Annotated in this window: 109 protein-coding genes and 2 pseudogenes (2 of these 111 only partly in view); 61 read left to right on the top strand and 50 right to left on the bottom strand. The window is 69.9% G+C overall.

The annotated features are described in order from the left end of the window. Positions 1-633: the 3' portion of a response regulator transcription factor gene (locus tag FBY35_RS07760; protein WP_142213065.1), read on the top strand. 69 nt of this gene lie to the left of the window's left edge; the window shows 633 of its 702 coding nt (coding positions 70-702); the start codon falls outside the window, past its left edge; the stop codon is at positions 631-633. A gap of 5 nt (positions 634-638) precedes the next feature. Next, positions 639-1,757: a sensor histidine kinase KdpD gene (locus tag FBY35_RS07755; protein ID WP_142213064.1), complete on the top strand. Its 1,119-nt coding sequence runs from the start codon at positions 639-641 to the stop codon at positions 1,755-1,757. A 77-nt stretch (positions 1,758-1,834) separates the two neighbouring features. Here FBY35_RS07755 and FBY35_RS07750 read toward each other — a convergent pair whose 3' ends face one another. Next, the gene (locus tag FBY35_RS07750) at positions 1,835-2,602 is read right to left on the bottom strand and encodes a CbtA family protein (RefSeq protein WP_142213063.1); all 768 of its coding nucleotides are present in this window, start codon (positions 2,600-2,602) and stop codon (positions 1,835-1,837) included. Between the two features lie 18 nt (positions 2,603-2,620). Continuing rightward, positions 2,621-2,836 (bottom strand): CbtB-domain containing protein, encoded by a 216-nt coding sequence (locus FBY35_RS07745; protein ID WP_142213062.1) that lies wholly within the window; start codon positions 2,834-2,836, stop codon positions 2,621-2,623. A gap of 268 nt (positions 2,837-3,104) precedes the next feature. On the opposite strand from FBY35_RS07745, the gene FBY35_RS07740 reads away from it, so the two are divergent. Together FBY35_RS07740 and FBY35_RS07735 are read left to right on the top strand one after the other, a co-directional pair. Next, positions 3,105-3,692, top strand: coding sequence for a histidine phosphatase family protein (locus FBY35_RS07740; protein WP_142213061.1), 588 nt, complete (start codon positions 3,105-3,107; stop codon positions 3,690-3,692). A gap of 263 nt (positions 3,693-3,955) precedes the next feature. Next, positions 3,956-4,420, top strand: coding sequence for a DUF1775 domain-containing protein (locus tag FBY35_RS07735; RefSeq protein WP_186356877.1), 465 nt, complete (start codon positions 3,956-3,958; stop codon positions 4,418-4,420). A 91-nt stretch (positions 4,421-4,511) separates the two neighbouring features. Here FBY35_RS07735 and FBY35_RS07730 read toward each other — a convergent pair whose 3' ends face one another. Together FBY35_RS07730 and FBY35_RS07725 are read right to left on the bottom strand one after the other, a co-directional pair. After that, complete coding sequence (locus FBY35_RS07730) at positions 4,512-7,232, bottom strand: SpoIIE family protein phosphatase/ATP-binding protein (RefSeq protein WP_142213060.1); 2,721 nt, start codon at positions 7,230-7,232, stop codon at positions 4,512-4,514. A gap of 172 nt (positions 7,233-7,404) precedes the next feature. Then, on the bottom strand, positions 7,405-9,045 hold the full coding sequence (locus tag FBY35_RS07725) for an FAD-dependent monooxygenase (protein ID WP_142213059.1): 1,641 nt from the start codon (positions 9,043-9,045) through the stop codon (positions 7,405-7,407). 216 nt (positions 9,046-9,261) lie between these two features. Here FBY35_RS07725 and FBY35_RS07720 point away from each other — a divergent pair, with 216 nt between their 5' ends. The 7 genes from FBY35_RS07720 (at position 9,262) to FBY35_RS07690 (ending at position 14,543) form a co-directional block, all read left to right on the top strand. Further along, complete coding sequence (locus tag FBY35_RS07720; protein WP_142213058.1) at positions 9,262-10,380, top strand: SchA/CurD-like domain-containing protein; 1,119 nt, start codon at positions 9,262-9,264, stop codon at positions 10,378-10,380. A 70-nt stretch (positions 10,381-10,450) separates the two neighbouring features. Continuing rightward, a complete protein-coding gene (locus FBY35_RS07715; protein ID WP_142213057.1) occupies positions 10,451-10,894 on the top strand; it encodes a cupin domain-containing protein in 444 nt (147 codons plus the stop codon). Beyond that, positions 10,891-12,159 (top strand): beta-ketoacyl synthase, encoded by a 1,269-nt coding sequence (locus FBY35_RS07710; protein ID WP_142213056.1) that lies wholly within the window; start codon positions 10,891-10,893, stop codon positions 12,157-12,159. Before FBY35_RS07715 ends, FBY35_RS07710 begins: the two co-directional genes overlap by 4 nt. Beyond that, the gene (locus tag FBY35_RS07705; protein WP_142213055.1) at positions 12,156-13,406 is read left to right on the top strand and encodes a ketosynthase chain-length factor; all 1,251 of its coding nucleotides are present in this window, start codon (positions 12,156-12,158) and stop codon (positions 13,404-13,406) included. The genes FBY35_RS07710 and FBY35_RS07705 overlap by 4 nt, the downstream gene beginning before the upstream one ends. 14 nt (positions 13,407-13,420) lie before the next feature. Next, positions 13,421-13,678, top strand: coding sequence for an acyl carrier protein (locus FBY35_RS07700; protein ID WP_142213054.1), 258 nt, complete (start codon positions 13,421-13,423; stop codon positions 13,676-13,678). A gap of 1 nt (position 13,679) precedes the next feature. Then, positions 13,680-14,153, top strand: a complete 474-nt coding sequence (locus FBY35_RS07695) for an SRPBCC family protein (RefSeq protein ID WP_142213053.1) — start codon at positions 13,680-13,682, stop codon at positions 14,151-14,153. A 57-nt stretch (positions 14,154-14,210) separates the two neighbouring features. After that, positions 14,211-14,543: a TcmI family type II polyketide cyclase gene (locus tag FBY35_RS07690; protein ID WP_142213052.1), complete on the top strand. Its 333-nt coding sequence runs from the start codon at positions 14,211-14,213 to the stop codon at positions 14,541-14,543. 72 nt (positions 14,544-14,615) lie between these two features. Here FBY35_RS07690 and FBY35_RS07685 read toward each other — a convergent pair whose 3' ends face one another. Then, positions 14,616-15,683: a methyltransferase gene (locus FBY35_RS07685; protein ID WP_142213051.1), complete on the bottom strand. Its 1,068-nt coding sequence runs from the start codon at positions 15,681-15,683 to the stop codon at positions 14,616-14,618. Positions 15,684-15,718: 35 nt separating this feature from the next. Further along, the gene (locus FBY35_RS07680; RefSeq protein WP_142213050.1) at positions 15,719-16,783 is read right to left on the bottom strand and encodes a nitrous oxide reductase family maturation protein NosD; all 1,065 of its coding nucleotides are present in this window, start codon (positions 16,781-16,783) and stop codon (positions 15,719-15,721) included. A gap of 439 nt (positions 16,784-17,222) precedes the next feature. Between FBY35_RS07680 and rsgA the strand changes: the two genes are divergently transcribed. Then, a complete protein-coding gene (rsgA, locus tag FBY35_RS07675) occupies positions 17,223-18,326 on the top strand; it encodes a ribosome small subunit-dependent GTPase A (protein WP_142213049.1) in 1,104 nt (367 codons plus the stop codon). A gap of 701 nt (positions 18,327-19,027) precedes the next feature. Here the strand turns inward: rsgA and FBY35_RS07665 are convergent. The 3 genes from FBY35_RS07665 to FBY35_RS07655 all read right to left on the bottom strand — a co-directional run bounded on the left by FBY35_RS07665 (position 19,028) and on the right by FBY35_RS07655 (position 21,003). Next, complete coding sequence (locus FBY35_RS07665; protein WP_142213047.1) at positions 19,028-19,393, bottom strand: PPOX class F420-dependent oxidoreductase; 366 nt, start codon at positions 19,391-19,393, stop codon at positions 19,028-19,030. A 111-nt stretch (positions 19,394-19,504) separates the two neighbouring features. Further along, positions 19,505-19,987 (bottom strand): DUF456 domain-containing protein, encoded by a 483-nt coding sequence (locus FBY35_RS07660; protein WP_142213046.1) that lies wholly within the window; start codon positions 19,985-19,987, stop codon positions 19,505-19,507. 23 nt (positions 19,988-20,010) lie between these two features. Beyond that, positions 20,011-21,003, bottom strand: coding sequence for a helix-turn-helix domain-containing protein (locus tag FBY35_RS07655; protein ID WP_142213045.1), 993 nt, complete (start codon positions 21,001-21,003; stop codon positions 20,011-20,013). A gap of 316 nt (positions 21,004-21,319) precedes the next feature. On the opposite strand from FBY35_RS07655, the gene FBY35_RS07650 reads away from it, so the two are divergent. The 3 genes from FBY35_RS07650 (at position 21,320) to FBY35_RS07640 (ending at position 25,197) form a co-directional block, all read left to right on the top strand. Beyond that, positions 21,320-22,804 carry a protein phosphatase 2C domain-containing protein gene (locus tag FBY35_RS07650; protein WP_142213044.1) on the top strand — a complete coding sequence of 495 codons (1,485 nt, stop codon included), beginning with the start codon at positions 21,320-21,322 and terminating at the stop codon, positions 22,802-22,804. A 62-nt stretch (positions 22,805-22,866) separates the two neighbouring features. Then, a complete protein-coding gene (locus tag FBY35_RS07645; protein WP_142213043.1) occupies positions 22,867-24,609 on the top strand; it encodes a pyruvate dehydrogenase in 1,743 nt (580 codons plus the stop codon). Between the two features lie 129 nt (positions 24,610-24,738). Continuing rightward, positions 24,739-25,197 (top strand): ATP-binding protein, encoded by a 459-nt coding sequence (locus tag FBY35_RS07640; RefSeq protein WP_142214959.1) that lies wholly within the window; start codon positions 24,739-24,741, stop codon positions 25,195-25,197. Positions 25,198-25,259: 62 nt separating this feature from the next. On the opposite strand, the gene FBY35_RS07635 is transcribed toward FBY35_RS07640, so the two are convergent. Together FBY35_RS07635 and FBY35_RS07630 are read right to left on the bottom strand one after the other, a co-directional pair. Continuing rightward, positions 25,260-26,339 carry a DUF2637 domain-containing protein gene (locus FBY35_RS07635; RefSeq protein WP_142213042.1) on the bottom strand — a complete coding sequence of 360 codons (1,080 nt, stop codon included), beginning with the start codon at positions 26,337-26,339 and terminating at the stop codon, positions 25,260-25,262. Between the two features lie 210 nt (positions 26,340-26,549). Next, on the bottom strand, positions 26,550-27,395 hold the full coding sequence (locus FBY35_RS07630; protein WP_142213041.1) for a (2Fe-2S)-binding protein: 846 nt from the start codon (positions 27,393-27,395) through the stop codon (positions 26,550-26,552). A gap of 150 nt (positions 27,396-27,545) precedes the next feature. Between FBY35_RS07630 and FBY35_RS07625 the strand changes: the two genes are divergently transcribed. Together FBY35_RS07625 and FBY35_RS37985 are read left to right on the top strand one after the other, a co-directional pair. Next, on the top strand, positions 27,546-28,337 hold the full coding sequence (locus FBY35_RS07625) for a GntR family transcriptional regulator (RefSeq protein WP_260848554.1): 792 nt from the start codon (positions 27,546-27,548) through the stop codon (positions 28,335-28,337). 11 nt (positions 28,338-28,348) lie between these two features. After that, positions 28,349-28,551 (top strand): annotated as a pseudogene (locus FBY35_RS37985) (helix-turn-helix domain-containing protein); the annotation flags it as partial. A 75-nt stretch (positions 28,552-28,626) separates the two neighbouring features. Here the strand turns inward: FBY35_RS37985 and FBY35_RS07615 are convergent. Next, entirely contained in the window at positions 28,627-29,637 is a 1,011-nt protein-coding gene (locus tag FBY35_RS07615) for a LuxR C-terminal-related transcriptional regulator (protein WP_142213038.1), read from the bottom strand. Positions 29,638-30,181: 544 nt separating this feature from the next. On the opposite strand from FBY35_RS07615, the gene FBY35_RS07610 reads away from it, so the two are divergent. The 17 genes from FBY35_RS07610 (at position 30,182) to FBY35_RS07535 (ending at position 48,375) form a co-directional block, all read left to right on the top strand. Then, entirely contained in the window at positions 30,182-32,692 is a 2,511-nt protein-coding gene (locus FBY35_RS07610) for a dCTP deaminase domain-containing protein (RefSeq protein ID WP_142213037.1), read from the top strand. A gap of 2 nt (positions 32,693-32,694) precedes the next feature. Beyond that, a complete protein-coding gene (locus FBY35_RS07605) occupies positions 32,695-33,945 on the top strand; it encodes a hypothetical protein (RefSeq protein WP_260848553.1) in 1,251 nt (416 codons plus the stop codon). Position 33,946: 1 nt separating this feature from the next. Continuing rightward, the gene (locus FBY35_RS07600) at positions 33,947-34,729 is read left to right on the top strand and encodes an HAD-IIA family hydrolase (protein WP_142213035.1); all 783 of its coding nucleotides are present in this window, start codon (positions 33,947-33,949) and stop codon (positions 34,727-34,729) included. After that, a complete protein-coding gene (locus FBY35_RS36605) occupies positions 34,726-36,423 on the top strand; it encodes an alkaline phosphatase family protein (protein WP_222123115.1) in 1,698 nt (565 codons plus the stop codon). The genes FBY35_RS07600 and FBY35_RS36605 overlap by 4 nt, the downstream gene beginning before the upstream one ends. After that, positions 36,423-37,529: a DUF6001 family protein gene (locus tag FBY35_RS36600; protein WP_222123114.1), complete on the top strand. Its 1,107-nt coding sequence runs from the start codon at positions 36,423-36,425 to the stop codon at positions 37,527-37,529. Before FBY35_RS36605 ends, FBY35_RS36600 begins: the two co-directional genes overlap by 1 nt. Next, on the top strand, positions 37,526-38,113 hold the full coding sequence (locus FBY35_RS07590) for a DUF6031 family protein (protein ID WP_222123113.1): 588 nt from the start codon (positions 37,526-37,528) through the stop codon (positions 38,111-38,113). The genes FBY35_RS36600 and FBY35_RS07590 overlap by 4 nt, the downstream gene beginning before the upstream one ends. Before the next feature lie 19 nt (positions 38,114-38,132). Next, positions 38,133-38,567, top strand: a complete 435-nt coding sequence (locus tag FBY35_RS07585) for a type II toxin-antitoxin system RatA family toxin (RefSeq protein ID WP_142213034.1) — start codon at positions 38,133-38,135, stop codon at positions 38,565-38,567. A 19-nt stretch (positions 38,568-38,586) separates the two neighbouring features. Continuing rightward, positions 38,587-39,672 (top strand): hypothetical protein, encoded by a 1,086-nt coding sequence (locus FBY35_RS07580; RefSeq protein WP_142213033.1) that lies wholly within the window; start codon positions 38,587-38,589, stop codon positions 39,670-39,672. Positions 39,673-39,674: 2 nt separating this feature from the next. Beyond that, on the top strand, positions 39,675-40,232 hold the full coding sequence (locus tag FBY35_RS07575) for a hypothetical protein (protein WP_142213032.1): 558 nt from the start codon (positions 39,675-39,677) through the stop codon (positions 40,230-40,232). After that, positions 40,229-40,759 carry a dCTP deaminase domain-containing protein gene (locus tag FBY35_RS07570; protein WP_142213031.1) on the top strand — a complete coding sequence of 177 codons (531 nt, stop codon included), beginning with the start codon at positions 40,229-40,231 and terminating at the stop codon, positions 40,757-40,759. Before FBY35_RS07575 ends, FBY35_RS07570 begins: the two co-directional genes overlap by 4 nt. Beyond that, entirely contained in the window at positions 40,746-42,119 is a 1,374-nt protein-coding gene (locus tag FBY35_RS07565; RefSeq protein WP_142213030.1) for a cation:proton antiporter, read from the top strand. Before FBY35_RS07570 ends, FBY35_RS07565 begins: the two co-directional genes overlap by 14 nt. Positions 42,120-42,193: 74 nt before the next feature. Further along, on the top strand, positions 42,194-43,882 hold the full coding sequence (locus FBY35_RS07560; RefSeq protein WP_142213029.1) for a CTP synthase: 1,689 nt from the start codon (positions 42,194-42,196) through the stop codon (positions 43,880-43,882). Between the two features lie 13 nt (positions 43,883-43,895). After that, complete coding sequence (locus tag FBY35_RS07555) at positions 43,896-45,155, top strand: ATP-grasp domain-containing protein (RefSeq protein WP_142213028.1); 1,260 nt, start codon at positions 43,896-43,898, stop codon at positions 45,153-45,155. Next, a complete protein-coding gene (locus FBY35_RS07550; protein WP_142213027.1) occupies positions 45,142-46,104 on the top strand; it encodes an EamA/RhaT family transporter in 963 nt (320 codons plus the stop codon). Before FBY35_RS07555 ends, FBY35_RS07550 begins: the two co-directional genes overlap by 14 nt. Further along, complete coding sequence (locus FBY35_RS07545) at positions 46,101-46,862, top strand: phosphodiesterase (protein WP_142213026.1); 762 nt, start codon at positions 46,101-46,103, stop codon at positions 46,860-46,862. Before FBY35_RS07550 ends, FBY35_RS07545 begins: the two co-directional genes overlap by 4 nt. A 41-nt stretch (positions 46,863-46,903) precedes the next feature. Beyond that, on the top strand, positions 46,904-47,722 hold the full coding sequence (gene ddaH, locus FBY35_RS07540) for a dimethylargininase (RefSeq protein ID WP_142213025.1): 819 nt from the start codon (positions 46,904-46,906) through the stop codon (positions 47,720-47,722). A gap of 287 nt (positions 47,723-48,009) precedes the next feature. Beyond that, positions 48,010-48,375, top strand: coding sequence for a hypothetical protein (locus FBY35_RS07535; RefSeq protein ID WP_142213024.1), 366 nt, complete (start codon positions 48,010-48,012; stop codon positions 48,373-48,375). A gap of 9 nt (positions 48,376-48,384) precedes the next feature. On the opposite strand, the gene FBY35_RS07530 is transcribed toward FBY35_RS07535, so the two are convergent. The 3 genes from FBY35_RS07530 to FBY35_RS07520 all read right to left on the bottom strand — a co-directional run bounded on the left by FBY35_RS07530 (position 48,385) and on the right by FBY35_RS07520 (position 51,723). Then, a complete protein-coding gene (locus FBY35_RS07530) occupies positions 48,385-48,882 on the bottom strand; it encodes a dual specificity protein phosphatase family protein (protein ID WP_142214957.1) in 498 nt (165 codons plus the stop codon). Positions 48,883-48,916: 34 nt separating this feature from the next. After that, a complete protein-coding gene (locus FBY35_RS07525; protein ID WP_260848552.1) occupies positions 48,917-49,741 on the bottom strand; it encodes a hypothetical protein in 825 nt (274 codons plus the stop codon). A 284-nt stretch (positions 49,742-50,025) separates the two neighbouring features. Continuing rightward, positions 50,026-51,723, bottom strand: a complete 1,698-nt coding sequence (locus FBY35_RS07520; RefSeq protein ID WP_142213023.1) for a PucR family transcriptional regulator ligand-binding domain-containing protein — start codon at positions 51,721-51,723, stop codon at positions 50,026-50,028. 277 nt (positions 51,724-52,000) lie between these two features. On the opposite strand from FBY35_RS07520, the gene FBY35_RS07510 reads away from it, so the two are divergent. The 5 genes from FBY35_RS07510 (at position 52,001) to FBY35_RS07490 (ending at position 58,869) form a co-directional block, all read left to right on the top strand. Next, on the top strand, positions 52,001-52,900 hold the full coding sequence (locus FBY35_RS07510; protein WP_142213022.1) for a xanthine dehydrogenase family protein subunit M: 900 nt from the start codon (positions 52,001-52,003) through the stop codon (positions 52,898-52,900). Further along, positions 52,891-53,475 (top strand): (2Fe-2S)-binding protein, encoded by a 585-nt coding sequence (locus FBY35_RS07505; protein ID WP_142213021.1) that lies wholly within the window; start codon positions 52,891-52,893, stop codon positions 53,473-53,475. Before FBY35_RS07510 ends, FBY35_RS07505 begins: the two co-directional genes overlap by 10 nt. Positions 53,476-53,477: 2 nt before the next feature. Beyond that, on the top strand, positions 53,478-55,886 hold the full coding sequence (locus FBY35_RS07500) for a xanthine dehydrogenase family protein molybdopterin-binding subunit (RefSeq protein ID WP_142213020.1): 2,409 nt from the start codon (positions 53,478-53,480) through the stop codon (positions 55,884-55,886). A gap of 271 nt (positions 55,887-56,157) precedes the next feature. Further along, positions 56,158-57,681 (top strand): NCS2 family permease, encoded by a 1,524-nt coding sequence (locus FBY35_RS07495; protein ID WP_142213019.1) that lies wholly within the window; start codon positions 56,158-56,160, stop codon positions 57,679-57,681. Between the two features lie 51 nt (positions 57,682-57,732). After that, positions 57,733-58,869 carry an XdhC family protein gene (locus FBY35_RS07490; protein WP_142213018.1) on the top strand — a complete coding sequence of 379 codons (1,137 nt, stop codon included), beginning with the start codon at positions 57,733-57,735 and terminating at the stop codon, positions 58,867-58,869. A 122-nt stretch (positions 58,870-58,991) separates the two neighbouring features. On the opposite strand, the gene FBY35_RS07485 is transcribed toward FBY35_RS07490, so the two are convergent. Together FBY35_RS07485 and FBY35_RS07480 are read right to left on the bottom strand one after the other, a co-directional pair. After that, complete coding sequence (locus tag FBY35_RS07485; RefSeq protein ID WP_142213017.1) at positions 58,992-59,117, bottom strand: glycosyltransferase 87 family protein; 126 nt, start codon at positions 59,115-59,117, stop codon at positions 58,992-58,994. Positions 59,118-59,507: 390 nt separating this feature from the next. Beyond that, positions 59,508-60,221 carry a class I SAM-dependent methyltransferase gene (locus tag FBY35_RS07480; RefSeq protein ID WP_142213016.1) on the bottom strand — a complete coding sequence of 238 codons (714 nt, stop codon included), beginning with the start codon at positions 60,219-60,221 and terminating at the stop codon, positions 59,508-59,510. A 103-nt stretch (positions 60,222-60,324) separates the two neighbouring features. On the opposite strand from FBY35_RS07480, the gene FBY35_RS07475 reads away from it, so the two are divergent. The 4 genes from FBY35_RS07475 (at position 60,325) to FBY35_RS07465 (ending at position 62,998) form a co-directional block, all read left to right on the top strand. Continuing rightward, entirely contained in the window at positions 60,325-61,710 is a 1,386-nt protein-coding gene (locus FBY35_RS07475; RefSeq protein ID WP_142213015.1) for a histidinol-phosphate transaminase, read from the top strand. Between the two features lie 117 nt (positions 61,711-61,827). Continuing rightward, a complete protein-coding gene (locus tag FBY35_RS07470) occupies positions 61,828-62,379 on the top strand; it encodes a DM13 domain-containing protein (protein WP_260848551.1) in 552 nt (183 codons plus the stop codon). A 202-nt stretch (positions 62,380-62,581) separates the two neighbouring features. Beyond that, positions 62,582-62,716 carry a hypothetical protein gene (locus FBY35_RS37000; protein WP_260848550.1) on the top strand — a complete coding sequence of 45 codons (135 nt, stop codon included), beginning with the start codon at positions 62,582-62,584 and terminating at the stop codon, positions 62,714-62,716. 48 nt (positions 62,717-62,764) lie between these two features. Next, a complete protein-coding gene (locus FBY35_RS07465) occupies positions 62,765-62,998 on the top strand; it encodes a DUF6296 family protein (RefSeq protein WP_142213014.1) in 234 nt (77 codons plus the stop codon). Positions 62,999-63,058: 60 nt separating this feature from the next. Here the strand turns inward: FBY35_RS07465 and FBY35_RS07460 are convergent, their stop codons facing one another. Further along, the gene (locus tag FBY35_RS07460; protein WP_186356876.1) at positions 63,059-63,862 is read right to left on the bottom strand and encodes a VOC family protein; all 804 of its coding nucleotides are present in this window, start codon (positions 63,860-63,862) and stop codon (positions 63,059-63,061) included. Positions 63,863-64,007: 145 nt separating this feature from the next. Between FBY35_RS07460 and FBY35_RS07455 the strand changes: the two genes are divergently transcribed. Further along, on the top strand, positions 64,008-64,721 hold the full coding sequence (locus FBY35_RS07455) for an RNA polymerase sigma factor (RefSeq protein ID WP_260848671.1): 714 nt from the start codon (positions 64,008-64,010) through the stop codon (positions 64,719-64,721). Continuing rightward, entirely contained in the window at positions 64,721-65,383 is a 663-nt protein-coding gene (locus FBY35_RS07450; RefSeq protein ID WP_142213011.1) for a hypothetical protein, read from the top strand. Before FBY35_RS07455 ends, FBY35_RS07450 begins: the two co-directional genes overlap by 1 nt. A gap of 445 nt (positions 65,384-65,828) precedes the next feature. Here FBY35_RS07450 and FBY35_RS07445 read toward each other — a convergent pair. Together FBY35_RS07445 and FBY35_RS07440 are read right to left on the bottom strand one after the other, a co-directional pair. Next, a pseudogene (locus tag FBY35_RS07445) lies at positions 65,829-66,026 on the bottom strand (ATP-binding protein); the annotation flags it as partial. A gap of 62 nt (positions 66,027-66,088) precedes the next feature. Next, positions 66,089-67,228, bottom strand: coding sequence for a magnesium and cobalt transport protein CorA (locus tag FBY35_RS07440; RefSeq protein WP_186356875.1), 1,140 nt, complete (start codon positions 67,226-67,228; stop codon positions 66,089-66,091). Positions 67,229-67,420: 192 nt separating this feature from the next. On the opposite strand from FBY35_RS07440, the gene FBY35_RS07435 reads away from it, so the two are divergent. Then, entirely contained in the window at positions 67,421-68,542 is a 1,122-nt protein-coding gene (locus FBY35_RS07435) for a winged helix DNA-binding domain-containing protein (protein ID WP_142213010.1), read from the top strand. 16 nt (positions 68,543-68,558) lie between these two features. On the opposite strand, the gene FBY35_RS07430 is transcribed toward FBY35_RS07435, so the two are convergent. Together FBY35_RS07430 and FBY35_RS07425 are read right to left on the bottom strand one after the other, a co-directional pair. Continuing rightward, positions 68,559-69,203 carry a LysE family translocator gene (locus tag FBY35_RS07430; RefSeq protein WP_142213009.1) on the bottom strand — a complete coding sequence of 215 codons (645 nt, stop codon included), beginning with the start codon at positions 69,201-69,203 and terminating at the stop codon, positions 68,559-68,561. Between the two features lie 79 nt (positions 69,204-69,282). After that, a complete protein-coding gene (locus FBY35_RS07425; protein ID WP_142213008.1) occupies positions 69,283-70,110 on the bottom strand; it encodes a helix-turn-helix transcriptional regulator in 828 nt (275 codons plus the stop codon). Between the two features lie 124 nt (positions 70,111-70,234). Between FBY35_RS07425 and FBY35_RS07420 the strand changes: the two genes are divergently transcribed. Then, the gene (locus FBY35_RS07420; RefSeq protein ID WP_142213007.1) at positions 70,235-71,923 is read left to right on the top strand and encodes an AMP-binding protein; all 1,689 of its coding nucleotides are present in this window, start codon (positions 70,235-70,237) and stop codon (positions 71,921-71,923) included. Next, positions 71,920-73,536, top strand: a complete 1,617-nt coding sequence (locus FBY35_RS07415; protein ID WP_142213006.1) for an AMP-binding protein — start codon at positions 71,920-71,922, stop codon at positions 73,534-73,536. The genes FBY35_RS07420 and FBY35_RS07415 overlap by 4 nt, the downstream gene beginning before the upstream one ends. 277 nt (positions 73,537-73,813) lie before the next feature. On the opposite strand, the gene FBY35_RS07410 is transcribed toward FBY35_RS07415, so the two are convergent. Further along, on the bottom strand, positions 73,814-74,539 hold the full coding sequence (locus FBY35_RS07410; RefSeq protein ID WP_142213005.1) for a hypothetical protein: 726 nt from the start codon (positions 74,537-74,539) through the stop codon (positions 73,814-73,816). Between the two features lie 203 nt (positions 74,540-74,742). Here FBY35_RS07410 and gcl point away from each other — a divergent pair, with 203 nt between their 5' ends. Beyond that, on the top strand, positions 74,743-76,530 hold the full coding sequence (gcl, locus tag FBY35_RS07405) for a glyoxylate carboligase (RefSeq protein WP_142213004.1): 1,788 nt from the start codon (positions 74,743-74,745) through the stop codon (positions 76,528-76,530). A gap of 666 nt (positions 76,531-77,196) precedes the next feature. Here gcl and FBY35_RS07400 read toward each other — a convergent pair. The 16 genes from FBY35_RS07400 to FBY35_RS07325 form a co-directional block, all read right to left on the bottom strand. Beyond that, entirely contained in the window at positions 77,197-78,663 is a 1,467-nt protein-coding gene (locus tag FBY35_RS07400; protein WP_142213003.1) for a catalase, read from the bottom strand. A gap of 191 nt (positions 78,664-78,854) precedes the next feature. After that, positions 78,855-79,769, bottom strand: a complete 915-nt coding sequence (locus FBY35_RS07395; RefSeq protein ID WP_142213002.1) for a 2-hydroxy-3-oxopropionate reductase — start codon at positions 79,767-79,769, stop codon at positions 78,855-78,857. A gap of 34 nt (positions 79,770-79,803) precedes the next feature. After that, on the bottom strand, positions 79,804-80,664 hold the full coding sequence (locus FBY35_RS07390; protein ID WP_142213001.1) for a TIM barrel protein: 861 nt from the start codon (positions 80,662-80,664) through the stop codon (positions 79,804-79,806). Positions 80,665-80,889: 225 nt separating this feature from the next. Next, positions 80,890-81,684 (bottom strand): hypothetical protein, encoded by a 795-nt coding sequence (locus tag FBY35_RS07385; RefSeq protein WP_399208242.1) that lies wholly within the window; start codon positions 81,682-81,684, stop codon positions 80,890-80,892. Positions 81,685-81,733: 49 nt separating this feature from the next. Continuing rightward, entirely contained in the window at positions 81,734-82,309 is a 576-nt protein-coding gene (locus FBY35_RS07380; protein ID WP_399208241.1) for a hypothetical protein, read from the bottom strand. Then, a complete protein-coding gene (locus tag FBY35_RS07375) occupies positions 82,282-83,553 on the bottom strand; it encodes an MCE family protein (RefSeq protein ID WP_142213000.1) in 1,272 nt (423 codons plus the stop codon). Before FBY35_RS07375 ends, FBY35_RS07380 begins: the two co-directional genes overlap by 28 nt. Next, positions 83,550-84,824, bottom strand: coding sequence for an MCE family protein (locus FBY35_RS07370; RefSeq protein ID WP_142212999.1), 1,275 nt, complete (start codon positions 84,822-84,824; stop codon positions 83,550-83,552). Before FBY35_RS07370 ends, FBY35_RS07375 begins: the two co-directional genes overlap by 4 nt. Next, the gene (locus FBY35_RS07365; protein WP_186356974.1) at positions 84,821-85,960 is read right to left on the bottom strand and encodes an MCE family protein; all 1,140 of its coding nucleotides are present in this window, start codon (positions 85,958-85,960) and stop codon (positions 84,821-84,823) included. Before FBY35_RS07365 ends, FBY35_RS07370 begins: the two co-directional genes overlap by 4 nt. Positions 85,961-86,019: 59 nt before the next feature. Further along, positions 86,020-87,000, bottom strand: coding sequence for an MCE family protein (locus tag FBY35_RS07360; RefSeq protein WP_142212998.1), 981 nt, complete (start codon positions 86,998-87,000; stop codon positions 86,020-86,022). Further along, on the bottom strand, positions 86,997-88,031 hold the full coding sequence (locus tag FBY35_RS07355; RefSeq protein ID WP_142212997.1) for an MCE family protein: 1,035 nt from the start codon (positions 88,029-88,031) through the stop codon (positions 86,997-86,999). The genes FBY35_RS07360 and FBY35_RS07355 overlap by 4 nt, the downstream gene beginning before the upstream one ends. Further along, the gene (locus FBY35_RS07350) at positions 88,028-89,272 is read right to left on the bottom strand and encodes an MCE family protein (protein WP_260848549.1); all 1,245 of its coding nucleotides are present in this window, start codon (positions 89,270-89,272) and stop codon (positions 88,028-88,030) included. Before FBY35_RS07350 ends, FBY35_RS07355 begins: the two co-directional genes overlap by 4 nt. A 5-nt stretch (positions 89,273-89,277) precedes the next feature. Next, positions 89,278-90,081, bottom strand: a complete 804-nt coding sequence (locus FBY35_RS07345; protein WP_142212996.1) for an ABC transporter permease — start codon at positions 90,079-90,081, stop codon at positions 89,278-89,280. Positions 90,082-90,083: 2 nt separating this feature from the next. Further along, on the bottom strand, positions 90,084-90,854 hold the full coding sequence (locus tag FBY35_RS07340) for an ABC transporter permease (protein WP_142212995.1): 771 nt from the start codon (positions 90,852-90,854) through the stop codon (positions 90,084-90,086). Beyond that, positions 90,851-91,810, bottom strand: coding sequence for an ABC transporter ATP-binding protein (locus FBY35_RS07335; RefSeq protein WP_142212994.1), 960 nt, complete (start codon positions 91,808-91,810; stop codon positions 90,851-90,853). Before FBY35_RS07335 ends, FBY35_RS07340 begins: the two co-directional genes overlap by 4 nt. Before the next feature lie 100 nt (positions 91,811-91,910). Beyond that, entirely contained in the window at positions 91,911-92,993 is a 1,083-nt protein-coding gene (locus tag FBY35_RS07330; protein WP_142212993.1) for an RNA polymerase sigma factor, read from the bottom strand. Between the two features lie 57 nt (positions 92,994-93,050). Further along, positions 93,051-94,109 (bottom strand): lytic transglycosylase domain-containing protein, encoded by a 1,059-nt coding sequence (locus FBY35_RS07325; RefSeq protein WP_142212992.1) that lies wholly within the window; start codon positions 94,107-94,109, stop codon positions 93,051-93,053. A 168-nt stretch (positions 94,110-94,277) separates the two neighbouring features. Between FBY35_RS07325 and FBY35_RS07320 the strand changes: the two genes are divergently transcribed. The 6 genes from FBY35_RS07320 (at position 94,278) to FBY35_RS07295 (ending at position 99,015) form a co-directional block, all read left to right on the top strand. After that, positions 94,278-94,526: a hypothetical protein gene (locus FBY35_RS07320; protein ID WP_142214950.1), complete on the top strand. Its 249-nt coding sequence runs from the start codon at positions 94,278-94,280 to the stop codon at positions 94,524-94,526. Beyond that, a complete protein-coding gene (locus FBY35_RS07315) occupies positions 94,523-94,921 on the top strand; it encodes a helix-turn-helix domain-containing protein (protein WP_142212991.1) in 399 nt (132 codons plus the stop codon). Before FBY35_RS07320 ends, FBY35_RS07315 begins: the two co-directional genes overlap by 4 nt. Positions 94,922-95,647: 726 nt before the next feature. Continuing rightward, positions 95,648-96,160: a 2-oxo-4-hydroxy-4-carboxy-5-ureidoimidazoline decarboxylase gene (uraD, locus tag FBY35_RS07310; protein WP_142212990.1), complete on the top strand. Its 513-nt coding sequence runs from the start codon at positions 95,648-95,650 to the stop codon at positions 96,158-96,160. Next, a complete protein-coding gene (gene uraH / locus FBY35_RS07305; RefSeq protein WP_142212989.1) occupies positions 96,157-96,561 on the top strand; it encodes a hydroxyisourate hydrolase in 405 nt (134 codons plus the stop codon). Before uraD ends, uraH begins: the two co-directional genes overlap by 4 nt. A gap of 5 nt (positions 96,562-96,566) precedes the next feature. Further along, positions 96,567-97,490 (top strand): factor-independent urate hydroxylase, encoded by a 924-nt coding sequence (gene pucL, locus FBY35_RS07300; protein ID WP_142212988.1) that lies wholly within the window; start codon positions 96,567-96,569, stop codon positions 97,488-97,490. 148 nt (positions 97,491-97,638) lie between these two features. After that, on the top strand, positions 97,639-99,015 hold the full coding sequence (locus FBY35_RS07295) for an 8-oxoguanine deaminase (protein WP_142212987.1): 1,377 nt from the start codon (positions 97,639-97,641) through the stop codon (positions 99,013-99,015). A gap of 390 nt (positions 99,016-99,405) precedes the next feature. Here the strand turns inward: FBY35_RS07295 and FBY35_RS07290 are convergent, their stop codons facing one another. The 6 genes from FBY35_RS07290 to FBY35_RS07270 form a co-directional block, all read right to left on the bottom strand. Then, the gene (locus tag FBY35_RS07290) at positions 99,406-100,263 is read right to left on the bottom strand and encodes a chitosanase (RefSeq protein WP_142212986.1); all 858 of its coding nucleotides are present in this window, start codon (positions 100,261-100,263) and stop codon (positions 99,406-99,408) included. A gap of 135 nt (positions 100,264-100,398) precedes the next feature. After that, complete coding sequence (locus tag FBY35_RS36995; RefSeq protein WP_260848548.1) at positions 100,399-100,659, bottom strand: hypothetical protein; 261 nt, start codon at positions 100,657-100,659, stop codon at positions 100,399-100,401. A gap of 72 nt (positions 100,660-100,731) precedes the next feature. Then, positions 100,732-101,115 (bottom strand): hypothetical protein, encoded by a 384-nt coding sequence (locus FBY35_RS36990; RefSeq protein ID WP_260848547.1) that lies wholly within the window; start codon positions 101,113-101,115, stop codon positions 100,732-100,734. A gap of 21 nt (positions 101,116-101,136) precedes the next feature. Then, positions 101,137-101,964 (bottom strand): chitosanase, encoded by an 828-nt coding sequence (locus FBY35_RS07280; RefSeq protein WP_142214949.1) that lies wholly within the window; start codon positions 101,962-101,964, stop codon positions 101,137-101,139. Between the two features lie 29 nt (positions 101,965-101,993). Then, entirely contained in the window at positions 101,994-102,161 is a 168-nt protein-coding gene (locus FBY35_RS07275; RefSeq protein WP_260848546.1) for a 3'-5' exoribonuclease, read from the bottom strand. Between the two features lie 84 nt (positions 102,162-102,245). Next, positions 102,246-102,380 carry a hypothetical protein gene (locus FBY35_RS07270; protein WP_399208240.1) on the bottom strand — a complete coding sequence of 45 codons (135 nt, stop codon included), beginning with the start codon at positions 102,378-102,380 and terminating at the stop codon, positions 102,246-102,248. A gap of 278 nt (positions 102,381-102,658) precedes the next feature. Here FBY35_RS07270 and FBY35_RS07265 point away from each other — a divergent pair, with 278 nt between their 5' ends. Then, the gene (locus tag FBY35_RS07265) at positions 102,659-104,188 is read left to right on the top strand and encodes an SDR family oxidoreductase (protein WP_142212985.1); all 1,530 of its coding nucleotides are present in this window, start codon (positions 102,659-102,661) and stop codon (positions 104,186-104,188) included. A 254-nt stretch (positions 104,189-104,442) separates the two neighbouring features. On the opposite strand, the gene FBY35_RS07255 is transcribed toward FBY35_RS07265, so the two are convergent. Next, positions 104,443-104,850, bottom strand: coding sequence for a hypothetical protein (locus tag FBY35_RS07255; RefSeq protein WP_142212984.1), 408 nt, complete (start codon positions 104,848-104,850; stop codon positions 104,443-104,445). Positions 104,851-105,101: 251 nt separating this feature from the next. After that, positions 105,102-105,518 (bottom strand): hypothetical protein, encoded by a 417-nt coding sequence (locus tag FBY35_RS07250; protein ID WP_142212983.1) that lies wholly within the window; start codon positions 105,516-105,518, stop codon positions 105,102-105,104. 359 nt (positions 105,519-105,877) lie between these two features. On the opposite strand from FBY35_RS07250, the gene FBY35_RS07245 reads away from it, so the two are divergent. Further along, entirely contained in the window at positions 105,878-108,463 is a 2,586-nt protein-coding gene (locus FBY35_RS07245; protein ID WP_142212982.1) for a hypothetical protein, read from the top strand. Positions 108,464-108,579: 116 nt separating this feature from the next. Here FBY35_RS07245 and FBY35_RS07240 read toward each other — a convergent pair whose 3' ends face one another. Continuing rightward, positions 108,580-108,801 carry a hypothetical protein gene (locus FBY35_RS07240; RefSeq protein WP_142212981.1) on the bottom strand — a complete coding sequence of 74 codons (222 nt, stop codon included), beginning with the start codon at positions 108,799-108,801 and terminating at the stop codon, positions 108,580-108,582. Positions 108,802-108,883: 82 nt separating this feature from the next. Here FBY35_RS07240 and FBY35_RS07235 point away from each other — a divergent pair, with 82 nt between their 5' ends. The 3 genes from FBY35_RS07235 to FBY35_RS07225 are packed head-to-tail and all read left to right on the top strand — an operon-like array spanning position 108,884 to position 111,188. Beyond that, positions 108,884-109,141: a hypothetical protein gene (locus FBY35_RS07235; RefSeq protein ID WP_142212980.1), complete on the top strand. Its 258-nt coding sequence runs from the start codon at positions 108,884-108,886 to the stop codon at positions 109,139-109,141. 53 nt (positions 109,142-109,194) lie between these two features. Continuing rightward, positions 109,195-109,887 carry a response regulator transcription factor gene (locus tag FBY35_RS07230; RefSeq protein WP_186356874.1) on the top strand — a complete coding sequence of 231 codons (693 nt, stop codon included), beginning with the start codon at positions 109,195-109,197 and terminating at the stop codon, positions 109,885-109,887. Continuing rightward, positions 109,884-111,188, top strand: coding sequence for a HAMP domain-containing sensor histidine kinase (locus FBY35_RS07225; RefSeq protein WP_142212978.1), 1,305 nt, complete (start codon positions 109,884-109,886; stop codon positions 111,186-111,188). Before FBY35_RS07230 ends, FBY35_RS07225 begins: the two co-directional genes overlap by 4 nt. A 9-nt stretch (positions 111,189-111,197) precedes the next feature. Here the strand turns inward: FBY35_RS07225 and FBY35_RS07220 are convergent, their stop codons facing one another. Beyond that, on the bottom strand, positions 111,198-112,001 hold the full coding sequence (locus FBY35_RS07220; protein WP_142212977.1) for a CAP domain-containing protein: 804 nt from the start codon (positions 111,999-112,001) through the stop codon (positions 111,198-111,200). A gap of 390 nt (positions 112,002-112,391) precedes the next feature. On the opposite strand from FBY35_RS07220, the gene FBY35_RS07215 reads away from it, so the two are divergent. Further along, on the top strand, positions 112,392-113,234 hold the full coding sequence (locus tag FBY35_RS07215) for a fibronectin type III domain-containing protein (RefSeq protein ID WP_399208239.1): 843 nt from the start codon (positions 112,392-112,394) through the stop codon (positions 113,232-113,234). 41 nt (positions 113,235-113,275) lie between these two features. Here FBY35_RS07215 and FBY35_RS07210 read toward each other — a convergent pair whose 3' ends face one another. Then, positions 113,276-113,528: the 3' portion of a hypothetical protein gene (locus FBY35_RS07210; protein WP_142212975.1), read on the bottom strand. It continues 671 nt past the right edge of the window; 253 of the gene's 924 nt are visible here — the last part of the coding sequence; its start codon lies off the right edge, out of view; the stop codon is at positions 113,276-113,278.

Genomic DNA, 113,528 nt, shown 5'->3' with positions numbered 1-113,528 from the left:
GCGGGCTTCACCGTGGACCGGGCCGCCGACGGGCGGCAGGCGCTGCGGATCGCCGCCGACCGGCTGCCCGATCTGGTCGTCCTGGATCTCATGCTGCCGGGGATGGACGGCCTGGAGGTGTGCCGCAGGCTCAGGGCCGGAGCCTCCGCCACCGTACCGGTGATCATGCTGACCGCCCGCGGCGACGAGGACGACCGGATCCTCGGGCTCGAAATAGGGGCTGACGACTATGTGACCAAGCCGTTCAGCCCGCGCGAGCTGGTGCTGAGGGTCGAGTCCGTACTGCGGCGCAGGGGCTCCGCGGAGCAACGGCGCGGCGGGCCCGAGCTGGCCGCCGCGGGCATCGTGCTGGACCCGGCGGCCCGGCGCGCCACCAAGGACGGGCGTGAACTGGGCCTGACCCTTAGGGAGTTCGACCTGCTCGCGCATCTGATGCGGCACCCCGGCGAGGCGATCGGCCGGGAGCGCCTGATGCAGGATGTGTGGGGCTGGGAGTTCGGCGACCTGTCCACCGTGACGGTCCATGTACGGCGGCTGCGCGGCAAGATCGAGGACGATCCGGCCAGGCCCCGGCTGATTCAGACGGTGTGGGGAGTGGGCTACCGCTTCGACGTGCCACGGGAAGAGGCCTGACCACCATGAGCGACATGCTCCTCATCGCGCTCTTCGCCTTCCTCGGGGCCGCCGCCGTCGGTCTGCTCGGGGCGCTGGTTCTACGTCTGCTGCGCCACCGGTCCGTGGTCGTCTCGCTCACCGTCGTCGCCGCAGTCGCGGTCACCGCCATGCTCGCCGGGACGCTCGCCGTCGCCCAGGCGATGTTCCTGTCCGCGCACGATCTCAGCGTCGTGACCACGGTCGTCGCGATGGCCGCGGTCGTCTCGCTCGTCACCGCTCTGCTGCTCGGCCGCTGGGTCGTCGCGCGCAGCCGCGAACTCGCCCTGGCGGCACGCTCGTTCGGCGACGGCGGCTCGTTCGCCGCCCCCGACGGCGCCTCCACCGCCGAACTGGCCGCGCTCAGCCGCGAACTTGCCGCCACCAGCGAACGGCTCGCGGCCTCCCGTGATCGCGAACGCGCCCTGGAGACCTCCCGCCGTGAGCTCGTCGCCTGGATCTCGCACGATCTGCGCACCCCGCTCGCCGGACTGCGCGCCATGTCCGAGGCTCTGGAGGACGGGATGGTCGCCGACCCGGCCCGCTACCACCGCCAGATGCGCACCGAGGTCGACCGCCTCAACTCCATGGTCGGCGACCTTTTCGAGCTTTCGCGCATCCACGCGGGCGCGCTGGCCCTGACACCCACCCGGATGTCGGTGTACGACCTGGTGGGGGAGGCGCTCGCCGGCGCCGACCCGCTGGCCCGCGAGCACGGCGTACGCCTCGTCGGGGACATGGTCGAGCAGGTCCCGGTCGAGGTGGACGGCAAGGAGATGACCCGCGTCCTGGCCAACCTCCTGGTCAACGCCATCCGCCGGACACCCGCCGACGGCACGGTCGCCGTCGCCGCCGAACGCCGCGACGACTGGGTGGTCCTCTCCGTCACCGACGGCTGCGGCGGTATCCCGGACGAAGACCTGCCGCGGGTCTTCGACACCGGCTGGCGCGGCACCCAGGCCCGTACGCCCCCGGCGGGCGCGGGACTCGGCCTCGCCATTGTCCGCGGCATCGTCGAGGCGCACGCGGGCCACGCCGACGTACGCAATGTGACGGGCGGCTGCCGCTTCGAGGTGTCGCTGCCCGCGGCCGCGCACAGCGGTTGACCGCACAGTCCGCCGGGCATGACTGAGGGCCCCGCCCCAGGCCCCGTGTGCGAGGTCTGGGGCGGGGCCCCTGCCGGTCAGTTCGCTGCCGCTGCGGCCCGCGACGCGGTGCTCGTTCCCTCCGCCGCTGCCGGCGCGGGAGCAAGAAGCCGCTCGGCGAGGTGGCCGAAGACCAACCCGAAGACGGTCCAGACCGTGACCTGGATCGCGAGCGTCGCCAGTCGGAACTCCCAGACCACCGTGGCGGGGAAGCCCTTCGGCACCTCGTTGAACGAGGGCAGGAAGGCGAACGCGAGCCCGGCCGCAACGACGAACGCGGCCGTGGCGGCGACGGTCGCGTTCCAGTTGCCCAGCCTGGGCGCCAGGCGCTTGCCGAGGATCACCGCGGCGATCGAGAGCAGGACACTGAGCAGGATCATCAGGAAGTACAGCGTCGTCCGCTTGCCGATGGTTTCGGGGTCGCCGACGGCAGGGGGATTCGGCGGGTACTTCAGATACGGCACGACGTACACGCTCAGCAGGGCGCCGAACGCGACCAGCGCGGCCGTGGCGCGCGGGCCGAACCGGCCGATGCGGCCGAGCGCGAAACAGAACGCGAGGGCGGCGATACCGCCGATCGCGACGCCGAAGAGCAGCACTCCGGTGGCGAGACCGGCCGTGGACTGCATGGTGCGGCTGACGAGTTCCTCGCCGCCGTGCTCATGGGCGTGGCTCTCCTCGAACGCGATGGCGGCATCTACCGGACCCTCGCCGAGCAGATAGGCGACGACCAGCGCGAAGGCGCCCGCGATCAGGCCCGCGAGCATGCCGCGGACCAGCAGGGCTCTGACAGAAATGGAGTTCATGCGCTTTCCCCTGGATTCTCAGTGGCAGGGGAAGCCGAGCAGATGGCGTCCGTCGTGGACCCACTCGTGCACGTTCTCACCGGAGATGAGCGAGGTGGCGCCCTGCTCGGCGCCGATGAAGTAGAGCAGGACGAGCATCAGAACGCCGAAGAACAGCGCCCAGGGAGCGATCGCCTTCAGCGAGATGGGGGTGATGGCCGGTGCGGCGGTGGCGGGCGCGGCAGACTGTGCCATGGCAGAACCTCCTGGGGGAACACGCGTCCCGATCGTGGTGCCTGAGACGAAGGTGCCGGGTCTGACTTCCCACGCTCCCCCAGGGGAACGGGTTCACAGTGGCGCGACCGTGCCGGATTCTCACCGGACTTCCGTCACACCCTCGTCATGTACACGAGACCGTACCGCGTGTTGGCCTGCGACGCTACGGCGCACGGGGGCGTACAGGGGCCTCCAACACCCGTGATGTGCTTGGGCCATGGGCCGCGGCGGGAGAAGGGCGTACGGGATGACGGTACGGGTGATGTTGGTCTCACCTGCGACGAGCGCGGCGCTGCGGGAGGCCCGCTTCGGCGGGGACGGTCCGCTGGACGAGGCGGGAGCACGGCACGCGCGGGCCGCGGCGGGTGCGCCGGCGAGGGCGGACCGGTTCCTGAGCGGGCCCTCCCGGCGCTGCCGGGAGACTGCCGCGGAGTTGGGGGCCGGGGCAGCCGTAGCCGAGGTCTTGGAGGAACTCGGCGACTGGGACATGGGGAGCTGGCGGGGGCGGCGGCTGGACGAGGTCGGTGTGAGCGAACCGGAGGCGGTGTCGGCCTGGCTGACCGACCCGGCGGCCGCACCGCACGGCGGCGAGTCGCTGCTGGCGCTGTGCGAACGGGTGGGCGGCTGGCTGCAGTCGCTGCCGGACGACGCCGGGAGGGTGCTGGCGGTCACCGAACCTGCCGTGGCACGGGCGGCGGTCGTCCACGCGCTGGCTCTGCCCGCGGAGGCGTTCTGGCGGCTGGACGTCGAGCCGCTGACGCTGACGGAGCTGAGCGGGCGGGCGGGGCGGTGGAACCTGCGGTGCGGGAGGCCGCTGGGCGGGGAGTCGGGATGAGCGGACGCCTGCGGCGGGCCCCACGCGGCGGAGCCGCACGTCGATACAGCCACACCCCGTCCTCTCCTACGGCTTGGGGGCCGAGGGAGGTACCCCCATCCCGCTGTGACAACTTGCGGCTTCGCCGCGTGGGGGGCTTCGCCCCAGACCCCTGCGCCCGCTTCGCGGCGCGAACCGGGGCTCCATCCACCCCATACGCGCTTCGCGCTTGTGCTCAATCGCCGTAGGGCTGAACTTGCCCTCCGGCGTCGGAAGGGGCGCGGGTGGTCAGGGTTCGCCCGCGAAACCATCCACCGGGCAGCAATCACCAACGCCCCGTGGCCCAGGTTCACCACGGACCCTGGACGCCGTCCGAAGACGGCTCCACCGTCGGCGGAAAGGCGCTGGCCACCCGCACGGACGCGGTGCACAGCATCACCGTCACGCAGCTGCCGGACGCCAAGTCCCTCGCTTTCAAGACCATCGAGACGTATGGCGACGGCACGGTGGACCGCTGGATCGAGCTCCCGGGCGGCGGCGCGGAGCCGGAGAACCCGGCGCCGGTGCTCGCCCTGAAGCCGGCAGCACCGGGGCCGCGGCGAGTAGGGCCGCACCGACCCCGACCCCGTCCGCCTCCGCGCCAACGACGGAGCCGAGCACGCCCACGACCGGGGCGACCGAGGAGGCGGCCGAGAAGGACGACGACGGCGACGGCGCCACCATCGCGGTCATCGTCGCCGCCGTGGTGATCGCCGGGGGCATCCGTATGGTCGTTCAGGCGCAACCGGGGAACCGGCTCCGCCTGACGGCGGGGCCGGGCGGCCGGGCGCGCTTCAGGGCTCACCCGGCCCGCCCGGCGTCACCCCCGCCCGAGTTCAGCGGCTGTTCCGTCCAGATGACCTTGCCGTCGGGCGTGTACCGCGTACCCCAGCGGTCCGCGAACTGCGCCACCAGGAACAGGCCCCGGCCCCCCTCGTCCGTGATCGCCGCCTGCCGCAGATGCGGGGACGTACTGCTGTGGTCGGAGACCTCGCAGATCAGGGTGCGGTCACGGATCAGCCGTACCCGGATCGGGCCGGTGGCGTACCGGATCGCGTTGGTGACCAGCTCGCTGAGAATCAGCTCCGTCGTGAACGCCTCCTCCTCCAGCTCCCACTCGGCCAGCTTGCTCGTCACCGCGGCCCTCACCCGCCGCACGGCCGCCGGATCGGGCGGCACGTCCCAGTCGGCCACCCGGCCTGAACCCAGTACCCGCGTACGGCCGACCAGCAGCGCGATGTCGTCACGCGGGCGTTCCGGAAGCAGCGCCTTGAGCACCGCCTCGCAGGTCTCCTCCGGGGTGCGGTCCGCGTTGTCCGCCAGTGTGTGGCGCAGCAGGGTCAGGCCCTCGTCGATGTCCCTGTCCCGGTCCTCGACCAGGCCGTCCGTGTACAGCACCAGCCTGCTGTCCTCGGGAAGCTGAAGCTCCAGCGTCTCGAAGGGAAGACCGCCGAGCCCGAGCGGCGGGCCGCCGGGTACATCGGCGAAGACCGCGGTGCCGTCGGAGTGGACGATCACCGGTTGGAGATGGCCCGCACGTGCCATCGCGCAGCGTCCGGTAACGGGGTCGTAGATGGCGTAGACGCAGGTGGCTCCGGTGACTGAGGCGTCCGAGCCGTTGGAGCCCGCCGAGCCGTCGCCCGCCTCGTCCTGGTCGATGCGGGCGACCAGCTCGTCCAGATGCCACAGCAGCTCGTCGGGCGGCAGGTCCAGCGTCGAGAAGTTGTGGACCGCGGTGCGCAGCCGGCCCATGGTGGCCGCGGCGTGCAGGCCGTGCCCGACGACGTCGCCCACCACGAGCGCGACCCGCGCGCCGGGCAGCGGGATGATGTCGAACCAGTCGCCGCCGACTCCGCCGAGCCCCCCGAGTCCGGCCTGTGCCGGCCGGTAGCGGTAGGCGGCGTCCACGGCGTTCTGCTCGGGCAGCACGCGCGGCAGCAGGCTGCGCTGGAGGGTGATCGCCATGGTGTGCTCGCGGGTGTAGCGGCGGGCGTTGTCGATGCTCACCGCGGCCCGTGCGACCAGCTCCTCGGCGACGGAGAGGTCCTCCTCCTCGAACGGCTCGGGCTTCTCGGAGCGCCAGAACATCGCCACGCCGAGGATCACCCCGCGGGCCCGCAGCGGTACCGCGATCATCGAGTGGATGCCGTGTTCGACGAGCTTGCGCGCCCGGTCCGGGTCCTGGTTCTGCCATCCCGTGTACGCGGACAGATCCGCTTCCAGGACCGCCTCGCCCATGCGGATGCCGAGGCCGAGCGGGGTCGAGGGCACGAAGCGGATCAGCTTGCCCAGGGGGTAGAGCGCGGTGTCCTCGCGCAGACCGCTGAAGGCGGTGCGGCGCATGTCCGTGCCGACGCCGGTGACCGGCGGCTCCTCGCCGCGCAAGACGGACTCCACCAGGTCGACGGTGGCGTAGTCCGCGAACCGGGCCGCCGCGAACTCCGCCAGCTCCTCGCAGGTGCGCACCACATCCAGTGTGGTGCCGATCTCCGTGCCCGCGTCGTAGAGCAGCTTGAGCCGCCCCCGCGCCACATCGGCCTTTCCGGTCAGGGCCTGCAGCTCGGTGGTGTCCCGCAGGGTCGCGACGCTGCCGGGCGGCCCGCCGGCCTGGTCGGTCGAGCGCTGGTTCACCGCGAGCAGCCGGTCGCCGACCAGATGCAGTTCGTCGGTGGCCGTCCGCCCCGATGCCAGCAGCCTGGCGGTGAGCGGATCGAGCCCGAGCTCGGTGACGGGGGCTCCTTCGACATGGTCGGGAAGAGCGAGCAGCCGGCGTGCCTCGTCGTTGGCGAGCAGCAGCCGGCCGTCGCCGCCGACGATGAGCACACCCTCCCGCACGGCATGCAGCACCGCGTCGTGGTGCTCGTACATCCGGGTCATCTCCAGCGGCCCGAGACCGTGCGTCTGGCGCCGCAGCCGCCTGCTCACCAGCGCGGTCCCGCCGGTGGTGACGAGCAGCACCGCCCCGGTGGCGCCGAACAGCAGCGGGAACTGGTCCTCGACAACACCGCTGACATGCTCGATGGTGATCCCGGCGGAGACCATCCCGATGACCTTGCCACTGCTGTCAGTGACCGGGACGACGGCCTGGACGAGCGGCCCGATGGTCCCGATGATCTTTTCGGTGCTGACCTCGCCGGCGAGCGCGGGCTGCAGATTGCCGACGAATTTCTTGCCGATCCGGTCGGGCAGCGGATGCGTGTAGCGGATCCCCTCGGTGTTCAGTACGACGATGAAGTCGACCCCGGAGCTCTTACGGGCCGCTTCGGCGCGTGGCTGGAGCACGAGAGTTGGATTGGCAGCCTTGAGTGCTTCGTCGATTCCCGGCGAATTGGCGAAGGCCTGGGCCACGGCGACGGATCGGTTCTTCGCCTCGCGCTCGGTGTCGGACCTGGACTGCAGCACAAGCGCCACCATGGCGGCAGCGACCAGCAACACCACGATCGCCAGCTGCAGGAGAAAGACCTGACCTGCGACAGTTCGCATTCTCAGAACCGAGCGCGGGCGGCCGTAGCGTCCGGCCATGTCCTATTTCTACACCTCCCGCCTACGGTGAGCTATCTGCGCACCGTAGAACTCGGAGGCCGCCCGCGCGACGTGTTCGCGACAGTTTCTGTTACCGGAATGACCGAGTCCCCTTCGTTGTGCGGACGACGAAGGGGACTCGGAGGATGATCACGGAACAATCGCGGCGGCCTCAGGACCGGCTCAGCACCGTCGCCATGACCTCGTACAGCACGCCTTCCGGATCGGGCACCGCTCCCGGCGAGCGCCATGCCACGAAGCCGTCAGGGCGCACCAGTACCGCACCCTGCCCCGTCGCGCTGTGCAGCGCCGCCCAGTCGGTGTCACCCTCCGGCACCAGATCGGCGTCCGGACCCTCGCCGATCGCGTACGCGTCCAGCCGCACGGACAGCCGCTCGGCGACCTTCCGCGCCGCGGCGCGCCACTCGGTGCCCTCGGCGCTCAGCAGCACGAACGACTGCTCGTAGAGGTCCAGCGTGGACTGCCGGCCACCGGGACCGCTCACCCACATGTGCGGAGCCCGGGTGCCCGGGTCGCCCGCCAGCCGCATCCGGTCCGGTACGACGGGACGCTCGGGATCGGCGCCCACGACCGCGCCGCGCGGATAGCCGTACCCCATGGCCACCGACAGGATCCCGCCCTTGGGGCCCCCGCCCGGCATGGGCGGCGGGGCATAGCCGGGGTGACTGTGTTCCGCCGAGCGGACCGAGGCACGCTCGCTCGTCGCCCGGGCCACCGGCTGCCGCTCCGCGCCGTAGGTGTCGAGCAGGCCGGGTCCCGCCGAGCCGTCCAGCACCATCGCCAGCTTCCACGCCAGGTTGTGGGCGTCCTGGATACCGGTGTTGGAGCCGAACGCCCCGGTCGGGGACATCTCGTGCGCCGAGTCCCCGGCGAGGAGGACCCGCCCGCAGCTGTACCGCTCGGCCACGCGTTCCGCCGCGTGCCACGGCGCCTTGCCCGTGATCTCGACATGCAGGCCGGGCGCGCCGACGGCCCGCCGGATGTGCTCGACGCAGCGTTCGTCGGTGAAGTCATCGAGCGTCTCGCCCTGCTCGGGGTGCCAGGGCGCGTGGAAGACCCACTGCTCCGCGTTGTCCACCGGAAGCAGGGCGCCGTCCGCTCCCGGCTTGGTCAGGTAGCAGACGATGAAGCGCTTGTCGCCCAGGACGTCGATGAGGTCCCGGGAGCGGAAGGTGATGCTCACGTTGTGGAACAGATCGCCGTTGCCGCTGTGCCCGATCCGCAGCGCCTCCCTGACCGGGCTGCGCGGCCCGTCCGCCGCCACCAGATAGTCCGCCCGAATGGTGGAGTGCTCACCGGTCTCCCGGTTCTTCACGATCGCCGTGACACCCGAATCGTCCTGCTCGAAGGAGAGCAGCTCGGTGGAGAACCGCAGATCGGCACCTTGCTCGCGCGAGCGCGCCATGAGCTGCGGCTCGATGTCGTTCTGGCTGCACAGACACCAGGCGGACGGGCTGATACGGGCGAGCGTGCCACCCGGGTCGATCTCCTTGAACAGCCACTCCTGGTCGTCGCCGGTCAGCGATCCGGCCTGCATGATCCCGTGATTGTCCGCGAGGACCGCGGCTGCCTGCCGGATCTGCGACTCCACTCCGGCGACCCGGAAAAGCTCCATCGTGCGCACGTTCATGCCGCGTCCGCGCGGATGCGTCGAGGTACCCGAGTGCTTCTCGACCAGCAGAGGTCTGATGCCGTGACGGCCCAGAAACACCGAGGTGGACAGGCCCACCAGGGACCCGCCCACGATGAGGACCTGAACGCGCTCAGCGCTTTTGCCGACGTTTTCATCCATCAGTTACTCCAGCTCCTGCCGCCCTTGGGGGATGCACTTTCCATGCCCTGTGCGACGGAGGTTGCCTCGCCCATTCACCCGCTTGGTTCTCAGCTCTCGCGCCACTCGAAGTACCGGACCACGATCGTTTTCGGGAGCGCCCCCGACTCACGGGAGGCGGACCGTCCGTATCCGCAGGGCTGTTGACCCGCGCGGTGACGCAAAGGAGTGTGAGAGATGACAACCCTGTCGGAACGGATATCTCAGTCCGCCTTCGACGGCTCAAGGCTTCGAGTCGTACTGCTGCTCGACCTCCACGACGGCGCACAGAACGAGTTCCTGGAGGCGTACGAGCACCTGCGCAACCAGGTCGCGTCGGTCCCCGGCCACATCAGCGACCAGCTGTGCCAGTCGATCGAGAACCCGTCGCAGTGGCTCATCACCAGCGAATGGGAGAGCGCGCCGCCCTTCCTGGCCTGGGTGAACAGCGAGGAGCACGTCGAGACGGTCCAGCCGCTGCACGGCTGCGTGCGCGACACCCGCTCGCTGCGCTTCAGCGTTCTGCGCGAGACCGGAAAGACCGTCACCTCCGCGCCCGAGGAGCTCAAGGGCCGCCTGCAGGCATCGCCCAGGCTCGGCGACGGAATCGTCCGGCACGCCCTCACCTTCACGGTGAAGCCGGGCACCGAGAAGAAGGTCGCGAAGATCCTTTCCGGCTACACCTCGCCGTCGGCCCGCGTCGACGAACACACCCGGCTGCGCCGCACCTCCCTCTTCATGCACGGCAACCGGGTCGTACGGGCCATCGAGGTGCAGGGCGACCTACTCGCCGCACTGCGGCACGTGGCCAAGCAGCCCGAGGTCCGTGAGGTGGAGGAGGCCATCAACCCGTACCTGGAGCAGGACCGGGACCTCAACGACCCCAACTCCGCACGGGTGTTCTTCACCCGGGCCGCGTTGCCCGCCGTACACCATGTGGCGGCGGACGGGCAGTCGGGCGAGCTCACGCGGCACGCGCTGTACTACCCGGCCAAGGAGGGCTGCGGCATGGCGCTGGCCCGGCTGCTCGCCAAGCAGGACGAGGCGGCGGCCGAGAGCCCGGACAGCCCCATCGCGAGCAGCACGATCTTCCAGCGCGACGACATCGTGGTCCGGCTCGTCGATCTGACCGGAAAGCTCGAGGCGCAGCCCGCGCTCGCGCTCGGCATGAGCGGTCCGCGCAAGGCCGCCACGCTCGCCCGGCTGCTCGCCGTCGGCGAGGAGGGCGTGCCGGAGTCCGACAAGGAGATGGTGCTCTTCCTCAAGCACTCCGCCATGGAGCTGATCACCGACCGCAACGCGCCGACGGAGTCCTGACCCGTACGTCCGGCGCGTCGCGGCCTGGCAGGCCGAGCCGTCGGGGGCACCGCACCTGGAGGAACCAGACATGACCAAGCACAGCCCACGCATCGTGGATCTCAGCGAGACCCAGCCCAACAGACGGCGCGGCGGTGACCTGCGCGCCATGCTCACCCCGACCGCGGTGGGCGCAACCAGTGGCTTCATGGGCCTTGCCATCGTGCAGCCCGGTGAGCGCATCGGCGAGCACTACCACCCGTACTCGGAGGAGTTCGTGTACGTGGTGAGCGGTCTCCTCGAGGTGGACCTTGACGGCGAGACGCACTCGATGCGGCCCGATCAGGGGCTCATGATCCCCCTGAACGTGCGCCACCGGTTCCGCAACGTGGGGGACGTGGAGGCCCGCATGGTCTTCCACCTCGGCCCGCTGGCGCCGCGCCCCGAACTCGGGCATGTCGACACCGAGCCCACTGAGAACAGCGAAGGCGCCGAGCAGGGCAGGCCGCCGGAACGGACTGGGGCCGTTTCGTGAACCGGCGGGTGGCGGTCACCGGGGTCGGTATCGTCGCCCCCGGAGGAGTGGGCTCCCGCCAGTTCTGGGACCTGCTCGCGAACGGCCGTACGGCGACGCGGGGCATCACGCTCTTCAACCCGGAGGGCTTCCGCTCCCGCATCGCCGCCGAGGTTGACTTCGACCCTGCGGCCCACGGTCTCGACCGGGACCAGGTGGCGCGCTCGGACCGGTACATCCAGTTCGCGCTGGTGGCCGCGCGCGAGGCGATATCCGACGCCGGGCTCGCCCCGGAGCAGCAGGACCCCTGGCGGATCGGGGTCTCGCTCGGCACGGCCGTCGGCGGCACCACGCGCCTGGAGCACGACTATGTCGCGGTCAGCGAATCCGGCGTCCGCTGGGACGTCGACCACCGCCCGGCGGGACCGGATCTGCACCGCGCGTTCTCGCCGAGCACCCTCGCCTCCGCGGTCGCCGAACAGGTCGGTGCCCACGGCCCGGTGCAGACCGTCTCGACGGGCTGCACCTCGGGACTCGACGCGATCGGCTATGCCTTCGCGTCCATCCAGGAGGGCCGGGTCGATGTCTGCATAGCCGGCGCGTCGGACTCGCCCATCTCACCGATCACGGTGGCCTGCTTCGACGCGATCAAAGCGACGTCGCCGAACAATGACGACCCGGCCCACGCATCGCGGCCGTTCGACCTCAACCGGGACGGGTTCGTGATGGGCGAGGGCGGCGCCGTCCTCATCCTGGAGGAACTGGAGCACGCCCGCGCCCGCGGAGCGACCGTCTACTGCGAGATCGCGGGCTACGCCACCTTCGGCAACGCCTACCACATGACGGGACTGACCCCCGAGGGCCTGGAAATGGCCCGGGCCATCGACACCGCGCTCGACCACGCCCGGCTGAACGCCACGGCGATCGACTACGTCAACGCGCACGGTTCGGGCACCAAACAGAACGACCGTCACGAGACGGCCGCGGTCAAACGCTCCCTGGGCGAACACGCCTTCAAGACGCCCATGAGCTCCATCAAATCCATGGTGGGTCACTCGCTGGGCGCCATCGGCGCGATCGAACTCGTGGCCTGCGTCCTGGCCATGGTCCATCAAGTGGTCCCGCCGACCGCGAACTACGAGACCCCCGACCCCGAGTGCGACCTGGACTATGTGCCGCGCACAGCACGCCCCCGGAAGTTGCGCAGTGTGCTCTCCGTCGGCAGCGGGTTCGGCGGTTTCCAGTCCGCGGTCGTCATGACCAGACCGAATGGGAGGGCGCGATGAGCCCCAGCCGGACACGGCGGACGGTCGTCACAGGTATAGGTGCCATAGCCCCCAACGGAGCCGGCACCGAGGTCTTCTGGAAGTCGACCCTGGAGGGCGTCAGTGTGCTCGACCGGGTCACCCGGGACGGGTGCGAGCACCTGCCGCTCCGGGTCGCGGGCGAGGTGCGGGCCTTTGACCCCGGTTCGCTGATCGAGGAGCGCTACCTCGTCCAGACGGACCGGTTCTCGCACTTCGCGATGGCCGCGGCCGATCTGGCCCTCGACGACGCCCGGCTGGGCCGCGCCGACTACGAGGGCTCGCCGTTCGCGGTGGGTGTGGTGACCGCCGCCGGGTCCGGCGGCGGTGAGTTCGGCCAGCGCGAACTGCAAAGGCTCTGGGGGCAGGGCCCCCGCTATGTCGGCCCGTACCAGTCCATCGCCTGGTTCTACGCGGCGAGCACCGGCCAGATCTCCATCCGGGCCGGATTCAAGGGTCCCTGCGGCGTCGTGGCCAGCGACGAGGCAGGCGGGCTCGACGCGTTCGCGCATGCCGCCAGGGCCGTACGCAACGGAGCCGACGCGGTCGTCGTCGGCTCCGCGGAAGCCCCCCTGGCGCCCTACTCGGTCGTGTGCCAGCTCGGCTACGAGGATCTGAGCACCTGTGAGGACCCGGCGCGCGCCTACCGGCCCTTCACATCGGACGCCTGTGGATTCGTGCCCGCGGAGGGCGGCGCCATGCTCGTGGTCGAGGAGGAGACGGCGGCCCTGCGCCGCGGCGCCAAGGCGCGTGCCGTGGTGGCCGGACACGGGGCGACGTTCACCGGTCCCTCCCGCTGGGAGCAGTCCCGCGAGGGGCTGGCCCGGGCGATCAGCGGGGCGCTGACGGAGGCCCGGTGTGCGCCCGAGGAGATCGACGTGGTCTTCGCGGACGCGCTCGGCGTACCGGAGGCGGACCGGGCGGAGGCGCTGGCGATCGCCGACGCGCTGGGCGCACACGGCCGGCGCGTACCGGTCACGGCGCCCAAGACCGGTATCGGGCGGGCCTATTGCGGAGGGCCGGTGCTGGACGTGGCCGCCGCGGTACTGGCCATGGAGCACGGCGTCGTGCCGCCCACGCCCAACGTCTTCGACGTCTGCCACGACCTCAGCCTGGTGACCGGTCGGGCCCGGCCGGCGCAGCTGCGGACCGCCCTGGTGCTCAGCCGCGGCCTCATGGGCTCGAACGCGGCCCTGGTGCTGCGCGGCGCCACCGACACCCCCGAGTGAAAAGGAGAGTCCCCATGTCCGACCGACTGACCATCGAAGAACTGGCCGCCCTGATGAAGAAGGGCGCCGGTCTCACCGTGGACCCCGTCGACCTCGCGAACCGGCCCGACTCCGGCTTCGACGAGTTCGGCCTCGACTCCCTGGGCCTGCTCGGCATCGTCGGCGAGCTGGAGAACCGGCACGGCCGTCCGCTGCCTCCCGACGCGGACCGCTGCAAGACCCCGCGGGAGTTCCTCGACCTCGTCAACAACACCCTCATGACTGGAGCCTGACGTGCCCGGACACACCGAGAACGAGATCACCGTCGCCGCACCCCTGGACCTCGTCTGGGACGTGACCAACGACATCGAGAACTGGCCAGGCCTGTTCAGTGAGTACGCGTCGGTCGAGATCCTGGAACGGAAGGGCAGCACCACCACCTTCCGCCTCACCATGCACCCCGACGACAACGGCAAGGTCTGGAGCTGGGTCTCGGAGCGCACGACCGACCGCAAGGGCCGCACGGTCACGGCCCGCCGCGTCGAGACGGGTCCCTTCCAGCACATGAACATCCGCTGGGAGTACACGGAGGTCCCCGGCGGCACCAGGATGCACTGGACGCAGGACTTCGCGATGAAGCCGGACGCCCCCGTCGACGACGACTGGATGACCGACAACATCAACCGGAACTCCAAGATCCAGATGGAGCTCATCCGGGACAAGATCGAACAGCGCGACCGCGAGCGCCGCGCCGCCGCCGTCAACTGAAGCCGTCCGACGGGGAAACCCGGCCGGGCGAGGAGCCCGGCCAGGAAGGAACCTCCTGTGCACCACGCCCTGATCGTCGCCCGTATGGAGCCGGAGTCGGCTCCGGACATCGCCAAGCTGTTCGCGGCCTCCGACGCCGGCGAACTGCCCCACCTCGTCGGGGTGACCCGGCGCAAACTCTTCCAGTTCGGCGACGTGTATCTGCATCTGATCGAGTCGGAACGGCCGCCCGGCCCCGAGATCGCCAAGGTGACGGAACACCCGTCGTTCAAGGACATCAGCGACCGGCTCCAGGCCTTCGTCAGCCCGTACGACCCGGAGACCTGGCGCAGCCCGAAGGACGCGATGGCCCGTCAGTTCTACGCCTGGGAGCGTGACGCCAGGGCCTGACAGCCGACAGAACCAAACGCCCCGGGCCCGGCTCAGTTGGAGCCGGGCCCGGGGCGTTCGTTGCCTGCAGGATCAGCTGGGGACGACCGACTCGAAGGCGTGCAGATACGCGTTGACGGGCCGGATCGCACCGATGAGCAGGCCCGCAGCGGTGATGCGCTCCACCAGGCTCGCCCTGGTGTGCTTGGCACCGCCGACGTTGAGCAGCAGAAGCAGATCCATCGAGGTGGTGAACTTCATCGAAGGGGTGTCGTCGACGAGGTTCTCGATGACGACGACCCTCGCCCCGGGGCGGGCCGCCGAAACGATGTTCCGCAGGGTCCTGCGGGTGGAGTCGTCGTCCCACTCCAGGATGTTCTTGATGATGTAGAGGTCGGCCTCGACCGGGATGTCCTCACGGCAGTCCCCGGGAACGATGCGCACCCGCTCGGCGAGCGAACCGCCGGTGCGCAGCCGGGGATCCGCCTTCGCCACCACATCGGGCAGGTCCAGGAGCGTGCCCCGGACACTCGGGTGCTTCTCCAGCAGACTGGCCAGCACATGGCCCTGGCCGCCGCCGATGTCGGCGACCACACCCACGCCCGTGAGGTCGAGCAGCTCCGCGACCTCCAGCGCCGACTGCACGCTGGACGTCGTCATGGCCCGGTTGAACACATGCGCCGACTCGTGCGCGTCCTGGTGCAGATACTCGAAGAAGCCCTTGCCGTACAGCTCCTGGAAGACGTTCCCGCCCGAGCGCACCGCCTCGTCCAGCCGGGGCCAGGCATCCCAGGTCCACGGCTCCGTACACCACAGGGCGATATAGCGCAGGCTGCCCGGATCGTCCTCGCGCAGCATGCGGGACATCTCCGTATGGGCGAAGCTCCCGTCCGGCGTCTCGGCGAAGACGCCGTAGCAGGACAGGGCGCGCAGCAGCCGGCGCAGCGGCTGCGGCTCGGTGTTCAGCTCGACGGCGAGCTCCTCGGCCGTCGCGGGTGCCTCGCCGAGCGCGTCGGCGACACCCAGCCGGGCCGCCGCGCGTACGGCGGCGGCGCAGGCCGCACCGAACACGAGCTCCCGCAGGCGCATGCCCGGCGGGGGAGCGGCCGGCTCGGAAGTGGAGCCGGCCGCTGAGGCCGGTCTGGGACTTACGGTGGTCATACCGCCTCGATTCTCCTGGTGAAGGGGAACACCGGTCAGCACATTCCTGCGGGCTCGGAGGCCTGGCAGACATTGCCGGTGAACGTGTTGCCCGTGCCGCCGCCGCGATTGGCGAGATCGGCGGGCTCATTGCCCTGCACCTGGTTGTTCGTGATGACATTGGCGGTGTTCTGGGCGCCCACGAAGCTCTGGAACAGCACGATGCCACCGGACAGCGGTGAGGCGCCGGCGTTGTCCACGACGTAGTTGGCACGGATCACCGTCGACTCGGCGCCGGTGAGGACGATTCCGGAGCCCTGGAGTGCGGGAAGACGGGGGGTGGCCGGGCACGACTTGTTGTTCCTGACGATCCAGTTGGCCCGCAGAGTCATCGCGCCGGCCGCGGGCTTCGACTCGTCGCCGACGACGAACACGCCCGCGCAGTTCCCGGCGATGGCGTTGGAGCGGACAGTGAGGTTCCGGACTCGCCTGACGGTTACTCCGATACGGTTCCCGGTCAGCTGGTTGTTCGCGATCAGGGCGCCGCCGGTGTCGGTCGCCCCGCCCTCGGAGTCGACCATGTTCGCGATGAAGATTCCCGCATCGCCGTTGTCACGGACGATATTGCCCTTGAACATGCCACGGGTGGACCGCTGCTGGGCGATGCCCCAGACCCCGTTCTTCTCCGCTGTCACGTTCCGGACCGTCAGACGGTCGGTGCCGGAGGCCCAGACCCCGTGTTTGGTGAAGCCCGAGAGGGTCAGTCCGCGGATGGTCACGCCGTCGACCGGCTCGGCCGCCGTGCCCATCACGCAGATACCGCTTCCGGCCGCGGTGCAGGCGTTGGGCGCCTGTGAGGTGGCCGCGCCCGGCATGATGACGGTCGCGCTCCCCGACCCGCGCAGGGTCAGATCCGCCTTGGTGACAAGGACGCTCTCGCGGTACGTGCCGGGTGAGACGACGATGGTGTCTCCCGGCTCGGCGGCGTCCACCGCTTCCTGGATCGATTCGCCCGGATGCACCGTGTGCATGGCCGCGGCGGAGGACGGGGCGGCTGCGCCCAGTCCCGAGACCACGACGACTGCGATGCATGTGAGGCACATGAGCTGTCGTTTCGTCATGAGGCGAAGTTATGGGCGATCATGAGGCCCCGCCACACGGCGTGAGCGTATGGATACATAACGTGCGCGAGTGGCCCAAGCGGGGCGGCCGAACAGGTGACGCGGCGTACGGAACCGCGGGCTCCGGCACTGCCGCCGACAGCGCGGGGAACTCGCCGGGGCCATGGGCCTGTTCAGGCGTCCCGCGGAGGCCGGAAAACAGGTTGACGCCTCTCACCGCCTGCGGGCATCGTTGCCTCGTTCCCGGCGGGGGTGTGAAAGCGCTGTGCCGGGCCCCCGTGCGAGAACAGGAGGTGAGGACCGTGATGACTGTCGCTGCGCTGGGCGCTGCCCAGGTCCAGAAGATCATCATTCCCACCCCTGTGGTCTCCGGCTGACCTTCCTTCACCCTTCGCGCCGACGAGCGCGATGCCGGGGCCACCCTTGTGAAGGGTTTCCCTTGTCTTCCTCTTCTTCTTCTCAGGCCTCCTCCCACCCGCTGTCCGGCTACGGCTGGGACGAGAGCTGGGCAGCCGCATTCGCCCCGCACGCCGAGCAGGGGCTGCTGCCGGGCCGGGTCGTACGGGTCGACCGCGGGCAGTGCGATGTCGTCACCGCCGACGGGCTCGTCCGCGCCGACACCGCGTTCGTGACCCCGCACGATCCGCTGCGGGTGATCTGCACCGGTGACTGGGCCGCTGTCGACCGTGACGGTGACCCCCGATTCGTACGGACGTATTTGCCGCGCCGTACCGCCTTCGTACGCTCCACCTCGTCGAACCGCTCCGAGGGGCAGATCCTCGCCGCCAACGTCGACCACGCGATCATCGCGGTCTCGCTCGCCGTCGAACTCGACCTCGGGCGGATCGAGCGGTTCCTCGCGCTCGCGTGGGAGAGCGGGGCGCAGCCGATCGTCGTGCTCACCAAGGCGGACCTCGTGCCCGACGTGACCGGGCTTTCGTATCTCGTCCAGGACGTGGAAACGACGGCACCGGGCGTACAGGTGCTGCCCGTCAGCTCGCAGACCGGAGAAGGCGTCGAAGTCCTCGCCGCGATCGTGTCCGGCGGGACGAGCGTGCTGCTCGGCGTGTCCGGTGCGGGCAAGTCGACGCTGGCGAACGCGCTGCTCGGCGAGGACGTGATGGACGTGCAGGCCATCCGCGACGTCGACGGCAAGGGCCGCCACACCACGACGACCCGCAACCTCCTCGCCCTGCCCGGTGGGGGCGTACTCATCGACACCCCGGGTCTGCGGGGCGTCGGGCTCTGGGACGCCGAGGTGGGTGTCGGGCAGGTCTTCTCGGAGATCGAGGACCTCGCGCAGGAGTGCCGCTTCCACGACTGCGCGCACGAGGCCGAGCCGGGCTGTGCGGTGCTCGCGGCGATCGAGGACGGTTCCCTTCCGGAGCGGCGGCTGGACAGCTACCGCAAGCTGCTGCGTGAGAACAGGCGCATCGTCGCGAAGACGGACGCGAGGCTGCGGGCGGAGATCCGGCGCGACTGGAAGCAGAAGGGGGCGGAAGGGCGGGCGCAGATGCGGGCGAAACGCGGCGACGTGCGGTGACTCCGGGGTGCCAGACGCGGGGGCTCCGCCCCGGGGCCAGTGCGCGGGGGCTCCGCGCCCGGGCCCCACGCTGGGCTCGGGCCCCCGGGCCCCGTGCGCGGGGGCTCCGCCCCGGAGCCCCTGCGCCTCCCCGGCCCCGTTCGCTTGGGCCTCGCCCGGGCCTCCTGCGCCGGGGGCGCCCCGGACAATGCGCTGGGGCTTCGCCCCCGGCCACCGCTCGCTGACGCGGCGGGGCTTGGTGTCCGCAATCGCGCCCGCGGTAACGCCCGGGCGCGGGCTGTGGGGCTTCGCCCCAAGGCCCCTGCGTCGGGACTTCGCCTCGAACTCGCGGCGGGAGGCCGTCCCGGCGGTCGGGCTCCGAGGCGGCCGCCCGCGCGGGGTTCCGCCTCCGGCTCTCGCCCCGTCGCGGCGAGGCTTCGCGTCCCAGTCGCGCCCGCGGTAACGCCGGGGGCGCTCGGCTGAGGCTCCCCCGGGCCCCCGGCGCGAGGGCTTCGCCCCGGCTCCCTCGCGCTGACGTGGCGAGGCTTCGCTTCCGGGACCGAGCCTCGACCTTCCCCAGACCTCGTCCCGGGCCCCGCAGGGGGAAGCGGCTCTGAAGTTGCGGGCGACCGGCGGGAGTTCAAGCCCGTCCGGGTAGGGGGTACACCACCCACTGGCGTACGGAAGGCGCCGCGAAGCCCTCGTCCCGTGGGGTGTGCCCCCTACTCCAGACCCCAGCTGTGGATCTTCTTCGGGCGGATCCGGATCAGCTCCTCACTGAAGTGCGGGCCCAGCTCATGCGGCCCCGTCACCAGTTCTGCCTCGCCCCGGATGTCCACGCCCCGCACCTTCCACGGGCGCAGGCTCACAATGTCGTCGACAACCAGCGCCACCTTCGGATTCACCTGCAGGTTGCGCCACTTCTTCGTCGTCGCGAGGGCGTGTCCGCCGATCAGGATCGTCCCGTCGGCCTGTGGGAAGAAGCCGACCGGGTTCGCCTGCGGCTGGCCCTTGGGGTCGACGGTCGCCAGCCGTCCCAGCCGCTGGGACGCGAGATAAGTGCGCTCGGCCTCGCTGAATTCGGTCATGCACGCAGCCTCACACGCGTACCTCGTCCGCCGCATCGGATACGGGACCGAGTCGGGTCCTAGGACTTTCGTCCGGCTCAGGCCGGGAAGGGGCCAGGACGGGGGAACCGCTCAGCTCGCGATCACCGCGCCGATCCACGCCCCCATGACCAGCAGGCACGCGAACAGCTCCACCAGCACACTCGTCCCCACGGCCCGCATCACCGCCCGGGTCGAGGCCGCCGCGGGCCCGTGCCCGCCCAGCCGTAGCCGTTCCGACCCGTAGATGCCCCCGATGAACCCGGGTATCGCGCCCACCACCGGTATGAGAATGAAGCCGATCAGTGCGCCCACGCCCGCGGACACCACCATCCGGCGGGTGACCCCCACCCCGCGCGGCCGGCGGGGCGGCAGCAGCCACACCAGCACCTGGTCGACGAGCAGGACCAACGTCGAGCCCACCAGCAGCGCCCAGGCCGTTCCGGTCTTCTCGTGCAGCGACCACCACATGACCGAGGCCCACACCAGCCACCGCCCCGGCACACCGGGAATGAGTACCCCGAGCAGGCCCAGCAGCATCACCAGGCCCACCAGCAGGAGCTGCCACACGCCCATCTGCCAAGGGTGCAGGATCCCGCTCAACCGCGCAGGTCGCGAGCCACCCAGCCCTTCGCGTACGCCTGCCAGCCGAGCTGAAGCCGCGTCGTCACACCCGTCAGCTCCATCAGCCCCTTCACCCGGCGCTGAACGGTCCGCAGTCCCAGGTCCAGCTGTTTGGCCACACTCGCGTCCGTCATCCCGGCGAGCAGCAGCGAAAGGATCTCCAGATCCGCGGCGTCAGGCCCGGGAGTCGCCTCCTCGCAGATGTCACCGCGCGCGCCGAGCCGCAGCGGCAGGGCGTCCCGCCACACCGCCTCGAACAGGCTCGTCAGCGACTCGAGGAGCCCACTCGCATGGACGACGAGAGCCGCGGGCTCGGCTCCCCGTCCGGTCAGGGGCACCATCGCCAGGGTCCGGTCCGCGACGACCAGCTTCGTCGGGACCCGGTCCACCACCCTGACCTGTTCGTCGCGGCCGAGCGCCGCGCTCAGTTCGGCCGTCCCGGCGGGCATGGTCAGCACGTCGCGTTCGACCACCACGCGGTAGGTGACGCCGCGCGTCGCCGCCTTCTCCTCGGCGTCGTTGTCCGTTCCGGCGACCACGACCGGATGGCCGGTGACCAGGGCGCAGACCTCCTCGGCCGCACCCAGCTGCAGCTGGAGGAAACGGTGAGCGACGGCGCTCGCGCCCGTCACCACCTCCACCAGATCGTGCACGGCGGGTTCGACGGCCTGCGCGCGGTACTCCTCGGCGAGCAGCGCCGCCGCCAGTTCGGCCTGATCCAGCTCGTGCCGCTGCTGGGTCAGCAGCGCCCCGAGCGCCACTCCGGGCGGCGCAGCCACCCAGCGTCCCGTACACGCCGAGGACTGTGCGGCGAGGCCCTGTTGCTCCAGCCTGCGCAGCGCGCGTTCCATGTCCGGCTCCGGCAGGGCCAGCCGGTGCGCGAGATCGGTGACCTCCGCCGCCCCGAGCGCGACGAGCGCGCGGTATGCCGACTCCTGTCTCTCATCGAGACCTATCGCTCCCAGCACAGACCCCACCCCTCCACGACGTGCACTTCGCCGGCCGCAATGGCGGAAACCGGCCACGGCGTATTTCCGCCGCGCACATCATCCCTGCTCCGGCCGCCCCCGTGCCAATGTGGCGCACCGCAGGCCCAACTGACGGACGCCGGCGGCCACTGCGCCCACCAGCTCGTGGCCGACGCGTACGCCCGCGCGCCGACCACGAAACGGTCCGCCGGACGCCCTCCCGTGGGGGGTGGGGACGCCTGGCGGACCACTTCTTGGTTGCCTCATTTTCGGGATGCCCCGTTTTCGGTGCGGCCGTGCGGTGGACAATAAGGGCATGAGTCAGCAGGGGGAAAGGCCCGCCACCGAGGACGACTGGTGGAACCGGCTGTACGCCGCGTCCGCTCCGGACACCGGGCCGGGGGCGAGAGCGGGCGACACGCTTGACGACCGATTCGACTCCGCAGTGGACGCGGTCGCAGCGGACGACGCACCCGAGCCGCGGGACCCGGACCCGGACCTGGACCCTGAGTTCGAGCCGGAGTTCGACCCGGACCTGGACCTCGACCCCGAGTCGGACCCGGACCCGGCGCCTGAGCGGGGGCGTCCACGCGCCTGGTGGGAGACGCCCGCGGACGTCCCCGCCCCCCTTCCGCCCACCGCGCCCCCGCGGCAACGTGTCCCGTGGGAACCGCCGCGCACCGAGCCCCCGCCCGCGCCGCTACCGCCCGCGCCCCTACCGCCCGAGCCGCCGCGCCCCGCCCAGCCGCCCGCCCAAGTCCCGCCCCCCGCCCAGGAGTCGGCCGCCCCTCCGGCCGCCCCTCCGGCCGCGCCTCCCGCCCGTCCCCAGGTCGGTCACCTCGGCGACGGCCCGCCGACCTACGACGCCGAGCCCACCGCTCTGCCCCCGGCCCGGCCTCAGGACCTCGACGAACTCGTCGCCGACACCGTGCTCGACGGCGCCCGTTACGGCACGTACATCCTGCGCGCCGCCTCCATCCGCGGCGACTCCGCGCGCTACCGTGGCGAACCCCGCCGCGACGCCCTGCTCACCGCCCGCTTCGGCACCGGCGATGCCGCGCTCGTCCTGGTCGCCGTAGCCAGCGGCGCCCGTGCCGCCGAGAGCGCCCATCTCGCCGCGGCCGACGCCTGCCGCTGGATCGCCGCAGCCGTCGGCCGCAGCCACGCCCGGCTCTCCGACGACATCAGGGCAGGCCGCCGCGGCGACCTCAAATCCGGGTTGCACCGGCTCACCGACCGCAGCTTCGGCCGGCTGCGCACCAGTGCCGCCGAGCAAGGCGTCCAGCCGGAGGAGTACAGCGCCCATCTGCGTTGTCTGCTGCTCTCCGCCGATCCCGCCTGCCGCACCCGGGTGTTCTTCGGCGTCGGCGGCGGCGGTCTCTTCCGCCTGCGTGACGGCGCCTGGAAGGACATCGAGCCCATGGTCCCCGAGCCCACGGCCGTCACCGGCGACCCCGTCGTCGGCTTCGGGTCACCGCCCGCCGAGACCCCTGAGGGCGACCGGCTCACCATGGATCTGGGGATCGCGACGCCGCCCTCGCCGTACATCGAGGCACCGCCCCCGCCACCGGCCGAGCCGTTCCGCTTCCGAGCCTCCGTAGCCCGCCCGGGCGACACTCTGCTGCTGTGCAGCACGGGCCTGGCCGAGCCGCTGCGTAGCGAGCCCGCCCTCGCACAGGAACTGTCCGCGCGCTGGTCCGCGGCCGAGCCGCCCGGCCTGGCGGCGTTCCTCGCCGACGCCCAGCTGAGGGTGAAGGGGTACGCCGACGACCGTACGGCTGTCGCCGTCTGGGAGGCGTGAGCGCTGCCGCCGTGGGTTGATGGATGTTCAGGCCCGTTCGGCGGAGAAAGGGTACGCATTCCATGGCCAAGCAGAGTGTGGCGGAGCAGTTCGTCGACATCCTCGTCCGCGCCGGCGTCCAGCGGCTGTACGGAGTCGTCGGCGACAGCCTCAACCCCGTCGTCGACGCCATCCGCCGCAACTCCGCCATCGACTGGATCCAGGTCAGGCACGAGGAGACCGCCGCCTTCGCGGCCGGCGCCGAGGCCCAGATCACCGGGAAGCTCGCGGCCTGCGCGGGATCCTGCGGCCCCGGCAACCTGCACCTCATCAACGGGCTGTACGACGCCCACCGCTCCATGGCCCCCGTGCTGGCCCTCGCCTCGCACATCCCCTCCAGCGAGATCGGCCTCGGCTACTTCCAGGAGACGCATCCCGACCAACTGTTCCGCGAGTGCAGCCATTACAGCGAGCTGATCTCCAACCCGCGGCAGATGCCCCGGCTGCTCCAGACGGCGATCCAGCACGCGATCGGCCGCGGCGGCGTCAGCGTCGTGTCCCTGCCGGGGGACATCGCGTCGCAGGCCGCGCCCGAGAAGTCCGTCGAGCACGCGCTGGTCACCTCCCGCCCCACGGTGCGGCCCGGGGACTCGGAGATCGACAAGCTGGTCCGGATGATCGACGAGGCGGACCGGGTCACGCTCTTCTGCGGCAGCGGCACGGCGGGCGCGCACGCCGAGGTAATGGAGTTCGCCGAGCGCGTCAAGGCGCCGGTCGGGCACGCGCTGCGCGGCAAGGAGTGGATTCAGTACGAGAACAGGTTCGACGTGGGCATGAGCGGTCTGCTCGGCTACGGAGCGGCGTACGAGGCCACCCACGAGTGCGACCTGCTGATCCTGCTGGGCACGGACTTCCCGTACAACGCCTTCCTCCCCGACGACGTCACGATCGCCCAGGTCGATGTCAGGCCCGAGAATCTCGGCCGCCGCTCAAAGCTGGACCTTGCCGTCTGGGGCGACGTACGCGAGACGCTGCGCTGCCTCACGCCGCGCGTGCGCGCCAAGACGGACCGCAGGTTCCTCGACAAGATGCTGAAGAAGCACGCCGACGCACTCGAGGGTGTCATCAAGGCCTACACCCGCAAGGTGGAAAAGCACGTCCCGATCCACCCCGAGTACGTCGCATCCGTGCTGGACGAACTCGCCGACGACGATGCCGTGTTCACCGTGGACACCGGGATGTGCAATGTGTGGGCCGCGCGCTATCTCACCCCCAACGGCCGCCGCCGGATCATCGGCTCCTTCAGTCACGGCTCGATGGCCAACGCCCTGCCGCAGGCGATCGGCGCGCAGTTCATCGACCGTGACCGCCAGGTCGTCTCGATGTCGGGCGACGGTGGATTCACCATGCTGATGGGTGACTTCCTCACCCTCGTCCAGTACGACCTGCCCGTGAAGATCGTGATCTTCGACAACTCCTCGCTGGGCATGGTCGAGTTGGAGATGCTCGTCGCGGGACTTCCCTCGTACGGGACTACCAACCGCAATCCCGACTTCGCGGCGATCGCGCGTGCGGCCGGTGCGTACGGTGTCCGGGTCGAGAAGCCCAGGCAGTTGGCCGGCGCGCTCAAGGACGCCTTCCGGCACAAGGGCCCGGCCCTGGTGGATGTGGTCACCGACCCGAACGCGCTGTCCATCCCCCCGAAGATCAGCGCCGACATGGTCACGGGCTTCGCGCTCTCGGCCAGCAAGATCGTGCTGGACGGCGGCGTGGGCCGGATGGCGCAGATGGCTCGCTCCAACCTCCGAAACGTACCGAGGCCCTGAGCCCGGCAGGCGTGTGATGGGTACATCGACATGAGTGGTGCTCTCCACTCGGGGCATGCATCTCCGTGAGCGTGTTCGACAAAGGGAGTCGTTTCGGAGAAGGGCTGTGCCGACGTGCGGGTGGGGATGATGACGGGGCGTCAGGGAGGGGCCGGGCCGACGGTGAGCGGGCGCGGCCGGGAACCTGGGAGGCAGGGGGAACCGGGCGGTCGGCTGCGTCGCAGGCTGGGCTCTGCGGATCTCACGGCGGTTCCTGAAGTACGACGTGCTTTACGGGAGTTATTAGGGCACTGGGGGGAGCAGGACCCGAAGGACGTGGCCGAGCTGCTGGCCAGTGAGCTGGTGACCAACGCACTGGTTCACACTGATGACGGCGCGGTCGTCACGGCGAGCGTCGCGGCGTCCACCCTCCGCGTGGAGGTACGGGACTTCATGGCCGGACTGCCGGTGCCGCATGCACCCCCGGCGCACCTGGACACCCATGGCCGCGGGCTTGTGCTGGTAGAGAGCCTGGCCGACGCGTGGGGCGTCCAGACGCACGGTGTGGGCAAGGTCGTCTGGTTCGAACTGCACGGAAGGCCGGTCTGACCTTCGCAGACCGGCCTTCGTGCGGGTGCGGCTGTGGCGCGTCCTGGACGGTCTGCGTGCCCTCAGCCGAATTGCTGCTCGAGATCCTTGAGCTTCCGCTCCAGGGAGTCGAGACGCGGCAGCGCCTGGGTGTCGTCCTCGGCGGTGAGGTCGATCGTGCGCGACTCAGTGCCGCCCGCCTGTTTCACGGCCTGGAGGGAGGGCCGGGCGCGAAGCGGCAGCATTCCCGGCTCGGCTATGGCAGGCTCCGCGACGGACGCGACGCTGCCGGAGCCGGTCTGCGCCGAACCGTTTGCGGAGCCCAGGGCGGGCAGTTCCTGGCGCAGTTCGGACAGGCGGTGGCGCCCGCGTCCCCATGCCCGGTGCTGCCGGTTGAGTGCCCTGATCTGCGCCCGTTCCATCTTCTCCCGGTCCCGCCTCCGCAGGCGGTTCTGCTCCTTCAGCTGCCGGTCCTCGCGGACTTCCTCCACCGCCTCGTCCAGGGTGCGTACGCCCTCCAGGAGCATCAGCGACCAGGCGGCGAAGGTCTCCCGGGGAGCGCGCAGCCAGCGCACGACACGGATCTGCGGCAGCGGGCGGGGTACCAGGCCCTGTTCGCGCAGTGCCGCCCGGCGGGTCTGCTTGAGCGCCCGGTCGAACAGGACGGCTGCCGACAGCGACATCCCCGAGAAGAACTGAGGGGCCCCGTCGTGGCCGAACCCCCTTGGTGCGTGGACCCAGTTGAACCAGGCGGCCGCGCCCGCGAACAGCCACACCAGCAGCCGCGAGCCGAGCGCCGCGTCACCGTGGCTGGCCTCGCGCACGGCCAGTACCGAGCAGAACATGGCGGCGCCGTCGAGTCCGAAGGGGACGAGGTACTCCCAGCCTCCGGTGAGGTTCAGATTCTGCTGGCCGAAGCCGACGAGGCCGTGGAACGAGAGTGCGGCGGCGACGGCGGCACAGCAGAACAGGAGCACATAGGAGGCCGTGCCGTAGATCGCTTCCTTGCGTCGCCGGCGCTCCTCGCTCCGTTCCCAGGAGTCGTCGGCCGCGGCCTCGCCACCGGCGCGCTTGCCGCGCGCGAGCACCGCCACCGCGCCCAGGCACCCCAGGAGCATCACGCCGCCAGGAAGCAGCCACAGCGATATGTCGGTCAGTCTCATGGGCGGTGTCCCTTGCATCGCGGTAGAGCGTTTCGGCCGCCATAGTGGCCGAAGTCCCAGCGCCCTCAGGGGGTTTCGGGGCAAGAGAACGCCAATGGGGCGCTGTGGCATACAGATAGGGGTGATTCCCTCGAACCGCCGTACGAGTAAAGGAAGTTGGTTCGATTTACCTCACCCGGTCGGGTGGCGTGTCAACCGGCGTGCGAGAGGTCAGAGGCCCGGCCGCAGCCGGTTCACGCGGTCCGCGTCGCAGGTGCGCGGACAGGTGACGCAGGTGTCCTCCGGCCGCAGCGTGTAGAAGAGGCAGCAGCCGGCCCGGTCGCGGGTCGGCAGCACCTCGCCGCCCGGGCCCGTGAGCCCACGGAAGCCGGCGGTCCCCACGTACGGCTTGGTGGTGCCCGGCAGCAACCGCTCCAGCTCCGCCGTCGCGCGCTGCTCCTCGCCGAGCAGATGCCCGACGTGCCACAGGCCCTCGACGACCTCGTCGGTCGCCATGCCCCACAGCGCACGCCGGCCGCGGCGCATCCGCGGAGCGAAGCCGTCCAGTACGGGACCGACGTGCTCGGCGACGGCGTCACGCACCGCGGCGCGCAGTGCCTCCTCGTCCGGCACGACGCGGGCGCCGGGCAACTGCCCGGCCCGGTCGCCCGGCAGGCAGGTGAATTCCCTCACGCGGACCGTCATACGGCCGAGCGTCCGATGGAAGGCGACGTCCTCGACGGGCAGCCGGGGCACGCGGCGGTGGAGAAACCAGGGGACCGTGATCAGCAGACAGGCGGGCCAGGCGTAGCGGTGCAGGCCGAGGCCGGCGATGACGTCGGGCCGGGCCTGCTGTCCGTAATCCCGCAGGATCTGTGCGTTGTCCCAGGCGAGAAAGGCGTCGAGGGCGGGCCCGCCGGCTGCGAGTTCCGCGGCACCCACCCAGCCGGCGCCGACGGGGGCCCGCTCGCCGTCCGTGAGCTCCCGGATCCGGAGCCCGGAGAAGACCTCGGCCAGGCGCGCGTAGGCGTCCTGGACGGGCGAGGCAAGGGCGGGCGTCAGGGCGGGAACGGTCATGCCGGGGACCACCGAATCACGATCGTTAGCAGGTTAGCCTTACCTTACCCGACGTGATCGGTGTTTGAACTGTCGCTCTGTCCGCCTATGGTGCACAAAGGGCCCCCGCGTACGCGAGCGGCCCGGACCGCCGTCCGGAGGAGGAGCCGAGTGGAGCAGGCCCGAGCGGGCGACGCCGCGACGCCGCTTTTCGCGTCCGCGTACGTCCCCGAACAGGCAGGTCCGGCGGACTCTCCTCCTGCCCGCCCCCGCATCCCGGAACAGGCCCGCGGCGAACACACCCACAGCGAGTCCCTCTCGCCGGACACGGCACCCCGCACGGTCCAGCGCCACTCGGTCCGCGGCCAGATCCTCGAAGCCCTGCGCACGGCCCTCGTCGACGGTGAGCTGGCCCCCGGCGAGGTCTACTCCGCGCCCGTCCTCGGCGAACGCTTCGGCGTCTCGGCGACCCCAGTACGCGAGGCGATGCAGCAGCTCGCCACCGAGGGCGCGGTCGAGGTCGTCCCCAATCGCGGCTTCCGCGTCACCGTCCGCAGCGCCCGCGAACTGGCCGAACTCGCCGAGGTCCGCGCCCTGATCGAAATCCCGGTCATGCTCCGCCTGGCCCGCACGATCCCGGCCGCCCGCTGGTCGGCGCTGCGCCCCCTGGCCGACGCGACGGCGGCCGCGGCGGCGACGGGCGACCGCGCGGCCTACGCGGAGACGGACCGCGCCTTCCACCGCGCGGTACTCGCCCTGTCGGGCAACCAGCAACTGGTGATGGTCGCGGACGACCTCCACCGGCGCTCCCAATGGCCCCTGACAAGCGCCCCGGTCACCCGCCGCGCCGACCTGGTGGCGGACGCGGCGGAACACATGGCACTGCTGGAGGCCCTGGTCGCCCAGGACCTGACGGTGGTGCAGTCGCTGGTGCGGGAGCACTTCACCGGCGCGGAGGCCTGACGGCCGTCTCGCCGCGGTATCTGTCGGCGGACGAGCGGATCACCATCGCCGACCTCCTGCGGGCCAAGAAGTCCATACGCGCGATCGCCCGCGAGCTGGGCCGTGACCCCGCCACGATCAGCCGGGAGGTACGCCGCAACCGCGACCGCGCACAGGCAAGTACCACCCGTATCAGGCCCAGCGGCGAGCTGCCGTGCGCCGAGATCGGCAGAGGTAACGAAGCACTACAAGGTCACCTGAGCCGCGCAACGCGTTGCTGAGGAGGGCCCCCGCCCGTGCGGTCCAGGCCCTACCCACGGCGGTCGGGCGGGAAAGGAGCGGAGCGGGACGTGCGGGCGGCCAGCATGTAGCCCGCCTGGAAGCGGCTTTGGGCACCCAGTTCGGCCATCGTGTCCGCGATGTGGCGGCGGCAGGTGCGGACCGACAGGCCCAGGCGGGAGGCGATGGAAGCGTCCGTCATGCCCTCCATGAGCAGCCGGACAATGGCCTGCTTCAGGTCGTCCGCTATCTCCACGCGCGTGCCGGCGGCGGTCGAGAACGGTTCGGCGGCGAGCCAGAGCCTCTCGAACGTCTCGGCGATGAAGGACACGACATGGGGGTCCCGGATCAAAGCAGCGGCATCCGAGTTGTCGGGGACCTCGATCAGCGCGGACCTGCGGTCGAAGATCAGCACTCGTGTGAAGTGGTCGTCGAGGGTGCGCACTTGAGCGCCCAGGCGCGCCACACGCTCGACGTAAACACAGGTGCCCTGGCTGAAGCGGGCCGTGTGCTGGTAGAGGGTGCGCATGCGGACCCCCTTCTTGAGGGCCGCCTCGTCGCGGGGCGCCGCTTCCTCCAGGATGTCCTCCTCGCGCCCGCCGCCGGGCTGCGCAGTGAGAATCTCGTCCTGGCAGCCGGCGGCCAGTTCCGCGATCACCGCACGGACGTCGGAAAGATCGTCGATGACCTCGACCGGGCTCTGCTTCTCGCTCGCGGCCTTGCTCGCCTCGAAGACCGGCATGAAGGACATCAGCCGGCGCCTTTTCTCCTCGATCAGGGCACTCCTGGCACGCATCTCGCGCTCCAAGGGGCTGATGACCCTCGACGCAGCCTCGTCCGGCGACGCTGCAACATTCAGGTCGGGGCTGCCGCGCAGCAGCCCGAGGTCGAGCAGCTGCTCCACGGCAGCCTGGGCGTCGGCGAGGGGGAAGCCGAGGGCGGCCGCGACCTCGACGGGGCGGGCACCGTGATCCAGGCCACGTTCGAGCGCATATCCATACACCCACTGAAGCACCTCTCGGGTGATCGCTTCCTCGTTCAATTGGGTATCCCTGCACCTTTCGCACCGATATGGATGGCACTCAGCTTGCTGCCATGCCACTTCATGATCACCCTAAACCTCCAATACACCTGCCGCTTCTGGCATGTTGATGCATCTCGACCTCGTTGACGCAAGGGAGCCTCAGTGAGAGATCGATGAACACGGATCGACGTAAAGGTGAAGGTGACCCATGAGGCGTTTTGACAAGGCGCTCGTTGTCGGATGGGTTCTGGCTCTGGCACTCGGACTCGCCGGGTTAGCCTCTGCGCAGGAGGACACCGGTTGGGGCCGCAGCGCAGTTGCCGATGCGTCGCAGAGAGACACCGGCTGGGGCTGAGCGCCCGATCTGCCGGTCACATCCTTCCCCCGTCCAGGCCTGCGCGGCGGAAATTCCCTCTCCCCTGAGTGACGCCGCCGACGCCCTCATTCTCTTCACGATCGGCCGCTACCGCCTTTCCCTGATTCTCCGGGTGTTCTGCAGAGGCCGGCCAACCGTCGCTCCGGCGGCGCTTCCCGATACGGGAACAAGCGAAAAGGTGACCCCATGATTCTCACTGGGACCGAGATCGAGCGCGAACGCGCGAACGGTCGGATAACGATCGATCCCTTCACGCCGGAACAAGTCAACCCCAACAGCTACAACTTCCGCCTCGGAAAGACTCTGCGCGTCTATCAGGACATGCCGCTCGACGCGCGGAGCACCAATGACTTCGAGGAAATCGAGATCCCGGACGATGGTTACATCCTGGAGCCCGGTCGGCTGTACCTGGCCCACACCATCGAAGTCCTGGGGAGCGAGCACTACGCGCCCACGTTCGCAGCGCGCTCCTCTGTGGCCCGACTCGGACTGTTCATCAACCTCTCCGCGAGCCTCGGCGACATCGGCTACACCGGACAGTGGACGCTTCAGCTCTACAGCATGAACCGGGTGCGCGTGTATCCGGGAATCAATATCGGCCAGATGATGTGGTGGCGACCGCAGGGCGAGATCGTCCTCTACGACGGAAAATATCAGGGCTCGGTCGGGCCTCGCTCCAGCGACATCCACGTCGACTTCGACAAGCAGTTCGCCCGGCAGCGCTTCCCCGGACTCGGTGCCAGTCTCGAGGTGTCCGAGGTCGGCCCGAAGTTCGCCGAGCTTTCCGAATCCAGCCACGACTTCCGGGTGCCGACCGCTTTCTCGGTTCCCGCCGGAGAGTTCGCCGACGCGCTGACCGAGGAACAAGGTGCCGCGCTCACCGACGCCTTCGGCGATCTCAAGGCGACCGTAGGCGCGTTCTTCACGGATTCCGTGGCCCGGATCCAGAAAATCGGGGACCAGATAGTCCTTCCCGAGGTGGCGCGCACCCTGCTCACGGCCCGTCTGAACGAGATCTTCAAGGATCCCGAGAACGTGGAACTCGCTGTCCGCTCCTCGGGCTTGGACGAGGACACCGATGGCTCCAGCCTCGCCGGTGTGCACCAGTCGATCCTGGGCGTCCGCGGCGCGGAGGCGACAATCGCTGCCATTGAGCAGTGCTGGCGCTCGTACTACGAGGCCCCGGCCGTCGCAGCCCGGGTCAGGGCGGCCAACTTCGACCCGATGCCGCGCCTCGCCGTGATCGTCCAGCGCCTGGTGCGGCCCGCGCTGGCCGGTGTGGCGTTCACCGGCCTCGACGGTGCCCAGGACGACCGCGTCGTCGTCGAGTACGTCGAAGGCCTCGCCGACGAGCTGGTGGCGGGCGTGGCCGTGCCGAAGCGCGCGGACTCCAGCGAGCTGGCTGCTCGTACGGCCCCCCAAAACACGGCGGACGCCGTCGAGCGCCAGGTGCTCGACGAGGTCGTCACGATGGTCCGGAAGCTGCGCGAGCAGCGCGGCCACGACGTTGACGTCGAGTGGGCGGCAGACGCCGAAGGTGTCCATCTGATCCAGGTGCGCCCGCTCACCGCAGCCCGGAACGTGCCCCGCAGTTCGCAGGAGCCCGTAGTTGAGGCGTACGGCCTGTACTTCGACGAGCTGCCGGCCACCTTCCAACTCGGTGAGGTCGCGGCCGTCTACAGCGGCTACGTCGCCAAGCGGGGTCCTGCGCACCGGATGGCGCGCGACAACGGCGTCTCTGTCGGTGCCGGCTGGATCGTCCAGTTCAACGGCCGCGGCCTGCACGACGCCCGCACCGCCGCGGGGCTGCGCGAGAGGCTCGCCGGCGGCACGGGCGAATGCGTGCTCGACTTCGGCGACACTCTGCGCCAGATCGTCGTTCCCAAGGAAGAAGTACTGAACCAACTGGCAGTCACCGCCGGTGCCACCGCAGATGGTTCGGTTCTGCACGCGGTCGTCGTACGGGACTTCATTCGTGGCGAACTCGGCGTCATCTCCCGCACGGCGGGTGACGGCCTCGTCGTCGAGTTCACGGATGAGGGCCTGATGGCACTCAACCGTGGCACAGCCGGTGGCGAAGCGATTGTGGTGTCTGATGTGTCCCTCGGATTCGACGCCCCGGGCAACACGACCGTCCCGGACGGCGGCGCCACCCTGGTCCCGCACCTCGACGAGATCGCCCGGTTCACCTCCGCCATGCACGACAAGCACGGCCCGGTGACCCTGGAATGGGTCTTCGACGGCGGCAAGCTCTACTTCGTCGACTACTCGGTGCTCGGCGGCGCGGACACGGTCTCCGTGGCCCACGGCGAGGTCTGTATTTCGCCCGGTACCGCACGTGGACCGCTGCTGCGCCTGGACGACGACGCCCTGCTGCGCCGCCTGTCGATCGGCCCGGCCGTGAGCATCGACAAGTCCCAGGACGTCAGCGAGCACGAGGGTCTGGCGAAGATCATCGACCTCGTCAAGGCATCCCCAAAGAAGCCCGTGGTCGTCGCGTCACGCCCGTACGCCGTCCTTTCCGTCCTGATCGAGTACGTCGCGGGGTTTGTCTTCGACCAGGGCTCGGCCCTCGGCCACCTGGCAATTCTGCTGCGGGAGGCGGGGGTTCCTGCGGTCGCCGCCCCCGGCGTCACCGGAAAAGAAGCAGTGATCAGCAATGGCACGGTCGCGATGACCGGCCTCAAGGGAGAATGACCGTGAGCAGCACCGACCTGGACACCGCCGGCGAAGGCGCCCGAAGCGCCTGGCTGGCCCTGGGGGGACTTCATCTGCTCAACGGCACCCGGCCCCTGTCTGACTGCGAGCCGATCGTCCTCGTACCGCTGGACGCCCCGCTGGAGCAGACCGTCCCCAGCAACACCATCGTGCTGCGCTGGGACGAGGTGGGCACCGTCGAGCTGCGGGCCCGCACCGCCGAGGGATCGCGCGAGCACTCCGCCAAGGCGCAGGGCACCGAGCTGTTCCCCGGCATGCTGCCCGGCAGGGCCGTGCTGGACGCGATGTCCGCCGTCACAGACGGCCGGCGGACCGGCGGACCGCTGGTCCCGCTCTTCTACCTGAGCACCGAGGGCGCCGAGACGCACATCTACAGTCAGATCCGCTTCCTGGCCGAAGATGCCTGCTTCATCCGGATCACGCCGGAGCCGGTCACAGCCCACGATGTGGAGAAGCTCGGCTGGCTGCCCGAAGCGGTACGCCGCCACGCGGAGCAGTTCCTCTTCCTCAACAACCACCAGCGGTACTACCGCAAGTGTTTCGCGGGCAAGGAACTCGAGTACAAGTACACGCTCACGCCGCCGGTCGACACCTGGACCCTGACGGTCGAGCTGTACCGGAGCATGCTGGACGGCAGCCTGCCCGGCTACGTCATGGAGTACCGGGACGAATTCCAGGCCTGGGACTATCTCAACCACCTCTTCGAGGTGACGGGCCCCGCCGCCGCCGAGCGTGGCTACGCCTCGTTCATCCCCACCACCGACGGCAAACACCTGCTCAAGCGCAAGTGGTACGCGGAGGACGCATTCGAGCGCCGCGAGAGCCACACGTACGGTCTCGACCTCGCGGACGACGGCGGGTTCGAGCGGTACATCAGCGAGGAGCTGAAGGTGGAGGCCGTCCGGCTGCCCTCCTTCCGCAGGGTCCGCTACGACATCAACTTCGAATCGGTACGTACCGGGCACGTGTACGGGATCTTCTTCGACCACTGCAGCCTCGTCGAGGCCCGCGAGGTCACCCTCAACCAGTGCGAGTTGGAGTACCTGCGCAGCCGCACCGCCGTGGAGCCCGACGAGGCAACCGTGCTGGAGGAGATGGCCGAGATCGTGGCGTGGCTGCAGGCGTTCCTGCGCGACCACGGCCTCAACGACAAGCGGGGCTTCTACTCGAAGCGGACGTTTCTCAAGGACGCCGTTTCGGCCCGCCCCGAGCTGGCCCGGGTGGTGAACTGAGATGGCGGGCGCACCGGTGCGCGGGATCCTGCTCGACCTCGAAGGCACCCTCTACGCGGACGGCAGGGCGATCGAGGGCGCTGCGGGAGCATTGGCCGGCCTTCGTGAACTGGGCGTGGGACTACGTTTCTTGACCAACACCGACTCCAAGCCCGTCGCCCAGGTCCGGGCCGAGCTGGTGGAGTACGGGCTCATGGTGCGCCCGGACGAGCTGTTCACACCGGTGGTTGCGGCGCAGCAACTGCTCGCCGCCGCGGGTGCCCGCGCCTATCCACTGGTATCGGCGGCGCTGCGCAGCGAGCTGGGGAACCTGGTACACGAGCCTCCGTACAGCCATGTCCTCATCGGCGACTGCCGGGACACGCTGGACTACGCGGCGCTCGACGGTGCGTTCCGGGCGGTCCGGGACGGGGCGGTGCTCCTCGCGATGCAGCGCGGACGCTACTTCAAACGTGCGGACGGTGACCATCTGGACACCGGCGCCGTGGTCGCGGCGATCGAGTACGCGGCGGGCGTCACCGCCCGGGTACTCGGCAAGCCCGCGACCGACTTCTTCGAGCTGGCGGCGGGATCCTTGTCGGTCACGGCCGCCGAGTGCGTGGTGGTCGGGGACGACGCGACCACGGACATCGCCGGCGGGCGCACGGCGGGTCTGCGGACCGTGCAGGTGCGGACGGGCAAATACGCCGACCAGCAGGGCGAGGGCCTTACCGGTCAGGCGGACCACGAAATTGATTCGATCGGTGAACTGCCCCTGCTCATCGGGAAGTTGATGGCGCGGTGACGGTCTACTGGGTGGTCTGGGACGCCGGGGCGCACTGGGTCGTGGACAAGCTGGAGCGGGAGGGCGCACTGCCCGCCGTCAGTGCCATGCGCGAGCGCGGCACGATCGCGGCGGCCCGCCCGGCCCGGCCCAACTGCCAGACCCCGCCCTCGCTGGCGACGCTCTTCACGGGTACCTGGCCGAGCGAACACGGGGTCACCGGGTACACGGTGCCCGGTGCGGGCGAGGGGATTGCCAGCCATGTCAGCGGCTTCTCGCCCGGCTTTCCGGCCGTGCCGCCGGTGTGGGAGACCCTCTCCGAAAGCGATCTGCGCAGCGCGTTCGTGCACACTCCGTGGGTCTTCGACGAGGCGGGCGCGCTCGGTCCGCACATCGACGGGGCGGTGGAGGCCTACAGCCGACGGCTGATCCGCCATTCGGTACGGGAAATCGCCTCCGGCATCGGAGCGCACCGCTGGGCGATCGGCGCGTACGAAGTCGACGCCGAGGTCTGGGCCGATGGCCGGGTCCGGGTTCGCAGCGGCGCACAGCATGACGTGCTGCTGGTGGCCGGCGGTGGCTGGCAGCAGCTGCCACTGGACGACGATGGACACGGGACGTGGGTCGCCTGCGTCCGCACGCCCGAACGGCTGCTGCTGGTTCACACGGGTGTGTGGGCGGCGCGGACCGGCGGGAGCAATCGAGCGCTCGTCGGCCGACTGCGCGGGCTCCCGCCCTTCGCAGGCGAAGGCGTCGGCCCGCTGTACCGGGTCGGGACTTTCGGCCGCCGGCTGGCCGAGGGCGGCGACGGCTCGGCCGAGGAGGTTCTCCTCTCCTCGGTGGGGTGTGTCGCGCAGTCGTTCGGCGCGGCGGCGGACGCCGTACTGAAGGAGCACGACGCGGATCTGGTGGTCGTCTACCTGCCGATGACCGACGACATCGGGCATGAACTGCTGGGCTGGTGCGACGAGAAGAGCGGCGTCCACCGCCCCGACATCGCCGATGCCGTCTGGTCGTACCTCCGCCGCTGCTACCAGTGGTCCGACGACATCCTCGGCCGCGTGCTGGACCGCGCGGATCCCGGCGACACGGTGGTGCTCGGTGCGGACCACGGCATGGTCGGCAGTACCCATCTGGTCCACCTCAACGAACAGTTGGTACGGGAAGGCCTCGCGGTGCTGACCGCCGACGGCGCGCTGGACCCGTACCGCTCGGAGGTCTTCTACCACCCGGCCAACAACGGGTCGCTGTGGACCACGGACCTGGCCGCAGACCCCGGCCGGGCGCACGACGCCATGGAACGAGCACAGAAGGCGCTGCGCGCCATCACCGACCCGGAGACAGGGCACCCGGTGGTCGCAGGATTCATCGACGCGGACGGCGCACCGCTGCCCGCCGGGGGCGGCGACCCCACGGTGGCGTACGTCGTGCTCGCCGACGACTACCAGCCGGCCGCCGGTGTGCTTGGCCCGGACGAGGGGCCGGTGACCCGGCGCGTGCTCAAGACCGGGGCACATGTGGTCAGCACCGGTGACGCCAGGCTGCACGCCATCCATCTCGCCGTCGGGCCGGGCATCGCTGCCGGCGGCGACCGGGGCGTCGTCGACAACACGCTGCCCGCCCGGCTCGTCCTGCGACAGCTGGGCGCGGAACCGGCCGCGACGGCCGGTCCCCAATCAATCGCTTCCGAACCGACCGACGAAAGATGTCCCTGATGGGTATGACATCCGGATTTCTCCATGACCTGCCCCCGGAGGAACTGACCTCACGCCGTCACGCCAGCGTCTCCGCGTTCCTCGCAGGTCGCTCGCTCGACCCCGCCTGGCTGGCCGGGATCATGCGCGAACAGGTGGGCGAGGGCCAGCTGCTGCTGACAAGTTCCCCCGTGCACGGGCTGGCCAACGCGACCAGCGACCTCGACTTCATCCGGATCCAGGAGGAAGAGATCGAGGGCCCCAGGATCTCCACCAAGATCTTCGAGGAGGGCCATCACCTGGAGGTCGTCTCGTTCAGCCGCACCGAACTCGCTTCCAACCTGGACGAGCTGAACCGGCTCGCCGCCCTCGCCCCCGATGCCACGGTGGCGGGCTTCCGCTCCTGGGACAAGCAACGCGAGCCGCGCCGCAAGCAGACCGAGCGCATCGTCAACGGCATCTCCCTGGACGGCACCGCCCCCTACGTGGAGTGGCTGCCCGCGCTCGGCACGGTGTGGGCCCGCGCCTCACTGCAGACCGCGCTCGAACAGGTCGTGCACACCGCGCTGGCCGAGGCGGCGGGCGAGACCCGGGGCCGGGTCGGGTACGCGTACAACGTCCTGCTGCATCTGATGGACGCCCTGCTCTCCCACCATGGTGACGTCTACACCACCCGGAAGTGGTACGTCCTGCGCTGGACCCGTCTCGTCGCCGAGGGAAGCTGGCGCGACGAGCGCGTGCAGGCTGTCGCCGCCGACGTGGAGCGGCTGCGCAAGGGCATCGCCGACACGCTCGACGCGTCGGCCGCGGACCAGCCGATGGCGCAGGCATACGTGGCGCTCGCGCTGGACGTCGTACGGGCCAGCGGCACCGCCGGGTCGGTCTCCGTACGGGCAGAGATGACCGGATCCATGCAGCCGTTCCTGCCCGGAGCGTCGCTGCTGGTGGCCCCCGGGGGCGGTGTAGTGCTGCCCGGGACGGGCGAACTGCCGCTCACGGCACGGGCCGTCGGCCTGGACGACATCACCGGTCTCGGATCGTCCGAGGCGGCCTCGCTGCTGCGGGCCCTGCGGGCGGGCGCGGCCCGCCTGCGTATCGGCTACGGCGAAGAGGAGGCGACGGCATGACGCCGGATGCGAATCAGGAGCGGAACATGAGCGCCGGCGGCGTACGGCTCGCAGAGCGGCTCACAGCCTTCCCCTCGGTACGGGGCGGACACGCCCTGCCGGGACCGCAGGCCGTCGAGGCATGGGTACAGGCCGCCTGGCTGATGCTCGCCGAGGGGCGCGCGTACATCGAGGACCTGGAGGGCGGCACCGAGCAGCCCCAGATGCAGCAGGCGGCCAAGCTTCGCCTTCTGGAGCAGTTCCTCGACATCGACCAGCGCCTGGCCGGCCGGGCCCCCGCGGACGATGTCCACTGCCTCGCGCTCGCGCTGGAGTACGGGATGCACGAGGTGGTCGACGCTTCTGGTCCCGAGCTGGTCGACGTGTTCGGCCTGGACGAGGAATTCGGCGGCGACTCCTGCCGGGTGGAGGAGATCTACGTCCTGTGGGAGCGGCTGCTGGAGGCGTTCCCGGGCGAACTGCCCGACCGGCTCGTCGCCGAGGGGCAGCGGGACATGCTGCGGACCCTCCGGGTCTGGGCCCGGCTCGCCCGGGCGGCCGGTCTCGACATCGGCTTCCTGGCGCCGTTCATGAAGGCCGCCTGACCAGAGAGGTGTGATCAAGATGCCTGAGATTCAGGCGGAAGCAGTGACCGAGGGCCTGACGCCCGAGGAGTTGTGGTCCCTCGTCAAGGACGGCGAGGGGATCGCGTCGCGCGCCGGGCACGTGGTCGACGTACGGACGGTGCCCTCGGAGAGCAGGCAATACCGCACCACGGCGTGGACCGTGCTGCTCAACGGCAGCGAAGTGTCCTGGGTTCAGCGGGAGTTCGCGGAGGAGGGGCCCCGGCTGCGCTTCGAGCAGGTGAGCGGTGACTTGGAAGAGCTGACCGGCGAGTGGTCGGTGGACTCCGCGCCCGGCGGCTCGCGGCTCGCCCTCTCCATCGCCTTCGAACTCGGCATCGACGGCCTGGCACCGCTCCTGGAGCCCATCTGGGCCCAGTCGTTCCAGGCCCACGTCGATGCGCTGCTCCGGGCCGTCACGGCCGACACCACGTGAGGACGGAAAGTCACCTTAAATGATCGAGTACCTGAACTTCCTGCACACGACCGTACGCTTCGATGTCGCGGACGACGCGGAGGGCGTTTTCGCACCTGTGCGGCACTTCTTCCGGCACCTGATTTCAAAGAGCGGGCTGCACGAGCCGACGTTCCGCATCGCGGTCCGCTCGTACGACCCGGATACGGATGTCGACCCCGAGGTCTGGGAGCTGCCCGAGTCGGTCATCCGGCGCAGCAACGCCGCCGAATTCAACTTCGACGCCCACGTCGTGGGCGAGGGCGGACGCAAGCTCTACGTCAACCGCGGGACCCTGCTGGACGCGCCCGTCGACGCGGCGAAGGACAACACCTTCCTCATCCGCATCACCGAGGCATCCACGGTCCAGATCCTGGACTTCGTACGGGATCTCGTCATCCGGCACGAGGAGGACCGGGGCACCGTCGTGCTGCATGCCTCCGGTCTGCACCGTGACGGCGAAGCCGTGATCATCGCGGGCGCCAAGGGCGCGGGCAAGACCACCACGCTGCTCTCGGCGCTGCGCCGGCCGGGCTGGAAGTACTTCACGGGCGACAAGCTCTTCTGCACGCTGGAAGACGGCCGGATCATGGTGCACCCGTGGCGCGACTACCCGTATGTGGGTGTCGGGACCATCAGGGGCGACGCGCGCCTGGAAGAGCTGGTCCGCGAAGGCGTCGACGCGGCGATCGACTCGTACGAGCCCGGACACAAGATCCTCATGGACCCGGACATCTTCGAATCCTGGCTCGGAGTGGAGTTCTCCGCCGAGCCCCAGCCGCTGGCCGCGCTGCTGCTGCCCGAGGTGAAGCCGGGAGAGCCGCTCACCACCTGGCACCTGACCGAGGAGAACGAGCGCTGGGCCCACCTGAACAAGATCGTGGACCGTCAGGTCGACACGACCTTCTTCACCTGGCAGTCCCACCTCGTGCCCGACTACGCGGAGTTCTACCGCTCGCTCGCCAAACTGCGTACGGCGCTGGGGTCCGTGGACATGGTTCGCCTGCGCGGCACGCTCGACATCGACCCCGATGCCGTGCTCGGCCGCACCGCCGCGACGAACTCCTCCACCACGAAGGCGAGTTGACCATGCCCGAGACTCACGACACGCTGCGTGTGTCCATCGTCGGCCTTGCCGGCGCCGGCAAGTCCACCTGCGCGACCCTCATCGAGGAGTTCGCCCGCGACAAGGGCCTGAGTCACGCACGGGTGAAGCTCGCCAAGCCTCTGTACGACCTCCAGGCCGAGGTCTACCGAACGGCGGGGGCCACGCTGAACGCGGGCGCCCAGGACCAGATCCTTATGGAGGCCCTCGCCGACGCAATGCGCCGCATCCGGCCCGAGTCCATCGCCGACGACTTCGTCGCCCGGCTCTCCGAAGTGGACGCGGACCTGGTCGTGAACGACGACCTCCGCGACCCGCACGTCGACGCGCCGGCACTGCGCGAGCACGGATTCCGCGTGCTGCGCATCACCTGCGACGAAGAGCTGCGCCAGAAGCGGCTCGCCGGGCGCGGCGACCCGTCCCGGGCCGACGGCTCGACCCGGCAGATCGACCTGATCGAGCCGGACGCAGTGATCGACAACGGTGCGGGACTCGACGAGTACCGCACCGCCGTCCACGAGATACTGGGGAGCTGGCTGTGATTCTGAGCGGCCCGGAAATCCTGTCCGAAGTGCGGGCGGGACGTATCCACATCGACGACTTCGACCCGGAGCGCATCGAACCCAACAGCTACGGGTTCCGGCTGGCCGAGGACATTCTCTGGTACGAGCAGGACGTCATCGACTGCTTCGAGCCGCCGAAGGCCGAACACGTGAAAATGGGCCCCGCGGGCATGGTGCTCGAACCGGGCCGCTTCTACCTCGGCGGCACCATGGAGGCCATGGGCAGCCCGAACTATGCTGCCACGCTCTACGCCTGCCGGTCGGCGTCGACCCTGGGCATCTGGATCCAGTTCTCCGCCCCGCTTGGGCACAGCGGCGCGGTCTTCCCCTGGACGCTTGAGATGAAGGTCGCCCATCCGGTACGGGTGTATCCCGGCATGATGATCGGCAAGCTCGCCTTCTGGTCCATGCAGGGCGAAGCCGTCGGGTACGACGGCAAGTACACGGGCTCGTCGTCGGCAGTGGCCTCGCGCCTCAGCATGGAAGATCCGCGTGTCGCAAACTGAACTCTTCCGGGTACTGGCCGCGTTGGCGTTGCTGTTGTCGGCATCCCATCTGATCGGGCGCCTCTTCGCGCGTTTCCGTCAGCCCCCGGTCATCGGAGAGATCATCGGCGGGCTGCTTCTCGGGCCCACGCTGCTGGGGCAGTTGTGGCCCGAGGCGCAGGCATGGCTCTTCCCCAAGGAAGGTGTTGTGGCCTCGGGGCTCGCGCTCGTCTACCAGCTCGGCATGCTGCTGCTGATGTTCATGGCGGGCGTCGAGATGCGTACGGTCTTCTCCCGGAAGGACGGCCGTACGGTCGCGGTGATCGCGGCCGTCGGCATGGCCGTTCCCTTCGGGCTCGGCCTGCTGATGGTCAAGGTGATCGACACCTCGGACGTCGTGGGCCCGGCCGGCAACGTCACCGCGCTGACCCTGATCATCGCCTGCGCCGTCGCGGTCACCAGTATTCCGGTGATCTCGCGCATCATGCTTGACATCGGGATCATCAGGACCCGGTTCGCCCGAGTGGTTCTCTCTGTGGCGGTTGTGGAGGACATCGTCCTCAACGTCCTCATCTCCGTGGCTCTGGGGATGGTGGCGGGCAGCAAGGACAACCCCTTCGGCCTGGCGTCGCTGCTCGGAGTCGAGTCGGCGCACGCCTCCGCCGCGTACCATTCCCTCGCGTCCGTCGCCTTCTTCGGGCTGATGGCACTGGGCGGCCTGATGTTCCGCCGCCGGGCCGCGGCTGCGACGGCGGCCGGTGCCGACCGTCCGCTCGGCCAGGTGGCGGTCCGCATGACCGTCGTTCTGGCGGTGGCCGGCGGCTGCATCTTCCTCGGCGTCGCCCCGATCTTCGGCGCATTCGTCGTGGGTCTCATGTCCGGACTGAGAGGCAGGCTGCCTGACTCGGAGTCCCTCAAGGTCATGCGCGGCTTCGCGTCGGGATTCTTTGTCCCCGTCTACTTCGCCGTGGTCGGCCTTCGGCTCGACCTGGTGCACTCCTTCGCCCCGTGGTTCGCACTCGGCTTCATCACAGTTGCCTGTGTGGCGAAGGCGGCCAGCGTCTACGCGGGCGCCCGGATGACGCAATGGCCGGTGCCCCAGTCCGTGAATCTCGCCGTGGCGATGAACGCGCGCGGTGGTCCGGGCATCGTGCTGGCGACGGTTTCCTTCGACGCGGGGATCGTCAACGAGTCGATGTTCACGACGCTGGTGCTCACCGCCGTCGTCACCTCGCAGATCGCCGGCTGGTGGCTCGAACGGGCCGTCGCCCGCGGGACGTTGGAGAGGGGCGCCGAAAGGGCGTTGCCGCAGCTCCGGCAGAACGGAAAGCCGGACGCGGAGCCTGGCACGGCGCAGTCCTCGCGGGCCGTCGCGCGCTGAGAGACGCCCGCACCTGAGCACCGACCACTTCTTCCTTCACCTCACCTCGCGACCACGGGAGCCCCCTCTTGGCGATGCCGCCCAAATCCATGACGACCAAGCACATCTTCGTCACCGGGGGTGTCGCCTCCTCCCTCGGCAAGGGCCTTACGGCTTCCAGCCTGGGCGCGCTGCTCAAGGCGCGGGGCCTGCGGGTCACCATGCAGAAGCTCGACCCGTATCTGAACGTCGACCCGGGCACGATGAACCCCTTCCAGCACGGCGAGGTGTTCGTCACCAACGACGGCGCCGAGACCGACCTGGACATCGGCCATTACGAGCGGTTCCTCGACGTCGACCTCGACGGCTCGGCCAACGTCACCACGGGGCAGGTCTACTCCCAGGTCATCGCCAAGGAGCGGCGTGGTGAGTACCTGGGCGACACCGTCCAGGTCATCCCGCACATCACCAACGAGATCAAGCACCGGATCCGGCGGATGGCCGCCGACGACGTCGATGTCGTCATCACCGAGGTGGGCGGCACGGTGGGCGACATCGAGTCGCTGCCGTTCCTGGAGACCGTGCGGCAGGTACGCCACGAGGTCGGCCGGGACAACGTCTTCGTGGTGCACATCTCGCTTCTGCCCTACATCGGCCCGTCCGGCGAGCTCAAGACCAAGCCGACCCAGCACTCCGTCGCCGCCCTGCGGAACATCGGTATTCAGCCAGACGCGATCGTGCTGCGAGCGGACCGCGATGTGCCGGTCGCGATCAAGCGCAAGATCTCGCTGATGTGTGACGTGGACGAGGCGGCCGTGGTCGCGGCGATCGACGCCAAGTCGATCTACGACATCCCCAAGGTGCTGCACACCGAGGGCCTGGACGCCTATGTCGTACGCAAGCTGGACCTGCCGTTCCGCGATGTCGACTGGACCGTCTGGGACGACCTGCTGGACCGGGTGCACAACCCCGACCACGAGGTCACGGTCGCGCTGGTCGGCAAGTACATCGACCTCCCCGACGCCTATCTCTCGGTGACCGAGGCGCTGCGCGCCGGCGGTTTCGCCAACAGGGCCCGTGTCACGGTCAAGTGGGTCACCTCCGACGACTGCAAGACCCCGGCCGGCGCCGCCAGGCAGCTCGGTGACGTCGACGCGATCCTCATCCCCGGCGGCTTCGGCGACCGTGGTGTGAACGGGAAGGTGGGCGCGATCACCTACGCCCGCGAGAACAGGATCCCGCTGCTCGGCCTGTGCCTGGGCCTGCAGTGCATCGTGATCGAGGCCGCGCGCAACCTGGCCGAGATCCCCGAGGCCAACTCCACCGAGTTCGATGCCGCCACCGCCCACCCGGTGATCTCCACCATGGAGGAGCAGCTGGCGTATGTGGAGGGTGCGGGCGACCTCGGCGGAACGATGCGCCTCGGTCTGTACCCGGCGAAGCTCGCCGAGGGCTCGATCGTCCGCGAGGTCTACGGCGACCAGCCCTACGTCGAGGAGCGCCACCGCCACCGCTACGAGGTGAACAACGCCTACCGCACGGAGCTGGAGAAGAAGGCGGGCATCCTCTTCTCGGGCACGTCCCCCGACAACAAGCTCGTCGAATACGTCGAGTACCCGCGCGAGGTGCACCCCTACCTGGTCGCCACCCAGGCCCACCCCGAACTGCGCTCACGCCCGACCCGCCCCCACCCCCTCTTCGCCGGCCTGGTCAAGGCCGCCGTCGAGCGGATCACATCCGTCCCGGTTCCTCGTGACGTCCCCGACGCCGTCCTCGTGCCGTAGAGAAAGAGACCAAGTGAGCAGTACGCCTGACCATCGCCCAGTCGTCGCCATCGTCGACGCCTATTCGTCCGCGAGTCATCTCGCCCCCCTGTTCCGTGCGCAGGGCTACGACTGCCTCCATGTCCAGAGCCGGCAGGAGACGCCCGCTGTCTTCGCCGCGACCTTCGTACCCGGGGACTTCATCGGTACGGTCGTCCACCAGGGCGACACCGCCCGGACCCTGGCCGCCATCGAGCCATATGCGCCGACCGCGCTGCTGGCCGGCGCCGAGATCGGGGTCGAGCTGGCCGACGTACTGAGCGAGGCGCTCGGACTGCGCACCAACGGAACCGCGCTGAGCGGCGCCCGGCGCGACAAGTTCCGCATGGTGGAGACGGTCCGGGCGGCCGGGGTGCCGGCAGCGGACCAGATCCTCGCGACCGACCTGGACGCGCTCCTCACGTGGTACGGGGATACCGACCGGCGCGTTGTGCTCAAGCCGGTCCGCAGTGCCCTGAACGACGGGGTGTCCTTCTGCGACACCGCCGATGAGGTCCGTGCCGCGTTCGAGTCGCTGATGGGCCGGGAGAGCGCCCTCGGACTGAGCGACGAGGCGGTGGTCGCCCAGGAGTACCTGGTCGGCGCGGAGTACTACGTCAACACCGTCAGCATGGACGGGAAGCACCACGTCTGCGACGTCTGGAAGACGCAGCACCTGGGTGTCAACGGTGTGCGTGACCTCCTGGGCGGCTCGCAACTGATGGTCCGCCAGGGTCCGGAACAGGACCTGCTGGCTGAGTACGCCTTTGCCGTGCTGGACGCGCTGGGGATACGCAACGGCGCCGCCCACACCGAGGTCAAGCTGACTCCCGAGGGGCCCAGGCTGGTAGAGACGGGTGCCCGGGTCTGCGGCGCGATGCTGCCACTGCTCACGCGGGCGGCCATCGGAGAGAGCCAGCTGGAATGGACGGTGTCCGCCTTTGTGAACCCCGGGGAGTTCCTGGCGCGTTGGGAGACCGGCTACGAGGTGGCGCGGCACGCGGTCTGCGTCAACATGGTCTCGCCCGCCGGTGGGAAGCTCGTCGAGTTCCCGAAGCTGGCCGAGTTGCAGGCCCTGGAGAGCTACCACGACGTGCTGCTGAAGGTGACCCCGGGCGGGGAGATCTCCCGGACGACCAACGACATGACGTACCCGATGCTGGTCCATCTGCTGCACGAGGTCGAAGGCATTGTGACGCACGACTACATGACGGCCCGTTACCTGGACGGCGAGGGTTTCTATGACATCGCCTAGCCGTCGCCTGGCCCTGGCCGGACCGCTGCTCGTCCTCGGCTATTGCGTCATCAACTCCACCAAGTCGGTGTTCGAGGGCTCGCTGGTCCAGCACCTGTCGCCGGAGTTCATCGCGTTCAACTCCTTCGTCATCGCCCAGGCCTTCTATTTCTTCACCTGCCGCGACAAGAAGGCGCTCACGTCGGTCGTTCGACGCCTGCTGACCGATGTCGTGGCGCTCAACATCTCGACGGCCGTCTGCTGGATCGCGGTGCTGTACGCCTTCACGGTCTTCGAGCCGGCCATGGCGAACTCGGTGATCCTCGGCCTGGTGCCCAGCATCACCATCCTGCTCGGCTTCAAGCTGCGGCCCGGTACGAAGGCGCTGCCGCTCGAACTGGTCGCAGCGGCAATCATGCTGGCCGCCATGGGCTATCTCGTGGCGATGGCATGGCAGGGATCGTCCGCGATCGGCAACGTGCCGCCGGGGGAGATCGCCTTCGGCCTGGCCGCGTGCGTGCTGACCGCGACGTCCCTGGCCGGGATCACGTACTCCACCAAGCGGTTGAGCGACGGAGGCATGTCGGTCCAGCAGATGATGGCATCGCGTTTCGTGCTGCTCATCGCCTCCACCTTCGTGATCCTGGTGGCACGGGACAGCTTCGGGCCGTACTCGCCCGGCAATGTGGGCGCGATCCTCGCCATCAGTACGGTCGGCGTGATCATTTCGCTGTACCTGCTCCAGCAGGGCATTGTCCGTACGGAGCCGATCACGGTCTCGATGCTGTTCGGAACGAACCTGGTCATCACCTACGTCGCACAGTTCTTCGACCCGCGGCTGCACCAGTCGCAGGCCACTCTCATCGGTATCGCGGCGGTGTCCGCGGCGATGCTCCTCGGGACGTGGGCCCGGTGGCGGGACGGGCGGAATGCCGCAGAGCCGGCGGAGACCGAAGAGGCGCTGACATGACGGTTCTGGCGCAGCTCAGCGATCTGCATCTGGACGGCAGCCGGGAAAGCGAGGAGCGGGTCCGGCGCGTGGTGTCCTACCTGGCGGGGCTGCCGGGCACGGTTGATGCCGTCGTGATCACAGGGGACATCGCGGACCGCGGTACGGAGGCGGAGTACCTCCAGGCCCGCGAGGTCCTCGCCCCGCTCTACGAGCACTTCCCCGTTCTGGTGTGTCCGGGGAACCACGATGTCCGGGAGGAATTCCGCGACGTCCTGCTCGGTCAGCCGGGCAAGGGCAGCGCTCCGGTGAATCAGGCCCGGCACATCGGCGACGTACACCTGCTGATGTGCGACTCGTCCATTCCCGGGCGTCCGGAGGGAAGGCTTGAGGAGTCGACGCTCGACTGGCTGGACGCCACCCTCGCCGAGTCCCGGGGCACAGCAGCCCTCATCGCTCTCCACCATCCGCCCGTGGAGCTCGGTATCCCGTACATCGACGCGATCCGGCTGCGGGAGGCCGATCGACTGGAACAGGTCGTGCGCCGTCACCCCCGCGTGGCAGGAGTGCTGTGCGGCCATGCGCACACGGCCGCCGGCACGACGTTCGCGGGGCTTCCTCTGCTGTGTGCGCCGGGTATCGCCTCCACGGCAGCGCTGCCCTGGGAGCAAGCCGATGCAGAAGAGTCCTGGACATGCACGGATTCGCCGATTGCACTGGCTTTTCACATCCACCACGGTGGCAGGCTGACGAGCCATATTCGCACCCTGCCACAGTGAAGGCATCATCCGGAAGCTACCGTCGAGCAGTTGGAGAAAGAATGGTCCAGAAAGTCCGCACAGCGTACCCCCGTCAGCTCTTGATGTGCCGCCCCTCGTACTTCGATGTCACATATTCGATCAATCCTTGGATGCGGCCGGAGAAACCGACTGACAATGAACTGGCCGTGCGGCAGTGGGAGCAACTGCGCAAACTCTATCTTTCCCTCGGGCACAAGGTCGAGGTGATCGAACCGATACCGGGTCTGCCTGACATGGTCTTCGCCGCGAATGGCGCCACCGTGGTGGACGGGAAGGTCATGGGCGCCCGTTTCCGGCACATGGAGCGCACGGCCGAAGGACCCGCCTATCTCAACTGGTTCATCGACAACGGATACGAGGACGTACTGTGGCCGGAGTTCATCAATGAGGGGGAAGGCGACTATCTCCCTGTCGGGCGCCACATCTTGGCAGGGTCAGGGTTTCGCACCGACTCCCGTTCGCACGCAGAGGCTCAGGAGTTCTTCGGGCTCCCGGTGGTCGGCCTGACCCTGGTCAATCCCAACCACTACCATCTGGACACGGCACTGTCGGTTCTCACCGACACGGAGATCATGTATTACCCGGATGCTTTCACGCCGGGAAGTCAGGCTGTGCTCCGTGAGCTTTTTCCGGATGCCATTCTGGCGTCTGATCACGATGCAGCGGCCTTTGGCCTCAACGCCTTCTCCGACGGCCTGAATGTACTGCTGCCGGAGGCCGCCTCAGGGCTGATCAAGGAACTGAGGGAACGCGGCTTCAACCCGATCGGCGTCGACATCGCGGAACTCCTCAAGGCAGGTGGCAGCGTCAAGTGCTGCACCTTGGAACTCCGCGCATAGTCGCTGCTGACCGTCGCTGATGCCCGGGACTTCGGGCCTGCCCGCGCTCTCTCCGCGCGGAGCTCCAGGGCTGCACTAAGGGCTGTCCCGCAATACCCGCCGGGCGCGCGACGACAGCTACGGCACCTCGCTGCGTTGTCGAATCGCCCGGATACGCCCAGTATGAGGACGACTCTCCGCCTTGCGATGCACCGCATCTGACGCCGCGCGCTCATCCGCCGGGTATTGCGGGACAGCCCTTAGTCTGTGCCGCCGTTGGTGAAGTCCGTTCGAACGGGGGACCATTCATGACCGCGGAGCTGCCGGAGTCGTCCATACCCGACGAGGCGTGGGAGGAGTTCCAGCGCGAGAGCGAGGGACCCGCGCGGCTCGATGCGCCCAAGGAGCCGTCCGCGCGGGCGCGGATGGTGGCCGAGCGGCTGCGGCGCGCGGACGAGGAGGCCGCGCGGCGGCAGGGCAGGGTGCGGGGGCTGGGGAAGCGGGGCAGGGGCAGGACTGAGGCGCGGGCCGAGCCCGAGGCGTGGAGGGCATGGCCCGATCAGCCGCGACAGGCGCGGCGGCGTCGGGGCATGGGCGTCTTCTGGGTCGCCGCAGCCGTCGTCGTCGTGCTGCTGGTCATGAATCCGGTCGGGGCCCTCGGCCGACTGGTGTGATCCGGACGGTCAGGGCGGCGACTCCAGGCTTGTCAGCAGTGAGGCGATGTCCAGGCCGGTCATGAGGTACTGCTCGAAGGCGACATTGTGCAGGGCCCACGGTGAACGCCTGCGCCGGATGAGGTCGATCGCTCCCGCGCCGTCGTGGCCCAGCTCGATCAGGGTCTGGGCCACCACCAGGCCCGAGCGGTTGTAGCCGGAGTAGCAGCGTACGAGCGCGGTGCGGCCGGTGCGTACGGCGTCGGCGGTGACGAGTGCCAGGCGGCGGACCTCGTCGATCTGGTCCGTGGTGAGCCAGTCGTCCGGGATCGGGACCACATGGTGCTCGACACCGTCGGGCGGGCCGTGACCCCGGCGGGTGAACAGGCTGATCACCAGGTCGAATTCACGGTCGACCACGGCGTCCAGATGGCGGCCGTCCGCGTCCGCCCAGACATGGCCGCCCATCCACAGGCCGGTCGTGATCTCGTCCCAGGGCGACTGGGGTTCCGGGACAGGACCGCCCATCGGTCGGGCGCTCACCGGTGACTCCTCGCGCCGGTCACGCCGCGGGCTCGGGCTGCGGAGGGGAAGGCTGGACGGGGGACGCCTGGACCCGGGAGGAGGGGACCGGCACCGCGGCGGCCAGTTGGGCGCCGAGCCACACCGGTACGCCGCCCAGGAGGCGGAACAGCCGCCCCGCCTCCGCGCGTAGCCGGCTCGCCTCCGGCTCCGGCTCGCAGTCGGCGAGCGCGGCCAGTGTCGGTGCCGTGCCGATCAGGTAGCCGAGCTCCTCGCGGATCCGCAGCGACTCCGAGAAACCGTGCCGTGCCTCCGTCAACTCACCTTCGTGCAGGGCGAGTCCGGCCTGATGGTGCCAGGTGAAGGAGAGCAGCAGCGTGTCCCCGTGCGCGCTCGCTCCGGCGTGCGCCCGCTGGTAGGCGGCGAGGGCAGCCTGCGGTGAGTCGGCGATGTGTTCGGCGACCAGGCCGCGGCGGAAGTCCAGCAGCGGGCGCCTGGGCGAGGTGGGGGCGAGCAGCGCCGCGGCCCGGCCGAGTGCCGCGCGGGCCTCGTCGGCGCGGTCGCGCACGCCGAGCCGGGTCGCCGCGTACGCCAGCCGCCCGCGCTCGCACGCCGCGCCGCCGCGTTCCTCGTCGTCCCCGGCCGCAGCCTCCGCGGTTCGCAGCGCGTCCTCCGCGTCGGCCCAGCCCTCGGCGGTGAACAGGCAGCGCTCGACGAGCAGTCCGGCCCGTTCGAGCGCCGCGGCCGGATCGGCCGCGTGCGGTGTGAGCAGAGCCGCTGCGTCGGTCCAACAGCCGCGCGAACGCAGCCGCCATACCGCGGTCTGGAGTGGATCGTCACCTGCAGTGGTTCCGGAACCAGACATGGCGGTATGCGCCACTTGCCCTCCCCGAGCACGCCATTGAGCTGTTGAGTCTGCCCGCATCTCAGCATGGATAGGCATGCCTGGCCAAGGGGTCAGGTGAATGAATTCACAATCCCTGGGCGGGTGGTGGGGCGCGGTGGCGGTGTCCTTCATGGCCAGGGGCGTCAACCGGATGAATCTCGCACTACCCGTGTGGGTGACGCGGCGGGCAGGCGGGCAGACGGCAGCGGGGGCTTCGGCTCATCCCGGCGCCAGGCCCTCGGCTCATCCGCGGCGCCACGCCCTCAGCTCATCCGCAGCGCCAGGAAGAAGTCCAGCTTGTCCTCCAGGCGCGACAGGTCCCGGCTCGTCAGTTGCTCGATCCTGCCCACCCGGTACCGCAGGGTGTTCACATGCAGATGCAGCCGCGTCGCGCACCGCGTCCAGGAACCGTCGCAGTCCAGGAACGCCTCCAGTGTCGGGATCAGCTCCGCCCGGTGCCGCCGGTCGTAATCGCGCAGTGGGTCGAGCAGCCGGGCCGTGAAGGCGCGTCGCACGTCGTCCGGGACGAACGGCAGCAGCAGGACGTGCGAGGCCAGTTCGTGGTGGCCGGCGGCGCAGACCCGGCCGGGGCGGGCCGCGGCCACCCGGCGGGCGTGCCGGGCCTCCTCCAGTGCGCCGCGCAGGCCCTCCGCCGAGCTGACGGCGGCGCTGACGCCCAGCGTGAGCCGCCCGTCGCCGTCGAGACCGGCCGAGAGCGGGTCGCGTACGGAGGCGAGCAGTGCGTCCGCGTGCAGTCCGGCGTCCGTGGAGGCGACGTCGGGGCCCTCCGCGTCGACGGGGACGCCGGGCAGCGGGACCAGCGCGATCGCCTCGTCGCCCGTGTGGGCGACCGCGATCCGGTCGCCGGATTCGGGGCCCTCGGCCGTCGGGGCGACCAGTATCTCCTCCAGCAGGGACTGGGCGACGGGACCGGCCTCGATCGCGTCCCCCGCTGCCCCGTCCTGTTCCCAGTCCACCCGTGCCACCACGACCTGCCAGTGGGGAGCGGTCCCGAGGCCGGGCAGCAGTACGGGGGCGGCCACCCGCAGCCTGGCCGCGATCTCGGCGGGCGCGGCACCCGCCTGGACCAGTTCGAGGACTTCCTGCGCGAGCCGGCGCCGTACCGTGCGCGCCGCCTCGCGCCGGTCCCGCTCGACGGCGATCAGCTGGGTCACACCCTGCAGCAGATCCAGCCGGGCAGCCGGCCAGTCGCCCGCGTCGGCCTCGACCGCCAGCAGCCAGTCCGACAGAACGCTCTCGCGTACGTCGCGGGACGCGGGGGCGGCTCCGCGGCCGGAGTTACGGATTGGGAAGAGGGAGTACGTCGCTGTGCCGATGGTCACGCGGTGGGGTCCCCGGCGGCCCGAACGGGTCGCGGCCAGATGCTCGCCGGCGAGCATGGCGCCGACCGGGCCGGGCAGCGCGTCCCCCGCGCCCGCGATCTGGCGGCCGGTGGGGGAGAGCACCCAGGCGCGAAGGTCCAGGTCGGAGCCGAGGAGGTCCAGGACGACCTCGGGGCCGCCGCCCGCGGGACCCGACGTCATCAGCCTTCTGTGCCTGTCCACGACCGCCGCGAGGTCACCGGCCCGCTCGCCGGAGACCTGGCGCACGACATACTCTGTGATCGTTGCGAATGCAACAGATTCATTAACTGCAAAGAGTGGCAGTCGATGGCGAGAACACGCGTCCACGAGATCGCCGGGAATGTTCCCCAGTTCGGCCTCGCCGGCCGCCAGACCGGCCACCCCCGCGCTCGCCAGGATCCGGATGAACGGCTCGGAATCCTCGGCCGAATGCCGCCAGGCGAGACCCGTCAGCACCAGTTCACCGCCCGAGAGATAGCGGCTCGGGTCGCGCAGGTCGGTCGTCATCACGCCGCGTACGCCGCGGTCGAGTTCGTCCTCGCCGCCGAGCAGCCGCAGCCCCAGCCCTTCGGTCTCCAGAAGTGCGCGCAGCCGCATCTCGTCGCCGCCGATCTGTCTCGTTGTTGCCGGTGGCCTCTGGCCACGGTTTTCATGGGGAAACAGTGAGGTTACAGAGCCTCGCCTTTCGTTCGAATCTACAAGACGAGACAGGCGACCAGCCAACTCCTTCATGGTTTCGGTGACTGCACCGGGCGGGGCACGCCTTGTGTACTTGGGCCAGACCGCGTTAACGGCACATGAATAGCCAGTCGAGGGCCGGCCGTCCCGGGCCCGTTGCGACGATCGACCCCGATTACGAAGAAGAGAGCCACTCATGGACTTCCTTCGCCCCGCCAGCTGGGAGGAGGCGCTCGCCGCCAAGGCCGAGCACCCCACTGCTGTACCCATCGCGGGTGGCACCGATGTGATGGTCGAGATCAACTTCGACCACCGCCGGCCCGAGTACCTCATGGACCTGAACCGCATCGGTGAGCTGCGCGAATGGGAGGTCGGCGAGGACACCGTCCGCCTGGGCGCCTCCGTGCCGTACACCCGGATCATGGACCACCTCCGGGCCGAGCTGCCCGGTCTGGCGCTGGCGTCGCACACCGTGGCCTCCCCGCAGATCCGCAACCGCGGCGGCGTCGGCGGCAACCTCGGCACCGCGTCCCCGGCCGGCGACGCCCACCCGGCGCTGCTCGCCGCGGGAGCCGAGGTCGAGGCCGAGTCGGTGCGCGGCACCCGCCTGATCCCGATCGACGAGTTCTACACCGGCGTGAAGCGCAACGCTCTGGCCCCGGACGAGCTCATCCGCGCCGTGCACATCAAGAAGGCCGACGGCCCGCAGCAGTTCTCCAAGGTCGGCACCCGCAACGCGATGGTCATCGCCGTCTGCGCCTTCGGCCTGGCCCTGCACCCCGAGACCCGTACCGTGCGCACCGGCATCGGCTCAGCAGCCCCGACCCCGGTCCGGGCGAAGGCGGCGGAGGAGTTCTTGAACGCCGCGCTCGAAGAGGGCGGTTTCTGGGACAGCAAGAAGATCATCACCCCGTCGATCGCCAAGCAGTTCGCGGGGCTCGCATCCGGCGGCTGCAGCCCCATCGACGATGTGCGCGGCACCGCCGGCTACCGCCGCCACGCGGTGGGCGTCATGGCCCGCCGCACGCTCGGCTGGACGTGGGAGTCCTACCGCGGCAAGGGCCGCAGCACTGAGGGAGTCGCATCATGCGCGTGAACTTCACGGTCAACGGTCGTCAGCAGGAAGCCGACGACGTGTGGGAGGGCGAGAGCCTTCTCTACGTACTGCGCGAGCGCATGGGCCTGCCGGGCTCCAAGAACGCGTGCGAGCAGGGCGAGTGCGGCTCCTGCACGGTCCGTCTGGACGGGGTGCCGGTCTGTTCCTGCCTCGTCGCCGCGGGCCAGGTCGAGGGCCGCGAGGTCGTCACCGTAGAGGGCCTGGCGGACTACGCCAAGCAGCGCGCCGAGCACGGCGGCTGCGCCACCGGCACCTGCGGCACATCCCTGGACGCTGCCAAGAGCTGGGAGGCCAGGCCGTTGGACGGCCAGGCCGGCGAGCAGGGCGAACTCTCCCCGATCCAACAGGCGTTCATCGACGCGGGCGCCGTGCAGTGCGGTTTCTGCACGCCCGGTCTGCTGGTCGCCGCCGACGAGCTGCTGGAGCGCAACGCCGAGCCGTCCGACGCGGACATCCGCGAGGCGCTCTCCGGCAACCTCTGCCGCTGCACCGGTTACGAGAAGATCCTCGACGCGGTCCGCCTCGCGGCCGCCCGTCAGGAAGAGGCGGTCTGACGATGGCACAGCATCCACAGGTCGCCACCGCTCCGGCGGGCACCCCCACCAACCTCTCCCAGGGTTCCAAGACCAAGGGCGGCATCGGCGAGTCGACGCTGCGGCCCGACGGCACCCTCAAGGTCACGGGTGAGTTCGCGTACTCCTCGGACATGTGGCACGAGGACATGCTCTGGGGCCATACGCTCCGCAGCACCGTCGCGCACGCCGAGATCAAGTCGATCGACATCGGCGAGGCCGTCGCGATGCCCGGCGTCTACGCCGTGCTGACCTACGACGACCTGCCCACCGAGGTGAAGAACTACGGCCTGGAGATCCAGGACACCCCGGTTCTCGCCCACGGCAAGGTCCGTCACCACGGCGAGCCGGTGGCCCTGGTCGCCGCCGACCACCCGGAGACCGCGCGCCGCGCCGCCGCCAAGATCAAGATCGAGTACGCCGAGCTGCCTCTCATCACGGACGAGGCGTCAGCGACAGCGCCCGGCGCGATCCTGGTCCACGAGGGACGCGACGACCACCACATCGGCCATGTCCCGCACCCCAACATCGTGCACCGCCAGCCCATCGTCCGCGGCAACGCCGACGAGGCCGCAGCGCGCGCGGATGTGGTCGTCAAGGGCGAGTACACCTTCGGCATGCAGGACCAGGCCTTCCTCGGTCCCGAATCGGGCCTTGCCGTGCCGTCCGAGGACGGCGGCGTCGAGCTGTACGTAGCCACCCAGTGGCTGCACTCCGACCTCCGCCAGATCGCCCCGGTCCTCGGCCTGCCCGAGGAGAAGGTGCGGATGACGCTCTCCGGCGTGGGCGGCGCGTTCGGCGGCCGCGAGGACCTGTCGATGCAGATCCACGCCTGTCTGCTCGCCCTGCGCACGGGCAAGCCCGTCAAGATCGTCTACAACCGGTTCGAGTCCTTCTTCGGACACGTGCACCGCCACCCGGCGAAGCTCCACTACGAGCACGGCGCGACCAAGGACGGCAAGCTCACGCACCTGAAGTGCAGGATCGTCCTGGACGGCGGCGCGTACGCGTCGGCCTCCCCGGCGGTGGTCGGCAACGCCTCGTCCCTGAGTGTCGGCCCGTACGTCGTCGACGACGTCGACATCGAGGCGATCGCGCTCTACACCAACAACCCGCCCTGCGGCGCCATGCGCGGCTTCGGCGCGGTCCAGGCGTGCTTCGCGTACGAGGCACAGATGGACAAGCTCGCGGCGAAACTGGGCATGGACCCGGTCGAGTTCCGTCAGCTGAACGCCATGGAGCAGGGCACGATCATGCCGACCGGCCAGCCGGTCGACTCCCCGGCCCCGGTCGCCGAACTGCTGCGCCGTGTCAAGGCAATGCCGCTGCCGCCCGAGCAGCAGTGGCTCGCCGCCGGTGAGGAGGCGGACGTACGCGCCCTGCCGGGCGGTCTGTCCAACACCACGCACGGCGAGGGCGTCGTCCGCGGCATCGGCTACGCGGTCGGCATCAAGAACGTCGGCTTCTCCGAGGGCTTCGACGACTACTCCACGGCCCGTGTGCGCATGGAGGTCGTGGGCGGCGAGCCGGTCGCGACCGTGCACACCGCGATGGCGGAGGTCGGCCAGGGCGGTGTCACCGTCCACGCGCAGATCGCCCGCACCGAACTCGGCGTCACACAGGTGACGATCCACCCTGCCGACACCCAGGTCGGCTCCGCCGGTTCGACGTCGGCATCCCGCCAGACGTACGTGACGGGCGGCGCGGTGAAGCACACCTGCGAGAAGGTCCGCGAGAAGGTCCTGGAACTCGGCCGCCGCAAGTTCGGCTCGTACCACCCCGCGTGGGCCACCGCCGAGCTGCTGCTCGAAGGCGGCAAGGTCGTCACCGACGGCGGCGAGGTCCTCGCCGACCTGGTGGACGTGCTCGAGGGCGACGCGGTCGACCTGGAGCTCGAATGGCGCCACCGCCCCACCGAGGCCTTCGATTTGGTCACCGGCCAGGGCCACGGCCACGTCCAGTACTCCTTCGCCGCGCATCGCGCGGTGGTGGAGGTGGACACCGAGCTCGGCCTGGTCAAGGTCATCGAACTGGCCTGCGCCCAGGACGTCGGCAAGGCGCTCAACCCGCTGTCCGTCGTCGGCCAGATCCAGGGTGGCACCACCCAGGGCCTGGGCGTCGCGGTCATGGAAGAGATCATCGTCGACCCGAAGACCGCGAAGGTGCTCAACCCCTCCTTCACGGACTACCTGATCCCCACCATCCTCGACACGCCGACCATCCCCGTCGACGTACTCGAACTGGCCGACGACCACGCGCCGTACGGGCTGCGCGGTATCGGCGAGGCCCCGACCCTCTCGTCAACTCCGGCCGTCCTCGCGGCGATCCGGAACGCGACGGGTCTGGAGCTGAACAGGACACCGGTGCGCCCCGAGCACCTCACCGGAACCTGAGCCAAGAACTCTCCGGGCGGCGCGACCGCCACTTTGAGGAACGTCACGTCCCCTGGCCCACGGCATGGGGGACCCCCCGGTCAGCCTGTCGCGCCGCCCGGAGAACCCCAGTACCGCACCGCTCGCGGTCTCTGGAACCCGCAGCAAACCAGCAGTACCAGCCAAGTTCGTCTCGGGCCGTCCCCCGGGTCGTGCAGCCAACGCACCATCCCAAATCCCGCAATCTCAAGTCCCCATGCGGGTGCCCCTGTGAACCTTGGGAGTAGGCACCATGACCCAGCAGTCCCTTGAGACCAAGACAACGGCGGAGGACGCCGGCGCGGGAACACTCCCCCAGAGCCGTCGGCCCGGGGGTACCCCCACCTCGCTTCGCCCGCCCGCCGAGCGTTCTTGGCTCGACCGGTATTTCCACATAACCCAGCGAGGGTCGACCATCGGTCGGGAGGTGCGTGGCGGCATCACCACCTTCATGGCGATGGCGTACATCATCCTACTCAACCCGGTGATCCTTTCGGTGCCCGATGCGGCCGGCCACAAGCTCGACGGTGATCAGCTGACCACCGCGACCGTTTTCGCCGCCGCGGCAACCACCATCGTGATGGGCTTCATCGGCAATGTGCCGCTCGCCCTCGCCGCGGGGCTCAGCGTCTCCGCCGTCATGGCATTCCAGGTCGCTCCGGAGATGACCTGGGAAAACGCGATGGGTATGTGCGTCATCTACGGTCTCGTGATCGTCCTGCTCGTCGTCACCGGCCTCCGCGAACTGATCATGAACGCCATCCCACTGGCGCTCAAGCACGCCATCACCATGGGCATCGGCCTGTTCGTCTGCCTCATCGGCCTGGTCCAGGCGGGCTTCGTCACCTCCATGCCCGGCGAGGGCGGCATCGCCGGCGCCAAGCCGATCCAGCTCGGTACGAGTGACATGCTCACCGGCTGGCCGGTGCTCTGCTTCGCCGTCACGGTCCTGCTGATCTTCCTGCTCCAGGTCCGCAAGGTCCCCGGCGCGATCCTCATCGGTATCGTCGGCGGCACCGTCTTCGCCGCGCTGGTCCACCAGTTCGCGGGCCTCGACAAGAAGGCCTGGGGCGGACTGAACGCGCCCGAGATCACGGGCTCCATCGTCAGCACCCCTGACTTCGGCCTCTTCGGCAGCGTGTCCTTCAGCGGTATCGGCAACGTCGGTGGCATCACCGTCGGCGTCATCGTCTTCACCCTGGTGCTGGCCGGCTTCTTCGACGCCATGGGCACCATCATCGGCATCGGCCAGCAGGCCAACCTCGCCGACGACAGCGGCAAGATGCCCGGCCTCAACAAGGCTCTCGCCATCGACGGTGCGGGTGGCGCGTTGGGCGGTCTCGCCGGTGCCTCCGGCCAGACGGTGTTCGTCGAGTCCACCGCGGGTGTCGGCGACGGTGCGCGTACCGGCTTCGCCAGTGTCATCACCGGTCTCGCCTTCACGCTCTGCCTGTTCTTCACCCCGCTGGCACAGGTCATCCCCACCCAGGTGGCCGCCGCCGCGCTCGTCGTCATCGGCTCGATGATGCTGACGAACGCCAAGCACATCGACTGGAACGACCAGGCGACGTCGATCCCGGTCTTCCTCACGACCGTGCTGATGCCCTTCACGTACTCGATCACCGCCGGTATCGCGGCGGGCGTCATCGCCCACGTCCTGATCAAGACCGTCCAGGGCAAGGTCCGTGACATCGGCTGGCTGATGTGGGTGCTCTCCGCCGTCTTCCTGGCGTACTTCGCCCTGCACCCGATCGAGGGGTGGCTGGGAGTCAACTAGCTCCCCGGAGCTCCCCCCCGCCGCCTCACACACACCCCTGAGGAGACCGACATGCTGGACATCGCCGAAGAGCTGAACCGGTGGGTCGAGCAGGGACGCGAGTTCGCCGTGGCCACCGTGGTGGCGGTCAGCGGCAGCGCCCCCCGGCAGCCGGGCGCGGCACTCGCCGTGGACAGCGACGGCACGGCGATCGGGTCGGTCTCCGGAGGGTGTGTCGAAGGTGCGGTGTACGAGCTGTGTCAGCAGGCGCTCGAGGACGGTCTCACCGTCCTCGAGCGGTTCGGTTACAGCGACGAGGACGCCTTCGCCGTGGGTCTGACCTGCGGCGGCATCATCGACATCCTGGTCACGCCGGTACGCGGCGGGGTCTTCCCCGCCGCACTCGCGGCCGCCGCCCAGGGGGAGGCGGCCGCCCTCGCCCGTATCACCGACGGACCGTCCGAACTGATGGGCCGGGCGCTGCTCGTGCGGCCCGACGGCTCGTACGAAGGCTCCCTCGGCGGTCACCCGGAACTGGACCGTACGGCGGCGGGCGAGGCCCTGGCACTTCTTGACGCGGGCCGCACGGCCGCGGTCGCGATCGGAGAGAACGGCTCGCGCTGCGGCCGCCCCCTGCCCCTCCTCGTCGAGTCCTCGGTGCCCGCGCCGCGGATGATCGTCTTCGGTGCGATCGACTTCGCGTCGGCGCTGGTACGGGTCGGAAAGTTTCTCGGCTACCACGTCACGGTCTGCGACGCGCGCCCTGTCTTCGCGAGCGCCGCCCGTTTCCCGGAGGCGGACGAGATCGTCGTCGACTGGCCGCACCGCTATCTGGAGTCGACGGAGGTGGACGGCCGTACGGTCCTCTGCGTCCTCACCCACGACGCCAAGTTCGATGTCCCTCTGCTCGAACTGGCCCTCAGGCTTCCCGTCGCGTACGTCGGCGCCATGGGTTCACGGCGCACGCACGAGGACCGCAACACGCGCCTGCGCGAGGTCGGCGTCACGGAACTCGAACTGGCCCGCCTGCGCAGCCCCATCGGCCTTGACCTCGGCGCGCGTACGCCGGAGGAGACGGCGCTGTCGATCGCGGCGGAGATCGTGGCGAACCGCCGTGGAGGCAGCGGGATCTCCCTGACCGGCGCGCATACGCCCATCCACCACGACGGCACCGAGGGTCCGGCGGGCCGGATAGGTTCCGTCGCCTGAGTACCGCGTGCACCTAGGGCTGCCCTATCCCCATCCCGCTCCCACACCCCCCGGGGCCCGCTCCCACGGCACCCGGGTCCGGGCGACCGGAGCAGAAGCCCCGGCGCCGACGGCGAGAAGCGTCAGTTCGCGGCCCAGGCCGCCCCCGCCGCCGACATCAGCTGCCACAGGCAGGCGGCGAGAGCCCACAGCAGGCCGGACAGCGGCAGGAACAACACGGCCGCGAACGGGGGGTAGGTGAAGTGCAGCGTCGTGAGCGTCCATCGAAGTGCAGGACATAGTCGTAGAGCTGCCCGGACAGCACCCGGGGGGAGGCGGCGTAGTACACCCGAAGATCCACCGTCTCAGGCCTCGCGGCGATCACGGTCAGACCGTGAGTGGCTACGGAGCCCGCCAGCCACCACCCGGCGTGGTGCAGCATCCACGGACGCACGGCTCGGGAGAACGCCCTGATCTTCATGTCAGCGGTCCTACACGTATGTGCCGTGCGCGCCCGCCGACTGCCACGAGCGGGCACAGGCCACATCGCGGCTGACACTCCAATGGCCGAGCCGGGACCCCGCCCCGGGGCCGGAATCAATTCGGTTGCCCCGGACCCCACCGCCGGGGTCTCACCGGTCGACCAATAAAGCCCGCGCTCAGTCGTGGCGCGTGGCCACCACCAGCCCGCACCGCGGGCTGCCGTCCCCCAGGCGGCCCAGCTCTTCGAGCGGCCGCAGCTCCACGGTGAACCCCGCCCGTGCCAGTTCGGACAGCACGTCGGAGAGCCGGAAGGTGCGGTAGTACATGACAAACGTCGGCCGCCACAGCAGGTTCCGTACGCGCATCGCCGCGTCGAAGGCCCACAGCGCCCAGTACAGCGGGGAGCCGACCCTGGCAGGCGCCGGGAGCGGGAAGGCGAACCTGCCGCCGGGGCGCAGCGCCCGGTGGACCTGGGCGAAGAGGGCGGGGCGTTCGCCGGGCAGGAAGTGGCCGAACGCGCCGAAGCTCACGGCCAGGTCGAAGGCCTCGGTGAAGGGGAGGGCGAGGGCGTCCGCGCGTACCCAGGTGACCGAGGGGTACGTCGCTTTCGCCTCGGCGAGCATGCCGGCGCTGAAGTCGACCCCTGTGACCCCGTCCTCGCACAGCTGCCGCAGCACACGCACCCCCGCCCCCGTACCGCAGCAGACGTCGAGCCCGGAGCGGAACGGCCCGAGCGGCCCGAGCGCCCGTACCACCGGATCGAGGAGCCGGTCGGGAGTACGGAAGGGGGTCTCGTCGAACTTCGGCGCGAGCAGGTCGTAGCCGTGCTCGATCGACGAGAGCGCCTGCACGGCGAGCTCTCGGAACGTGGGGCCCGACGGTGTGAACATCAAGGTTCACCATAGTCGTTGAACATCACCTCAGCCCCTTCCGTATTCCGGGAGGGTCCCTGCGCATCCGTACGGGCCATTGGCAGGCAGGGGAGGCAGATCCATGGCCGGCGGCAACGTCACCGCACTCTTCCGCGCGTCCACCGCGCACAGCCCTTCGTACTTCACCCTGAACCGGGCAGGCGGTGGACAGGCCGGAGAGATCACCGACTTCTGCATCCCGTGCAATCCGTACTTTCCCACCCCCGAGATGTTCGACATGCTCGGCAGCCGCCTGCGCGAGATCCTCACCTATTACCCGAGCGGGGCGGACACCATCACCGCCGAGCTGTGCCAGGTGCTCGGACTCAACCCGCAGACCGTCGCCATGGGCAACGGATCCACCGAACTGATCACCTGGATCGACCACTTGCTGGTCCGCGAGTCACTGGCCGTACCGGTGCCCACCTTCGGGCGGTGGACCGACCAGCCGATGGAGACCGGAAAGCGCGTCGACATGCTCCTGCTGCCCGAGGCGCACGGCTTCGGCCTCGACACGGCGTCCTTCGTGCAGTTCATCCGGAGCCGCGGCTCGCGCGCGGCGGTCATCTGCAACCCCAACAACCCCGACGGCGGTTTCCTGCCCAAGCAGCGGGTCATCGCGCTCCTCGACGAGCTCCAGGATCTTGATCTGGTCGTCGTCGACGAGTCCTTCCTGGAGTTCGCGGACGCCGAGCCCGAGCCGAGCGTCGCCGCGGAGGCCGTGCTGCGGACGAATGTGATCGTGCTGCGCAGCCTGGGCAAGAACTTCGGCCTGCACGGCGTCCGCTTCGGCTACCTCGTCTCGAATCCCACCCTCGCCGGGAAGGTGCGCGCTGCCCTGCCGAAGTGGAATCTCAACTCCTTTGCCGAGACTGTGGTCTTCATGCTCAAGGAGCACCGGCAGGAGTACGCGGAGAGCCTCTCGCAGGCCCGCCGCGACCGGCAGGAGATGACCTGGCGGCTCTCTCAACTGCCGGGGATGACCGTCTATCCCTCGCAGGGCAACTTCCTCTACGTACGCCTTCCCGAGGGTGTGGACGGCTCGGTCCTGCGGGACCGGCTGCTTTCCGAGTACGGGGTGCTGGTGCGCGAGTGCAGCAACAAGGTCGGCAGTTCGAGCCGGTTCCTGCGGCTGGTGGTGCGGCCGCAGGAGGATGTGCTGCGGCTGATGGAGGCGATGGAAGGGGTTCTGTACGGGCGGCGCATCCAGGCCCCGGAACCGCCCCCGCAGCCGATGGCCCCGATGCTTTCCCAGGTGCCCTCGCCACAGCCGCTGCCGCCGGAGCAGGCTCAGACGCAGCCGGCGGCGCCGATGCTGGCGCTGGCGCAGGAGCCGGTCTCGGCGCGGGGGCTCGTCCCCGCCCGCGCGCCGCGCGCCGCGCCGGTGGCCGCGGAGCTGCCCCAGCCGATGGCACCCGGCTACAGCTCGGGGACGGCGGCGGTCGACCGCCTGATCGCGGGGGCGTAGGACGACGCCGCCTCTGACGTAAGACTTCCGTCATCCGCCGGGCCGCCCTCCGCGGCGCGAAGTCCCGTTGAATGGACGGGTCCGGGCACAGCGCCCGGCGGATACCGGGAGGACGTCGTGGGACGCGTGCGGTTGTTGCTGAAGAGGCCTGTGGTCGTCTCTGCGCTGGTCGCCGGTGCGATGGCGCTGGGCCTCGGGCTCTACTGGTTCCAGCCGTGGAAGCTGTGGGTCGACGAGACGGTACGGGACGAACTCCCCGCCGCCGCAGCTCCGGCGGCCGGAGAGCCGGGGAGGGCGCCGGCCGCCTCCGGCCCGCAGACCCTGGCATCGGGCACGCTCATCAGCCATGAACACAACACTTCGGGCTCGGCCCGGATCGTCCGGCTGCCCGACGGCTCGCGCATTCTGAGGCTGGAGAACCTGGACACCAGCAACGGTCCTGATCTCCGGGTGCTGCTGACGGACGCCCCCGTGAAGCACGGCACGGCCGGCTGGCGGGTCTTCGACGACGGAAAGCACATCAGCCTCGGCAAGCTCAAGGGCAACATGGGCGACCAGAACTACGCCCTGCCCCGGGACCTCGATCTGGCCGGCTACACCAGCGTCAGTATCTGGTGCGACCGCTTCGACGTCTCCTTCGGTGCCGCGGAACTGGCGCCCGCGCAGTAGACGGTCTGAGCGGCGCCGACGACTCCCCCTCGGGAAAGTCCGTCCGCTTCTACCGGGGCGAATCGCTGACCGTGATGCGCTTCGGCGGCCGTGTACTCGACGAGCGGAGCGTGACCTACGACAGCGGGCGGGATCTGGGCCGGGGACGGACCTGGACTCCTTCATCCGCCGGTACAAGGCACAGCCGCGGGCGGCCCGCGCGGTGCGCACCTACACGGGAAGGACTCGCAACGAGGTCCCGCAGGGCACCTTCTCGGCCCGCTGCCTCGGCAAGGTCCAGGACTGGAACGCCGACGACGCGGTACTCGAAGTGCAGGCAATGGCGATCTTCCGATAGGCGCCGCCGGCCGGTCTGCGCGACGATGGACGATGTCGGGAGGCACTCATGGATTACCCGGAAACCTACGAACTGGTATTTCAGGCGTCCGCCGTGGAGGACGACGCGGTGATCGTCCACCGCACCGCGCAGGCGGGGGCGGGGGGATACCCGATCTACGAGGACGAGACGGGCATCGTCCGCGCGGAGATCAGCGACCGGGGAGAGGTACGCATGCTGGCCAGTGGCGGCCATCAGGTGCTCGGGACGCCGATGACGGTGCGGCCGCTCGGCTCGAAGTGATGTTCCCTGCGGCGGTGATGTCCCTGCCGCGGACGCCCCCAACCTCACAGGGCAATACACCTAGCTCGCCGGGCGGCTCGTGACGGTGAACAGGGCACCGTCGGGATCGCGGAGCGTCGCCTCCACCCCGTGGGCGGCCGGGCCCTGCCCGAGCGCCGAGCCACCGTGGAGGAGCGCGGCCTCGACCGTGGCCTGCACATCATCGACAGGGAAGTGGACGTGCCAGCGCGGCTGGAACAGCGGGTCGGGTGCCGTGCCGATCGCGCCCGAACTGAGCCGGGCGAGTACCTGACCATGCTGGTGGAGGACCACCTCTCCCTCCTGGTAGTCGACCTGGCAGCAGCCCGGGCGCTCTCCGGCCCAGTCGAGGACCTCTCCGTAGAAGATCGCAGCCTCGAACGCGTCGCGTGTGCGCAGCCGCAGCCAGGCGGGCGCGTTCTTGCGCCAGGCCTGCCAGTTGGAGACCAGCTGCCCCTCCCAGATGCCGAACACGGCGCCGTCCCGGTCCGCGGCCAGGGCTCCGCGGCCCACCGGGAAGCGCAGCGGCCCCACCGCGACGGTGGCACTGCGTTCCCGGATCCGTGCCGCCGTCTCGTCCACGTCGGCAACGGCGAAATATGGTGTCCATGCGACGGGGGCCCGCAGGGCGGGGGCCAGCGCGCCGATACCGGCGACGGGGGTGCCCCCGAGATGTGCGAGCCGGAACTGGGCACCGAGCCGGGCGCGCCGGAAGGTCCAGCCGAGGACCGCGCCGTAGAAGGACTGAGCGGCCTGAAGGTCGCGCGCCATCAGGCTGATCCAGCACGGTGCGCCGAAGACCTCATGGCTCGACGTCACTCCGGGGGCCGTGCTCGTTGTCTCCATCACCCCCATCCTCGCCCGCCACGGGAAGGCTCGCGAGCCCTGCGACCGCTCGGACGCAGGTGACATTTCCGCAGGGCACGGCGCAGTCATGTGTAGGGGGCATCAGTATGGGTGCGCCGTGACGCGGGGCGACGAAGAGGAACGAGTGGGCAAGGTGGGGGGCGGGCGCCGTGTGGAGACGTACGACGCGAAGCTCGGTGAGGACGTCGCGCGGGCACAGCAGGGGGACGAGGCGGCCTTCGCGGCCGCCTTCCGGCTCGTGCAGCCTCGCCTGCTCGGCTATCTGCGAGGTCTGGTCGGGGACGACGCCGAGGACGTCGCATCAGACGCTTGGCTCGAGATCGTGCGTGACCTGGGACGCTTCCGGGGGGACGGGGCAGGTTTCCGCGCCTGGACCGCCTGCATCGCGCGCAACCGGGCCATCGACCATCTGCGCCGGCTGAGGAGCCGCCCGCGCGGCACGCTCATCGAACAGGACCCGATGGAGCTGCCGGCCAGGCAGAACACGGCCGCGGAGGCCTTGGAAACCATCTCCACCGTGCGGGCCGTCGCGCTGATAACCGCCCTGCCCCACAGACAGGCGGAAGCGGTCCTGCTGCGGACTGTCATCGGTCTTGACGGGCCCGCGGCGGCCCGGGTGCTGGGCAGGCGGCCCGGAGCGGTACGCGCCGCCACGCACCGCGGGCTGAGACGTCTGGGGAAACATCTGGCGACGCTCGGGCGAAGCCGCGTGACAGATTCGGACTCCCGTGCGCTGGGAGAAGGAGATGACCGAACCGATCCAGAGGTGCCATGGACCCCGGTGACGAGCCGCGCACGCCGAGGTGGACCCCGATGCGGGCCCCCCAGCCGCACGTGATGCCTGCTCCGACACTCGACGATCTGCTTGCAGCGGCGGCGCGCACGGAGCCTGCGGCACAGCAGGCCGAGCGGTGCGCCCTCGCCGCCTTCCGGGCTGCCCGTGCCGCGGGAGCTACGGGCGCGCCCACCCGGCGCAGGGACGACTGGCGGCCCGTGAAGCCGCGGGGCCTGGCCCGCTGGATCAAGGCGGGCCTGGGCACGTTTGTGGCCGGGCTGACGCTGGGCGGCGTGGCGATGGCGGCCGGCACGATCCCGGCACCGTTCACGGACGGGCGGAGCGGGCCGGCGCCGGCCCCGAGTTCCTCGCCCTCCCAGGGCGGGGGGATCACGGCTCCGGCGCGCCCCTTCGTCCCCGTCCCTCCGAAGGCCGGACCGGCCGGACCCACGCGCGACGATCGCCCGCCGACCGCAAGGGACCAGCTGGCGCAGTGTCGTGTGTACGAGTCGCGGCAGGGACGCCCCGGCAGTCTTGACGGCCCGGCCTGGCAGCGGCTCGAAGACGCGGCGGGCGGTCCGGACGGCGTCGCCGCGTACTGCGCACGGCTGTTGGCCGAGCAGCGTCTTCCCCCGCCGTCGAAGGAACGCCCCTCGAAGGACACGAAGGCCGACGAGTCCGGCGCGGCTCCCGGGCAGGAGCCCCCTGCCGCCCCGTCGAACTGACCCGGGCACCACACGAAACGGCCGGGGCCCCATCTCGTGGGACCCCGGCCGCGGTTCGTCGGCGGCAGCCGGACTACGGCGTCAGCACCAGGCCTATGCGGCGCCGTGGGGTACCGGGTGTGGCCCGGCAACGCGTACTACGTGGCACGCAAGCGGCACTGACCCGGCGCCCTGTGCCTCCTCGCGGCGGCCGCTCGCCGATCCGGACTGTCCCACACCCCGGATCGGCTCCCACCGCCCCCGGACGGCGGCTCGGTGCCATGCTGGAGGCACCACAGGAATGAGCCATGCAGGCGCCGGACATGCGCCGAGATCCCGGCCTCTCATGGGTGAGGTAGCGCGATGGACACCTCCGACGGCAGCGCCGGCAACGATCCCCTGGCCGCATCCTTCAATGACCTGGGCATCGAAAGCGGTACAGGCCCGGGGTGGGAGGTGGACCGGTCCTGATCAGACGCAACCGGATGGGCCCCGCCGCGTAACGGATGGCATTGGTGACCAGCTCGCTGACGATCAGTTCCATCGTGAAGGCCAGCTCGCTCAGCCCCCAAGCGTCGAGGCAGCGCAGGGTCCGGACACGGGCTTCGGCCACCACCGCCGGATCGGACGGCAGGTCCCAGGAGGCCACGCGGTCGGTCCCGAGGGCGTGCTGCGGATTCGGCGCCAGCAGGCTCAGCGACCGCCCGTCGTTGTTGACGCGATGACTCAGAGCCAGTCCCGCCGTTTGAAGACGAAGTACAGGCTCAGACAGACCGCTGCCATCAGCAGAACCGCGAAGGGATACCCACTCGCCCAGTGCAACTCCGGCATGTTGTCGAAGTTCATGCCGTAGATGGTTCCCACCAGTGTGGGTGCGAAGAGGATGGCCGCCCAGGCGGAGATCTTCTTGATCTCTTCGTTCTGCTCGATGCCCGCCTCCGCCATCGCGCGCATCTCCTCGTTCTGCTGCTGCGTCACCAGCGTCGCGTTCACGGTCAGGATGTCCGCCAGCGCCTGGCGGAAGCCGTCCACGCGCTCGCTGGTGTGGGTCACGTGGTCGGCGACGTCGCGGAGATAGCGCTGGAGCTCCTCGTCCGTGCCGTACTTCGCGAAGCCCGCCATCAAGGCGTGCAGCATGCCGACGAGGGGGCGGGTGGCGCGCTGGAACTCGACCATTTCGCGGGAGAGTTCGTAGATGCGGCGCGACACCGCCGGATCGCCGCCGAAGACCTCGGTCTCGATCTCGTCGATGTCGTTCTGCACGCCCGCCACGACCGGGGCGTAGCCGTCGACCACCGCGTCCAGGATCGCGTACAGCACCGCCTCCGGGCCCAGCGCCAGCAGTTCCGGGGTCTTCTCCATGCGGTGGCGGACCGCGGACAGGTCGGGGGCCGCGCCGTGGCGGACCGTGATCAGGAAGTCCCTGCCGACGAAGACATGCAGCTCGCCGAACTCGACCTCTTCCTGGGCGTCGAGATAGCGGGCGGCGCGCAGCACCACGAAGAGGGTGTCGCCGTACCGTTCGAGCTTGGGGCGCTGGTGGGCCTCCAGCGCGTCCTCGACGGCCAGTTCATGGAGGTCGAACTCCTCCGCGAGCGAGAGGACTTCGGCCTCGGTGGGGCGGTGCAGCCCGATCCAGGCCATGCCGTCGGGGTACTCGCGCAGCTGGCGGAAGGTCTGGGCGAGGGAGTCGGGCGTCGAGACGCGTCGGCCGTCGCGGTAGAGCGCGGCCTGGACGATGCTGCCCTGGTCCTTCTGCACCGGGGCGGGAGCGACGGGCTCCGCCGGCGGGGGATTGGCGGGCTGCTGGCTCGGGGGCAGGAGGGGGCGGCGGCGCCATTGGTGCTTCTTCGGGGACAGCGGCATCGTGTCTCTCACCTCCCGCCTCGGAAACGGCGCGGGTGTCGTCCGCGCCCGTACGGCCACGGAGCAGGATATCCGGGTCGAAATGGCCCGGCATGACGGGGTGCAACCGGCGCGTTCCTCGAATCCCTCCGGGATTCCTCCGGGATTCCTTGAGGACAGAAGGTGTCCGCATACGTGAGTAGCGTACGGCGCATGGCCTCGAAGACGACCTACCCCGTGCTCGGCAACGGCGCCCTCAACCGCGCCACCCTGGCGCGCCAGCTCCTGCTGCGCCGTGCTCCCAGGTCCGCGATGTCCGTCAGGGGCGCCGTCGGGCATCTCGTCGGCCTCCAGGCGCAGAATGTGAAGCCGCCGTACTACGCGCTCGCCGCACGACTGAAGGGCTTCGACCCCGAGGAGCTCTCAGGGCTGATGGCCTCCCGCGAGGTCGCGCGCCTGGTCACGATGCGTTCCACCATTCACACGCACACCGCCGAGGACTGTCTCACCCTGCGGCCGCTGGTCCAGGCCGCCCGCGACCGCGAGCTCAGGCAGTTCCGTACCGGCCTGGCGGGGGTCGATCTGGACCGGCTCGGGGCCATCAGCCGGGAGCTGGTCGAGGAGCAGCCCCGGACCATGAAGGAGCTGCGCGAGGTGCTGCTGAAGGAGTGGCCGGACGCCGATGCCTTCGCCCTCTCCGTCGCCGCGCGCTGTGTGCTGCCGCTGGTGCAGGTCACCCCGCGCGGCTTGTGGGGCAGGAGCGGCCAGGTCGCGCTCACCACCGCCGAGCACTGGTTCGGGCGGCAGGCAGAGCCCGCGCCCGCGCCCGACGCCACCGTCCTGCGCTATCTGGGGGCCTTCGGGCCCGCCTCGGTCAGGGACATGCAGACCTGGTCCGGACTGACGCGGCTGAGGGAGGTCTTCGAGCGGCTGCGGCCACAGCTGGCCCTCTTTCAGGACGAGAACGGCGTCGAGCTCTTCGACCTCCCGGACGCGCCCCGCCCGGACGCCGACACTCCCGCGCCTCCCCGTCTGCTGCCGGAGTTCGACAATCTGCTGCTCTCGCACGCCGACCGGACCCGCGTCGTGCCCGAGGAGTACCGGCAGCGCACCTGGAAGGGCAATCAGGCCCACTGCACCTTCCTCGTCGACGGCCACCTCGCCGGGATCTGGCGGCTGACCGAGACCAAGGACAGCGCGCGTGTGATCGTGCAGGCCTTCGGAGAACTGACACGAGCGCAACGCGAGGCGGTGGCCGAGGAGGCACAGCGGATGCTCATGACCGTGTCACCGGGCACCACGCACGTCATCGAGTTCGGGCTCTTCAGCGAGTAAGGCGCCTCCGTACACCTCAGTCCGCGCGGCCGGTCGCCGCCACGGTCACGCCCAGGCCGATCATCGCGAACCCGCCCGCGCCGCCCACCAACGACAGGCGGCGCTCCGAGCGGGCGAACCAGCTGCGTGCCGCGGCCGCGCCCAGACCCCACAGCGTGTCCGTGACCAGGCCTATCGAAATCGGGACCAGGCCGAGCAGCAACATCTGCGCGGGCAGGTGTCCCGCCGCGTGGTCCACGAACTGCGGAAGAACGGCGGCGAAGAAGACGATGCCCTTGGGGTTGGTGACGCCGACCAGGACGCCGTCCACGACCGTACGCAGATCGCCTCGCGCCGGTCCGGGCGGAGCCTCCATGTCGGAGACCTTCATGTCCTTGCGGTGCCGGAATGCCTGGACCCCGAGGAAGACCAGATAGGCCGCGCCCGCGAGCTTCACCGCCATGAACACCGCGGCCGAGCGCTCCACGAGCGCACCGATGCCCAGCGCGACGGCCACCACCAGGATGTACGAGCCGAAGACATTGCCCAGCGCCGTGGCCACCGCCGTACGGCGGCCGTGGGAGAGGGCCCGGCCGATCACGAAAAGCACGCTCGGCCCCGGGATCACGATCACCAGCAGGGACATCGCGGCGAAGGCGAGGAAGCGGTCGGTGGACACCATTTGCATATTCAACCTGATTGCCTGGCGGCGCGGCCAGGGCTCGCCCCGGACCGATTCGGCCAAAGCGTGCGGACAGGACCTACGGCAGCAGGCCCGCCCGGCGCGCCGCCACCACCGCCTCCAGCCTCGTGTGCGCCCCGAGCTTGCGCATCGCCGCCCGCAGGTATGCCTTCACCGTCTCCGGCTTCAGCCCCAGCCGCTCGCCCGCCGCCGCGTTCGTCGAGCCCGCGGCCACGCAGGCCAGCACATCCAGCTCCCGCGGCGCGAGACCGACCGACTGCCGCCGCGGCGGGACGTCCGACGCGGTCGCCAAGCGGCCGCAGACCGCCAGCAGCTCCCGCCGCAGCGCCTCGTCGGCGATCCGCGGTGCCAGCGCGCGCAGATCGCCGTGCACCTCGCGAACCTCCTCCCACGCCCCGGGGCCCGCCACCGGCTCCCGCGCCACGGCCAGCAGCCGCTGTACCTCGTCCCGTACGACCAGCGCCTGCTCCACATCACGCGCCGCGGCCACCGCCGCGTCGATGGTCCGCTCGCCGAGCGTCCTCGGTTCACGCAGCGCGCCGTACAGCACACCCCGCACCTTGCGCCGTACGACGACGGGCACCGCGAGCACAGAGCGCAGACCCTCCGCCGCGACCGCCGCGTCGTACTCGTGGCTGATGTGCCGCGCCGAGGGGTAGTCGGTCACCGCGCACGGCCGCGACAGCGCGATCGACTTGCCGCCGAGCCCGTTGCCCGCACTGACCGCGAGACCGCGCAGCGCTCCCGTGGCCGCGCCGTTCAGTTCGGCGATCCGCAGCTGCCGGGCATCATGCAGCAGCCCGCCGAAGGCGACCGGCAGCCCGGTCGCACGGCGCAGCCGTAGCAGCGCCGCTCGCAACTCCACCGCATCGGCCGGCTCGGACACCGCTCTCCTCCTGCGCGCTGTGTCACCCCCGTACGGGGGGCTGTGTCACCCCCATGCGGGGGTAGTGAGACCTGGGTCACTGATTACACGATGTCAGTAGCCGGTCCGGCAATGAGGAGGACACATGACGTCAGGCAGCGCGACGGAGAGTTTCCGGGCGGCCCGGGACTTCCTGCTGCGGCACAGGGAGGACTACGCGGCTGCGTACGAGGGTTTCTCCTGGCCCCGGCCCGAGCGCTTCAACTGGGCGCTGGACTGGTTCGACGAGATCGCCACCGGCAACGGCAGGACCGCGCTGCACATTGTCGAGGAGGACGGACGGGAGATCACCGTCTCGTTCGGCGAGATGTCCCTGCGTTCGAACCAGGTCGCCAACTGGCTGCGGGACCGTGGCGTACGGGCCGGGGACCGGATCCTCGTCATGCTCGGCAACCAGCAGGAACTGTGGATGACCGCGCTCGCCGCGATGAAGCTGAGGGCCGTCGTCATCCCCGCGACACCGCTGCTCGGACCGGTGGACCTCCGCGACCGGATCGACCGCGGACGCGCCGGGCACGTCGTCGCGCGCGTGGCGGACACCGCCAAGTTCGCCGAGGTGCCGGGGGACTACACAAGGATCGCGGTGGCGGACCGCGGCGGCGCCGATGTGCCGGGCTGGCTCGACTTCGACGAGGCGTTCTCCGCGCCGGGCCGCTTCGAGCCGGACGGTGTGACGCGGGCGGACGACCCGCTGCTGCTCTACTTCACCTCGGGCACGACCGCCCGCCCCAAGCTGGTCGAGCACACTCATGTGTCCTACCCGGTGGGCCACTTGGCGACGATGTACTGGATCGGGCTGAAGCCGGGCGACGTGCATCTGAACATCTCCTCGCCCGGCTGGGCCAAGCACGCCTGGTCCAATCTCTTCGCGCCCTGGAACGCCGAGGCGACCGTCTTCATCCACAACTACACGCGCTTCGACGGGGCCCGGCTGATGGCGGAGATGGACCGCGCGGGCGTCACCAGCTTCTGCGCCCCGCCGACCGTGTGGCGCATGCTGATCCAGGAGGATCTCGGCCTGCTGCGTACGCCTCCGCGCGAGGTCGTCGCCGCCGGTGAGCCGCTGAACCCCGAGGTGATCGAGACCGTACGCCGCGAATGGGGCGTGACCATCCGGGACGGTTTCGGGCAGACCGAGACGGCCGTGCAGGTCGCCAACAGTCCCGGCCAGCTGCTCAAGGCCGGGTCGATGGGCCGCCCGAGCCCCGGCTACCGGGTGGTCCTGCTGGATCCGGTGACGGGCGAGCCGGGCGCGGCCGAGGGCGAGATCGCACTGGATCTGTCCGGGGACCCGGTCGGCCTGATGACCGGGTATCACTCAGACACGGAGCGTACGGCCGAGGCGATGGCGGGCGGCTTCTACCGTACGGGCGACATCGGCGCGCGCGACGCCGACGGCTACATCACCTACATCGGCCGCTCCGACGACGTCTTCAAGGCGTCCGACTACAAGATCTCGCCGTTCGAGCTGGAGAGCGCGCTCCTGGAGCACGAGGCGGTTGCCGAAGCGGCGGTCGTGCCCGCGCCCGACCCTGTACGGCTCGCCGTGCCGAAGGCGTACGTGGTGCTCGCGGAGGGCTGGGAGCCCGGACCGGACACGGCGAAACTGATCTTCGAGCACTCGCGCGCGGTTCTCGCGCCGTACAAGCGCATCCGCCGACTGGAGTTCGCCGCGCTGCCCAAGACCGTCTCGGGGAAGATCCGCCGGATCGAGCTGCGCGAGCGCACGGCCGAGGGCTCGAGCGCCGAGTATGTCGAGGGAGATCTGCGATGAGCCTGTCCTACGCGCACGGCACGGGGACCACCGCGCCGCTCGGCGACACGATCGGGCGGAATCTCGACAGGGCGATCGCTGCCTGGCCGGACCGCGAGGCGCTGGTCGATCTGGCCATGGATGCTCGCTGGACGTACGCCGAATTCGGCGCTGCGGTCGACCAGTTGGCGAGAGGCTTCCTCGGGATCGGCGTCGCCAAAGGGGACCGGGTCGGGATCTGGGCGGTCAACTGCGCTGAGTGGGTGCTCGTGCAGTACGCGACCGCCCGGATCGGCGCGATCATGGTCAACATCAACCCGGCGTACCGGGCGCACGAACTCGAATACGTGCTGAAACAGGCCGGGATCTCAGTGCTGTGCGCCTCGCAGCGGCACAAGACCAGCGACTACCGGGCGTTGGTGGACCAGGTGCGGCCGAACTGTCCCGACCTGCGGTCCGTCCACTACATCGAGGACGGCTCCTGGGACGTGCTCCTGGACGCGGCGCCGACTGTCACGGACGGGCAACTGGCCGCCCGCGAGGCGGAGTTGTCCTGCGACGACCCGATCAACATCCAGTACACCTCCGGCACCACCGGCTTCCCCAAGGGCGCGACGCTCTCGCACCACAACATCCTCAACAACGGGTATTTCGTGGGCGAGATGATCGCCTACAGCGAGCAGGACCGCATCTGCATCCCCGTGCCCTTCTACCACTGCTTCGGCATGGTGATGGGCAACCTCGCGGCAACCTCGCACGGCGCCTGCATGGTCATCCCGGCCCCGTCCTTCGACGCGACGGCCACCCTGCGCGCCGTCGCCGAGGAACGCTGCACCTCGCTGTACGGCGTACCGACGATGTTCATCGCCGAGCTGAACCTCGCCGACTTCGCCTCGTACGACCTGTCCACGCTGCGCACCGGCATCATGGCGGGCTCACCCTGCCCGGTCGAGGTCATGAAGCGCGTCGTCGCGGAGATGAACATGGCCGAGGTCTCGATCTGCTACGGAATGACGGAGACCTCGCCGGTCTCCACGCAGACCCGCCGGGACGACGACATCGAACGCCGAACCGGCACGGTCGGCCGGGTCCTGCCGCACGTCGAGGTCAAGGTCGTCGACCCCGCCGGCGGGGTGACGCTCCCGCGTGGCGAGGCGGGGGAGCTGTGCACCCGCGGCTACAGCGTGATGCTCGGCTACTGGGACGAGGCGGAGAAGACCGCCGAGGCGATCGACGCGGGCCGGTGGATGCACACGGGCGATCTGGCGGTGATGCGCGAAGACGGCTACGTCCAGATCGTCGGCCGGATCAAGGACATGATCATCCGGGGCGGTGAGAACGTCTATCCGCGCGAGATCGAGGAGTTCCTCTATGCCCACCCCAAGATCGCGGACGTCCAGGTGGTCGGGGTCCCCGACGAACGCTATGGGGAGGAGATCCTGGCCTGCGTGATTCCGAGGGATGCCGGGGATCCGCCGACACTGGAGGACATCGCGGCGTACTGCAGGGAGCAGTTGGCGCACTACAAGATTCCACGGAGGCTGGAGATTCTGGCGGACTTCCCGATGACAGTGAGCGGGAAAGTGCGGAAGGTGGAGCTGAGGCGGCGGTACGGGGGTGCGGGGGAGGGGTAGGCGGGGCGGCGGCGGTGCCGCTGCGCCGGGGGGCCGTGACCGGGCGCGCGCCGCCGGACCCCCGCGCCTCAGTTTCCCCGGACTTCGTCCCGGACCTCCATGGGCTGACACGTGCGGCTCGGCCGGACATGTCAGCCCGTCCGGCGTTTGAGGACTTGCGGGCCGAAGGGCCGCATCCGGGGTCTGGGCCTCGGGAGCCCATGCGGCGGAGCCGAAAAGTCACAGCGGGCAAGGGCGGGGCGGGGTGGCGTGGCACGCCACCGGCGCACCGTCAGGCTCACGCCCCCGTGGAGATCAGCTCGTCCGCCGACGCGTTCACCGGATGAGGGCTCCCCGTCAGGTCCATGATGAACAGTGGGACGCCGAGGTCGTCCGCGCGCCACCTCGCGTCGTCCGCGTACCTCGCCAGGGAGAAGAAGACACCGGTGGCGGAGACGCTCAGCCCGTTCAGCCACAGGCACTCGACGTCACGCAGGGTGGCGGGGCGCGTGGAGGTGTCGACCTGGGCGACCAGGCCGGGGCCGAGCAGGTCGATTCCGGACGAGGGCCGCACCTCCGGCTGGACGACGTCCCGGAACCCGAGCCACGCCAGATAGCGCGCCGCAGCGGTCACCGCGTCGCGCGCGGAACGGATCGTGACCGGCCGGAACGAGGGGCGCGGCACGGTCGCCGTGTGCGGCAGCGGGAGGTGCGAGGGGCGCGCGGCGCAGGACATCACGTCCGTCGTGCCGGGGCCGGGCGCGCTCACCGGGCGGACCGGGATGCGCAGGACCGTGCCGCAGGGGCAGCCGAGTTCGGGCTGCGGCCAGTGGTCCTGGCGGCCGCAGGCCAGGCAGCGGACGGTGACCCAGTCGTCCGCCCAGGTGCGGTGCGTGATCGGTTCCGGCGGGGCGTGCAGCAGCGGCGGCGCGAGCGGAGCGCCGCAGGCGCAGGGCAGGACCGGCGACGCGAACAGGTGGTCGCGGCGGCAGGACGGACAGCGGACAGGCATCGCGTCTGCCATCGCGCTCCCCCCTTCCCTTCGTGCTGCCGTCCATCGTCCACCAAGCGGGATGCCTCGGGGAGGTACTTCGGTCATCCCTTGACGCCGCTCTGTACGCGTCCTACATTACTTCCGTATAGCAGAACAATACTTCCGCATTACGGAATCGATGCTCTGGAGTGACGCGAAGGAGCCGAGTCCGACCGGCCGAAGCAGGAGCCCCCATGCCTCGTATGACCGCTGCCCGAGCGGCAGTTGAGATCCTCAAGCGCGAAGGCGTCACGCACGCGTTCGGTGTGCCGGGCGCGGCGATCAACCCCTTCTACAAGGCCCTCCAGGCCGGCGGCGGCATCGACCACACGCTCGCCCGCCACGTCGAAGGCGCCTCCCACATGGCGGAGGGCTACACCCGCGCCAACCCCGGCAACATCGGGGTCTGCATCGGCACGTCGGGCCCGGCGGGCACCGACATGATCACCGGCCTGTACTCGGCCATCGGCGACTCCATCCCGATCCTGTGCATCACGGGCCAGGCGCCGACCTCCGTGATCCACAAGGAGGACTTCCAGGCCGTCGACATCGCCTCGATCGCGGGGCCGGTCACCAAGGCCGCGACGACCGTCCTGGAGGCCGCGCAGGTCCCCGGCGTCTTCCAGCAGGCCTTCCATCTGATGCGCTCGGGCCGCCCGGGCCCAGTCCTCGTCGACCTGCCCATCGACGTCCAGCTCACCGAGATCGAGTTCGACCCGGAGACGTACGAGCCGCTGCCGGTCTACAAGCCCGCCGCCACCCGCGCCCAGGCCGACAAGGCGATCCAGTTCCTGCTGGAGTCTGAGCGCCCGCTGATCGTCGCGGGCGGCGGCATCATCAACGCCGATGCGTCCGAACTGCTGGTGGAATTCGCCGAGCTGACCGGTACGCCGGTCATCCCGACCCTGATGGGCTGGGGCACGATCCCCGACGACCACGAGCTGAACGCGGGCATGGTCGGTCTGCAGACCTCGCACCGCTACGGCAACGCGACCTTCCTGGAGTCCGACTTCGTGCTGGGCATCGGCAACCGCTGGGCCAACCGTCACACCGGCTACAAGCTCGACGTCTACACCAAGGGCCGGAAGTTCGTTCACGTCGACATCGAGCCCACCCAGATCGGCAAGATCTTCGCCCCCGACTACGGCATCGCATCCGACGCTGGGGCCGCGCTGGAGCTCTTCGTCGAGGTGGCCAAGGAGCTCAAGGCCGCCGGCAAGCTGCCCGACCGCTCCGACTGGGTCGCCTCCACCCAGGAGCGCAAGGCCACCCTGCTGCGCCGTACGCACTTCGACAATGTGCCGATGAAGCCGCAGCGCGTGTACGAGGAGATGAACAAGGCCTTCGGCCCCGAGACGCGTTACGTCACCACCATCGGCCTCTCCCAGATCGCCGGCGCGCAGATGCTGCACGTCTACAAGCCGCGCCACTGGATCAACTGTGGCCAGGCGGGCCCGCTCGGCTGGACCATCCCGGCCGCGCTCGGTGTCGCCACCGCGGACCCGGAGTGCCCGGTCGTCGCGCTGTCCGGTGACTACGACTTCCAGTTCATGATCGAGGAGCTGGCGGTCGGCGCGCAGCACAGGATCCCCTACGTCCATGTCCTGGTGAACAACGCCTACCTGGGCCTGATCCGGCAGGCACAGATCGGCCTGGACATCAACTTCCAGGTGAACCTGGAGTTCGAGAACATCAACGCCCCCGAGCTGGGTGTCTACGGCGTCGACCACGTCAAGGTCGTCGAGGGCCTGGGCTGCAAGGCCATCCGGGTCACCGAGCCCGACCAACTGCTGCCGGCCTTCGAGGAGGCCAAGAAGCTGGCCGCCGAGTTCCGGGTGCCGGTCGTCGTCGAGGCGATCCTGGAGCGCGTCACCAACATCTCGATGAGCAAGACGGCCGACATCAGTGATGTCACCGAGTTCGAGGAGCTGGCGACGGAACCGGGCCACGCGCCCACGTCCATCAGGACGCTCAAGGTCTGATCACCGACCCGAGCCACGAGCGGCCGCCGTCCCGGAGTGAAGTCCGGGGCGGGGGCCGCTTTGTGCTCTGCGCTCAGGTCAGCAGGGCGAACGTTGCCCGAGCGCCAGCTTCCGACCCGAAAGCGATGGAGACGGAGCGTGGTGGCTCGGGTAGCTGCTTGCGTGGGTGACTCTGGCCAAGGTGATGGCCATGACCTTGGGAACGATCAGTCCCGGTCGGCCGCTCGTCCAGGCTCCGATCGGCGCAGCCGGAAGCGGAGCAACAGCGCGGGACGGCCACGGCCAAGGGATACGGGGGCAAGCTGAAACGCATAAGCACAAAGAAGAGCGCCGAGCTGCGGGACCGTCCGCAACTCGGCGCTCTGGCTGTGTGTTGATACCGCCCGACGACGCGAGGCCGGCGCGACAGGACGTTCGTGGCGCCGGGCGGAGACTGTGTGGCTGGACTGCCTCAGGGAGAGGACCGCGGCGGGGCGATTGGGACCGAGGGTTCGCTTCCTTCAGGTCAAGAAGCGTAACTCCGGTGCCTGACCACCGCACTGGCATCGCACTGCCGCCGCGGTCCTCGGCCTGCCCGTACCGCACGACCACCCCTCATCCGGGTCCGCGGTGCGGGCGGCGCCTCGTCCTGACCTCCCGTCAGGTCCGGGCGCAGCCTGTGTGGTTCTAGTCCTCGCGCAGGGCGCGGACCGTCTCCTCGACGCGCTTGCCGTAGTCGGCGTCGGCCGCGTGGAAGTGGGTGAGGTTCTTCTCGATGACGTCGTCACGGGTGACCTGCGAGAGGCCACCGGCGATGTTGGCCACCAGACGGGACTTCTCCTCCGGCGACATCAGGCGGTACAGCTCGCCCGCCTGGAAGAAGTCGTCGTCCTTGGTGTGCAGCGGCGCGGCGTGCGTGCCCGTCCAGCCGTGGATGGCCAGTGGGGCCGTCGGCGCGGAGTCCGTCTGGGCGGGACCGGCGTACGAGTTGGGCTCGTAGTTCTTGTCGTGGCGAGAGCCGTTGCGCGTGGCCATGAAGCCGTCGCGGCCGTAGTTGTCGGCAGACCCCCCAAGAACAGCCTTCGGCGCGTTCACCGGCAGCTGGGTGTGGTTGACGCCCAGGCGGTAGCGTTGCGCGTCCGCGTAGGCGAACAGGCGGCCCTGGAGCATCTTGTCCGGCGAAGGGCCGATGCCCGGCACGAAGTTGTTCGGCGAGAACGCGGCCTGCTCGACCTCGGCGAAGACGTTGTCGGGGTTGCGGTCGAGGACCAGACGGCCCACGCGCTGCAGCGGGTAGTCGCTGTGCGGCCACACCTTGGTGAGGTCGAAGGGGTTGAAGCGGTACTCCGCCGCTTCGGCCGCCGGCATGACCTGGACGTACAGGGTCCACGAGGGGTTCACGCCGCGCTCGATGGACTGGAGCAGGTCCGTCTGGTGGCTGTTGGGGTCCTTGCCGGCCTGCTCGGCCGCCTGCTCCGAGGAGAGGCAGCGTATGCCCTGGTTGGTCTTGAAGTGGTACTTCACGAAGAAGGCCTCGCCGGCCTCGTTCGTCCACTGGTAGGTGTGCGAGCCGTAGCCGTTCATGTGGCGGTACGAGGCGGGGATGCCGCGGTCACCCATCAGCCAGGTCACCTGGTGCGTCGCCTCGGGGGCGTGCGCCCAGAAGTCCCAGACGTTGTCCGGCTCCTGCTTGCCCGTGAAGGGGTCGCGCTTCTGCGAGTGGATGAAGTCGGGGAACTTGATGGGGTCCTTGATGAAGAACACCGGGGTGTTGTTGCCGACGAGGTCGTAATTGCCCTCTTCGGTGTAGAACTTCAGGGCGAAACCGCGCGGGTCGCGCACCGCGTCTGCGCCGCCCAGCGAGTCGGCGACGGTCGAGAAGCGGAGGAAGGTCTCGGTGCGCTTGCCGACCTGGGACAGGAAGTCCGCCCTGGTGAAGGCGGTGACGTCGTCGGTCACCTCGAAGTAGCCGTACGCGCCGCTGCCGCGGGCGTGCACCACGCGCTCCGGGATGCGCTCCCGGTTGAAGCGGGCGAGCTTCTCCAGCAGCTGCTGGTCCTGCAGGAGGATGGGGCCACCGACGCCTGCGGTGGCGGAGTTCTGGTTGTCGGCGACCGGGGCGCCTGACTCGGTCGTAAGCACACGCTGCGTCATGGTGGCGGGACTGACCTTCCTTACTGGAGCTGCTGGCGGTGCGAGGAGCGTAGATTCGCCTCGAACATCACGTCAACAGTTTGTTGAAATCGAAGGGTGGTGTTCCGGACGGCGCCGGCGCCTGGGCGCGACAGGACAGTTGTCAGCGCCGACGCCGCCCGGAAATCAGGGGGCCCTGTGCGGGCCCGGCTTCAGGCCTGCCGGCCGGAGAGGCGCTCGACGGCGCGCAGCAGGGCGGAGTGGTCGAGGCCGCCGTCGCCCTGCGCACGCAGGGAGGCGACGAGCTGGGCGACGACCGCGCCCACGGGCAGCGCGGCGCCGACGTTGCGGGCGGCGTCGGTGACGATGCCCATGTCCTTGTGGTGGAGGTCGATCCGGAAGCCGGGCTTGAAGTCCCGGTTAAGGAAGTTGTCCTTCTTGCGGGTCAGGACCGTGGAGCCGGCCAGGCCGCCGTTCAGGACGTCCAGGGCGGCCTGGAGGTTCACGCCGGACTTCTCCAGGAAGACGACGGCCTCGGCGCAGGCCTGGATGTTGACCGCGACGATCAGCTGGTTGGCGGCCTTCACCGTCTGGCCGGAGCCGTGCGGGCCGCACAGGACGATGGTCTTGCCCAGCGCCTCGAGAATCGGCAGCGCGCCGTCGAAGTCGGCCTGCTCGCCGCCGACCATGATCGACAGTACGGCCTCGATCGCGCCCGCCTCGCCGCCGGAGACCGGGGCGTCCAGTACGCGCATGCCCTTCTGTGCCGCGGCCTTGGCGAGGTCGACGGAGGTCTGGGGGGTGATGGAGGACATGTCGATCAGGAGGGCGCCTGGCCTGGCGTTCTCCAGGATGCCGTTCTCGCCGTACGCGATTGCCTCGACCTGCGGGGACGCGGGCACCATCGTGATGACGACGTCGGCGTCCTTGACGGCCTCGGCGATCGAGGACGCCGCGGTGCCGCCGGCGGCGGTGAGGCGGTCCAGCTTGTCCTGCTCCAGGGTGAAGCCGGTGACCTGGTAGCCCGCCTTCAGCAGGTTCTCGGACATGGGGGAGCCCATGATGCCGAGGCCGATCCAGGCAATCGCCGGGCGGTCTGTGCGGGGGGAATCAGCGAGCGTGCTCATGAGGGTGCCTCTCTCAAAACTCTTGAACGTGAGGTCAGTTGGCCGCGCGGGCCTCGGCGGGGAGCCAGCCGAAGGACTCGGCGCTCGGGCGGTCGCCGGCCTTGTACTCCAGGCCGACCCAGCCGTCGTAACCGGCCTTCGAGAGCTCGTCGAGAAGCCGCTCCAGCGGCAGCGAGCCCGTGCCCGGCGCGCCACGGCCCGGGCTGTCCGCGATCTGGACGTGGCCGGTCTTGTGGGCGTAGGCCGCGATGACCTCGCTGACGTCCTCGCCGTTCATTGACAGGTGGTAGATGTCGAGCAGGAACTTGGCGTTGCCGAGTCCCGTCGCCGCGTTCACCTTGTCGATGACCTCGATCGCGGCCGGGGCGCTCACCAGCGGGTAGAGCGGGGACTCCGGCTTGTTGAGCGTCTCGACCAGCAGGATCGCTCCGGCCCGGTCGGCCGCGCGGGCGGTGAGCACCAGGTTCTCCAGGGCGAGTTCGTCCTGGACGGCCGGGTCGACGCCCTCGACGCGGTTGCCGTACAGCGCGTTGAGCGCCTTGCAGCCCACCGAGGCGGCGAAGTCCGCGGCCACGTCGATGTTGGCGCGGAAGCGGCCGGACTCCTCGCCGGGCACGGAGAGCGCGCCGCGGTCGGGGCCCGGCAGCTGCCCGGCGTAGAAGTTCAGGCCCACCAGCTGGGTGCCCGCGTCGTCGAGCGCTTTTTTGAGGGCGTCGAGCTCGGCCTGGGGCGGGGTGGGGGTCTCGATCCAGGGCCACCACAGCTCGACCGCCGTGAAGCCCGCCGCGGCTGCTGCCGCGGGGCGCTCCAGGAGCGGGAGTTCCGTGAAGAGGATCGAGAGGTTCACATCGAAGCGCTGGTCCGTGCCGCGTTTGTTCGTGAAAAGAGGGGCCATGAGGGGCTTGCGCTCCTTCCGTATTGCGGAAGTTAGTTTCTGCGTAATGGAAGATTGCCTGGGATGGGGGAGGACTGTCAAGAGCGGGCAACCAAAAAGCGCCCCCGAGCCGGGGGACAGAGGGCCTGTTCAGGCCTGTCCCCCGGCTCGGAAGCGCTCGCGGCTTTACTCGGGGCTTTCCGCCGGCGAATACCGCATGAGGCCGCCCGAGGTCGCCAGAAGTGGCTAGAGGGCGTCCACCCCGCTCACCTTCCAGCCCTCGGACGTACGGGTCAGAGTCATCCGCACCCGGTTCAGATCGACACGTGGCCCCGTCACCTGCGTGCTCGTGGTCACCTGGTTGACGAAGAGCAGTACGACGGCTCTGTCCGGCGAGGCCGACACCACCGAGGCGGCCGGTGCGCCGCCGCCCGGCGGCTTCACCACCGTCGCCTTGACCACCCCGTGGTACTTGGCCGCAGTCGGTGCCACCACCCTCGCCGTCGTCCTGCCGTACTCGTCACGGAAGGTGCCGGTCAGATGGCCGCGCGCCGCCGCGAAGTCTTTGTCGAGCCGCCGGTAGTCGTACGACAGCACCATGGGCGCCGCTTTCCGCGCCGCGGCGAGCGCCTCAGTCCGCGCCCCCTGTGTCCGCCGGCCGTCCCCGTACTCCCACCCGAGCACGGCGACCGCGGCCAGCAGCGCCACCACCAGCCCAGCCAGTACGGCGCAGAACCTGCCGCGCCGCCGCTCGCGCGCCGCGGCGGCCACGGGCTCCTCTGCGACCAGGACCGGTCCGGCGTACTGATCGTCCGCACGCCGTCCCTGGCTCGCGTCGTCCGGTGCCTCCAGAGGCAGCTCGTCCAGTGCTTTCGAGGGCGTCCCGTCCGCTGCCTCCGGACGCGTCGCCTCGGGGCTGCGGGTCGCCACCCGTTCCGTACGCCTGGCCGCCGCACGGGCGGCAGCGGCCATCGAGCGGCGGCCGGGGGATGCGGTGCCGGGGCCTTTGCCGGTCACGTTCGCCACGGTGTTGCTCCTCACTGCCTTGCTCCTCACTGCAGGTGGTACGGGTGTGTGCCCGGGCACGCGGTCAGCCGACGAACTCGACGTCGGACGTCAGCCAGCGGCCCTTCTCGCGTACGAGGTCGAGCTGCAGCCGATAGGTGCGGGCCTGGCCCCCCGGGGCGGCGGTGTTGGTCACCTTGCTGTCGGCGACGACCAGTACGCGGGCCGTGCGCTCGTCGCTGCGCGTGATGCCCGCTTCGAGCACCTGCCCCTGCGAGACCGACTTGTTGGCCGCGACCAGCTTCGTCAGTTCGGCCGTCTGCGCGGAGAACTGCTCCTTGAAGTCACCGGTGGCGCCCTTCAGCACGTTCTGGCTGTCCTGCTCGTAGTGCCGGTAGTCCAGCGAGGTGAAGTTCAGCGCGGACTGCCGGGCGGCGGCCAGGATGTCCTGGTGCCGCTGCGCCTCGGCACGCTGCTCGTACACCTTCACGCAGAGCCAGCCGCTCAGCGCCGTGGTCACCACCGTCGCCACCACGAGCGTGGCCGCCATGGCTCTGCCCTGCCGGGCCGAGGCCGCTGTTCTGGTGCCGAGCAGGCGCAGCGAGCGCGTCAGGCGCGCGAGGATGCCCGCGTTCATGCCATAGGTCCGACGAGCAGCCATTGCCACGAGTCCTTTCCGAGCACGCTCTGTTCGCCGCCCGTCGAGCCGATCTCGACGAGCGTTCCGTCCGGGCCGGCGACGATGCCGGTCTCCGGGTCGTACGGGGTGACATACGCAGCCCGGCCGGCCCCCGCCGAAGCCGTGGCGCCGGGTACGTTCTGCGCGCCGCGGACCGAGGTGGTGCCGCCGCGCGGGGCCGAGCAGCGGGCGCCAGTGTTCGCGGGGCGCTCGGCGGTGTCCGCGGGGTCGCGGCGCTGGGTGCTGTATCCCTGACGGCACGGCGGGGGATCGTCCGCTGCGGTGACCATGCCGAAGTGGGTGGTGCCGTCGCCCGGGACCACGGTGGAGCTGCCCGCGACGACCACCGGGAAGGTCACCAGCGCCTGTTCGACGCCGGGCAGCCTGGCCACCGTGATCTGGCCGCCGCTGATCAGATTTCCCAGCAGTACGGGAAGATGGGTCTCGTTCGCCTTGAGCAGCGAGTTCAGTTCCTGCGCGGCCGGAGCGGCCGAGCCGATCAGCCTGCGCAGGTCCCCGTCGCTCGATTTCAGCTCGGCGGTCAGGTCCGCCAGGTCGTGTGAGAAGGACTTGATCGCCGAGCCCTTGTCGACCTGCGTCTTGAGGACCGTGCGCGAGTCCTCGATCAGCGAGACGGTCTGCGGCAGCGACGCGGACGCCGACTCCACGAGGCTGTTGCCCGAGTCGACAAGCCGGCTCAGATGGGGGCCGGTTCCGGCGAAAGCCTTGCCGAGTTCGTCGACCGTGATGCGAAGGTCGTCCTTGCCCACGGAGTTGACCAGCCGGTCCAGGCTCAGCACGACATCCGTGGTGGGCAGCGGCACCCGGGTGTCACCGCGGTCGATCACGCTTCCGTCGCGCAGAAACGGGCCGCCGTCGCCACGCGGCTGGAGGTCGACGTACTGCTCGCCGACCGCCGAGCGGTTCGCCACCACCGCCAGCGTGTCGGCCGGTATCCGCACCCCGTCCTCGATGTCCAGCGCCACCTGAACCCCGTCGGCGCCCGCAAGACGCAGTTCACCGACGCGGCCCACCGGCACCCCGCGATAGGTGACCTCCGCTCCCGGGAAGACGCCTCCGGACTCGGTGAATTCGGCGCGCACGGTGTAACCGCGGTCGAGGAGCATGTCCGCCAGGCCCGTGTACTGGGCGCCGACGTACGACACCCCGACGGCGGTGACCGTGGCGAAGGCGAGCAACTGGGCCTTGACCGTACGAGTGATCACGGCTGCATCCCCTTCAGCATCAGCTCGGCGAGGGCGAAAGAGGCCCCGGCGGGAAAGCGTTCGGCGATCCCGCCTCCGTAGGAGGCGTAGCTGCCGGTGCACACCGGCGGGCACAGCGGATCCGTCCCGACCGGCGGAGAGGAAGGTGCCGTCGGCGCGCCCGGGATCTTCGGCAGCGAGGTGGGCAGTGGTACGCCGGGCAGATCGGGCACGTCCGGAAGCCCGGGCTTGCCCGGGGCGCCCGGCTTCTTCGGCTCCTCGGCGAGATTGCCGTAGATGCTCGCGAGATCGAGATCGGCGGTGATCTTGAGATTGACGTAGTCGCCCTTGATGGCGCCCGTCACATTGCGCGGGAACGGATACGTCGTCAGCAGCTCCAGCGCGTTCGGCAGATCGCTGCCCGCCTTGTTCAACTGCGCCAGGATCGGCCGCAGACTGCGCAGATTGGCCGTCAGATCGGCCCGCGAGGCGTTGACCACCTTGGTGCCCGCCGCGCCGAGCTTCGAGAGCGAGGTGAGCATCGCGGTCAGGTTGCGGCGCTGGTCGGCCAGCACCTTCAGCGCGCCCGGCATGGTGTCGACGGCCGCGGCGATGGTCTTCTTCTCCCGCGCCAGCCGCGCGGCCAGCCGGTCGATGCCTTCGAGCGCGCGGACGATCTCCTTGCGCTGCCCGTCGAGGCCGCCGATGAAGGTGTCCAGCTCGGTCAGCAGGGACTTCACCCGGTTCTCCCGGCCCGCCAGGGCCTTGTTCAACTCCGTGGTGACGGTCTTCAGCTGGGCCACCCCGCCTCCGTTGAGCAGCGCGGAGAGCGCGGAGAGCACTTCCTCGATCTCCGGGTTGCGCCCGCTGCGGGACAGCGGGATCCGGTCGCCGTCGCCGAGCCTGCCCGCGGGGGCGGTGTCCACCGGGGCGGACAGCGCCACGTACTTCTCGCCGAGCATGCTGGTCTGGTGCAGCTCGGCGATCGCGTTGGCCGGCAGCTTCACCTTGCCGTCGACCCGCAGCCGCACCCGGGCGTGCCAGCCGGCCAGTTCCACCTTCTCGACCGCGCCCACCGTGACGTTGTTGACCTTCACGGCCGACTGCGGCACCAGATCGAGTACGTCCCGGAACTCGACGGTGACCCGGTAGGCATTGCCGTCGTCGGCCGCGCCGCCGGGCAGCCCCACGTCGTACAGGCCGTTGAACTCGCAGCCGGTGAGCACGACCGAGCCCATCGCCGTCCACAGGGCCGCGGCCCGGCCCCCGCGCAGCACTTTGCTGAACCTCATGCACCGGCCTCCAGGATTCCGCCGAGCGTCCGGTCGACCGGTCCGGTGCCCGACACCGGTACGGCAGTGGGCAATGGGGGCAGCGTGTCGAAGAGCTGCCGGAGCTCCTTGCAGTCCGGGTTCTTGCCGCCCGCATCCCCTGTGGTCCGCAGCAGCGAGCACAACAGCGCGGCCGGATCCTGGGACTGGTCCAGGTTGTTACGGGTGTCGAGGGTGCCGGACGAGGGGTTGTAGGCGTTCTGCAGATTGGAGATCCCGGCCGGCGCGACCTCCAGCAGCTCCGCCAGGGCGGCCCGCTGGGTGACCAGCACTCGGGTGACCTTGCTGAGCCCCTTCACATCCGCGGTCAGAGCCTTCTTGTTGCCGCGTACGAACGCGGACACGTCGCCGAGCGCCACCCCCAGATTCCGCAGTGCCGCCGCGAGGTCCCCCCGTTCCCCGGCGAGCTGGTCGGCCACCTGGGCGAGGCTGTCGTTGAACGACCGCACGTTCTTGTCGTCGGAGGCCAGCGCCGCGGTGAACACCTGGAGATTGCGTACGGTGCCGAACAGGTCCTGCCTGCCGTCGGACAGCGTGGTGACCGCCAGCGACAGGTCCTCGACCGTCTGGTGGAGCCCCGCGCCCTGGCCGTCGAGGTTGTCCGCGCCGACCCCGAGCAGCCGGGACAGCGAACCGTCCTTGTTGGCGCCCTTGGGGCCGAAGGCCTCGGCTGTCGTGTGCAGGCTGTCGAAGACCCGGTCCAGCTCGACCGGCACGGCCGTGCGGCTCAGCGGAATGACCGCGCCGTCCTTCATGGCGGGCCCGCCGCGGTAGACGGGCAGCAGCTGTACGTAACGGTCGCTGACGACCGAGGAGTTGATGATCGCGGCTTTCGCGTTCACGGGGATCCTGCGTCCGGACTCGTACTCCAGCTCCACCCGCACCCGGCCGCCCTCCGGCGTGATCTTCCCGACCTTGCCGACGCGGACGCCGAGGACGCGTACGTCCGAACCGGGGTGGATGCCGACGGTGCGAGGGAAGTACGCGGTGACATGGACCGGGGACGAGTGCGGCCACAGGACGACCGCCGTCGTGCCCGCGACGAGCGCGAACGCCACGGTCGGCGCCACGCGCCGGGCGAGCCGTCCCCCCGGCATGAGACGCGGCACGAACCGCGGAATGTGACGCAGTATGTGACGCGGTATGAAGCGGGCGTTCATCGCGAGCCTCCCGTCCGCGGAACCACCGGAGTGGCGACCAGGTTCTGGATGTAGCTGTCGAACCACCGCCCGTTGCCGAGGGTGTTGGTGAACACCCGCACATAGGGCGCGAGCAGCTTGATGCTGCGATCCAGGCTTGCCTGGTTGCGTTCGAGCATGGCGACCACCGAGCCCAGGCTCTTCAGCGCCGGGCCGATCTGCTTGCGGTTGTCTTCCACCAGGCCCGAGAGCTGGACGCCGAGTGCGGCCGAACTCTTGAGCAGCGAGTGGATCGCAGCCCGCCGCGCGGCGATCTCCTTGAAGAGCTTGTCGCCGTCCTTGACCAGGACGGCGAACTCGTCGGCGCGGTCCTTCAGCACGCCGGTGACCCCGCCTGCGTGATCGAGGAGTTCGCGCAGCGACTGGTCGCGGGAAGCCACCGTACGGGAGATCTTCGACAGACCCTTGATGGAGGCCCGTACCTCGGCCGGCGAATCCTCGAAGGTGGTGGAGATGATGTCGAGCGCCTTCGCCAGCCGGGCCGTGTCCACCTTCTCCGTGGTGGTCGTCAGATCGCTGAACGCCGCGACGACGTCGTACGCCGGAACGGTCCGGTTCAGCGGGATCTCGCTGCCGGGCCGCAGCTGCCCGGATCCCTTGGGCTGCAGCGCGAGGTACTTCGCGCCCAGGATCGTCTTGACCCTGATGGCGGCCCCGGTCCGGGTGCCGAACTGCGGCTCGCCCTTGACCCGGAAGGTGACCTTCACATGGTCACCGTCCAGGTCGACCTCGTCGACCTTGCCGACCTTGACCCCGGCGATCCGCACCTCGTCGCCGGGCTTGAGGCCGCCCGCCTCGGAGAAGGCGGCGCTGTACGACTCGCCGTCGCCGATCAGAGGCAGGCTGTCGGCGTTGAACGCGGCCAGGGCCAGCAGCGCGAGCGTGGTGACGCCCACGGCTCCGATCACAGAAGGATTTCTCTCGCGGAACGGGATCATGAGCACCTCGCCCGGGCGACATGGAGCTCGGGGCGGATGACCTCTTCGGTCTTCGGCAGCACGATCCGGCCGTCGAAGTCACAGAGGTAGAAGTTGAACCAGGAACCGTACGAGGCGGTCCCCGTCAGCTTGTTGAGCTTGTTCGGCAGCCGTTTCAGCACGCCCTCCACGGTCTTCTCGTTCTTGTTCAGCGTTCCGGTGAGCTCCTTCAGCCCGGCGATGTCGTCACGCAGCGGGGGCCGGGCGTCCTGGAGCAGGCCCGAGGTGGCCTCGGTCAGCCCGTCGATGCCCGCCAGCGAGGCGCCGATCGGCTTGCGGTCGGCGGACAGGCCCGAGATCAGCCGCTGCAGCTGCTTGAGCAGCCCGGAGAAGCGGGCATCGCGCTTGTCCAGGGTCCCCAGCACGGTGTTGAGGTTGTCGATCACGGAGCCGATCAGCTCGTCGCGGTCGGCGATCGTCGTGGTGAGCGACGCGGTGTGGGCGAGCAGACTGCCCACCGTGCCGCCCTCGCCCTGCAAAGTTTTGATGATCTCGGTGGCGAGCTGGTTGACGTCGTTGGGACTCAGCGCCGCGAACAGCGGCTTGAACCCGCCGAGCAGCGCATTGAGATCGAGCGCGGGCTTCGTCCGGTTCAGCGGGATCACCCCGCCCGGTTCGAGGCGCGTCCCGTCGCCCGCGCCCTCGGTCAGGGCGACATAGCGCGACCCGACCAGACTCCGGTAGCGGATGACCGCGCCTGTGCTCGCAAGCAGCGGCCGGTCGTGGGCGACGGTGAACGTCACCTCGGCAAGCGTGCGGTCCGTGATCGCGATGTCCTTGACCTCGCCGACGCGCACTCCGGCGACCCGGATGTCGTCGCCCTCCTCCAGGCTGGTGACATCGCTGAACACCGCCCGGTAGGTGTCCTGTTCCGCGAACGAGACATTGACGATGGTCGCCGCGAGCAGTGCCGTCGCCAGCACCGTCACCAAAGCGAATAGACAGAACTTCACCAGCGGCGCCATGGCCGCCGTGGCAGGTGCCCTCCTCATGCGACACTCACCGCCGTTCCGCGTGCCATCGGCCCGAACAGCAGCGTCGCGACCGCGGGCACCCGGTCGGCCGGCACCCCGAGGACGGGGGCCACCAGCGAGCCGACGGCCCGCTGCTCGGCCGCGGTGGCCGACACTCGGGCTCCGCCGGACGGCCCGCCCGCGACGGTGCGCCGCGTACCGTCGTCGAGATGGACATCCGGTGCCGGAACACGGGGATTCGGCAGTCCTCGGCAGTCGGGTCCTGAGCGCTCTGCATAGCGCGGTTCCTCACCGGGTCGGTACGCGGGCCTGGGGCGGACGAATTCGAGCGTGATGTGCATCTCCCCGCCCGCGAACGCCTTTTCGGATGCCTCCTCCTGGCGCACCAGACCGTCGAGGAGGCAGGGGTATTCGGGGGAGTAGCGGGCGAACAACGCGAGGGTGGGCCGGGAGACCCGGCCGAGTGTGATCAGCCGGTCGCCGTTGTCGTCGAAGAACCTCTCAGCGGTGCCCGCGGCCGTGGTGGTCGCCTTCAGGGCCTCGGCCAGCCGGTCCTGCTGCTCGACAAGGGTGCGGCTGGTGGTGACGGAACTGCGCAGGATCCTCATCAGATCGGGCGCGGCGTCGCCGTACACCTCGGCCACATCGGCGAAGCGCGTGATGTCCTCCTTGATGGACGGCATATGGGGGTTGATCTCGCGCAAGTACCCTTCGACGCGGGTCAGGTTGGCCCCTATGCGGTCGCCGCGTCCTTCCAGAGCGGTGGCGAACGCGGAGAGTGTGGCGTTGAGCTCCGCGGGCCGTACGGTGCGCAGCAGCGGCAGCAGGTCGTTCAGCAGCTGCTGCACCTCGATACCGACCGTGGTGCGGTCCTGGGTGATGACATCACCGGCGCGGATGGGCCGGACGCCGGACCCGCGCGGCGGCACCAGTTCGACGAACTTCTCGCCGAACAGCGTCTTGGGCAGCAGCCGTGCGTGCACATCGGCCGGGATCCGGGAGACATGCTCCGGCTTGAGCGCGATGTCGACACTCGCCTTGCTGCCATCCGCCCGCACCGCGCGCACCTCGCCGACCAGCAGCCCGCGCAGTTTGACGTCGGCCCGCGGATCCAGCTGGTTGCCCAGTGTGTCGGCCTCCAGCGTGATCCGTACGACCGAGGTGAACACCTGCTGGTACACGGCCACGGACAACGACAGCAACAGCCCCATGACCACGATGAAGGCGACGCCGTACAGCTTCAGTCGGACGCTCTGCACCGGCCCTACCCCGCAATCCGTACGGTCGTGTTGGCGCCCCAGATCGCCAGGCTGAGGAAGAAGTCGAGGATGTTGACGGCGACGATGGAGGTGCGCACCGCACGGCCGACCGCGACGCCCACGCCCGCCGGGCCGCCGCTCGCGTAGTAGCCGTAGTAGCAGTGCACAAGGATGATCACGACGGCGAAGACGATCACCTTGCCGAACGACCACAGCACGTCGACCGGGGGCAGATACTGCTGGAAGTAGTGGTCGTAGGTGCCGGTCGACTGCCCGTAGTAGCCGGTCGTGATGGTGCGCGCGGCGAAGTACGAGGACAACAGCCCGATCACATAGAGCGGGATCACGGCGACGAAGCCGGCGATCATCCGGGTGGTCACCAGGAACGGCAGCGAGGGAACGCCCATCACCTCCAGCGCGTCGGTCTCCTCGCTGATGCGCATCGCGCCGAGCTGTGCGGTGAATCCGGCGCCGACCGTTGCGGACAGGGCGAGACCCGCCACCAGCGGTGCGATCTCACGGGTGTTGAAGTACGCCGAGAGGAACGCAACGAAGTTCGACGTGCCCAGCTGGTTGAGGGCCGCGTAGCCCTGCAGACCCACCTCGGTGCCGGTGAAGAAGGACAGGAAGGCGATGACGCCGACCGTGCCGCCCACGACGGCGAGCGCACCACGGCCGAAGCTCACCTCCGCGAGCAGCCGCAGGATCTCCTTCTTGTAGCGGCGCAGCGTCCGGCCGGTCCACGCCATGGACCGCCCGTAGAAGGTCAGTTGGGTGCCCAGCTCCTCAAGCCATTGTGTGAGCGCCATCCTCATCCCCTCTGCGGCACGATCTGGAAGTAGGCGGCCGTCATCACGAAGTTGGTGACGAACAGCAGCATGAAAGTGATCACGACCGACTGGTTGACGGCGTCGCCGACACCTTTCGGGCCGCCCTTGGCGGTGAGCCCCTTGTACGAGGCGACGATCGCCGCGATGGCGCCGAACACCAGGGCCTTCAGCTCGGCCGCCCACAGGTCCGACAGCTGGGCAAGGGTGGTGAAGGAGGCGAGGTAGGCGCCGGGTGTGCCGTTCTGCAGGACCACGTTGAAGAAGTAGCCGCCGGCCACGCCGACGACCGAGACCAGGCCGTTGAGCAGCACCGCCACCAGCATCGTCGCCAGCACCCGCGGTACGACGAGCCGGTGGATGGGGTCGATGCCCAGCACCTGCATGGCGTCGATCTCCTCGCGGATCTTCCGCGCCCCGAGGTCCGCGCAGATCGCGGTGCCGCCCGCTCCGGCGATCAGTAGCGCGGTCACGATCGGTGAGGCCTCGCGCAACACCGCCAGGACGGATGCGGCACCGGCGAAGGACTGCGCGCCCAGCTGCCGGGTCAGACTGCCGATCTGCAGCGCGATCACGGCGCCGAAGGGGATGGACACCAGCGCGGTCGGCAGGATGGTGACACTGGCGATGAACCAGGCCTGCTGGATGAACTCCCGCGCCTGGAAAGGGCGTTTGGGTATGGTCCGCAGGACGTCGAGACCCAGCGCGAAGAGGTTGCCGGTGTGCCTGAGGGCTCCGGTGGGCGACAGGCTCACAGGTCCGTCCCCCTTCCGCGCACCGCGGCACGCATCTGTCGCAGTGACTCGCGTTCGGCGATCGCCTCCCAGCGCGGCGGGCGGGTGACCCCCGCGGTGGGCAGAAGGCGCGGCGTCAGCTCGGGCAGTCCTTGCGGTACGGGATCCGCGGCATCGCCGAGCTGGGCCAGCTCCTGCTCGACCTGCGCCGCGTCCTTCTCCTCGGCCATGCCGATCGGGCCTTGCATCCGGCCGCCCAGGAACTGCCGTACCACCGGCTCCTCGCTGGTCAGCAGCTTCTCGCGGGGGCCGAACATCACCAGTTCGCGGCGGAAGAGCAGCCCGATGTTGTCCGGGACCTGCCGGGCGGAGGCGATGTCGTGCGTGACAATCAGAAAGGTCGCGCCGGTCTGCGCGTTGAGGTCGACGATCAGCTGGTTGAGGTAAGCCACTCGCACCGGGTCGAGCCCCGAGTCCGGCTCGTCGAAGAGGATGATCTCCGGATCGAGCACCAGCGCCCGGGCCAGCCCGGCTCGTTTGCGCATACCGCCGGATATCTCGCCGGGCAGCTTCCCTTCGGCGCCGAGCAGGCCGACCATGTCCATCTTCTCGAGCACGATTCGTCTGATCGCGCTCTCCGGCTTGCGAGTGTGCTCGCGCAGCGGGAAGGCGATGTTGTCGTAGAGGTTCATGGACCCGAACAGCGCGCCGTCCTGGAACAGCACCCCGAACAGCTTCCGCACCTCGTACAGATCGTGTTCGCGCAGGGCGGTGATGTCCGTGCCCGCGATCCGGATCGACCCGCGTTCGGGCCTGAGCAGCCCGACGAGCGTCTTGAGGAACACCGACTTGCCCGTGCCCGAAGGGCCGAGCATCACCGAGACCTCGCCGGCGGGCAGTGTCAGCGAAACGTCCTGCCAGATGACCTGGTGGCCGAAGGACTTGGTCAGTCCTTCCACGCAGATCTCGACACCCATCCGGTTCACCCTTCAGCCGTGGAGCAGCTCCGACATCTGCTCTACGGGGAGGGGCGGCCGGTCCGTCGCTGCGGGCCGAAGATTTTTTCCGGGAGGTTTCCTACGGGTGTGCAACGGGCGACGCGGCGTCCGTCACGTCCAGGGGAAGGTCCCCGGCGGGAAGGTCCATGGTGGAAGGGTCCTGCGGAGGCAGCGACGTCGACGGCAGTGACGCCGACGGCCCGGGCGCGGACGGCAGGGATGCCGATGGCAAGGATGTCGACGGCAGTCCGGACAGGCCGGGTACGGGAATTTCCGGCATGGCCGGGACGTCCAGCACCTCGGGGACGTCCGGTACGGCCGCAGTGGTCAGCGGCAGCGGCGGCAGAGGAGGCAGCGAAACCCCCGGCAGGTACGTGAGCAGGGGTCCGCCGGAAGGCTGCCCGGCGTCCGCACCGGTCGGCGACGACTCGGTGGGAGTGGGCGCGGTCGGCCCCGCGGTGCCCCCGTCCGACTGCCGCGCGTCCCCTGCCTGTGACACCGCGGGGGACGCGGGACGCGGCGAGCCGGGCCCGTCATCCTCGTGCACATGCGGCAGCAGGATCAGTCCTGCGACCGCCAGCGTCGCCGCCGTCGAGGCAACCGCCACCGCATGGGCGTTACCGCCCCGCCGGCCGTGCCCGATCAGCCACAGGGCACCGCCCAGCGTGGCGGCAAGGGAATGGCGCAGGGTCCTGCGGGCCCGCGCCAGCAGCGACTCGACCGTCCGGTAGCTCAGTCCCATCTTCACGGCGACCTGGCCGACATCCAGATCCTCGGACTTCAGCCACAGGGCCTCGGCCTGGCGGGCGGGCAGCTCACCGCTCCGTACGGCCAGCCACCGAGCCTCGGCGCGGTCGCAGACCGCCTCCTCGACCGGCACCGGCACCGGTGTCAGAAGCGTGGGGCTGCTGCGCACCTCGCTCTCCCGGTTGACCTGCCGGTAACGGTCCACGCACAGCCGCATCGTCACCGTCGTCAGCCACGCGCCGAGCCGCTCGTCGTCCAGTTCCGGGTGCTCGGCGGCGCGCAGCATCGCCTCGTGTACGGCGTCCTCGGCGTCCTCCATGCTCATGGACCTGCGTCTGGCCACCTTGAGCAGTTGCTCGCGGTGGCTCCACGCACGCTGCCACCGGTCGTCGGCCGCGCCTGTGTCCGTCGCCATGAGGGCCCCTTCGCGCTCACCCCGCCGGGCAGGTGCAGAGGCCCGGCGCGGGGGAGATTACCGCCCGGTATCCGGGCTTGTGGAGGGGGAGGCGCGCATCGATTCCGTTCCGTTGCTGGTCAGCCCACCGAGCCCGGGCAGCTCGACCACGGGTGCCGGGACCGCGGGCAGCGGCACCGAGGGTTCCGTGGCGGTGCCGCCGCTCTTCGACGGCGAGGGCGAAGGAGAGGGCGGGGGCGAGGAGTTGGGCGCGGCGGACGCGTCTGCCGGGCGGGCGGTCGCCGCAGAGGACACGGTCGGCCGCGGCTTCCCGGGCACATTCGACCGGGGGCGAACGGCCGGTCGAGCCCCCTGGTCCGGCACGACCCGGTGACCTTCGAGGTAGTACGCGAACCACGCCCTGACCGTGCGCAGATACGCGGCGGAGCGGTTGTAGCCGAGAATCGCGCGGTCCAGATCCGCTGCCGAGGAGAGATCGCGGCCGCCCGCGCACAGGTAGCGCCCCGCCGCGAGCGCAGCGTCGTAGATGTTGCCCGGATCGCTGATCCCGTCGCCGTTGCCGTCGGCGCCCCAGACGTCCCAGGTCGACGGGATGAACTGCATCGGGCCCACGGCACGGTCGTACGCCAAGTCCCCGTCGTACCGCCCGCCGTCGGTGTCCCTGATGACGGCGAACCCGTTGCCGTCCAGCCGCGGGCCGAGGATCGGAGCGAGCGTCGTGCCGTCCGCCCGCACCCGGCCGCCGCGCGCCTGCCCGGATTCGACCTGCCCGATCGCGGCGAGCAGCTGCCAGCGCAGACGGCACTGGGGCGTGCTGTCCGCGAGCGCGTCCTCGGCCTGCCGGTAGGCGGTCAGGACGGTGGCGGGCAGCGCCCCGCCGGCCGGCGTGCCGCTCCTGCTCGCGCCGTCGCGTGCCGCAGCGCGCGCCCGCAGGGGCGGAAGCTCGGTGCGGTACGGGGTGTCCCCGGAGACGCTCGGCCCGGGCGGGGCCGGGCGGACATGCGCCGGGCGCGGCGTGTGCGCCGCCGTTCCCGGTGCCTGCGAAGCGGTCAGTGCCGCCATGGCCGCCGTGACCACCACGGTCGTGTGGACACCTCTGCGCTTGCGCCCTGTCATGATGCAGACCCCTCCCAGTGCCGCTGCCTGCGACCCGTTCACCTGCTCTACGCGGCAGCGGCATCCGTCCGTCGCGACGTGTCGTACCTTTTCCGGAGCTTTTCCTGAGCTGGTCCGGGCCGGGAGGCCGACGACGGCGCCGAAGGGCGCGGCTAACGTGGGGGCATGGTGCGACTGAGAGTGGAGTTCACGACCGAGCCGTTCGACCTGGACGAGCCGCCGGCCCACGCGCTGGCCGTCCGAGAGGTCGTCCAGAGCGCGGATCTGGACACGGTGGACGTGGGCCCCTTCGGCAATACGGCCGAGGGTGGCGCCGACGCGGTGCTGAGCGCGGTCGACGCGCTGCTGCGCAGGGCCCTGGACACCGGGGCGACCCGGGTCTCGCTCCAGGTCAACGTCGTGGAGGGCGAGGCATGACCGGGCCCGCCGACCACGCACTCGCAGAGGCGGTCAAGCCACTCGTGGACGCCATGGGTGGCGAGTTGCTCGCACCTGGTGAGGCTCGCGAGGACGACGTCGTGCTCAGCTGGGAGGGCGAGGAGGTCCTCGCCGTACGACTCCCGCAGCTCGCGGACTCCCTCGACCACATCCTGGCCGCCATGGAGCGCCGGCACGGCATGCCACTGTCCGAGCTGGACCGCAAGACCAAGCAGCTGGTCGTGCGAACCCTGGAGGCGCGCGGCGCGTTCTCGGTACGGCATGGCGTGGAGACGGTGGCCGGTGCGCTCGGCGTCAGCCGATTCACCGTCTACAACTACCTCAACCGGGAGAATGCGTCCCGGGACACAAAGACACCGGCCGAGGGTCCATAGGGGCCGTTGGGTTTCCCCGGGAGCCGGCCGTCCTACAAATTCGCGTGCATCTCTTCCGGTTTCCATTCAAGGCATGAGCACGGGGTCAATGGCGCACCTTCAATTCGCTGGTCCGGCGAAGGAATGGTGCGGGCCGCCGGCGGCGAGGGCAATGGCTGTACAGGAAAAGTGGTCTGCGCTGCGAGGACTGCCCTCATGCGCCGGCGGCTTTCCAGCTCCCGCAGGTCCGTGCGCCACATCCGGCTGGCCGGAGGCGGGGACAGCGCCGCCAGGACGGTGCACACCGCACCGAAGGCCAGGGCCGTCCACAGCAGGATATCTTTCACAACACTTCTCTCCCTTTTGAGGGCATGCCGAAAGGCGCATTATCTTCACGAGGGGCAGGGGTGGGCATCGGCCGCCTGCTCGGCGTCTCGTGGGCGCCGGTTTGCGATGACATCCACATAACGCCTTGGTCTATGCCGAGTTACGTGAGGGCTGTGTCGTGTGGGCCGTTAGGGGTAGTTCCTATTTACGGGCCGGGTGGTGGACATTTCATAATGTCCGTCCGTGCGACGCCCGGTGGGCACCTCGCCCCCTCCCTCGTGGTGATCTGGACATGTCAACGCTTGACCCCGTCGGCGGCTCGCACGTTGCCAAGTTTTCAACAAAGTGTTGACGTCGTGTCGCCGGAGGGCGTTAGCTGTCCGCAGCCAGTCCAACGCACAGACAGCCACGGAGGCTCCCGTGACTTCAGGCTCGACACCGGGCCTCGCCCGGTTCAACACCTCGCAGGACAGCGCGGCCCTGGCCGCACTGCACGAGGTGTGCGCCAGTTCGGCGTGGGGGAGCAAGCTGCTCGCCCAGCGTCCGTACGCCACCGTGGAGGCCCTCTTCGACGCCGGCGACGCCGCCATGGCGGAACTGACCGCCGAGGATCTGGCCGAGGCGATGGCCGGGCACCCGCCGATCGGCCGCCCGAAGCCAGGGGACCCGACCTCCTCCCGCGAGCAGAGCGGGATGTCCGGGGCCTCCGAGGAGCTCAAGGCCGAGATGCTCGAACTGAACCTGTCGTACCAGGACAGGTTCGGGCACGTCTTTCTGATCTGCGCCACCGGCCGGACCGGTGAGCAGATGCGCGACGCGGTCCGTGAGCGGATCGGGAACTCGCCCGAGAAGGAGCGGGAAATCGTCCGCGCCGAACTGGGCAAGATCAACCGTATCCGGCTGAGCCGTCTCGTAGAGGAAGAGAGCGCATGAGCACCGAAACCACCGCCTCGGTGTCCACGCACATCCTGGACACCAGCGTCGGGCGCCCCGCCGAGGGCGTCGCCGTCTCGCTCGCGGCCCGCAGCGGCTCCGGCGCGGGCTGGGTGGCGCTCGGCGGCTCCGCGACCGACGCGGACGGGCGCTGCAAGGACCTGCCGGCCCTGCCGGAGGGCACCACCCACGTACGTCTCGACTTCGAGACCGAGGCGTACTTCGTCAGTAAGAACAGTTCCAAGAAGCAAGCCGAGGCGCAGCAGGACGCCCCCCGCGTAAGGGACAGCGGTGCGTTTTTCCCCGAGGTGACGATCACTTTCGCCGTCACGCCGGGCGAGCACTACCACGTACCGCTGCTGCTCAACCCGTTCGGCTACTCCGTTTACCGAGGGAGCTAGCAGACATGCCCACGATTCTCGGCCAGAACCAGTACGGCAAAGCAGAGAACCGCGTCGTCAAGATCACGCGGGACGGCGGCACACACCACATCAAGGACCTGAATGTCTCGGTCGCCCTCTCCGGCGACATGGACGACGTCCACTACTCCGGCTCCAACGCCAACGTCCTGCCGACCGACACCACCAAGAACACGGTGTACGCGTTCGCCAAGGAGTACGGCATCGAGTCGGCCGAGCAGTTCGGCATCCACCTGGCCCGTCACTTCGTGACCAGCCAGGAGCCGATCCACCGGGCGCGTATCCGCATCGAGGAGTACGCCTGGGAGCGCATCGAGACATCGGACAGCAACTCCAAGTTCATCGGGGCCGACGAGGTCAAGCACTCCTTCGTCCGCAAGGGCCAGGAGACCCGCGTCACCCAGATCACCTTCGACGGTGAGACGTGGCAGGTCATCTCCGGCCTGAAGGACCTCGTCGTGATGAACTCGACGAACTCCGAGTTCTGGGGCTACGTCAAGGACAAGTACACGACGCTCCAGGAGGCCCACGACCGCATCCTCGCGACCCAGGTGTCCGCCAGGTGGCGCTACAGCTGGTCCTCGGACGAGGAGCGCATGCCCAACTGGGAGAAGTCCTACGAGCAGGCCAGGAAGCACATGCTCCAGGCCTTCGCGGAGACGTACTCCCTCTCGCTCCAGCAGACCCTGTACCAAATGGGTTCGCGGATCATCAACAGCCGCAGTGAGATCGACGAGATCCGCTTCTCGCTGCCGAACAAGCACCACTTCCTGGTGGACCTCGAGCCGTTCGGGCTGAAGAACGACAACGAGGTCTACTTCGCGGCGGACCGCCCCTACGGTCTGATCGAGGCCACGGTTCTGCGGGACGGCATCGAGCCGCAGATCCCTCTCGACATGACCAACCTGTAGTACTCCGCCGTACCCCCGACGCGTGCGCCGGCGTCAGGTCCAGGGGGAGAGCGGGGGCATCTGCGCAGACAACAGCACCGCGGATCCGGTCGTCACCCCGCTCGACCCCCGGGTCCGTTCCACCAAATGGGAAGAACGAGGACCCGCCATGGCGGCTTCGCGCATCGTCATCGAGAACTGTGCCATCGCGACCGTGGACGCGAACGACACCGAGTACGCCTCGGGTTACGTCGTCGTCGCGGACAACCGGATCGAGTCCGTGGGAGCGGGCAAGGCCCCCGACGGCCTGGAGAACGTGGTCCGGCGCATCGACGGCACCGGCCATCTGGTCACCCCCGGCCTGGTCAACACGCACCACCACTTCTACCAGTGGATCACCCGGGGCCTGGCCACCGACCACAACCTGTTCAACTGGCTGGTCGCCCTGTACCCGACCTGGGCGCGGATCGACGAGCCGATGGTGCGCGCGGCCGCTCAGGGTTCCCTCGCCATGATGGCCCGCGGCGGTGTCACCACCGCCATGGACCACCACTACGTCTACCCGCACGGCTCCGGCGAACTGTCCGGCGCCATCATCGGGGCGGCGAGCCAGATGGGTGTCCGCTTCACCCTCGCCCGCGGCTCCATGGACCGTGGCACGTCGGACGGCGGCCTGCCGCCGGACTTCGCCGTCGAGTCCCTCGACGGCGCGCTCGCCGCCACCGAGGAGACCGTCGACAAGTACCACGACGCCTCCTTCGACGCGATGACGCAGATCGCCGTCGCGCCCTGCTCGCCGTTCTCCGTCTCCACCGAACTGATGCGCCAGGGCGCCGAGCTGGCCCGCCGCAAGGGCGTACGGCTGCACACGCACGGCTCGGAGACCGTCGAGGAGGAGGAGTTCTGCAAGGAGCTCTTCGGGATGGGCCCCACCGACTACTTCGAGTCGACCGGCTGGCTCGGCGCGGATGTGTGGATGGCTCACTGCGTGCACATGAACGACTCGGACATCGCCGCCTTCGCCCGTACGGGCACGGGTGTCGCGCACTGCCCGTCCTCCAACGCACGCCTCGCCGCGGGCATCGCCCGCGTCCCCGACATGCTGAAGGCGGGCGTCCCGGTCGGCCTCGGCGTCGACGGCACCGCCTCCAACGAGTCGGGCGAACTGCACACCGAACTGCGCAACGCGCTCCTCATCAACCGGCTCGGCGCTCACCGCGAGGCTGCCCTCAACGCCCGTCAGGCCCTGCGCCTCGGTACGTACGGCGGCGCCCAAGTCCTCGGCCGCGCCGACCAGATCGGCTCCATCGAGGCCGGCAAGCTCGCCGACCTGGTGCTGTGGAAGCTGGACACGCTCGCCCACTCCTCCATCGCCGACCCGGTGATCGCGCTCGTCTTCGGCGCGGCCGCCCCGGTGACGCTCTCCCTCGTCAACGGCAAGACCGTCGTCGAGGCGGGCCACCTGACCACGGTGGACGAGGACGCCATCGCCCGCGCCGCGCGGGACGAGGCACAGCGCCTCGCGCGCATCGCCGCGCAGGGCTGAGAAGAAGAAGTCCGGTCGAGGGGGACGGCCCTCGACCGGAGGCCGTGGACCCGAGCGGGGTCCATGGCAGCCGTGACCGGGGGGTGCGGCACCGCGTACGGTGCCGCACCCCCCGGGACGGTGACTCGTGTCCTCACACCCCGGAAGCACCGGGCTCACAGCTGGGAAGGCATTCGGTCGATGAGACCCCGCCTCCTCTGAAAAGGTTCACCAGCGGACTCCAGCATGTGGCCGCCATGTACGCGGGCGAGCCGACGGCCTCACCGTCGTCTTCGGAGCCGTCATCGTCGCCGGCCTGCTGGGCTGGTGACCACCCCGTGACGCTGCACGGAGGGCCGGGTGTCCGCGCGGACACCCGGCCCTCCGGCCCTGCCGTGAGCACTCGACGCGTCAGTCGATGTGGAAGCTCTCGCCGTACACCTTCCAGTCGAGCGGCGTGTTGAGGTTGAAGTTGTTCTTCCTGACGAAGACGCGCTGGGCCGTGTCGACCCGGCTGGTGTCCTCGTGCGCCTCCTCCTGCTTCATCGCCCAGACCCGGGCGTCGAGGAAGGCGTTCAGATACGTCTTCTCGTCGCCGCCCTGAGCCGGGGGCTTGGCCTTGGCCAGCGCCCTCTTGCGGATGCTGCTGAAGCTGGTGGAGTCGCCGCCGTCGCCGTGCATCACGATCGCGTCGTAGTAGATGAACTGGCCGAGGACCCCGATGCCGTCCTGCTTGCCCCGCTTGACCGCGGGGTTGAAGTAGACCCGGTCGCGCTCGTCGTTCTGGGCCTTCTTGAACTCCGAGTCCTGGGCCGCCTTCTTCCAGTCCTTGGTGAAGTTCGGGTCGAGCCCTTCGTGCGAGTCGCTGCCGTCGACCTCGCGCAGCGCGGGAAGGTACTTGGCCAGTACGTTCCCGGGCTTGCGTTGGGTGTAGAGCTCGACCAGATCCAGCATGTCGCCGGTGCCGGAGCAGAAGCCGATGATTCCGGCGGTGTAGCCGCGGCCGTCGTCGATGTCCTCGATGTACTTGTACTGGGCCTTCCAGTCCAGCGAGGAGTTCTCCGCGCTGGACACGATCTGCATGGCGATCTCCTTCTTCGCCGGGTCGTCGAGGCCGGTGGCGGCCGGAGCGGGGGCCGATGACACCTCGGTTGGCGCGTCGGACGTGGCCGCGACGGCGGTCGCGGGCACGGCGATGAGGGCCACGCCGAGGGCGATGCGGGGGAGGAACCTGAGCGGACGTGCGGCGCGTACGTGGGGGGTGGGCACCTTGCCTCCAAAGGGAGTTCGTCGTTCCCGTCTTCTGTTAGGAAGCTTTCCTATCAGAGTCTGGAAGTGTCGTACACCCCTTCGTCGCCCGGACGTTGAGACGGGGGGCTCGGCCAGGGAGCCCCGCCGGAGAGTTCAGCCGAGCAGTTCGGCGCTGCCCGAAGGCTCCACCCGCGGCTGCCCGTTGAGGCGGTGCCGCTCGATGGACGAGCGGCGGTACACCTCCTCGCGGACCCGCTGGATCTCACCGATCGGCCGGTGGTCCTCGCGGGTGCGCCACGGCGCGATCGACGTGCCGTCCGCGGCGGCCAGGTTCTCCTCGCCGCCGATGTCCTGCCGCGGGATGGCGATCGTCGCGACCGTCACCCACGGCGAGAGCTGCTCGGGCCACTCCACCGAGGTGTCGTGACCGGCATCCGCGCCAGATCGGAATTGAGCTGGACCTGCAGCTCGAAGACGTGGTCGCGCTCAGAAGCCTCTGCCACGAGGGTGTTGAGGAACGCCTCGCCGTCCGCCCCCACATCGACCGGCAGATACGTGACCGGCGAGAGCGGCACGGTTTGCACCTTCGCGATGTGGTCGCCGTAACGGAAGGCGCTCCCCCCATTCACACGTGCGCCGTGCCGGGTTCACCAGTGCGTCGGGCAGCTCGGCGAACAGCTCCTCGATGACCATGTGGTCGTACGCCGTGTTGGCGAAGAAGACTTTGTTGCTGATCAGGTCGAGGTCGAAGGCCGTCGCCTCGGCCTCGTCGGCGGGCAGCGATGCGCCGGGCACGCCGAACATCTTGATGCCCATACCGCAGGCTGCGCCGAGCAGCGAGTCGGCCCGCAGATGGGTGATGGGCCCCACTCGATTGCGCCCGACGCAGCCCTACTCCGCGTCGATCCGGTAGCTGTCGCCGTACACCTTCCACTCGAGGGGCGGGTCGAGGTCGAAGTTGTCGTCGGCGACGAAAACCCGCTGGGCCGTCTCGACGCGGCTCGTATCGGTGTGCGAGGGCTCGCGGCCGATCGCGTCGACGCGCGCGTCCAGGAAGGCATTCAGATACGCCTTTTCGTCGCCGCCGCTCGCGGGCGGCTTCGCGGTCCGCATGGCCTGCTCGCGCATGGTGCGGAAGCCGACCGACCCCTCGCTGTCGACCGACCCGTGCATCACATAGGCGTCGAAGTAGATGAACTGCCCCAGCGCGCCCAGCCCGTCGTCCTCGGCCTGGCGCACCGCGGGCGTGAAGTACAGCCGGTCCCGCTCGGCGTCCTGCGCGGCACGGAACGCCGGGTCCGAAACGGCGGCGCGTGCCCACGCGTCGGCGAACGGCTGCCCGAGGCCCTGGTGGGAATCGCTGCCCTTGACCGAGCGCAGCGCGGGCAGGAAGCGCGCCAGGCCATTGCCGGGCCTGGCCCTGGTGTAACCCTCGACGACGGCGAGCATGTCGCCGGTGCCGGAGCAGAAGCCGATGATTCCGGCGGTGTAGCCGCGGCCGTCGTCGATGTCCTCGATGTACTTGTACTGGGCCTTCCAGTCCAGCGAGGAGTTCTCCGCGCTGGACACCAGTTGCATGGCGATGTCCTTCTTCGCGGGGTCTTCGAGACCGACTTGAGCGGCGGCACCGGGAGCGCCGGGCCTGTGGTCGTCGGAGCCCGCGCAGGCGGCGAGCGTCAGCACCGGCATCAGAGTCAGCGCGAGCAGCGCTCTGACCATGGACTTCACGGCGTAACCCCTTCCTGGGGTCAGCGCCCCGGCCACGCCATGAGGTTACTGAACAGCTCCGCCTGTTCGATCGCGTCGTCCAGTGCGTGGTGCGTGTGCCGCCGACGGGAGAGCAACTCGCGCGGCATCGTGCCCTTGGCGACGGCACGCAGCGGGAGGTGCGCCTTGGTCGCGTAGAGGGTCTTCATGTCCAGGCATCCGGAGTGCCCGAAGGGGCTCGCCCCGGTGAAGCGGATCGATACCAGTACAGAAAGGTCCAGTCGCCCGCCCGGTCAGTCGCCCGGCCGCCAGTCCGGCCGGCGGCCGCTGAAGCCCATGACCTGGTCCAGGAGCGGCGCGTCCTCGGGGACGGCGACGACCGGGCCGAAGATCCCGTCCCGGCTCGGGTCGTCCCCCGCCGGCTCCATCAGCCCGTACGAGACCTGAAGCGGCGGCCAGTAGGTGTCGGATCTCCGGGACAGTCAAGTTGATCGGATCCCGGCTGCGGGCGGGGTGGTGTGGATCGCCGTGCTGGTCCGGGGCCACGTTGGCGGCCACGGCGCCGGCAGGCCTCCGTAGCGCGCCGTTCGCCGGGTGACGGGCCGTCCCGGGAGACGCGGCGACGGACCTGGACTCCCGGCCGTGCGGAGGAGAGCGATGCGCGAGACCGTGAGAAGCACGGGACACGCACTGACGGAGGACACCGATGGCGAGCGGCGAGGGAGCACAGCAACCCCACTGTCTGGTCACGGGCGCGACAGGCTACATCGGTGGCCGTCTGGTGCCCGAACTGCTGGATGCGGGGCACCGTGTACGTTGCCTGGCCCGGACGCCGGCGAAGCTGCGTGACCAGCCGTGCGCCCAACACGTGGAGGTGGTGCGCGGAGACGTGACCGATGCGGCCTCGCTCGGCGAAGCCCTGCGCGGCATCGACGTCGCCTACTACCTCGTGCACGCTCTCGGCTCCGGATCCGGCTTCGAGGCAACCGACCGGAAGGCCGCGAGGCTCTTCTCCGAGCAGGCCCGGGCAGCCGGCGTACGACGCATCGTCTACCTCGGTGGACTGACCCCGGCCGATGTCCCGGAACGCGAACTCTCCGCTCATCTGCGCTCGCGTGCCGAGGTGGGCGCCATCCTCCTGCGCTCGGGCGTACCGACCACCGTGCTGCGCGCCGCGGTCATCATCGGCTCCGGTTCCGCGTCCTTCGAGATGCTGCGCTACCTCACCGAGAGGCTGCCGGTCATGGTCACCCCGAGCTGGGTCGCCACCCGCATCCAGCCGATCGCCGTCCGGGACGTGCTGCGCTATCTCGTGGGCAGTGCGCGGATGCCCGACACGGTGAACCGGACGTTCGACATCGGCGGGCCCGATGTCATCACGTACGAGGAGATGATGCGGCGATACGCCGTGGTGGCGCGGCTGCCTCACCGCCTCATCCTGCGCGTGCCGATGCTCACCCCCCGGCTTTCCAGCCTCTGGATCGGCCTTGTCACTCCCGTTCCCCCGTCTATCGCCCGGCCGCTGGCCGAGTCCCTGCGCCACGAGGTCGTCTGCCGCGAGCACGACATCGCGGAGTACGTCCCCGATCCGCCGGGCGCACCGATCGGCTGCGACCAGGCCCTCACGCTGGCTCTTCAGCGTGTGCGCGACGCCCAGGTCACTACCCGCTGGTCCTCAGCCTCCCTGCCGGGCGCTCCGAGTGATCCCCTGCCCACAGACCCCGACTGGGCGGGAGGCAGCCTGTACACCGATCGGCGGGCGCTGGCTGTGGACGCCTCACCGGAGGCGCTGTGGCAGGTCATCGAAGGCATCGGCGGCAAGAACGGCTGGTACTCCTTCCCGCTCGCCTGGGCCGTGCGGGGCTGGCTCGACCGGCTCGTCGGCGGGGTCGGACTCCGCCGTGGCCGCCGCGACGCGGCCCGGCTGCGGGTCGGTGACTCGCTGGACTTCTGGCGGGTGGAGGAGATCGAACCGGGCCGGCTGCTACGGCTGCGTGCCGACATGCGTCTTCCGGGACTCGCCTGGCTGGAGATGTCCGTGGAATCGGACGGCAACGGCCACAGCCGGTACCGACAGCGCGCCCTGTTCCACCCCCACGGCCTCCTCGGCCATCTCTACTGGTGGAGCGTGTCACCGTTCCACGCTGTCGTGTTCCGCGGCATGGCACGCAACATCGCACGGGCCGCGCACCATGCCGCTGCCGCACCTGACAACCGGGGCGCGGCTCGCGGCTGAGTGGCTGCACCCGTCCGCGCGCTGCGTCGCAAGTGCGGACAGCAGCACTGCCTGTCCGCCGGACTGCGACCCGATCAGCGGCGGATGCTCGGCGAACGCGGCCGGCATCGCGCGGTCGTAGGGCTTGGCGGCGAACTCGGTTCCGAGGAACTCGGCGTAGTCGACGGCGACGGTGTCGCAGGACGCGCGGGTGGCGCGCAGGCAGGAAGGTTCGGTCATGGGCGAGGACAGTAGTCCGCTGCTCGTGTCCGCTGTCAGCTGCCCTGATTCGGCCCGATCACCAGCTCGCGCACCTGCTCTCCGTGATCAGGCTCGCGGGAGCCCGTGTCCTCCACTGAGAAGTGCTCCTGGAGGCCGTGAACGAGCCGCTTGATGTCCTTCGGGCGACCATAGACGAGCGCACGGACGGTTTCGGAGAGCCGGACCGGTTCGTGGAGGGGGCGCTGTCGGCGTACGTCGAAGGGCAAGGCGGACACCACCGGGCCGTCGCCGCCGCCGTCCGGGACGATCCGACCCGCCCCGGGCGGGGCAAGGGCAAGCTCGAAGATCGCGCTCAGCGTCTCGTAGACGAGGCCACCTGCACGCGTGGGTTCGATGTGCACGCCTATCGTTCCGGGCGCGTGGTGGTGGGCGGACTTCCTTTCCTTCGGTCGTAGTCGCATGCCTCAAGCATCTGACCAGCGGCATTCATTCGCCAGCCGAGGTGGGCGGGCAGAGTCCTCACAGGTCTTTGCAGTGGGACTCCGCGGCGGGCCCGGCATCGGGCCGTGTTTTGGAGCCTGTTCTGAACCCCCGTCTGCGCCCCGACGCCCGGCGAAAAGCTCCCATGTGTCCTGCGCGCCCCCAGCACGCCCGCCGGCCGCACGCGGCAAGGGCGGGCGGGGGCGCGCAGGGCGCGCAGGGCGCGCAGGAATCAGGCCTTCGTCTCGGCGCTGCAGACCCAGTCGCCGTAGCGGACGCCGTCCTTCGAGCGGACGATGCAGACTCGGACCGTGTCATTCTCGGTCAGGTCGTAGTCGCAGAACGAGTAGCCGTCGGTCGTGTCGTTCTTGGTGGTCGTGTCGTAGCAGCCGGTCCGGTGATCCACCCAGCTCCACGCGTCGATGTTGACCTTCTGCCAGCGCTGGATCTTGGCATGCACGGAGTAGCCGTCCGCGGACAGGTCCTTCACCCACAGCTCGTCGCCGTAGGTCTTGAAGGTCGCCGTGCCCCAGGTCCGGGAGATGGTCACATTGCTTCCGCTTGCGGAGGCCGAGCCCGCCATGCCCCCGACGATGATGGCGCTCGCCGCGAGAGCCATACCGGCCTTTGCTATTGTTCCGCGCTTCATCAAGCGTTCCCCCTGTAGGTGTCGGGTCGTTACGAGTGCTAGATCAAAGCGTCGTCCTCGATCACCTGTCAACTACTTTGCGGACGTGTGGAGTTGAGGCGTGCGCATGATGAAGGCGGATTCGACGCCTGCCTGGCGCGAGGGACGGGGGTCGGCGCAGGCGAGATCACCGCGTGGTAGTGGGGACTTCTGGGTCGGCGACGCACCGCCCGACGGCTGTACGTGATGGACATCGCCTGGCTCGGCTGACCGCCAGGCGATGGGTCGTCGGCCTCGTAGACAGAGCGTGCGTAACCGGAACGGGTGCCAAATCTCCGACGACCCCGCAGGGACCCGCGCCGTTTCCTACGCTGGGAGATGTGACCACCAGCCTCACCCCCGACGTAGGCCTTGCTCTCTTCCTCCAGGAGGCCACTGCCTTCGGCAGCCCTTCCTCCGCCCGCATCGCCGATGCTGTCCTGACCCTGCTCGTCCTCAGAGGCGCGGATCGCCGGACCGGCCTGCCGGAACCGACCCCCGAGCTGGTCCGGCAGGTCCTTCACCAGGATGTGCCGGTCCTGGTCTGCGTGACCGAGTCCGAGCTGCCCGTCGCCCCCGCTGTCCTGCGCGCGCTCGCCGACCTCGTACGAGCCAGGGGCAGGCTGAACACGAAGCGTCAGGCCCGGCTGCTGGCCGCGATCGACGAGGCCGAGCCGGAATTCCGGCTGGCCGTGGCTGATCCGGCCAACCTGACCTGGTCGCGCTGGTACGCGTCGCTGATGCGGGCCGACGGAACACCGGTCGAGGACCCCGAGGCCGTGCTGCGACGGCTCGACGCTCATGACCGCAGTCCACGGGCGGACCGCCCCGCCCTGCCCGCCGGTGTGGAGCGGGCGGACGTCACGGGGCGGACCGTCTTCACGCAGATCCTCCTGGCCGAGACCCTGCTGAGGGCCTTCGCCCGCGATATCGAGCATCCATCGCCCGCCGGGCCCCTGCTGCCCGGTCTGCCCCTTGAGGCGGTGGACGTGGACCCGGAAGAAGGGCTGCCGGGCGAAATGCGGCGTATCGCGGGCACGCTGATGGACCGTTGGACGGCCGCGGGACTGTCCGAGGCCTTCTCGGGGCCGTACGCGCATCTCGCACCCGGCCCCGAGGACTCGCCCCACCTCGTCCTTGCCGACGCGCTCCTCGATCAGCACCTCAGCTACTACGGCGACTCCGGTCTCCCGGTCCCACCACCACCCGAGCTGCCCGCGCCGCAGGACGTGCGGGGCCTGCTCCTTGAGGCCCCGCTGCCCGCCCTCCTCTCCGTGGCCGCCGACGGGCCGGATCTGGTGGACGAGGAGGTGCGTCACCTCGCGGTCGCCTGTGGTCTGCTCCAGCAGGACGGGATACTGACGACACCGGGCCCGTCCGCCGGAATCTGGGCCGACGGCACCCCGCAGGAACTCACCGAACTCGCCGCGGACATCCTTGCCACGGCCGTCGGCCGTCTCACTGAGGATCCGGCACTGGACCGGGAGTACGCCGACGACGTGGCGCACCTGCTGTACGCTCTCTACGAGCGCGGCTGCACCGCCGATTCGGTGGCGCGCAAGGCCGCCGAGTACAGCGACTGGCTGATCGACCAGGCCGTGGAGAGCAGGCCGGCGCCGGTCCCGGGCGGTGCCCCGGCCGAGTACACGACCCCGGCTCCGCACGAGCTGTCCGACCTGCTCGGCATCCCCGGCCTGGACGAGGAGGACCGGACGGAGCTCGACGCTCCCGCCCTGGCGCTCGCCGCGGTCGTCGACCGGCTTTCCGCCACCGGCACGGTCTTCCGGACCGGTGACGCCTTCGGCCTGAGCCCCCTCGGCGCCGCCGCGGTCCGCCACATGCTGAAGGCCGGTGCGGTCGCGGCGCCCGACCGGGACACTGTCAGCGGCTGGGACGCGGCCACCCTCGTCGAAGCGGCCCGGCTCTGGCCCCAGGACGCCGCCACCCGCGCCGTCACCGACTGGCTGTCCGCCCGCGAGAACAGCGCCGGGGCATGGGACGAACTCCTCGGCCCCCTCGCCGCCACCAAGCCAGGCACCGACGAATCGGGCTCAACCCGCGCGCTGTTCAGCTGGATGGACACAGCGACCGCACCGCCGGAAGCCCTGCGCAGACTGCTCGCCGACCGCGCGCTCGGTGCGTACGCCCTCCAGGCGCTGCGTGCCCGTGGCGGGGAGGCGGATGAACGGCAGGTCCCTCAGAGCGCCCGGGCGGCCCTCGTCCTGGACGACCTGTACGCGTGCCAGGGCGTGGATGCCCGGGCTGAACCCGGGCTCGCCCCGAGCTCCCTGGTGACCGCGTTCGACGAGGTCGGCGCCACGTGGCCGGGCGGCCCCCAGGCCCTGATCGCCGCGCTCGCCGACGCCGACGCCAACAGGGCGCATCGGGTGCTGGCCCATCTCGGTGAGCGTCGATCCGGGCATCGCGGCGGCCGCCCGTCGCACCGCCGCGGTGAGCGACCCCTTGAGGCCGCGGTCGAAGAAGACCCGCAGACGCTGATCGGCCGGGTCGACCGGCGTCGGTGCCGTCAGGAGAGCGGGGACAGATACATCCCAGCGGCCCCGGCCCCGGCCGTATTGCGACACGAGTGGTTACCGGTCGGCGCGGCGTGGATCAGGCCTCGCCGGAGATGTAGCTGTCGCCCATGGAGACATTGCGGTGGGCCCGTAGGCGGGGCTCGCGGCGGACTAGCCCGCCCCGGTGGTCAGCAGAGCGGTGCAGACCAGCGGCAGTACGAGGGCCGCGGCGGTGGCCCGTCTTCGGGAGCGGGGGGAGACACGCGTGGTGCGAAATCCGGTCACGGCGGAACACTCCTGCGGTCGGCCGCGCCTGGAGGCACGACAAAGTCCAGGCGGTATGGCGTGGGTGTGAGGGGCCGCCGGCCGGTGGCACGCGGAATCTCGCACGCCGTGGCTTGTTACCGCTAGGTAGCCGCAGGTCTCGGTTCGATTACGCCATCGGGTGCGAGCGTGAGGAGACATGCGAGGCCGATCCTGCGTCGGGTCGCCTCAGCAGGACGCCTCAGAAGGACGCCGACGACGCCTCAGAAGGACGTCTCTCGCACGCTGGCCCGGTCCGAGGGAACGGTCGTCGCCGTGATCTCCGAACGGTGCCGGTCGCCCGCGAACGTCACCGTCAGGGTGTCCGGCGCGCTCTGTGTGGTGCTTGCCGTGAAGCCCTGGTTCGGCACCGCCGAGATGAGGCACACCCCGCCGCTTCCGTAGCGCACCGTTGCCTTCCCTCCCTGGGAGGTGATGGTGTGCACACCCGAACCGCCCTCCTCGCAGCCCGCACCGCCCGAGTTCGCCCCGGACGTGTCCTGTGACGGCGGGGGAGTTGTCCGGGCCGTGGGGATCGGTGACGCCGTACGAGGTCTTTCGGTCTTCCGGGGCGGCGTCGGCCTGGGCTTGGACGGGCTCGGGGTGGGCTCGGGGCTCGGGGAGGCGCTGGGAGTCGCCGAAGCCCGCGGCGGGTCCGCCGCGAAGTCCTTTGCCGCAGACTGCGCGACCGGAGCCGTCGGTCTGGTCGAACCCACCACGAAATGGACCGTGATCATGACGGCCGTGACGCTGGCAGCCGTACAGGACAGCCAGATGAGCACGTAGCGCAGGTACCGGGACACGACACCATCTTGGCGGACCCGCTAACGTGCCTGCTCATGGCCTCCGTACTTGTCGTCGAGGACGACCCAGTCATCCGGGCCGCGCTGATCGAGGTCCTCACCGGACACGGGTACGCGGTGAAGACCGCTCACCAGGGTTTCGAGGCGCTGCGGCAGATCACCCAGGGCCCGCCCGACATCGTCGTGCTGGACCTCGGGCTGCCCGACCTGGACGGTCTCGACGTGCTGCGGATGATCCGGGGCATTTCACGCGTACCCGTACTCGTCGCCACGGCCCGCGACGACGACACCGAGGTCATCAGGCTCCTCAATGCCGGAGCCGACGACTACATGGTCAAGCCCTTCTCGGGCGGTCAGCTCGCCGCCCGGATCGCGGCCGTACTGCGGCGGTCCCGGCCGGCCGCGGACGACGGCCACCGGCAGCCGGTCCTCCAGGTCTCCGGTCTCAGGATCGACCCGCTCGCCCGGACCGCACACCTGGACGGCGTCGAACTCTCCCTGACCCGGCGGGAGTTCGACCTGCTCGCCTACCTGGCGCACAACGCCGACCAGGTCATATCCCGGAAGCGGATACTCGCCGAGGTATGGCAGCAGCCCTATCTCGAGGACCAGACGGTTGACGTCCACCTCTCGGCGCTGCGCAGGAAGCTGGGCGAAAAGGCCGCGGATCCGCGCTATCTGCACACCGTGCGCGGTATCGGGATCAAGCTGGTCGCGCCGCCGTCATGAGACGCGCCCTCGCAGGGATCTCCCTCGCCGCGACCCTGATGGTCGCGCTGTCATTTCTCGTCCCGCTCGCCCTGCTCGTACGCGAACAGGCCCGGGACCGGGTGACCACCGCCGCCGAGCAGCGGGCGGCCGCGCTCTCGCCCGTGCTCGCCCTGACCACCAGACCCGCCGACGTGCAGCAGGCGGTCTCGGGCCTGGGCTCGGACGACCGGCTCGCCGTACGGCTCCCGGACGGCGGGCTCGTCGGCACCCTGCATGCACCGCAGGAAGCGCTGAGCCGCGCGGTGGGCAAACGGGAGACGCTGGTGCTCGACACCGCCGAGGGATGGGTCTATCTCCAGCCTGTCGTACTCGCGGAGAACCGGGTGGCGGTCGTCGAGGCGTACGTGCCCGCCGGGGATCTGACCCGGGGCGTGTGGGCCTCGTGGGGCGTCATGTCGCTGCTCGCGCTCGGCCTGGTGGGAGGCTCGGTGCTGGTCGCCGACCGGCTGGGCGCCCGGGTCGTCCGCTCTTCCCGGAGCCTGAAGCGTGCGTCACTGGCCCTGGGGTCGGGGGACCTCGACGTACGGGTGGACCCGGACGGTCCGCCGGAGCTGCAGGAAGCCGGGGCCGCGTTCAACACCATGGCCGACAGGGTCGTGGAACTGCTCGCCATCGAGCGCGAGATGGTCGCCGACCTCTCGCACCGGCTCAGGACCCCGCTCACAGCGCTGTACCTGGAGGCCGACCTGCTGGGTGGTTCACCGGGAGCCCGGCGGATCACGGAGGCCGTCGCGCAGCTGGAGAGCGAACTGGACTCGATCATCACCGCCGCCCGAACCCCGCTGGCCGCCGGCCCCGCGAACGGGGCGCTTGTGGCGCAACCCTGCGAGGTCACCGAGGTGGTGGCGATGCGGCTCGACTTCTGGTCGGTGCTCGCCACCCAGCAGGAGCGGCTGTATGAACGCTCCTTCACGCCGCGCCGGACGCCCGTACGGTTCCCCGAGGACGAGCTCGCCGCGGTCGTGGACGCGCTGATCGGGAACGTTTTCCGGCACACTCCGCAGGGCACTGCGTTCGCCGTGCGCGTGGAGCGCACCGGCCGGCATGTGCTGCTCACGGTGGAGGACGCGGGCCCCGGCGTCGCCGACCCGGGGGCCGCGCTCACCCGGGGCGTCAGCGTCGGCGGCTCCACGGGCCTCGGCCTGGACATCGTTGCGCGTGCGGCCCAGGCGGCGGGCGGAGAGCTGGAGATCACCCGCGCCGCGATGGGCGGGGCCCGGGTGCGGGTGTCGTTCGGGCTGGCGGGCGAGGAGCGGTAGCCGCTCCCGCTACCGGCTTGCGCCGAAGTCCTGCGTCCACCAGGGGCCACCGTCCCCGAAGTGCACGCCGATGCCTATCTCCTTGAAGGAGCAGTTGAGGATGTTGGCGCGGTGGCCGGGGCTGTTCATCCACGCGTCCATGACGGCCGCGGCGTCGGACTGCCCCTGGGCTATGTTCTCGCCCAGCGTGGACCAGGCGTATCCGGCCGCCTCGACGCGGCCGGCCATCGTCGATCCGTCGGGCCCGGTGTGGGACATCACGCCTGAGTCGGCCATGACGTCGCTGTAGTCGTCCGCGGCCTTGGTGAGCTTCGCGTTCGAGGTCAGCGGAGAACAACCTGCCGCCGCACGCTCCTTGTTGACCAGGGAGAGAACCTGCGCCTCGGCGCCGTTCGACGACCCGCCGTCGCCGCCCGACCGTACGGTAGGCCGACTCGAACCACCGGTGCTGCTCCCGCTCTTGCTCTGCACCTTCGGGGCGGCGGTCGGACTCGCCGTCCGCTTCGGCTTGGCGGAAGCCTTGACGCTCGGGGTCGGTGAGGCGGTTGCGCTGGGTATCGCTGATGGGGAGGCGAGGGGCGACGCACTGCCCGCGGCGGCCTGGCCGTCAACCGGTACGGGAAGGTCACCGGCGGCATCGGTTGTGACCCGGCCTGCGTCGCCTCCGTGGCCGCCGCCGGTGGCAAGGGTGACACCGACGCCCGTCGTGACGGTGATCGCACCCAGCGCCAGAACGACGGTGCGCGCCCGCATCCCGCTCTTGGGGCGGGCGTGAGAGCGGGGCTGGTGGCTGGCGGCTCTTCGGGAACCCATACGTGCAACACCTCGGAAGGAAGACGGCTGAGCAAGCGGGATCCCGGCAGACGCAGCGCGCCCACCGGGATCACGGTGGGGGGTTGACGAGAGCGTAGGCCGATCCGTGCGTCAAAAGGCCCCGGGGGAGGGCTTCTTCAAGAAGCCATAAGAAAGCCCTAAGACTCACGACGGGTATCTGGGCATTGCCGGGCGGCTTGCGCGCGGGCGCACCCTCTTGTGGGCAGGCGCCGCCTATGGCATATAGGTCTGGACCATTGCGTCGACCGCGGAGGTCCGACTGTGCAACGTCCCCCCACACTCACCGCGTTGGCCTGCGCCGCTGTCCTCCTGGTGGCTGCCTGCGGCGGCGAGAACAGAGACACCGAGAACCCGTCGCCTCCCGCTGGGGTGACGGCTCAAGCAGGCAGCGCCACGTCCGTGCACGTCATGTGGGAGCAGGCCACCGACAACAAGGCCGTCACCGGCTACGAGGTGTTCCAGCAGGGCGCTAGGGTCAAGACCCTGCCCGCCACCAGACACATGGTCGACATCGACCGGCTGAGCCCTCGGACCTCATACAGCTTCACCGTCCGGGCGCGCGATGCCGCAGGGAATCTTTCCGATCCGAGTACCGCCGTGCCCGTCACCACCCCGGCCCCCACGCCGGAGGACCACAAGACGCCCTCGCGGCCACTCAAGCTGCGCGGCCGGGTCGTGGGAAGCCGCGAGGCCAGCCTGTCCTGGGCGCGTGCCGCGGACGACGTCGGCGTCGCCTCGTACGACATCTACCAGGAGGACTCCCGCATCCACAGCGTGAGCGGCACCGAGACCACGGCCCGCGTCACCGGGCTGCGGCCGGGCACCGTCTACACCTTTACCGTGCGGGCACGTGACGCCGCCGACAACTCCTCACCGGACAGCAACGCCGTGGACCTGACCACGGTGTCGGCGCCGGGAAAGGGGCGCAGCACGGCACCCACCGATCTCAAGGCGACTGCCCGCAAGGGGAACATCGACCTGAGCTGGACGCCACCGCAGACCGGTGGTCCGGTCAAGGAGCATCAGCTGTTCCTGAACGGGAAGTTGGCCACGACCATCGTCTGGGGTGCCCAGCCGCCCGCCGGGACGGCGGCGTACACGATCACCGTCACGGACAAGCCGGGCACCCGCTACAGCATCAAGCTCCGGGCCCAGCTGCCGGACGGCAAGTGGGGTGACTTCTCGGCGCAGCGCACGGTCGTGGTCCGTTGAGGTGCTGTGGCCAGCGTGTTGGTGACATCTGGGCACCGACGCTACGGTCGTGCCCCCTCCGTAGACCTCCGGCTAAAGACCGCCAGGTGTCCGTAGGTGGTGCGTGTCATGGTGTCGAACCCGGAAAGCTGCGCGAAGCGGGTCGCGTCGACCGCGACGCTGTCGGGGAGAGGCGCGGTCGGTGACGCGCCCTCGCAGATCACCGAGTCCCAGGCGACGTGCGGGCTGAGCCCAGCGCGGTCGAGCACGAACCCACGGCATGAGTCACGGAGTTGGTCGAGCGTTTGCACCAGC

The organism is Streptomyces sp. SLBN-118, from assembly GCF_006715635.1.
In the GTDB taxonomy this organism is placed as follows: Bacteria; Actinomycetota; Actinomycetes; order Streptomycetales; family Streptomycetaceae; genus Streptomyces.
Note: the sequence above shows the minus strand (reverse complement) of the source record. Positions and strands in the feature narration are given on the sequence as shown.

Excerpts from the sequence above, each read along its gene's own strand:
- FBY35_RS07560 (WP_142213029.1), top strand. The coding sequence starts at position 42,194 with ATGCCGCCCAAATCCATGACGACCAAGCACATCTTCGTCACCGGGGGT.
- FBY35_RS07635 (WP_142213042.1), bottom strand. The coding sequence starts at position 26,339 with ATGAGACTGACCGACATATCGCTGTGGCTGCTTCCTGGCGGCGTGATG.
- FBY35_RS07585 (WP_142213034.1), top strand. The coding sequence starts at position 38,133 with ATGCCTGAGATTCAGGCGGAAGCAGTGACCGAGGGCCTGACGCCCGAG.
- FBY35_RS07335 (WP_142212994.1), bottom strand. The coding sequence starts at position 91,810 with ATGGGTGTCGAGATCTGCGTGGAAGGACTGACCAAGTCCTTCGGCCAC.
- FBY35_RS07325 (WP_142212992.1), bottom strand. The coding sequence starts at position 94,109 with ATGACAGGGCGCAAGCGCAGAGGTGTCCACACGACCGTGGTGGTCACG.
- FBY35_RS07720 (WP_142213058.1), top strand. The coding sequence starts at position 9,262 with ATGACAACCCTGTCGGAACGGATATCTCAGTCCGCCTTCGACGGCTCA.
- FBY35_RS07650 (WP_142213044.1), top strand. The coding sequence starts at position 21,320 with ATGAGTCAGCAGGGGGAAAGGCCCGCCACCGAGGACGACTGGTGGAAC.
- FBY35_RS07480 (WP_142213016.1), bottom strand. The coding sequence starts at position 60,221 with ATGTTCACACCGTCGGGCCCCACGTTCCGAGAGCTCGCCGTGCAGGCG.
- FBY35_RS07355 (WP_142212997.1), bottom strand. The coding sequence starts at position 88,031 with ATGAGGAGGGCACCTGCCACGGCGGCCATGGCGCCGCTGGTGAAGTTC.
- FBY35_RS07330 (WP_142212993.1), bottom strand. The coding sequence starts at position 92,993 with ATGGCGACGGACACAGGCGCGGCCGACGACCGGTGGCAGCGTGCGTGG.
- FBY35_RS07530 (WP_142214957.1), bottom strand. The coding sequence starts at position 48,882 with ATGGGCGGTCCTGTCCCGGAACCCCAGTCGCCCTGGGACGAGATCACG.
- FBY35_RS07520 (WP_142213023.1), bottom strand. The coding sequence starts at position 51,723 with ATGCGGCTGCGCGCACTTCTGGAGACCGAAGGGCTGGGGCTGCGGCTG.
- FBY35_RS07640 (WP_142214959.1), top strand. The coding sequence starts at position 24,739 with ATGACGGGGCGTCAGGGAGGGGCCGGGCCGACGGTGAGCGGGCGCGGC.
- FBY35_RS07700 (WP_142213054.1), top strand. The coding sequence starts at position 13,421 with ATGTCCGACCGACTGACCATCGAAGAACTGGCCGCCCTGATGAAGAAG.
- uraH (WP_142212989.1), top strand. The coding sequence starts at position 96,157 with ATGAGCACCGAAACCACCGCCTCGGTGTCCACGCACATCCTGGACACC.
- ddaH (WP_142213025.1), top strand. The coding sequence starts at position 46,904 with ATGGTCCAGAAAGTCCGCACAGCGTACCCCCGTCAGCTCTTGATGTGC.
- FBY35_RS36600 (WP_222123114.1), top strand. The coding sequence starts at position 36,423 with ATGGGTATGACATCCGGATTTCTCCATGACCTGCCCCCGGAGGAACTG.
- FBY35_RS07730 (WP_142213060.1), bottom strand. The coding sequence starts at position 7,232 with ATGGCCGGACGCTACGGCCGCCCGCGCTCGGTTCTGAGAATGCGAACT.
- FBY35_RS07415 (WP_142213006.1), top strand. The coding sequence starts at position 71,920 with ATGAGCCTGTCCTACGCGCACGGCACGGGGACCACCGCGCCGCTCGGC.
- FBY35_RS07440 (WP_186356875.1), bottom strand. The coding sequence starts at position 67,228 with ATGCCGCTGTCCCCGAAGAAGCACCAATGGCGCCGCCGCCCCCTCCTG.
- FBY35_RS07525 (WP_260848552.1), bottom strand. The coding sequence starts at position 49,741 with ATGTCTGGTTCCGGAACCACTGCAGGTGACGATCCACTCCAGACCGCG.
- FBY35_RS07295 (WP_142212987.1), top strand. The coding sequence starts at position 97,639 with ATGGCGGCTTCGCGCATCGTCATCGAGAACTGTGCCATCGCGACCGTG.
- FBY35_RS07220 (WP_142212977.1), bottom strand. The coding sequence starts at position 112,001 with ATGGGTTCCCGAAGAGCCGCCAGCCACCAGCCCCGCTCTCACGCCCGC.
- FBY35_RS07600 (WP_142213035.1), top strand. The coding sequence starts at position 33,947 with ATGGCGGGCGCACCGGTGCGCGGGATCCTGCTCGACCTCGAAGGCACC.
- FBY35_RS07255 (WP_142212984.1), bottom strand. The coding sequence starts at position 104,850 with ATGCGACTACGACCGAAGGAAAGGAAGTCCGCCCACCACCACGCGCCC.
- FBY35_RS07745 (WP_142213062.1), bottom strand. The coding sequence starts at position 2,836 with ATGGCACAGTCTGCCGCGCCCGCCACCGCCGCACCGGCCATCACCCCC.
- FBY35_RS07380 (WP_399208241.1), bottom strand. The coding sequence starts at position 82,309 with ATGGCTGCTCGTCGGACCTATGGCATGAACGCGGGCATCCTCGCGCGC.
- FBY35_RS07315 (WP_142212991.1), top strand. The coding sequence starts at position 94,523 with ATGACCGGGCCCGCCGACCACGCACTCGCAGAGGCGGTCAAGCCACTC.
- FBY35_RS07645 (WP_142213043.1), top strand. The coding sequence starts at position 22,867 with ATGGCCAAGCAGAGTGTGGCGGAGCAGTTCGTCGACATCCTCGTCCGC.
- FBY35_RS07345 (WP_142212996.1), bottom strand. The coding sequence starts at position 90,081 with ATGGCGCTCACACAATGGCTTGAGGAGCTGGGCACCCAACTGACCTTC.
- FBY35_RS07280 (WP_142214949.1), bottom strand. The coding sequence starts at position 101,964 with ATGGTCAGAGCGCTGCTCGCGCTGACTCTGATGCCGGTGCTGACGCTC.
- FBY35_RS07610 (WP_142213037.1), top strand. The coding sequence starts at position 30,182 with ATGATTCTCACTGGGACCGAGATCGAGCGCGAACGCGCGAACGGTCGG.
- FBY35_RS07230 (WP_186356874.1), top strand. The coding sequence starts at position 109,195 with ATGGCCTCCGTACTTGTCGTCGAGGACGACCCAGTCATCCGGGCCGCG.
- FBY35_RS07390 (WP_142213001.1), bottom strand. The coding sequence starts at position 80,664 with ATGGCCCCTCTTTTCACGAACAAACGCGGCACGGACCAGCGCTTCGAT.
- FBY35_RS07420 (WP_142213007.1), top strand. The coding sequence starts at position 70,235 with ATGACGTCAGGCAGCGCGACGGAGAGTTTCCGGGCGGCCCGGGACTTC.
- FBY35_RS07500 (WP_142213020.1), top strand. The coding sequence starts at position 53,478 with ATGGCACAGCATCCACAGGTCGCCACCGCTCCGGCGGGCACCCCCACC.
- FBY35_RS07665 (WP_142213047.1), bottom strand. The coding sequence starts at position 19,393 with ATGACCGAATTCAGCGAGGCCGAGCGCACTTATCTCGCGTCCCAGCGG.
- FBY35_RS07660 (WP_142213046.1), bottom strand. The coding sequence starts at position 19,987 with ATGGGCGTGTGGCAGCTCCTGCTGGTGGGCCTGGTGATGCTGCTGGGC.
- FBY35_RS07740 (WP_142213061.1), top strand. The coding sequence starts at position 3,105 with ATGACGGTACGGGTGATGTTGGTCTCACCTGCGACGAGCGCGGCGCTG.
- FBY35_RS07725 (WP_142213059.1), bottom strand. The coding sequence starts at position 9,045 with ATGGATGAAAACGTCGGCAAAAGCGCTGAGCGCGTTCAGGTCCTCATC.
- FBY35_RS07225 (WP_142212978.1), top strand. The coding sequence starts at position 109,884 with ATGAGACGCGCCCTCGCAGGGATCTCCCTCGCCGCGACCCTGATGGTC.
- FBY35_RS07750 (WP_142213063.1), bottom strand. The coding sequence starts at position 2,602 with ATGAACTCCATTTCTGTCAGAGCCCTGCTGGTCCGCGGCATGCTCGCG.
- gcl (WP_142213004.1), top strand. The coding sequence starts at position 74,743 with ATGCCTCGTATGACCGCTGCCCGAGCGGCAGTTGAGATCCTCAAGCGC.
- FBY35_RS07575 (WP_142213032.1), top strand. The coding sequence starts at position 39,675 with ATGCCCGAGACTCACGACACGCTGCGTGTGTCCATCGTCGGCCTTGCC.
- FBY35_RS07410 (WP_142213005.1), bottom strand. The coding sequence starts at position 74,539 with ATGGCAGACGCGATGCCTGTCCGCTGTCCGTCCTGCCGCCGCGACCAC.
- FBY35_RS07400 (WP_142213003.1), bottom strand. The coding sequence starts at position 78,663 with ATGACGCAGCGTGTGCTTACGACCGAGTCAGGCGCCCCGGTCGCCGAC.
- FBY35_RS07550 (WP_142213027.1), top strand. The coding sequence starts at position 45,142 with ATGACATCGCCTAGCCGTCGCCTGGCCCTGGCCGGACCGCTGCTCGTC.
- FBY35_RS07450 (WP_142213011.1), top strand. The coding sequence starts at position 64,721 with ATGCCTGCTCCGACACTCGACGATCTGCTTGCAGCGGCGGCGCGCACG.
- FBY35_RS07580 (WP_142213033.1), top strand. The coding sequence starts at position 38,587 with ATGATCGAGTACCTGAACTTCCTGCACACGACCGTACGCTTCGATGTC.
- FBY35_RS07430 (WP_142213009.1), bottom strand. The coding sequence starts at position 69,203 with ATGGTGTCCACCGACCGCTTCCTCGCCTTCGCCGCGATGTCCCTGCTG.
- FBY35_RS07435 (WP_142213010.1), top strand. The coding sequence starts at position 67,421 with ATGGCCTCGAAGACGACCTACCCCGTGCTCGGCAACGGCGCCCTCAAC.
- FBY35_RS07490 (WP_142213018.1), top strand. The coding sequence starts at position 57,733 with ATGCTGGACATCGCCGAAGAGCTGAACCGGTGGGTCGAGCAGGGACGC.
- FBY35_RS07685 (WP_142213051.1), bottom strand. The coding sequence starts at position 15,683 with ATGACCACCGTAAGTCCCAGACCGGCCTCAGCGGCCGGCTCCACTTCC.
- FBY35_RS07755 (WP_142213064.1), top strand. The coding sequence starts at position 639 with ATGAGCGACATGCTCCTCATCGCGCTCTTCGCCTTCCTCGGGGCCGCC.
- FBY35_RS07715 (WP_142213057.1), top strand. The coding sequence starts at position 10,451 with ATGACCAAGCACAGCCCACGCATCGTGGATCTCAGCGAGACCCAGCCC.
- FBY35_RS07505 (WP_142213021.1), top strand. The coding sequence starts at position 52,891 with ATGCGCGTGAACTTCACGGTCAACGGTCGTCAGCAGGAAGCCGACGAC.
- FBY35_RS07460 (WP_186356876.1), bottom strand. The coding sequence starts at position 63,862 with ATGGAGACAACGAGCACGGCCCCCGGAGTGACGTCGAGCCATGAGGTC.
- FBY35_RS07495 (WP_142213019.1), top strand. The coding sequence starts at position 56,158 with ATGACCCAGCAGTCCCTTGAGACCAAGACAACGGCGGAGGACGCCGGC.
- FBY35_RS07270 (WP_399208240.1), bottom strand. The coding sequence starts at position 102,380 with ATGGAGCCGGCGGGGGACGACCCGAGCCGGGACGGGATCTTCGGCCCG.
- FBY35_RS07265 (WP_142212985.1), top strand. The coding sequence starts at position 102,659 with ATGGCGAGCGGCGAGGGAGCACAGCAACCCCACTGTCTGGTCACGGGC.
- FBY35_RS07365 (WP_186356974.1), bottom strand. The coding sequence starts at position 85,960 with ATGCCGGGGGGACGGCTCGCCCGGCGCGTGGCGCCGACCGTGGCGTTC.
- FBY35_RS07705 (WP_142213055.1), top strand. The coding sequence starts at position 12,156 with ATGAGCCCCAGCCGGACACGGCGGACGGTCGTCACAGGTATAGGTGCC.
- FBY35_RS07360 (WP_142212998.1), bottom strand. The coding sequence starts at position 87,000 with ATGATCCCGTTCCGCGAGAGAAATCCTTCTGTGATCGGAGCCGTGGGC.
- FBY35_RS07535 (WP_142213024.1), top strand. The coding sequence starts at position 48,010 with ATGACCGCGGAGCTGCCGGAGTCGTCCATACCCGACGAGGCGTGGGAG.
- FBY35_RS07510 (WP_142213022.1), top strand. The coding sequence starts at position 52,001 with ATGGACTTCCTTCGCCCCGCCAGCTGGGAGGAGGCGCTCGCCGCCAAG.
- FBY35_RS07370 (WP_142212999.1), bottom strand. The coding sequence starts at position 84,824 with ATGAGGTTCAGCAAAGTGCTGCGCGGGGGCCGGGCCGCGGCCCTGTGG.
- FBY35_RS07680 (WP_142213050.1), bottom strand. The coding sequence starts at position 16,783 with ATGACGAAACGACAGCTCATGTGCCTCACATGCATCGCAGTCGTCGTG.
- FBY35_RS07475 (WP_142213015.1), top strand. The coding sequence starts at position 60,325 with ATGGCCGGCGGCAACGTCACCGCACTCTTCCGCGCGTCCACCGCGCAC.
- FBY35_RS07545 (WP_142213026.1), top strand. The coding sequence starts at position 46,101 with ATGACGGTTCTGGCGCAGCTCAGCGATCTGCATCTGGACGGCAGCCGG.
- FBY35_RS07275 (WP_260848546.1), bottom strand. The coding sequence starts at position 102,161 with ATGAAGACCCTCTACGCGACCAAGGCGCACCTCCCGCTGCGTGCCGTC.
- pucL (WP_142212988.1), top strand. The coding sequence starts at position 96,567 with ATGCCCACGATTCTCGGCCAGAACCAGTACGGCAAAGCAGAGAACCGC.
- FBY35_RS07465 (WP_142213014.1), top strand. The coding sequence starts at position 62,765 with ATGGATTACCCGGAAACCTACGAACTGGTATTTCAGGCGTCCGCCGTG.
- FBY35_RS07590 (WP_222123113.1), top strand. The coding sequence starts at position 37,526 with ATGACGCCGGATGCGAATCAGGAGCGGAACATGAGCGCCGGCGGCGTA.
- FBY35_RS07395 (WP_142213002.1), bottom strand. The coding sequence starts at position 79,769 with ATGAGCACGCTCGCTGATTCCCCCCGCACAGACCGCCCGGCGATTGCC.
- FBY35_RS07630 (WP_142213041.1), bottom strand. The coding sequence starts at position 27,395 with ATGACCGTTCCCGCCCTGACGCCCGCCCTTGCCTCGCCCGTCCAGGAC.
- FBY35_RS07250 (WP_142212983.1), bottom strand. The coding sequence starts at position 105,518 with ATGAAGCGCGGAACAATAGCAAAGGCCGGTATGGCTCTCGCGGCGAGC.